This window comes from Peribacillus simplex NBRC 15720 = DSM 1321, from assembly GCF_002243645.1.
Taxonomy (GTDB): Bacteria; Bacillota; Bacilli; order Bacillales; family DSM-1321; genus Peribacillus; species Peribacillus simplex.
Genome location: NZ_CP017704.1, coordinates 3,944,117 through 4,059,459, shown reverse-complemented (window position 1 = coordinate 4,059,459; position 115,343 = coordinate 3,944,117). Strand labels below are relative to the sequence as shown.

Genomic DNA, 115,343 nt, shown 5'->3' with positions numbered 1-115,343 from the left:
CAGGGGCCGTCAATAAACCCTTCAACTGCAGCATATACATGGGTACGGAGACCTGCTGGAAACTCCTGCTCTTGATCCCTTGTTCCAAAACATATTGAAAATAAGACTTTTCCTTTGTAAAATAAGTCGAATGAATTTCGCGGTTTAAATTGGAATCGAGTGATGATTCCCCATATATGAACCGTGCAGCAAGGAAGTTTTCCCTCTGGAAAGCGAGAATATCCTTTACAAGATTCATCAAGCAATGCTGCGGGCCTTTAAGTTCCAGCAGTGTCATGTTCGTCTCAAGGACCAGGATATATTCTTCTAAATAGGAAGTGAAACAGAATTCCAGCAACCCCTGCTTATTCTTGAAATAGTAGGCAATATTCGCAGCGTTCACTTTCGCTTTATTCGCAATATCCCGTATGGATGTAGCATGATAGCCTTTTAAATGAAATAAATGCAATGCAGCTTCCACAATGGCTTGTTTCGTTGGCGTCTGGCGATTCATTCAGGCAATCCCTCGCTTTCTTTGAGACAAGTCTTGTGGACTACTTCTGCACGGAAGAGCCTGAATCCTTTAGTAAGTTCTCGACAATTTCCCAACAATAAAGCATCATGATTAGAAAGTGCTGTAAAAATATGCGGAAGACAGGTGAACGCTTTTGTTTAATGTCGAAATGTATCAAGGAAAAAAAGAAAAAAACTATGAACTGGTCCAAAAACAACTACTTGCCTTAATCGAAGATGAAACGAACCAGATAGCCAATTTAAGCAATGCGGCAGCTTTACTTAATCAGTTTCTCGATGAGATTAACTGGGTCGGCTTTTATTTATACGAAGAAGGCCAATTAATACTTGGACCCTTCCAGGGCCTTCCAGCCTGTGTCCGCATTCCAATGGGCAAGGGCGTATGCGGAACTTCAGCGGCAACTGAAAAAACCCTGCGCATAGAGGATGTCCATCAATTCCCTGGACATATCGCCTGCGATGCGGCATCAAGATCTGAAATTGTCATACCGCTCATGAAGGATGGAAAATTGTACGGTGTCCTCGATATCGACAGCCCGGTCACGGACCGTTTTGACGAAATGGATCAGCAAGGACTTGAAAAGTTCGCTGAAATCCTTTCCAACCATCTATAAAATTTAAAGGGAGCGGCAATCCTTGCCTGCTCCCTTTTCCATTCCAGGACCCCATGTACATGTACCCGGTCCTTTCCTGAATTCTTCGCAATATATTACGCCTCATCAGCCCTTTTGACATTTTTAGAGAACCTTCTGATATTTCACTTTGAAATGATGCAAAAGAAACAGAATTGAACCACACCCATGGCAAGGGCTCCCAAGAAATGTCGGAAACCATCCATGATTTTTGTATTCATTATCTCATTATAAGGCTTGCAATGGAAAAATCCTCCATAAAAAATTTTTTTAAAAAATATTGTATTTCCTTGCTGCGATTCTCTTTATCTATTCCTTAATTAATCACAACTGTCCTTGACTCATTGAGCAGAATATTATACAATACTCCTTGTGTAAAATATTGCAGCCTATGTGACAGCCTTTATGTTCTCATTTTGTTCCTCAATACAGAGGTGTATCTCGTAACTCTCTGCTGCTAGGGCGAAGGTACATGAAAACAAAATGGTCATGATCGTACATTCACACGGTTTTTATTTTACCAAAATAAAAACATTTAAAGGAGGAGTCATCCTATGGCTCGTTATACTGGCCCAAGCTGGAAACTATCCCGTCGTTTAGGAATTTCCCTAACAGGTACTGGTAAAGAATTAGAAAAACGCCCTTATGCTCCAGGACAACATGGTCCTAACCAACGTAGAAAAATTTCTGAATACGGAATGCAACTACAAGAGAAACAAAAACTTCGTCACATGTACGGAATCACTGAACGTCAATTCCGTTCAATGTTCGACCGCGCTGGCAAACTTAAAGGTGTTCATGGTGAAAACTTCATGATTCTTCTTGAATCACGTCTTGACAACCTAGTTTACCGTCTTGGTTTAGCTCGTACACGTCGTCAAGCACGTCAACTTGTTAACCACGGTCACATCACTGTAGACGGAAGCCGCGTAGACATTCCATCTTACAAAGTGTCTCTTGGACAAACAATCGCAGTTCGTGAAAAATCACGCAACTTCTCAATCATCAAAGAATCAGTTGAAGCAACTAACTTCGTTCCTGATTTCCTTACTTTCGATGCTGAGAAATTAGAAGGTACTTTCACTCGTTTACCAGAACGTTCTGAATTGCCTGCTGAAATTAACGAAGCTCTTATCGTTGAGTTCTACTCTCGTTAATAACTTCAAAAACCCCATCCTTGGATGGGGTTTTTTTTTTGCAACTAAACACCCTTGCATGACAAAGCCCGGCTGGGATTCAGCCGGGCCTTGAACAATCATTTCACTAATGTGTATTTCTTCTTGCCGCGACGAACGAGAATGAACTCCCCTTCAATCTTGGCAGCTTCCGTCACTACATATTGCAGATCCGTCACTTTCTCCCCATTTATGGAGATTGCCCCATTCTGAATATCTTCACGGGCTTGACGCTTTGATGGCGAAATTTTCGCTTCAACGATTAAATCGACCAAACCGATATCTTCCTTGCTTTCACGTTCGAAGCTAGGGACATCTTTAAAGCCCAATTTGATTTCCGCTGCACTTAAATTCTTCACCTCACCGCTGAATAGGGCGGCAGAGATTTTGATTGCTTGGTCAAGAGCTTCCTGACCATGAATCAAACGGGTCATTTCTTCCCCTAAAGCTTTTTGCGCTTTACGTAAATGCGGTTCGGACTGTACGGATTGCTCTAACTCTTCAATCACCTCACGAGATAGGAATGTGAAGAATTTCAGGTATTTCACTACATCAGCATCGGCTGTATTGATCCAGAATTGGTAAAATTCATACGGAGTCGTCTTTTCCGGGTCAAGCCAAATCGCTCCGCCTTCCGTTTTACCGAATTTCGTTCCATCCGCTTTCGTTACGAGCGGGATCGTCATACCGAATGCTTTAGCATTCTCATCATTGGATTTCCTGATCATTTCAAGGCCGGTCGTAATGTTGCCCCATTGATCACTGCCGCCAATTTGCAATTTACAGTCATAATTTCTGTATAAATGACCGAAATCAATTCCTTGTAAGATCGTGTACGCAAATTCAGTAAAGGAAATTCCCGTATCCAAGCGGGAAGCAACCGTATCTTTTGCCAGCATGTAGTTAATGCCGATGTATTTCCCGTAATCACGCAAGAACGTAACCATATCGATTTTACCTATCCAGTCATAGTTATTGACCATGACCGCACCATTTTCACCGTCGAATTCAAAGATGTGGGATAGCTGCCCTTTTATGCAGTCTGCATTATAAAGCACTTTTTCCAGCGTTTGCAGCTGGCGTTCCTCTTTTTTACCGCTTGGATCACCAATAAGTCCAGTCGCACCGCCTACTAGCACAAGGGGACGATGACCGTGCTGCTGGAAACGGCGCAATGTCAAGAATGGCAATAGATGTCCGATGTGCATACTATCCGCAGTTGGATCTACACCACAGTATAAAGAAATTTTTTCTTTTTCTAAAAGGTCCTTAAAACCCTCTTCATTCGTTTGTTGATAAATAATCCCTCTCCACTCGAGGTCTTTAAGCAATTCCATTAAATATTCCTCCTCTATCTTAGAAAAACCCGCAAAAAGCACACAAAAACGCCCCTTCATAAAATATGAAGGGACGAATGAATTCGCGGTACCACCCAACTTGAGGACATAATATGCCCTCCGCTCAAGACGAATAACGGCCGTCAACCGTTTCCTGCTACTAATCATTTCACAGCAAATGCTCAAGGAAGTAATTCATCATACCATTTGTACCGATTTCCACTAACCACCGGCTCTCTGAAACAGGGATAGTCTGACTACTGGGTCCTATCATCGCGATCATTTAATCATTTTATTATTGTTAATAAACTTTTATCATACATAAGAATCATTGTCAACATCACCCTTACAGATTCTAGAAAAATAAGAAAGATGCCCTTTCCCCTACCTGTTATATGCTATAATATATGTGATTTCAGGGGGTATGATACGATGAATAATAATCAAAAAGATAGATTTCTAACAGTCTGGAAGCAGCTGACCCGTTTTTTTCAAAATGAAAAAACACAAAAGAACGCGCGGGTTACATACCAAGTCATTTGGAATTTAACGCTGATCCTCATTATTGTCGGGATTCTAGGATTCTCATTCGCCGGCGGCGTCGGGGCCGGCTATTTCGCTGCCCTCGTCAATGATGAGCCGGTACGCTCAAAAGAAGATTTGAAAAAAGACATTTACAATTATGAAGAGACCTCTGAAGTATACTTTGCTGATAAAGTATACTTGGGCAAACTTAAGAGTGACCTTGAGCGTGAAGAAGTGTCCATCGATAAAGTTTCCGAGCATCTAAAAAATGCAGTCATCGCTACAGAGGATGAGTATTTTTATGAGCATGACGGGGTTGTCCCGAAAGCCATCCTGCGTGCCGTTTACCAGGAATTTTCGAATGCAACCGTCCAATCGGGAGGAAGTACATTAACACAGCAGCTCATTAAAAACCAGGTCCTGACCAACGAAGTATCATTTGAACGGAAAGCAAAAGAAATCCTTCTTGCGCTCCGGGTCGAAAAGTTCTTTGAAAAAGAAGAGATTTTGGAAACCTACTTAAACGTCTCCACTTTGGGACGAAACTCTTCAGGCCGTAACATCGCTGGTGTCGAGTCCGCCGCTGAAGGTATTTTTGGCGTGGAGGCCAAAGATCTAACACTGCCCCAATCAGCCTTTATCGCTGGATTGCCGCAAAGCCCTTTCGGTTATACACCATATACCCAGAAAGGAAAACTGAAAGAAAATCAAGAGCCCGGCATCAACCGGATGAAAACCGTTTTAAAGCGGATGTATAGTAACGGATACATAACAAAAGAAGAATATGATAAAGCAAACGCATACGACATAACAAAAGACTTTATCGGTAAAACGGAGATGCCATCCGAGAAATATCCATGGCTCACCTATGAAATCGAAAAACGCTCCATCGAAATTCTATCTGTCAGTCTTGCAAAAGAAGATGGATATGAAGAGAAAGATTTAAAGAATGATGATTTAAAAGATCAATATCTAGCACTTGCAGATCGTAAGCTGCGTCAAAACGGCTATCAGATTTATACGACAATCGATAAAAAGATTTATGACAAGATGCAGGAAGTAACGAAAAACTATCCGAATTACGGATACGATAAAACGGCACAAGTCGTCGATCCTGATACAAAAGAAATGAAAACGGTGAGTGAGCCCGTTGAAGCCGGGGCCATTCTAATCGAAAATAAAACAGGAAAAATCATCAGTTTCGTAGGTGGCCGTGATTTCAAGCGGGAACAGACGAACCATGCAACCGCATCACTGCGATCGAACGGATCAACGATGAAGCCGCTGCTCGTATATGGCCCAGGAATCGAGTTAGGAAAGATCTCACCTGGAAGCGTATCAGCCAACGTACCCATTTCCATTCCAGCAGGAAAAATGTGGCGTCCAGGAAACTATGGCGGCGGTAGCTATACGGGAGTAACGACAGCGCGTGAGGCACTGAAGAATTCCTATAATATCCCGGCAGCGCTCTTTTACATGAAAATAATCAACCAAGGTCCAGCTTCCTATTTGGAAAAAATGGGCTTTACAACAGTGACGAAAGAGGATTACTCTAATCCTTCCATGTCATTGGGAGCTATGTCAAAAGGTGTAACAGTTGAAGAAAACGTCAATGCATTTGGTACATTTGCCAATTCAGGGGAGTTCGTCGATGCCTATATGATCGATAAAATCGTATCGAAAGATGGCGAGGTCATCTATGAACATAAAGCGAAGCCAGTGGAAGTATTTTCTCCGCAAGCCGCTTACCTGACACTTGATATGATGCGTGATGTCGTAAACAGCGGGACGGCCGCTTCGGTCAGGAACCGACTTGCCTTCTCGAGTGATTGGGCAGGTAAGACCGGAACTTCACAAAACTATTGGGACGCTTGGTTCGTCGCTACCAATCCTAATGTATCATTCGGTACATGGCTGGGATATGACACACCGAAATCCTTGCAAGGGACCTATAATGGTCTTGAATATAATAAACGTAATATGTATTATTGGGCAGATCTGATCAATGCCGCATATAAAGTCGACCCTAAACTCATCGACCCCGATAAGCGATTTGAAATGCCGGGCGGAATTGTAAGCCGTTCCTTCTGTGGCGTTTCAGGACTGCTGCCTTCAAGCTCATGCCAAAAGGCCGGGCTTGTCAAATCGGATTTATTCATTGCCAAATATGCTCCGTCAAAGGCGGATGATAGTTTCATAGATGGACGATATGTATCAGTCGGCAGCAAACGCTACGGAGCCCTTCCGCAAACGCCTGGCGAATTCACAAGCGGCGGGTTCATGTTGAATCCCGATTCTTTTGCAGATATCGGATTGAAATATGTCGATGACCCGGGATCCGTGATTCCTGGAGGCGAAAAATCAGGAAATGTCGTCGGGGCGAAAGCGAAATTGAATGATAATGGCAAAGCACCCGATCCCCTATCTATAACGATCAGTAACGATAAGATTACATGGGGCCTGCATCATGAAGGAGATGTCGTCGGTTATCGTGTCTATAAAGACGGCAAAAAAGTGGCGAGCATCAATGCTGGGGAGAGTCTTGTTTACAAAGTCGGCTCAGGCGGTTCCTATTATGTAACGGCCGTAGACATAGTCGGTAAAGAATCATCCTCTTCTCAACGTGTTGAAAGCGGCGCTAAAAAGACTGGTTCAAAAGAAGATTCCACAAAAAGTAAAGATGACCGTGGAAAAGATAAAATAGCTAACGAGGATAAAAAACCAGACTCTAAAGAAGAGAACGGTTCAGATAAAGAAACAGATAAAGAAGCAGATAAAGAAACAGAAACAGAAACGGATATAGATAAAAATAAAGAGCCAGCTCAAGACAAAGATCAGAGCAAAGAGAATACAGATAAAGAAAATCCAGAGACCGACAAAGATCAAGACACAGTCAATGATAAAGAGCAAGACACGGATAAAGCAGAAGAAGAGGAAGAATGACACTCTTTTTTGAACTAAAACAGGCTGTCGGGTAACCCGACAGCCTGTTTTCTTATAATCTCCCAAAAAGGCATCCATGCAAGTGAACATGGATGCCTTTTCCTTCTCAATAATCAGTATGACTCAGTTTATCAATCCTCCATCGATGATAAATCACCAGTTGGCAGATCAAGCTCCCAAGCTTTCAAGACACGGCGCATTATTTTACCGCTTCTTGTTTTAGGAAGTTTATCCCTGAATTCAATTTCACGAGGTGCCGCATGTGCTGCTAGACCATGCTTTACAAATGTACGAATTTCCTCAATCAACTCATCGTTTGCATCGTATCCGTCACGAAGGGCGATAAACGCTTTGATAATTTCTCCCCGAACTGGATCTGGCTTACCGATGACCCCCGCTTCAGCTACGGCTGGATGCTCGACCAACTTGCTTTCCACTTCGAAAGGTCCTACTCTCTCCCCTGCCGTCATGATGACATCATCAACCCGGCCTTGGAACCAGAAAAAACCATCTTCATCCATATATGCGGAATCTCCGGAAACATACCAATCACCTGGCATAAAGTAAGATTCATATTTCGCTTCATTCTTCCAGACGGTCTTCATCATCGAAGGCCACCCTTTCTTGATGGCAAGGTTCCCCATTCTATGCGGCGGAAGCTCGTTGCCTTGATCATCCACTATTGCCGCTATCACACCAGGAATCGGTTTACCCATCGAACCCGGTTTGATTTCCAGGCAAGGATAATTACAGATGACCTGAGCCCCGGTCTCCGTCATCCACCATGTATCATGGATCCGGTGATTGAATACCTTCATTCCCCAACGCACCACTTCCGGGTTCAACGGTTCACCGACACTTAAAATATGGCGTAGAGAACTTAAATCGAACCGCTTAACGATTTCATCACCTGCGCCCATCAGCATCCTGAAGGCTGTCGGGGCACTATACCATACCGTGACACCAAAATCCTCCAAGGTCTTGTACCAGGATTCAGGCTTGAATCGCCCGCCTACAATGACATTCGAGGTCCCTGTTAGCCACGGCCCAAAGATCCCGTATGACGTCCCTGTCACCCATCCAGGGTCCGCTGTGCACCAATACACGTCCTCGTCCTGCAAATCAAGGACCCATCTTGCCGTTTGATAATGCTGGATCATCGCGTTATGAACGTGAAGCACTCCTTTTGGTTTGCCTGTGGAACCGGAGGTATAGTGAAGAATCAGACCGTCATTCCGATCCACCCATTCAATTTCGAATTTTTTGTCGGCTTCTTTTAACTTTTTATTGAAGTGATGGTACTTTCCTTCTTCTTTTATGTTTTCCCCCACCAAGAATATATGCTTTAAATGGGGTAATTCATCCACTGGGACGCGCGGCAAAAGTTCAGGTGTCGTCACAATCACACTTGCCTCACTATCTTCAAGACGATCCCTTATGGCGCCTTCCATGAAGGCTTCGAACAACGGCCCTACGACCGCTCCCGTTTTAATCGCACCCAACAATGCAAAATAAAGCTCCGGGGAGCGAGGCATGAAGATGAAAACACGATCACCTTTTTCAACATTGGCAATGTTCTTGAACACATTGGCCGCTTGGTTCGTATAATCTTTCATTTCCTTGAATGTATACTTTTCATTTCTGTTATCGTCTTTGTAATAAAGGGCTACTTTATTCTTTTTGTATGTTTCGACATGGCGGTCAATGGCTTCATACGCAAGATTCACTTTACCGGTTTCAGACCAGGAGAATTCCTTTTCCGTCTCTGACCAGTCAAACTTCTTGTATTTTTCATCATAATTCTTTAAATTATAATTACCTTCCACTACTGGCAACGCTTTCACATTCATACGACAAACTCCCCCTTTATTCGGCTCTATATTTTCATTATAGTATAAGAATAGAATTATCTCAATTTTTAAAATATTGAACACTTCCATATTAGGGAAAATCTAGTTTGCTGAATTTTGAAAATTCCTAGTATATTGTTATATAGTTAATTTAAATGCATATTGATGGCCGGGAAAGAAGAAGCACTGTAACAAAAGATTCAAATATGCTTTGAACTTTCTGAATTATGCCCCTTGTTTTCAAGTATAATTTATGTAAGCTTTCCATTCGGTCAAACTAGACATGCGAGAGTGTAAGATTACTATATAACAAGGGTGGTGAAAGAATGGAATATAATAAGACCTTTTATACTAAGGAACTGCAGACATTAAGCGGAACGCTCATCATCGAGGGGCCGTTAAGCGGCGAAAAAATGTCCACTTATGAGTTTCACGAAGACTTGGTCGCCTTTCGCCCGCCTGCTTTGCAGCATAAAGCGTTAATAGAGATTGCAGACTTACCTGAGGGCAGGATCTTTATCGCCCGTGAAAATGAAACAATCGTGGGTTATGTAACTTACTTATATCCCGATCCCTTGGAGCGCTGGTCGGAAATCGAGATGGAGGACCTGATTGAGCTTGGTGCAATCGAGGTCATCCCTAAATACCGGGGTGCCTCCGTCGGGAAGAACCTAATCCGCCTTTCAATGGAAGACAATTCGGTTGAAGACTTCATCATCATCACCACTGAATACTATTGGCATTGGGATTTGAAAGGGACAGGGCTGAATATTTGGGAATATCGCAAGGTCATGGAAAAAATGATGAGTGCGGGTGGCTTGGTCTACTTTGCAACAGATGATCCTGAAATCAGTTCCCACCCGGCCAACTGCCTGATGGCCCGTATTGGCAAAAGAGTCCCGCCGGAATCCATCCAGAAGTTCGACCAATTGCGTTTTATGAATCGGTTTATGTATTAAAGAGGCGAGTAAGAGGAGGAAGGAAAATGATTGTTGAAACAATAATGAATGAGGATATTATCACCCTCACTCCAACGGATACAATCCATAGCGCTGTCTTGATCATCAAGGAGAAGCGAATTCGTCATATACCCATTGTCGATGACAGCTTTCAACTTGTGGGATTAGTCAGCGACCGTGATATTCGGGATGCTGCCCCTTCTATATTCCGTACCGAAGAATACAAAAATGATTTACAAAAACCACTATCAAGCATCATGAAAACGGAAATAATTACGGGGCACCCGCTGGATTTCGTGGAAGAAATCGGGGCTGTTTTTTGTGATAACAATATCAGCTGCCTCCCAATCGTAAAGGGAAGGAAGTTAGTGGGCATCATAACCGGTTCTGATTTACTTCATTCATACGTTGAGTTGACTGGAGTCAATCAGCCCGGTTCCCAAATCGAAATCAGAATCCCGGATAAGGCAGGTTCCCTTCATGATATTGCCCATATTTTCAAAAGGCGCAATACGAATATCCTGAGCACCCTAGTTTATCCTGAAAAAAATGGAACCGATTATAAAATTCTTGTAATTCGTGTACAGACGATGAATCCATTTATGGTGGTGGAGGATTTGAAGAAAGAAGGCTATACCATTTTATGGCCTAGTCTACCGGGGATTTCACATGAATGATACATCCCTTTTCGTCTATTCGGATGAACTCCTTACCTACAAATTCAACGATGAGCATCCATTCAATCAAAAACGGCTTAAACTCACGCTTGATCTATTAAAAAAACACCATGCCATCAATGATGATCAAATTATCAAGCCCAGAATGGCTACCGATACAGAATTGGAACTGATCCATGATCACCATTATGTAAACGCTGTCAGATTGGCAGGCCAGGGAAAGCTCCCCCCTGAAAAGGCAGTAAATTATGGGCTAGGAACAGAGGATACCCCTATCTTCCCCAAAATGCACGAGGCAAGCGCCTTGCTTGTAGGCGGTACCTTGACGGCTGTTGATGCCGTCATGACCGGTCAGTCCCTGCACGCACTTAATCTTGGCGGTGGCTTGCATCACGGTTTCCGCGGGAAAGCCTCGGGCTTTTGCATTTACAACGATAGTTCGGTCGCGATTAAATACCTGCAAAAAAAATATGGGGCGCGTGTCTTGTATGTCGATACCGATGCACATCATGGTGACGGAGTCCAATGGTCATTTTATGATGATCCGGATGTATGCACCCTATCCATCCATGAAACAGGGCGCTACTTATTTCCCGGAACAGGTAATATTAACGAGCGGGGCCAGGGAAAAGGCTACGGCTATTCATTCAACATCCCGGTCGATGCGTTCACTGAAGATGAATCCTGGCTCGATTGCTATAGGGCTTCCTTTAAAGAGGTCATAGAGTTCTTCAAACCGGATGTCATATTAACGCAAAACGGAGCCGACTCCCATTATTACGATCCGCTCACCCATTTATCTGCCACCATGAAGATTTATAGGGAAATACCAAAGTTGGCCCACGAAATGGCCCATAAGTATTGCGAAGGACGGTGGATTGCAGTAGGCGGCGGCGGATATGATATATGGCGCGTTGTCCCGAGGGCTTGGGCGAGGGTCTGGCTTGAAATGACGAATAATGATATTTCAGGTCCCCTATCAAAGGAATGGCTCGATTGCTGGCAGCCTGAGTCCCCTGTTCCCCTACCGAATGAATGGGATGACATGGAGGATATATACGAACCCATTCCGAGGAAGCCTGAAATTACCGAGAAAAATGCCCTGACGCTTGAAAAAGTCCTTTATCCCATCAGGTCTTCCAAGCAAACGTCGAAAAGCAATGAACAAAGTTAACCAAGATCGTTGAAAAACGATCTTTTTTTGTTCGGGAATACATTTGAGAAACAAAAGAGAGTGCCCTCGGGACACTCTCCGAACCAGTTTATTTCGTTGATTGACGGTTTTCAATCCGATGTGGCAGGATCACTTTTTCAAGGCCTTCCTCCACTTGTTCTTTATTCATCAACTTTGTAAGAAGCCTCATCGCAACCGCACCTATATCATATAAAGGTTGAACGATCGTCGTGATTTGAGGACGCACCATCAATGTCAATCTCGTATTATCGAAGCTGATCACTTCAAAGTCTTCCGGTACATTATACCCTTTGTCCTGTGCGGCATGGACAATTCCAAGCGCCATTTCATCAGCACCGGCGATGAATGCCGTCGGTCTGTTTTCAGCTTCCAGGTACTTTTCAAAAGACTCAATTCCTGAATCATATGTATAATCACCTTCAACGATATAACTTTCATCAAATGAAAGCCCAGCTTCCTTCAACCCTCGTTTATAACCAGTCAATTTCATTTCATTAATCAGCGCGGAAGGGTTTCCGCTTACAAAAGCGATATGCTTGTGGCCTTTTTTAGCGAAGAAGGTCACTGCGTCGAATGCCGCCGCCTCATAATCAATATTAACCGATGGAACTTGTCCGCTTTCATCAACCGAACCTGCTAGAACGATTGGAACCGGTGAATTCTTAAACTCTTTGACATGCTCATCAGAAATGTTGCCGCCCATGAATACGATACCATCCACTTGTTTTCCAAGCATCGTATTCAACAAATGGAATTCCTTATCTATATTCTCATCAGAACTGCTTAGAATGATATTATATTTATACATGGTGGCTATATCTTCTATGCCCCGTGCCAATTCGGCAAAAAAGATGCTTGAGATATCAGGGATGATGACCCCGACTGTAGTCGTTTTCTTTGAAGCAAGTCCCCTTGCCACTGCATTGGGACGGTACCCTAACTTCTCAATCACATCGGAAACTTTCTTCCTTGTTGCAGGCTTTACATTTGGATTCCCGTTAACTACGCGGGAAACGGTGGCCATGGAAACATTCGCCTCACGCGCCACATCATAAATGGTTATATTATTCATTCATCCATTCCTCCATTTCTTTCATTTTTCCCATAAAAGACCCGAATTATTTCGAAAATAAATCTTTTATGCGTTTTCCTCTATAAGGAAGATTATTTTAGGAACGATCTGCCTAACAAAAAATGCAGTCCTACTCTCTTCTCAGTCAAATATTCAATACCCTATTCAAGTATAAAATTCACATAGAAATCACTTTATGTATGACTCAATCTTCCGAACAGTTCTCATTCTTGTTATTTATCATACGATAGACGAATCTTTCCTGCAATCCAATAGTGCTTATTTCGAAGCTTTTTCTGCAAAAATAGGTATTTTACCATTAAAAAAAGCCCTTGCCAAGTTGGTAAGGGCCGTAAGTAGATCATTTATAGACTTTCCAGCTTATACAGTTACCCAGTTCAAACGTTTAATTTCATCGTAGAATTCATCAAATTGTTTGAAGTCCATTTGCTGTGCAGAATCCGATAATGCAACGGAAGGATCCGGATGCACTTCAGCCATAACACCGTCAGCACCGATTGCAAGAGCCGCTTTAGCCGTAGGAAGCAGGAGATCGCGACGTCCAGTTGAATGCGTTACATCAACCATGACCGGTAAATGAGTTTCTTGTTTTAAAATCGGTACAGCAGAGATATCAAGTGTATTTCTTGTTGCTTTTTCGTAAGTACGGATACCGCGTTCACAAAGGATAATGTTGCCATTGCCCTGCGACATGATGTATTCCGCTGCATGAATGAACTCTTCAATCGTTGCAGCCAATCCACGTTTTAAAAGAACTGGTTTATTTACGGCACCAGCCGCTTTTAGCAAGTCGAAGTTTTGCATGTTGCGCGCCCCGATTTGGATGACATCGATATGATCGATCGCCGCTTCGATATCGTTGGCACTCACGATTTCACTGATGACAGCCAAGCCGTATTCATCAGCAACACGTTTAAGTATTTGTAAACCTTCCAAACCAAGCCCTTGGAAGTCATATGGAGATGTACGTGGCTTAAATGCACCGCCGCGCATCAATTTCAGACCTTTAGCTTTAATGACTTCCGCCACCGCAGCTGTCTGTTCATAAGATTCAACGGCACATGGTCCGAAAACAAAGCTAGGGATCCCGTTACCGATCAATTCACCCTTAATGTCGATGATAGTGTCTTCAGCCTTTTGTTTTCTTGATACAAGAAGCGTTTTCTTCTGATCATCTTTTTGTAGCTCTAAGCCCAATTTAAAGATTTCTTTAAAGATATGTTTAATCGAACCAAGATCAAGCGGTCCTTGATTATTGGCTTCGATAAGATCCAGCATTGTTCTTTCACGGACCGGATCGTAACGGTTTACACCTTGTTTTTCTTTAACGCGACCAATTTCCTGTACAAGTTCAGCACGTTGATTAATAAGATGTAATAACTGAAGGTTCACATCATCCAGTTGATTACGAAGTCCATCAAGCTCTTTGTTGCTCATTACAAATCCATCCCTTCGTTTTTTAAAATAGAAATCGGTTCAGCGGACTCAAACTAAAAAAATCCCATCTGGATCCTCGTTCATCCACCCCGATTGTTTTATCAATGAAAAATTTAGAATATTTCATGTATGATTAAATCAATTATAAATGAAGTATCCATAAATGTCACTATATTTTTCTTTAATAATTAAACGCTTTTAAGCATTAAAGTTATAAATGCATAAATGCAGGTGCTACTCATGCAAGAAAAACGTTTTACACTGGATATTTAAACACGATCCGTTGTAGGAATTATATTGGAAATAGAACAGGAAAGCTATAATTTAATTGATATTTTATCTCAAGAGCATTGGACCATGATCAAATCGTCTGCCACTTGCCTGGAGCCATCCAGAAATGATTAAGGAGTTGCAGCTGCCAGAACTCCTTGCGTAGCTAAATCTAAATGAACAGGCAACACCTTTCAAGAAAAGGTTTCCCCTGGAGACCATTTAATAATCCTATGGCCACCAGATGGAATAATAAAAGGCCGGACCCCTTACCAAAGGGATCCGGCCTTCATAATTCATTCAGTAATGGCCTTGCTCAATGAATCATATGTAATCCGCCAATGAGATTCATTCCAGGCAGGTTTTCCACTTTTAAACAGGATGGCCTGAGGGGATTGATGTTTGACATCAAATGTTTCTGCCACATAATTGGATAGTGGACGAGCTTCCTGAACGGCTAAATAGGCCGTTTTAAGTTGTTCGTTATCTAAAATGTACCTCTCATATTGTTCAAATGCTTCAGCACTGACCGGGCATGTTACACTATGCTTGAAAAGCAGGAATGTATCCTCTTTTAGAAGCTCATTGAATTGTTCTTCTGTTTCGATTTTACTCATGACCATAAAACAGTCTCCTTTCCTTGTCCATATAAATTTTACCATCAAAAAGGCGATGAAGCCATCGAAGCACTTCACCGCCTTATTCTTCGTCCCTTTATGCCTATTCATCCCCATTAAAGGAATCCAAGGAGTTTATTTCTTTAGATTATTCTCTGTTTCATCAAATGCCTTTTTCGCTTCATCAAGTTTTAATTTTGCCGCATTCTTGTTTCCGCTTGTAGGATCTGCAAGATTATTTTCTGAGTCATTGCCGTTAGCAAAGTTCGTTTCGACGGATACGATAGGAGAATCGGAAGTTCCGGTTACATCTATATCCTTATTGCTAGAATTCGTCGTATTATCAGCCGCGTCGCCGTTTTCTTTTCCCGTTTTTAGGCTTTTCACTTTATTGACGATATTTGAAGATTTGTTGGAAACGATTCCAGTGACGGAGCTTGTTTTTTCTTTTGCAGTATCAGCAAGGACTGTACCTTTTTCCATCGCCGTTAGTCTTAATCTTTCTGTTTTCTCTGAAATGTTTTTAGCTTGTTCATTGAAGTCATTCCTTAATTCCTTGCCTGTTTTCGGGGCCATGAACAAAGCTGTAGCTGCTCCGATCATCCCGCCGATCAAGGCGCCAATCATAAAGTCCTTCGAATTGATCGAGTCGCGTTCGTCCTCATAAGATTTCTGATAGTCCTTTGCCGCAAATTCTTTTTGAGTCATAATACATTCCCCTTTCAATTTTCAGTTCATTTTTATTTAACTAGATTTTAAGATCTAGAACGTAAAAACCTTTTTTTAGGTAGGTTATCTGTTTCCAGTGCTTCCCTTTCTAACTCCGCCCTTTCGGTTGGGGTCGGGGCAGCCTGTTTGCTTCTGGATTTCCATTTGTCCCTGATCTCCATGGCTACATTGCTCCATTGTACGATTTGTGAGATTCGTTCTTGATTATTATCAATCTCAGCCTGCACTTTATGGGAAACCTTTTGGATGGAAGAATTAAAACTAGAGATGGATGTGCCTACATCCTTCACGGCATCCACCACCGTGTTCAGGTTTTCTGACTTATGCTGCAAATCTTCAGCCAACGTATTCGTTTTATGTAATAACTGAGTAGTTTCGAGCGTTATGCCCTGCATTTGGCTCTCTAGTCCTGTCAGCGTCCGGGCCACACTGTCCAGGGTAGTTTGAAGTGATGTCAGTACCTTTGTTAGGAAAATAACAAGTACCAAAAAAGCTATCGCTGCAACAGCAGCACTTACGTATAAAATAATCTCCATTGGAACACCTCCGAAAAAAATCGACTTATTTTTTAGCTGTTAGATATTAATTACCCCTTCCCTATTATTATAAACTTATTTATTTTTTGAATATACCCTATCAAACCCTAATCTGGAAATATTGTTGTCTGCATCCAGTTCCTCCTTGAAATTCATGGGTGACACTTATGGCAGGAAATCGGGTATGATAGAAAAGATAAGTCGAATTTAAACAATGGAGGTATTTTTTATGAAAGATCCCAGAATTGGTACATTGGCCAAAAACTTAATCAATTATTCCGTGAAGCTTCAAAAAGGTGAAAGAATCTTGATCGAAAACTTTGGATTGCAGCGTGAACTTGTTAATGCACTTGTGAATGAAGCCTATGCAGCAGGTGGTTACCCATTCGTCCTGTTAAAGGATCACCAAGTGGATCGTGCCTTGCTGATGGGTGCCAAAGAAGAACAGTACAAGATGATGGGTGAGTTTGAAGCTAACGTAATGAACCAGATGGATGCTTATATCGGACTTCGTGCCGGGGATAATATCAATGAACAATCCGATGTCCCTTCAGAGAAGATGGCGATTCATGGACAGACAGTCGGTAAAGTACATAGAAATATCCGCGTGCCAAAAACAAAATGGGTCGTACTTCGCTACCCGACAAATTCCATGGCCCAATTAGCCAAAATGAGCACAGAAGCATTCGAAGACTTTTATTTCGAAGTCTGCAACCTCGACTATGGCAAAATGAGCGCAGCAATGGACAACCTTGTTGAATTGATGGATAAAACGGATAAGGTCCGCTTAACTGGGCCCGGTACGGACCTAACCTTCTCCATCAAAGACATTAAAGCCATCAAATGTGCGGGTGAGCTGAACATTCCTGACGGTGAAGTATATACGGCTCCAGTTAAAGATTCCATCAATGGAGTGATTTCGTATAATACTCCGTCCCCTTATCAGGGTTTTACTTTTGAAAACGTGAAGTTAACATTCAAGGATGGAAAAATCGTTGAAGCGGTTGCGAATGATACGGAACGCATCAACAAAATTTTTGATACTGATGAAGGCGCACGATATGTCGGTGAATTTGCAATTGGTGTAAATCCTTATATTCTACATCCGATGCAAGATATCCTCTTTGATGAAAAAATTGATGGAAGTTTTCATTTCACTCCCGGACAATGCTATGATGATGCCTTTAACGGAAACCATTCAGACATTCACTGGGACCTTGTCAATATTCAGCGACCTGAATATGGCGGCGGGGAAATCCATTTTGATGACGTCTTAATACGTAAGGACGGACGCTTCGTTTTACCGGAACTGGAAAATTTAAATCCAGAAAATTTAAAATAACATCAAAACCAATAAAAAAACGACCGACCCGCTACTAACGGATGGTCGTTTTTTTTATTTTACCTGCAGTGAATGCTCATAGGCTGCTTGGAACTTTTGAATGTCCCCCGCACCCATGAATAACACGACACTGTTTTCATGATTTTGCAATATTGATGTTGTGTTCTCCGTAATCAGCTCGGCACCGGGAATCTTATCTTGAAGGTCTTCAATCGATAACTTCCCTTGATGTTCACGAGCAGATCCAAAAATTTCACATAAGTATACTTTGTCGGCCAAATTCAAGCTGTCGGCGAATTCATCCAGAAATGCCTGCGTTCTCGAGAAAGTATGTGGCTGGAATACCGCAACAACTTCACGCTCTGGATATTTCTGACGCGCCGAGTCAACAGTTGCAGAAATCTCGGTCGGATGGTGTGCATAATCATCAATGATGATCTGACTTCCGATTTCCTTTTCGGAGAACCGGCGTTTAACTCCGCCAAAAGTCCGCAATTGGGCTTTCACAGCTTCCGTATCCAAGTTTTCATATTTACAAAGTGCAATGACACCAAGTGCATTCAACACATTATGCTTTCCAAAAGTAGGAATAGTGAATGTATCATAGTAATTGTTCCTTACATGCACATCAAAAGTCGTGCCATCCGGAGTGACGGAAACATTTTTCGCTTGAAAATCATTTCCTTCTGCAAATCCGTAAAAAATAACCGGTACTTTCGCCTGAATATGTGGTAAATGCTCATCATCCCCGCACGCAATGATGCCTTTGTTGACTTGAAGGGCCATCGTTTGGAAAGCCTCGAACACGTCTTCGACATTGGCGTAATAATCAGGATGATCAAAATCGATATTCGTCATGATTGCATAATCCGGATAATAGGAAAGGAAATGACGGCGATATTCACATGCTTCGAATACGAAGTAATCAGAATTCGCGATTCCTTTACCCGTTCCATCCCCAATCAAGAAGGATGTCGGTTTAGCGCCCCCCATTACATGGGCAAGTAAGCCGGTCGTCGATGTTTTACCATGCGCTCCCGTAACGGCCACGCTGATGAAGTTTTTCATGAAATCACCTAAGAAACGGTGATAACGGATAATCGGCAAATCAAGTTCTTTTGCCTTCACGATTTCCGGATGACTATCCGGAAACGCATTTCCTGCAATGATGGTCATTCCAGGTTGAATATTTTCCTCGTTGAAAGGAAGGATTTTAATCCCGGCTTTTTCTAATGCCAATTGTGTAAAAAATTCTTTTTCGTAATCGGAACCCTGCACTTCAATATTCATATCATGCAGTATTTGTGCAAGAGCACTCATACCCGACCCTTTAATTCCCACAAAATGGTAAGCAGTCATAAAGCGAACCTCCACCAATCGTCTACCTGTATGACAGTATATGACGTCATCTTTTATTTGTTTTTCCATTACGAGACTTGTTAGTAACGCAATTTCTTCATAGGTTTTTCAAGCTTATATTTTCAATCATTCATCAACAAAAAACTATTATATCACTTTTTTATTCATACATCCATGTCAGGCAGATGCCAATTTATCAAATCATTGGCTTTTCCCTCAATTATGGTGATAAAAAAGGGTTTTCACCCTTTCACATTATATACAATTTCCTTTTATTAGGTTCTCTTAATTAACATGTAAAAATTCCAGTTCTTCTTCCGTAATCAATACATCCCTGGGCCTTGAACCCCTGGATTCAGAAACGACTCCCTGTTGCTCCATCATTTCTATTAGACGCGCTGCACGGTTATAACCGACACGGAAACGCCTTTGGACACTCGATGCAGATGCAGCCTGCTGGCTCACGACAAATTCACAGGCCTCGAAAAACAGTTCATCCGCTTCTTCCGTGACCTGGGCCCTGTTCAGCAAGTCTTCTTGTTCAAACAGGTATTTCGGCTGCTGCTCCAGTTTAACATGGTTGACGACTTGATCGATTTCTTCATCACTCACAAAAGTCCCTTGCAGGCGCACCGTTTTTGAAGAGCCATTTTCAGCGAATAACATATCTCCTCTTCCCAATAATTTTTCTGCACCGCCGCTATCGATGATTGTACGGGAGTCGACTTGAGAAGAAACCGAAAAAGCGATCCTTGTCGGAATATTTGCCTTGATCAATCCAGTTATGACATCGACTGAAGGTCTTTGAGTGGCTACAATCAAATGGATGCCGCAGGCACGGGCCTTTTGAGCAATCCGGCAAATCGCTTCCTCTACATCAGCCGGGGACATCATCATTAGATCCGCAAGCTCATCGATGATCACCAGGATATAAGGCAGCTTGCTTGAATATTGACCGGCTTTTTCCGCTTGGTCATTAAAGCGGGTGATATCACGTACACCGGCATGTACAAACAATTCATAACGCCGTTCCATCTCCTCTACAGCCCATTTCAACGCAGCCGTAGCGGCTTTTACATCGGTTATGACTGGACTGACCAAATGCGGGATCCGGTTATATGGGGCAAGCTCGACCATTTTCGGATCGATCAACAGTAATTTCAACTCCTGCGGCGTCGCTTTATACAGCAAGCTGACCAGCATGGTGTTGATACAGACACTTTTCCCCGATCCCGTTTGCCCGGCTATCAATCCATGCGGCATCTTTCTCAAATCCGTGATAATCGGCTGACCGGATATATCGAGTCCTAAAGCCACAGCAAGCGGTGATTCATGCTCTTGAAACTCAGTACTTTCCAAAACCTCCCGCAAAAATACCGGTTTGCTTTTCCTGTTCGGAATCTCAATGCCAATTGTATGTTTACCCGGAATAGGCGCTTCCATCCGCATATCCTGAGCAGCAAGGCTCAATTTGATGTCATCCATCAGGTTCGTCACTTTATTCACCTTCACTCCCGGCTCCGGATGCACCTCGAAACGAGTTACTGCAGGTCCTTGAGTGACATTGACGACCTTTGCACGGACATTGAAATTTTTCAATGTCTCATCAAGTAATAAAGTCTGTTCCTCGAGCCACTCATCATCATGCACAGCATAAGTGGGAGGTGTCAGCAATTCGATATTCGGAAACACATAGTATGGATTATCATCCACTTCCACGGAGCCAAAAACTGCCGGGTTATCGCCCTGGCCACTTTCTGCTGCCGCCTCTGAATAAACTGCTTCTTGATACCCATTTCCAGAAATGGGGGATTCCTGTTTCAAGATCGGCTCAGGGTTCGAACCGATCTTGGTTTCAACTTTGTTTTCAGGCACGGCGGCGGTTTCGGAACCAACCTTAGTGTCCAAAAAGGTTGGTGTAATGACCGGAGTCTCCTCTTTCGATATAACTCTGCCTTCCTCCGGTTCCCGTTCAGGAATTGAGTATGGTTTCGCTTGTCCTGCCTCCGTTTCAGCAGCATCATTCATTGGTTGCTTATCAGATGAAACTACTGCCCTTTCCGAATTAGGGCTTTTTTTTTCCGGCATCATTTTATTCATGAACCGATTTTTTTCCCGATCTTGCTTAAGCATCATTACATTAAATGGGATATGTTTTTTCGGACGTTTAGGCTCTATTTCCGTTATTGCCTCTGATGGATCACTATCAGGCAGTGTCCCTTGACTGACGGATGGTTCAGTTGATTGTACAGCAACCTTCCCATGAACCGATACAGCTTCAGGCGGTATGTCTTCCGCCTGTCCCATTATGGATACAGCGACTTCGCGTCCAAAATCAACTTGGTCCTGTTCATAAGCTTCTTTTTCTGCCAAAGGCTCAATTATGTTAGGCTCGCTTACTGCTTCTTCTGGCAGTGATTCAATGGAGTTCCTCCGAAAGAAAGCGGGTATCTCCGAATCTTCCCTTTTTTCTTCCACTTGTTCCGGTATAAGAACGGATGGTTCTACCGTTAATTCTTCATGTGACACTTCTTTTGAGATTTCAGGAATTGATACTGGAATCTCAATATCGGGTTCTGCTTTTTTAAGGACGGGCATTTTGCTTTCTAATTCATATTCGACAATTTCTTCAGAAGGGACTATTTTTTTTTCCGGACGACGGAACCCATAAATGGGTGAAGGGATTTCCGTTGGGCGGAATGGAGTGTTTGACGGGACTATTTTTGAGGTTTCCTCCCGGTCGAAGCTTCTCCGTTTTGGTTCTGGATCCTTTCCAGGCCTTCTCGTCGTTTCTTTGGTCACATTCTTCCCCTGTTTGGGTTCGTGTTCTTCCCTGTTTCTTTCCCTGGGCTTTCGTTTATTCTGCTCCCGGTCTGGAATGAGCGGAAACTTGAACTGTCCTTTTGGATATTGAAACAGGATTTTCGTATCCGGGTCCGGCGTCTGGGACATTTTTTCTACTTTTTGATTGTAAACCTTTATTTCTTCTTCCTTTGACTTCGAAAGCTTCGAAAAATCCATTTTCCTTAATGTCTCTTCATCAAGCGGTTCATCTATAATAATTTCTTCGATTTCGATAATTTCCTCTGCTTGGAACCATTTTTTCATCTTATTTAGCCATTTCAAAACTATCACTCTTTCTACATCTGTAGTTATGTAACTAATTCTACCAGTTATTTTTAAAATATCGAGAAAATTTAAGCTAAATTGGGATTAGTATCTATTTTTTTATCGCATTCTTACTAACTTAACGTATTTCGCAGAACTCCTACCCTATTAAACCCCTTCTGGAATGAGTTTAAACCTATCCATCGCGAAATAACATTAGCCCCTAGTCTACTATTTAAATAAAACACCGCTGTTAAATCGCGTTTACAAAGAGATTAAGTTTTCATGCAGCCGAAAAAGCAGACTGGCAATTCATTGCATCATCCTTCACGAAACCTCCGTTGGCATCCAATACCTGCCGAAACCCATAAAACACCGTTCGTTAATACTGAACGGTGTTTTGTGGGTTCCAGCGTTTTTTTTGCAAACAAAGACCAAAAGGACTATTTCCATTCATAAAAACTGCATACAACCTGCGCCACTGATTTGGAAGCGATCAAAAGGGCATCTTCATCAATGTCGAATTTAGGATGGTGATTGAAATATGCCATCTCCACCCCTTTCGGTTTACAGCCAATGTAAAAGAAGCAGCCAGGAATCTTTTCTGCATAATATGAAAAATCCTCTGAACCTGAGAAAACCGGAAATTCCACGACCTTTTTAATATCTTTGTCATTCATGCTTTCCAGGCTATTTTTCACAAATCCAGTCAGTTCAGGGTCATTATATAACGGAGGATAATCGGGCACATATGTAAGTTCGCACTGAACATCAAATTCCGTTTCTATTCCTTTGACGATCCGGTGGATTTCCTTATCGATCAGCCGTTCGGTCTCTGCTGTCATGTAACGGACATCCCCTTCAATTTCTATACGATCTTTAATGACATTAAAGCTTCCTTTTCCATCGAAGGAGCCGATTGTGACTACGCCCATATCAAAAGGGTTCAAGCGACGGCTGACTACGGTTTGTACGGCTGTCACAAAATGCGCGCCTGCCACAATGGCATCATTAGCCATATGCGGGGATGATCCATGGCCGCCTACACCCTTTATCGCTAACTTGAAATAGGTCCTTCCAGCCATCGAATAGCCGCCGCGATACCCGACAACCCCTGCTGGGTGCGAGGGAAATAAATGGATTCCAAAAACAGCATCCAGTTCATCCAAAAACCCTGATTCCATAATGCTTTTTGCTCCACCTGGGGGTGTTTCTTCTGCATGTTGATGGATTATTTTGATCGTACCTGATAGGGAATCTTTCAGCTCATTGATGCAGTCTGCCAGTACCAATAAATAAGCGGTATGCCCATCGTGTCCGCAAGCATGCATGACACCTTCATTTTTTGAACGGAACGGGACCTCCGCTTCTTCTGTAATCGGCAATGCATCGAAATCCGCACGGAGACCTATCGTTTTCCCTGGTTTTCCGCCTTCGATCGTTACGATGATCCCTAATCCGTTTCCTACATTCGTTTGAATCGACACATCTTTTCCCTTATAAAAATCAATGATATATTGTGCCGTTTTCTCTTCTTTAAAGGATAGCTCCGGATTCTCGTGTAAATGACGGCGGATTTGAACCATTTCCCCTTCACGGGCTTCCAGCATGTTCATTAATTTGCTTTTCACGTTCACGAATATTCTCCCCCTTATTTCAAGTTGATTAGTATATTATTAAGTTCCATGTTCGCTGCAAACCTTTTGTATGCAAAAAGCCAAATAAAAAAGGACAGAGAAGGGTCGCGTAAACTAACTGCTCCCTTCTCTGTCCTTTTACCTGAGAGTTTAGCTCCATTTTGGTCATGGAGATTTCCCCGTTGGTGGCACACTTCCTGCGCGCTCTCCAGAGTTGCGTCCAGCTGTGGTTCCATTTACCTGAGAGATTTGCTCCAAGGGATATTTTTGGAACTTGCTCCTTCGGTGGCTCAATGCTTTGCACTCTCCCACAACGTTCATCGCTTGTTCTATTGTTTTATTTTTATGTTTTCAAAATATTACAATTATATTATCACCCATCAAATAACAAATATCAACAAATTTCCCTTAGATTCCCTTATCGAAATTCAGGAGACTCTACTAAACTTTAAAAGGACCGCTGCCAGATGCTGACACGGTCCTTATGTGATTCAATATATTATTGTTCACGCTTTTTGTTTTTACCCATAATGAAGATGGGCTCCAACTCATTTTCTTCATAAAGGAATGATAGAGCCGTTATCGGAACATGACCGCTGGCAAAGAAGCTCATCGCCATTTGCGCAAGAATATCATAGCCCGTATCATTCTTCACATCGGCAATGATAATGACATCCTGATGCGGTATGGCCACAGCCATGGTTCCCTCGATCTTGTCCTTCATTTCCCGGAGCCAGGATTCATTCAGGATCCTGCTGGCATCATATCCATCATTCGTGTTCAAAAAATAAAATGCATTACCTGCAACGATATCCGACTTCATTTCAGTGGATAGGGAACGGGCATTGAAAAGAGCAATTTCACGGATCCTGTCACCCTGCCAATTTTCCCGTTGAATCATCTTTTCATCTATGAGACGGTAGGTTTTCCCTAAATCAAGGGCATAAAAAATCCGTGTTTCAGCCGTATGCTCATCGAATAAAAATGGATTTCCTTCTTCCGATTCCATTGGAAAGGAGGTCGAGCGAATGACTGGGAAAATGAATTTCTCCTTGCCTTCCATGCTGTGTTCTTCCCCCATCACATTCAGGGCCTCTTCCACGTAATAGGTAATTTCATCGATGGCTTTTTCCTGTACGTTTTCATAGTTAGCAAGCACAGGGGGCAACTCGATGGTGATCCCTTTCCCGGTCTTCACATTTTCCACTCGTAACGTATCTTGCTTGCTATCGAATTTGAATGTGCGATTCTCATCTTTTAAACGTTCCTTCAAGATATTTTTCAGCTTTGTGCTGTCCATTTTCATGACTGACCCTCCTCTTCATTGAAAAATCCCCAGCGAGAAGGGGAAATTGTTTATAGTGATTGTATGAATTCCTCAATTTGTTCTTGTGTTTTGCGATCCTTGCTTACGAATCTGCCTAGCTCTTTGCCATTATCATACGCAATGAAACTTGGTATACCGAATACATCATTAGCTGCACACACATCGATGAATTCATCACGGTCAACATAAATGAATGTAAAGTCAGGAAATTTCGTTTCTATCTCAGGTATTATCGGTTCGATTACACGGCAATCTCCACACCATGTTGCTGAAAAAAGAAAGATATGTTTGCCTTCATTTTTCAATGCATCATATTGCTCAACGGTTTGTAAATTTTCCATTTGAATATTCCTCCTGCTCAAAATGACACCTTATTTTTTATAATCCCATCATACCAGACTCTCCGCGAATCAACCATTAATTCGGATTGGTTTAACGGCCGGGTCATCTTATTTTTGAGGCACTGACGAAACGATTTCCATCATTTGTTTCGCATCGGTTTTTAATTGATCTTTATCCGTTTCGGTTGTCAGCTTGACTCCTCCGATCCCCACTGCAAGCTCATACTTTTCTTTCGGTATCTCTTTGATCGAGATAAAGCCGAATTTATCATCAGTTTGAAAAGAATGCAGCACTACATATTGATCCTTTTGTTCCTTTATCGCCAAATATAAAACGGAGCTGTCTTCTTTTTCATTTGGATTGACAAATAATATATAAATCTTATCACCTTTTTGTAAAATCAAATTATTGTCATGTTCTTCTACTACCTTAAAATCCTTTGGCAGATAGACCTGAATAAGTCCTGCCTCGAGATTGGGCTGTTTTTCGTCGTCACGAAAAGCCAATTCTGCGGCCTTCATTGCCTTTTCGGTTTGCCTCTCAATACCTGAGCATCCCACAATCAAACTGCTGATTATCAGGAAAACAAGAATTTTTTTATTCGATAAAGCCATCGTCATTCCTCCAGCCATCTCTTTTACTCACTTAAGAATACTATTATCCTTATTTATGAAATTCATCCATTTTCTCAAAACATGATACAATGAAAGCAATTTAAATACCGAGGAGGAAAACAATGAAATTAACCGTGTATCTTGCTGGGGAGATCCATTCAAATTGGAGAAGCGAGTTGAGGGATAAGGCCGTTGCACTGAAACTTCCTTTAGAATTCGTCGGCCCGATGGAAAATCATGAACGCTCTGATAATATCGGTGAAGATATTCTTGGGGAACAGCCTAACCCCATTCTGAAGGATGCGGCCGCTTCCCAAATCAATAATTTGCGGACAGGTCTTTTGATGAAAAAAGCTGATCTTGTCGTCGCTCTGTTTGGGGAGAAATATAAACAGTGGAATACGGCCATGGACGCAAGCACCGCCGTTTCCCTGGGTAAACCGCTTATTTTGATTCGACCGGAATCCCATCACCATGCCTTAAAGGAATTATCTGAAAAAGCGAGTGTCACGGTCGAATCCGTGAACCAAGCCATGAAGGTGCTTTCTTATATTTTTGAAGAAGGGCTATAAATCTCCCTTGCCATGGACTCAAGTATGAAGGACTGATCATTTCATATTTACCCAAATAAAAAGCTTGCAGGGGAAATTAGATGTCTAATCTCCCCTGCAAGCGAAAAACGAATAAATTGTTATGGTTGGACCTTATCCCTTTTTAATGGGAATCCAAATTTCTGAGTAATAATCAGGGTTTGAAGCGTCATCATTCGCGTATACTTCCAATTCGGGAGTTCCTGCATGTTCATAACCGCTGGTAGGGAACCATTCGGAAAAAATTTGCTTCCATGCTTGCTGGATGGCATCAGGCATAGGTCCATGAACTTCAAATACAACCCACATGGAAGCCGGTATCGTAAGGGCTGAAAACTCTTCAGGCACTTTCCCTGCATACTCTGCACCTATCCAATAATCCATCGTTTCATTTTTTTCCACATCCCGCTTATCGACACATACACCAAGCAAGCCATCTATTTGGCCATTATTCAAATTCGCTAACCTATTGCCGGTTCCATCCGAATTCACTTTCTCCCACAACTTCGGAATCCCAATCAAATTCTCTTCATTAACCAAGGAAAACTCTTGCTTGATTCCAATCAATTGAAAGGAATCCCTTTCAAGGATATTGTATTTCATCGGTTTTGCCCCTTTCAAAATCACCTGTATCACCAGGCGTTCATAGAATTTCAGCTTCCCCATATACTTTCGGGCTTCGCTTGGAGATACCCCATGCTGCCTTCGAAAAGCTTTTGAGAATGCCTCGGGGGTGTCATAGCCATACTTGTAGGCTAAATCAATGACCTTGCCATTTGTGGATGAAATCTCCTGGGCAGCTAAGGTCAGTCTTCGACGCCGGATATATTCACTAATGGTAATATCCGTTAAAATGGTGAATGTCCGTTGAAAATGAAAAGCTGAGGCATTCGCCTGCCTGGAAATGCTCTCGATCGTCAGGTCCTCCAATAAGTGCTCCTCGATATATTCGATTGCCTTTTGGATTGATTCAACCCACCCCATTCCGCTCCCCCCTTGTCACTATACTAGCAAGCCCGCTCAATAAAATCCTGTCTGATTCTGCTCTGTTTTGGCAGTGTTCGTTTCCATCATTCGAAACCCGCCATTCCATGACAGTGATTCAAATATCCTGCTTTTTCATTTTCTGCTTATACTCGTGTTGACCGGCTAGCATCCTCATGATATGAAGGAACATTTCCTCCCTGGAGATTCGCTCATTTGTAAATACGCCGATCGCTCCTTCCTTTTTGCTAATATTTTCTTGCCTTGTAAAGGCGTCCATCACAGGTCCCAGCTCTTCACCATCCAGCAGCTTCTCAGCAACAATTCCCGGTAGTGGGATTCTCGCTCCGCCAGCTACAAAGACCTCACCGTCCCTTGTGGCCATCGCACCCCAATTACACAGAAACAGGCCTTGTCCCATTTTCACGACGCCGCCTTCAAGTCCGATGCCCAATTCGGCATCACTGTGAATCAAGCAATTCCGGGCACGTGTCATTGCCCCCTCCATCGTTTCCTCATCTGAAAAAGGCTGTTCCGGGACCCCACTCTCCACTTGAAGCGAAATGATTTCTGCACCTTCATATACGCCAAGCACGGCACTTACTTTCGCCGGATTCTTACTGCCTACTGCTAATTTCAATATCATTACCTTCCTTCTATGTAAAAAAAGCTGATGGAAAAGGATTCATGACAGCATCCCTTTCCATTTCAGCTTCCTCCATCAACCGTTTTTTATCAAGGTCTCGAATGTCGCTTTATCACAGGAGCGAACCAATTTCCCAATCAGTTCACGTGCAGCGGCATAATCATCAATATGAATCATCGAGGCATGTGTATGAATATAGCGGGAACAAATGCCAATCACCCCGCTTGGAATGCCTTCATTTGCAATATGGACCTGCCCTGCATCCGTGCCGCCTTGGGAAACGAAATATTGATACGGAATATCATTCGACTCGGCCGTATCAAGGATGAATTCCCTCATGCCGCGATGCGTAACCATCGAACGATCAAGAATGCGGAGCAGCGCCCCTTTTCCCAGCTGGCCAAATTCACTTTTACTGCCGGACATATCGTTCGCCGGACTTGCATCCAAAGCGAAAAAAAGGTCGGGTTTGATCATATGAGCTGCCGTTTGCGCACCCCGTAATCCCACTTCCTCCTGGACGGTTGCTCCGGAATATAAGATATTCGGTAATGTTTCACCTTTTAAATCTTTTAACAATTCAATCGCAAGTCCGCAACCGTAACGATTATCCCACGCTTTTGCGAGGATTTTTTTCTCATTGGCCATCGGCATGAATGGACAAATCGGTACAATCTGCTGACCTGGCTTAATACCGATTCTCTTCACATCTTCCTTATCATCGGCCCCGATATCAATCAGCATATTTTTGATATCCATTGGTTTTGAGCGTTGCGATTCATCAAGCAAATGGGGCGGAATCGACCCGATGACACCAATAACCGGACCGTTATCGGTTATGATTTCGACTCTTTGGGCTAAAAGCACTTGACTCCACCAGCCTCCCAGGGTCTGAAAGCGAATCATTCCATTTTCCGTTACGGAGGTGACCATGAATCCCACTTCATCCATGTGCCCGGCAACTAGTACAGTCGGCCCATCCTCATTGCCTCTTTTTACGCCAAATATTCCGCCAAGGCGATCTTGGACGATTTCATCCGAATACTTTTCCAGCTCACTCTTCATGAAACTCCGAACTGCATGTTCATTTCCCGAGGCTCCCGGTAATTCCGTCAATGTTTTAAAAAGCTCTAAAGTCTCATGATTCATTTTTCTACCCCTAACCTATGTATTGTTTCTTACTATTTTACAAAACTTAGCAACGTGTTACACTAGAAAGTTCTAATTTATCAGTTAATGGGTAAAATTTCAAATTATTAGTCAAATAAAGCGTACTTCTGTATACTAGAAGAAGTTATTTTAAAAAATGCAATGGAGGAGAAATCAATGAATTGGAAAACGTTTTTACTAGGTACTGCAGCCGGGTTTGCCGCTGGCTTTGCAACAAAACAACTATTGGATCAATCAAGTAAACCTTCTCCGGATAAAGTCTTGGCCCAAGTGAAGGAAACAGTCAAAAAGGATGGAAATATACATGGCTCATGGATCTTGATGAAGCCGGAGAACTATTCAAAAAATGATTTGGACTATGAAGTGTACAAAGGCGGGATCACCAGAAACACAGAGGGTAAACGCGAGCAATTCGAATTTGTTGCAGATGCCTCGACAGGAACGATATTGGAGCTTAATGCGCAAAATGATTGAAACAAATAAGGAGGGCCGTCTAAATGACGTCCCTCCTTTTGCTTTCCCGCTTACCGCTTCCGTTTCAATTCGGCTATTTTCTCCTTACCCGTAACATCCCATTTGATGGCACAGTAATGGGCATCATGGTAAAAGCTATACCAGGACCCATTTTCCAGTCCGGATTTCATCCACTTTTCCTTCGCCTCGATGGAAGTCATGGGATAATCGTCATAAGCGAGGACCCAGAGGACATTCGCATGCGCGTGCGTCGGCATGATATCTGCCATGTGAATCAATCTATCCCCACCATCCTCAATGATGATGATCGCATGACCATCACTATGACCCCCAGTATGGATCATTTTAATGCCGTCCGTAATTTCCTGCTCACCTTCAAAAGGACGTACAAGAGAAGCGACGGCCTCCCAGTTTTCTGCCCAATATGTACTTTTTGAACGAATATTCGGGTTTTTCATTTCCTCCCATTCAGTTTGGGTCGTAATGATTTTTGCACGCTCGAAAACAGGCACCCAAGTTTCACCTTCACGTTTCGTCAAACCGCAGGCATGGTCGAAATGTAGATGGGTCATTAAAATGTAATCGATATCATTTGGCTGAATCCCAAGTCTGCCAAGATCTTCGACAAGATTGGATTCCTCCGTGACCCCAAAATTCCGTTTTTGCTTGTCATTCATCTTTCCATTACCAATACCGGAATCTATAAGCATGTTCAAACCATTTGCCTGCACCAAAATCGGATCCGTACGTAACTCGATTTGGTTATTTTCGTTAACAGGATACTTCTTGGACCAAAGCGGTTTCGGTACAACACCAAACATCGCACCACCATCCAAGTGAGTCACACCGCCATTCAACCACGTTAATTTAATTTCCCCTATTTGCATCGTTTCCATTTTACCCCTCCTCTCCCTTTAGTTTAACACCCACTTCCATATATTGAAATTGATAACAATCAAGTCATTCTCGTGTATGAATCATACCGGCTTAAACAAAGTAAAAAACCAGATGCTGTGCACCTGGTTTCTGATCGATAATTATTGGAACATAGCTTCCAATCTGTATATCCGGTTGCCTTTACTGGAGAACTTTTCTTCATATTCAGTCATGATGTTGCCTTCAAAATTGCTGTTATGCAGATCAAGGCTTACATATTTCAAGAGCATGCCGTATTCGGAAATACTCTTCAAGGAAGATTCGAATAACCCTTGGTTATCCGTCTTGAAGTGAATCTCGCCTTTGTCTGGCAGGATACCTTCATATACTTCGAGGAAGGTCTTATACGTTAACCGACGTTTTGCATGACGCGATTTCGGCCATGGATCAGAGAAATTCAAGTAGACGCGATCCACATCACCTTTTGCAAAATAGTCCCCTAAGTTCGCTGCGTCAACATTCAATAGCTTTAAATTGGGAACATCCGCTTCAATCAGCAAGTCCAGTGCAGCTACAATGACGCTTCTATATACTTCAATTCCAATGAAATTCACTTCAGGATGGGCTTTTGCCATTTCTGTGATGAAACGGCCTTTTCCCGTACCCACTTCAATATATAACGGATTATCGTTACCGAAAACTTCATGCCATTTACCTTTATGGCTCACTGGCTGATGAATTACATATTGTGGAAAATCATTCAAACGGTCTTCAGCCCAAGGTTTATTTCTTAAACGCATGATGACACCCCTATTTATAATATAATCGTTCAAACCATAACACGAGTAGATGGATTCCTGCAAGTTGATTTTTTCAGGAAAGACTTGCATGTACCCACTGATACAATAAAAAAACTGCCGGCCATCCAGGCGGCAGTCTCTGTAGTTTTCATGTATAAAACTTTCCGCAAAACACACCATAAATAAGTGAAGGGCAGGCGAGAACCACCTGGGAATCCCTTGAATCCATATTTAAGAAAGGAGAGGTATTATATGCCGCTTTCCCATGAACATCAAATGTCACTATTAAAAGATATATTGACCAATCATCAAACAGACTGCTGCGGATCCGTTTCTGAATGTGAACAGGTTGAAAGGCTCGTCAAATCCTTAATGATCAATAGGGAAATTGACAGCAATGTGAAAACGATACTGACGGAGATTTACGAATACAGTCAGACAGGCATCGGTACCGCCGATTTAGATGCACATATTTCAACCCACCAGAACGACTTGTCCCAGTGGGTGGATGATATAGATCAGCAATTCTGATCAGCCAACCATCAATAATGCTTCCAGTTTTTGCAGTAATTCATTTCTTTCCTCGTACCGCTTTCTTCGATGATGCCATTGGATGGAAAGCACAAGTTGTGAAACCGTGTGCCATTTCATCCTCATCTCCAGGCCTGCGTCAAGCTTCTTGCCGTAACGGGCAAGCCATTGATTCCATTCTTCCCTTGGGACATATGAATACAGGAGTATGCCGAGGTCAATGGCCGGATCGCCAATGACCGCTCCGTCCCAATCAATCAGGAACAATCCATCGGTTTCGGTCATGAGCCAATTATTATGGTTCACATCACAATGACAGACGACTTTTTCGTCGCATTCAATCAACAGGAGATTATTCTGTAAAAAATGGATGGCCTGCTTGATAATCGGAATATCCGTAACATCCGAAGATAACCCGGTTTCTATGTCTGTAAGTATACTTTCAGGTCGTAAAGGGGATTTCCCAAGCCTTTTGAGCATGCTTAACAAAGGATCGGATTGATGAATTTTTTGAAGCAGCTTTGCGACTCTTATATTGTTCATTTCCTGCTGAGATAGCTCCCTGCCTTCCATCCAATGCTGGGCCGTAATTACATCCCCATTTTCCAGGCGTTTTGTCCACATTAACTTTGGAACAATGCCCTCAGCTGAAAGAACAGCTAAAAATGGCGATGAATTTCGTTTAAGGAAGAGCTTCTGCCCCTCTTTCTCGGCAATAAAGGCTTCTCCCGTAGCTCCTCCAGCAGGGGATATATCCCACTCCTGACCTAATAAATGTTCCAACTGGTTCACCTTCGATTTCCTCGCTTAATCATACAAATGTGGGTACGTTCACCTAGTGTATGTATTACCACTACTTTGAGTCCATGTTTTATAAAAAATCCGCCTGCTGGCGAAGCTGCATATATACTTGCATCGGGATGATACCCGCAATTAAAAACATCCTCATTTTAGAGAAATAAAAAAATAGCTATTGAGCAATTAAACAATAGCCATAAATTAAATTTTAGTTGAAAAATGGTTTCTTCGTCAAGTACTATAAAACGATTATACTCATAAAACAAAAACAAATAAATCATTTCATATTTTTGTTTTGGTTATCACCCTTGAACATGACGCGAATTTTCTCTTTCAGAACCACTGCAGCTACTTCATCCGTACCAACAATTTCCCCATCAGACTGAACTTTTACTGACCCTTGATTCTTCATTTTTATCATTTTACCAGAAAAAGAATCAACATTTTTAATGTTTAGGTGACCGCCCCAAAAAACGGTGACGAAGACGGTCAATAATTTCAACAAAGTAATATCATGGACCGCAATCACGTTCAACCTGCCATCATCCAGCCTCGACATCGGTGAAATCTTCATCCCACCGCCAAAGTAGGGCTGGTTCGCAATGACGATGAACCAAACTTTTTTCAAAAGGTGCCGATCTCCATCAACGATCAATTCCATGCAGCTGGGCTTGTAAGTAAATAACTTTTTTATAAAAATGAACAGATAAATTAATTTACCCGCTCTGACAAAATTAAACCATTTTTTCAGAGGGGAACGGTCTGCTTCATCGGAAATTTCAGCATCTATGCCCATTCCCAGGCTGTTCACGAAATACCCCACCTTGCCATTCGTCTCGAACTGCCCAATATCAATGGCACTAAAGGCATTATCCAGAAATAAAGAAAGGGCTTCTTCCACACTCTCAGTTTTTTGAATACCCCTTACATAATCATTGCCGGATCCAGCCGCAAGGGAGCCGATGATAGCGTGAGGGAAACCAATGGCGCCATTTATCATTTCATTAATCGTGCCATCTCCCCCGACAGCGATCATCCGGGTATCCAGATTCGTCCCTGATAGAATTTCCTTCGTCAATCTTAACGCATGTCCCTTTTCCCGTGTAAAAAACACCTCATGGGGAACTGCTTTTGATTTCAGTATTCCCTCGGCTTTTTTCCAAATATTCAAACTCTCTTCATTTCCAGCCATTGGATTGACAATGAAATACACCGTTTCATTAAGGTGCGGCATGCTCATTTCCTTCTGTTTGGTTATATTCGGCTTCCCATTCAGGTCGCAGGCTGGATGTAGTTTGGCAATATTCAAGCAAAGCCTGCGCCCCTTTTAACTGCTGTGCCTTAAGAGGAGACGATATTGCCCGCATCCTTTCAAACCATTTCGGGAAGGTCCGTTTATCCAATATCGTAATATCATAAGGGGCTTCAGGATAATCGACATACCCATTCCGGGATAAAATCACCTTTTTAATCGGCATGTTCACTTCATATAGCTCAAATAACTGGGAGACGATGTTCGTCATCCGATTTGCCCCCAACAAAGGATTGAGCACTTTTTTATCAGGATGCTTATGATGCCTGCGGACCCAGAACCGATCACTCGAACCGATGAAAGCAGCGTCTTCTTCCGCTTCCAGAAAAGTGATGCACCAAGCATCAACAGGGGTCAATAAAATGACTTCGACTTCAACAGGCGCATTTTTCAATAGAAAGATAGGTTTATATAATACGAGAAACGTATCCGGAAAACGCTGCAGAAAAAAGCGGAGCCTCTCATCCAAAAAGAATGATTGGTCCACAAATGACTTTTCACGAAGCGTCGAACTCCCCCATTTCATTTGAAAACGGAGCAATTGATTTAAAAAATTTTGCTTTAATTCATCCAGACTGGCCGGACGGAACGGAAATCTTAATGAAAAAACATTAGTATCTTCAACCTGGTTCGGTATTAGCAGTTCTTCTGCCACTGCCTCCTGTTTACCTGTCCGGTGGAATATGCCTTTCACCTTTTTAAACATGCCCTTTGACTCTTCCTGAGGCGGATCAAATTTGACCTGTGTTTCACTTTCAGTATGTTCGCTATACAACCGATCTAGCTCGCCCGCATTATAAGCAGCCTTCAGTTTATCCCATTGCTGTTTTTTCAACCGTGCAAATTGTGTTGGATAACGATAAATATCCTGCTCATACCGGGAAATATAATCCTGCATCTTTATGAGCTGTGCCATTCGACCACCACCCATCTCTCTCTATTTTTGAAGGTTTATCGTGAAAATCTTCTCGTATGAAGGGGAAGCTCCAAGATGTGTTTGATATAACGCAACCTGATCTGCTTCAAAATGCTTATCCTCCAAATTCGCTATCTGGCGAACGCTCTCCAACGAAAAGGGACTATCCCCCTCGAATTTTCTTGCCAGCGTTATATGAGGCTTAAACGGCTTTTTATCAAGTTCAAAACCCGCTTCGATACAAGAATTATAGACTTTCCTTTGAATGGCAAAAAGCCTTTCTTGCTGATTGACGCCTGCCCATAGAATCCTTGGACTCTCACTCCTGCCAAAACCGCCGATATCGCCGAGTTCCAAGCCGAATGAGGCCTCATTGGCAAGCTCGCTTTCCACACGCCCCAAAGCATCCTCTTTCAATGTATCGGGAGCATTGCCCAAAAATGCCATCGTAATATGATAATCGGCTGGATGCAGCCATTTCTTAAATGGAAAGTCTAGCTTTAGTTGTTCCGTAACAGCATTTAAATAAGCCTTAATATCATCAGGCAATACTAAAGCAAAGAAAAAATGAGTATTCATGATCACTTAAATTCCTTCCTATTTTCCCTTTAATTTTACCATAATTCCCATTGCATATACCTTTTCTTGGACTTCCTTATAAATATTCCCTCCTTAGGAATATTTCCAATCCTCCTCTGAACGAAGCCCATGACGGATAATACACGGACGGGTCCAGGACGTATTTTTTCGTTGGGGCGAATTAACAAAAAATACAGCATAAATCAAAGAAAAAAGGACCAAAAATTGGTCCTATTCTTCATTTTCTTCTTTTAGCTTAACAGCGTTTCGTAAAGCAGGAACAAGTTCAGTCCGATGATAAGTACAGCTATAAGCCAAGCGACGCTCGAGGTGATTTTATGGTTTACCAGGTTGCCCATGATTTTTTTGTTGCTTGTAAACATGATCAATGGCACTAGGGCAAACGCGATGCCAAACGAGAGTACAACTTGACTCACTACAAGTGCTTTGGATGGATTCACTCCCCATAATATTATGATCAAGGGGGGAATTGTGCTAATGACCCTTCTTAAATAAATCGGTATATGTCTTTTAATGAATCCCTGCATGACTACATCACCTGTCATTACACCAACGGATGAGCTGGATAAACCGGCAAATAACAATCCTATTCCAAAAAACATCGCGACTGATGGTCCAAGCATGTCACCGAATTGTTGATAAGCAACATCCAAGTCCTCTACAAGTATTCCATTCTTATAAAATAGGGCAGCTGAAACAATGACCATTGCGGCATTGATCGCACCTGCAATCAACATGGCGATGACAATATCAATTAGCTCAAAACGATATATCCTTTTTCTTTCCAAATCGTTTATACCGACTATTCTCTTTTGAGTTAAAGAGGAATGAAGGTAAATCGCATGTGGCATAACGGTAGCTCCAAGCATACCGGCCGATAGCAAAATACTGTCCACTCCCTCGAATTTTGGAGTGAAGAGTCCTAAAACAACGGCTGAAGTGTCAGGTTTTGCATAAAAAACTTGAGCACCAAAAGCAATCACTACTACAAATATCATGACCGTGATCAGAGCTTCGAATGTTCGATAACCTCTGCGCTGGATTTCCAAAATGGCAAAGGATCCAATCGCTGCAATTAATGCCGATGTGATAAGCGGTAAGTCAAATAGCAAATAAATTCCTAGTGCCGCTCCTATGAATTCAGCTAGGTCGGTTGCCATAATAACAGCTTCGGCTTGAATCCATAATAAGAACGATGTTTTTTTCGAAAATTTTCCCCTGCATAGCTCTGGAAGATTCTTTCCCGTGGCTATCCCCAATTTGGCTGATAGTGATTGAATTAGCACAGCCATTAAATTGGATGCGAAGATAACCCATAATAACGCATAGCCATATTTAGATCCGGCTGTAATATTGGTAGCATAATTCCCTGGATCAATATAGGCTACAGCTGCTATAAAGGCAGGTCCTAGATAGGGAAGCAGTTTTTTGATTCCTCTCGAAGAAGATTGATGCAACACATCGGACATATCTATTTCAACTCCTTTTTACATGCAACTCAAATTGTTGCAACAGGTAAACTTTTTAGGTTATTAGCAAGTATATTCCTGGTTCTTGAAAATGTCAAAAAGGGAGGATTGCGTAAGGATGCTATAAACGTGAACAGGGATTCGGAAATGGCCATCTCGCTACCGACTATACATATAAAAACCCCTTTGCCATTAGTGGCAAAGGGGCATTTATCTATTTAACGGAACCGCATTGCTTCTCGATTTCCTCGGAAAACAGTTTCTGCAGCCTTTGGGTTATCGTACCGGGTTCCCCGGTTGCAATCGATTGGCCATCGATATTAACAATTGGTGTCACTTCGACGCTTGTGCTGGTATAAAGGACTTCGTCGGCTGCCATCATGTCCTCGACCGTGAAGGCTTCTTCGACATAGGGAATCCCATGATCAGCGCAAAGTTTCAGCATCACCTGACGGGTAATTCCATTCAGGATCAAGTTTGTGGCCGGATGCGTTTTAAGTAGCCCATCCACCACGATTGAGACATTTGACGAACTTCCCTCCGTCACCGTACCATCACGATGCTGGATCGCTTCATCACAACCGGCTTCGACCGCTTGCTGTTTAGCCATTATATTACCCAGTAGATTTAAACTCTTGATATTACAGCGAAGCCAGCGTATATCGTCGGTGGTAACAGCCTTGACCCCTGGCTTCATTTTTCCTGTATAAGGAATTTCCTTGGTATAGGCAATAAAGACCGGTTCCACCTCTGCAGTTGGAAAAGAGTGTGTACGCGGCGATGCTCCCCTTGTCAGCTGCATATAGACGATACCGTCCTTCAGTTGATCTTCAGTAATCAGTTCTTTCACGCGGGTTTTGATTTCCGCTGCAGTAAAGGGAACTTTCATCTGTATCAACTTCGCACTGTCCATCAGCCGGTTCAGATGCATGTCCCCCGCAAATAATTCGCCATTATAAACCCGGATGACTTCATAAACGCCATCACCGAATTGATATCCCCGGTCTTCAATATCTACCTTTACTTCGGACCTGCTTTTAAGGTCGCCGTTAAAAATGATTTTTCCCATGTCTTTCTCCCTCTTTGCCTCTTATTTAGCCAATTCATGAATGGCACGTGCATAAATGGACGTAGCCTTAAGCATATCTTCAATATCAATATATTCATCTTTCTGATGCGCAATGTCTTCGCTGCCAGGGAAAAGCGGGCCGAAAGCAACGCCCTCTTTCAATGAACGGGCGTATGTGCCGCCGCCAATCGAAAGGAGTTCAGCTTTATCACCTGTCTCCGCTTCATAAACTTCCTGCAACGTCTTAATCAAGAAGCTTTCACTGTCCACATAATGTGGAGTTGAATGCGAATTGGTCTTCACTTTCAAATTATATGCCGCAAGTCTTTCTTCCAATGCCGCCTTTTGCTGTTCCCACTCGAACGTCACCGGATAACGCATACTGAAACCAATCGAGCTGTCCCCTTGTTTAGAATAATTGAAAACGCCGGCATTGACCGTCAATTCTCCTGTTTGTTCATCCGAATAAGCCACACCTAAATTATTTCCGCGGGAATCTCCAAACAAACGATCCTTAATGAAAGTGAAGTAGGCTTTCGCATGCGGATCAAGAGTAAGATCAGCTAAAAATACGGCTAAATGGAGACCTGCATTCTTTCCATTTTTCGGTTCCATCGCGTGTGCCGAGACACCATTCATTTCAAGCAGCACTTGATTTTTTTGCGGAACGGCTTGCCCCTTCAATGAGTATTTTTGCAAATAATCCTGATAGTTTGCAGCCACTTCAGCAGGGTTAGCCGCTTCCACAATAGCCGTAGCAAAATCCGGTACCATATTCGTCCTTCGACCTGAAGAAAATTTTATAACATTCACGTTTGAGTTCGTGCCATTTCCTGCATCGGCAGGGTGTATAACCGAGAAATCCCAGATTCCTTTTTCCGCACTGATGATCGGGAAATCAGCATCTGGTGCGAAACCGATCGAGGGCATTTCCTCCACTTCAAAGTACCGGTCAACGCAGCGCCAGTTCGATTCTTCATCGGTTCCAATGATCATCCTCACACGTTTGTTCAAAGGTTCTCCGAGCTCCCGGACCAGCTTCATCGCATGATAGGCAGCCATCGTCGGCCCTTTATCATCGATCGCCCCACGAGCATATATGCGGCCATTGCGGATTTCAGCGCCGAACGGATCCGAACTCCAGCCATCTCCCTCAGGTACCACGTCGACATGGCATAATATCCCGATTAACTCCTCGCCTTCACCCATTTCGATATGACCAGCGACATTATCGACATTTTTCACAGTAAAACCGTCTTTTTCGCCTAATTGAAGCATGAAATCAAGCGCTTCCTTCACCCCTTTACCGAATGGGGCCTCCTCTGTCGGATGTTCTTCATCCAGTACACTTTTTATTTTCAATAAGTTTTGTGTGTCCAGCAATAAGTCCATTTTTCGTTTTTCAACTTCTTCTCGCCAATTCAATTCACTCAAAATATGACAACTCCTCTTTTATATATATTTTTCATTTTATCACTTTTACTATCTGATTCGCCAAGCGTTGCTACCTTTTCTTCATATTCCCGTATTATTGCTAACATCAAACTACCGATAAAATTCCTTAACAAATAAAAAACACCCTCTTTTATTAAAAAGAAGATGATTTCATTAAGCTATCGTCATTCATAAGCTTTGTTACTTTTCGGTTTAGCCTTGGGATGTATAATGCTAAAAACACGGAACGTCCTAAACTGAAAGCCAGGAATGCAAGCCATAATCCATGATTGCCATGATGCGGGACTGCTGTGAATTGGACAAATAGAAAAGCCAATAGTGCAAGGAGCATTGAGTTCCTAACAGGAACGGCTTCAGTCGCACCGGTAAACACTCCATAAAAAATGAGTCCGATAAAGGCACTGAATGGGAATAGGACTATCCAAAGTCCATATTCATGGGCCAGTTCGATGACCCCGGGAATATTCGTGAAAAGGAGAATGACCTTATCGCTAAATAGATAGTAAGATACGGCAAGTATGAACGAAGCATACAAGCCCCACCGCGCCGATAGTGAGAGTGTTTTTTTATAAAGGTTTATATCTCTCGAACCAATCGCCTTTCCGACCAGAAGACTCGACGCGTTCGCGAAGCCATCAAAGCAATAGGCCATCAGGTAATGGATTTGAATGAGTACGGCATTGGCCGCCAGTGTCTCTGTCCCGAAAGTGGCTCCCTTGGCCGTAAAAAAATTGAAAACCGTGATCAGGCAAATGGTCCTGATAAATAAATCCCTGTTGACCACCATCATTTTTTTCAGGGAAGCCCGATCGAACCCCTCCCGGAATGAAAATGAATCCGGTACGTTAACCGCTTTCCAGATCACCCACAAGCCCAGTAAAAAAGCGGAAATCTCTGATATCAATGAAGCGGCAGCAACCCCTGATACAGACCACGAAAAGCCATTTACAAAAACGAGGCATAAGACAATATTGATCACGTTCATGAAAACTTGAATGAACAAAGATGTTTTTATCCTGGATTTCCCGATTAACCAGCCTAAGATGACATAGTTCAATAATGCAAAAGGTGCACCCCATATCCGGATGCCGAAATAATCTGCGGCAAAGGCGGAAACGTCTGATTCCGGACCGATTGCGCCTAACGAAACATTCAAAATGGGTTTTTGGATCACGATAAAAAGCAGGCCGATGATCGCTGCAATGAAAAAAGGCCGAATCAAGGCCATTAGGCTTTGATTTTCATCCCGTGCCCCCTCCGCTTGTGCAGCAAAGGCAGATGTACTGACCCGTAGAAAACCGAAAAGCCAATACATCGTATTAAAAATTATGGTTCCGACAGCCACCCCGCCAATATAAGCGGGATCACTCAACTTTCCAACCACAGCCGTATCGACCGCACCGAGCAAGGGCGTACTCATCGTCGAAATCGTAAGCGGAATGGCCAAGGAAAGATACATTCTGTTATTCATAAAATGATGACCTCCTATGTACATGAAAGTTCTGAAAAGTTAGAATTGGAACAGCGTTATAAAAATTTGTATTTAAAGTATAAAAAGATTGCAGTATTCAATTTTAATCACTAGAATTGAACATATGGTACTCCCAAACCTACATGCGCTGCCTCTACAAGATTACTTGTGAATCGTTTCAAATAGAACGGGTTAAGCTATTTTAGATATTGATAATCTACGGTATCAAAATTTGAAGATTAAAAGATTGATACCGCTTTCAACCTGCAGCGGTTATGGGAAGTCCATTTTTTCACAGACATACATGTACTTTTTCATCCAGCAAGAAAAAGGAAATTCGCAAGCGGGAAAATAAAATGCTTGACGGACTCTTGAAGGAGTTATAGTATTGCTCGTTGATAATATCACTTTTGAACTATGCTTGAACATATATTCATCGTTATAACAACTAATAGGAGTGATCATGATGGGAAGATTGACTAATAAAGTAGCCATTATCACTGGCGGTGCATCTGGTATGGGCAGGGAAATGGTAGACCTATTCACAAAAGAAGGAGCACAAGTCATTGCTGCTGATATCAATGAAAAAGCTGTAGCTGTTGTGAATGAACTGGATAACGTCCATGGAGCTGTACTTGATGTATCTTCAGACGAAAGCTGGAAAAAGATGACGGATGAAGTTATCGCTAAATTTGGCAAAATCGACATTTTGGTTAACAATGCCGGTATCTCAACGGAAAAAGGCATTAACGATACGACATTGGCCGATTGGCAGCTAATGTTAAGCATCAATGGATTTGGACCATTCCTTGGAATGAAACACGTTGTTCCTCACATGGCTAAAGAAGGTAAAGGCGCAGTTGTGAACATTTCTTCCTTTACTGCTCAAATCGGAATGGGCTTAAACTCTTATTCAGCTTCAAAAGGTGCCGTTCGTGCCATTTCCAAGGCTGCCGCAACGCAATATGGCCGCATGGGCGTCCGTGTCAATGCCGTATTCCCTGGTATCATCGAAACACCAATGACACAAAAATTAGAAGAGTCAAAAGAATTAGTCAACCAAATGATCAAGGCAACTCCATTACAACGTTTGGGTCAGCCGGCGGATATTGCAAATGCCGTACTTTATCTAGCATCCGATGACGCTTCATACGTAACTGGTGCCGAGCTAGTCATCGACGGTGGATACTCAGCTCAATAAATATAGGCAGAAATGGAAAAACCCGTTTCTGGAATCCAGAAACGGTTTTTTCTGATTCAATAAATAAACTTTGTAAGTAGTAATGAGTTAAGTTAACACACCAATGAAATAGCCAAAAGTCGTAAATACCAAACACCAGCTGAAAGCCCCTGCTCCTGCAAAGATAAAGTACTTTCGTTTCCCCATTCCATTCATACCGGAAATATAACTGGCGAAGTGACGGACTCCTGGGATGAAATAGGCTATGATAATGGTCCAAGGACCGTATTTATTGAACCATTTCTCCAATTTTTCCAACCTCGCGGGGGTCATTTTGATCCACTTACCATGCTTCCTCAAAAAAGGCTTCCCCACCTTTTTCCCGATGAAATAACTGATAAGCATCCCTGATATCGATCCAAGGAAACTGACAAGAAATGCTCCCTGAACATTCAAAACGGAAATGGATGACAAATAGCCGACAAAAGTCATCATGAACTCATCAGGTACCGGCAAGCCAATAATCCCAATTGCCAACAGTCCATATATCGCAAAATAACCATAGTTTGATATTAAATCTTTTACTATATCCATCTAAAGTACTCCATCTCAGCACCCTTTTTTAAAGTAATCCATTTTCTTATTCGGGCCTGGGTAACGTGATTACTTCTTTTAAATAGGATAACCTAATTTAACCCAGATGAGTTGATTTTCATAAAAAAAATAGAAAAAAAAGAAGAATGGACACGTTTTTTGTTGAAAACACCTGTATGACAATGCAAAGCAATGTTTCCCTTTACGGAAATGAAAAACGGCAACAATAAAGCGGACTCTATACCTGAGTCCGCTTCTCCTTATTTCACAAGCTTTATTTCGTTGATCGGCCAATACACTAGATTCGCCTTGCCTACAATTTCATCGACTGAAATCGTTCCGATTTCACGGCTATCCAAACTATTTTGACGATTGTCCCCCATAAGGAACAGCTGGCCTTCCGGCACTGTCGTGCTGCCTGAAATATCTTCGAGCTTGAAGGATTCAGTCAGTGGCACTCCTGCTTCCATCTGATTCTTATATTTGTCCAAGTATGGTTCTTCATAAGCTTTCCCATTAATATAAAGCGTATCGTCTTTATATTCAATATGGTCACCTGGCAGACCAATAACCCTTTTTATATAATCTTTATCTACCGTTGCATGAAAAACGACAATATCAAACCGGTCTATATTATCGATATTCGTTCCAAACTTGGTGAGAACAATTCTTTCGTGATCTTGCAGAGTCGGCATCATTGACTCACCGTCCACGACAATCGGTGCAAAAATATACGTTCGAATTAAAAAAGCTAGAATGACTGCAATCAATATCGCTTTTATCCATGAAAAAACTTCTTTTCTTTTTTCCAATCGAAGTCCCTCTCTCTGTTTTTTATTCATGCCATTATATCATAATCCTTTAATGATCACGTCATACAAATACCCACATTTTACACATTACCTATTACTTCCATTTTTCATATTGAATTTCGATGCTGTCCAACTCTATTTCCCTGCGCTGCATTTGGGCTGGACAAACCGCATTATATGTACGGACTTTCTCATTTATTTCATCAATTCGTTTCACTAATTCAAATTCGGGTCCATTCATTTTTTTCAAACGAACCAATCCGGATAGCTCTTCCCGAATTTCTTTTTGCCATTTTATCCAAAGTGGAACGTAGCCGGCATCCTTGGCCTTCGTCAAGAAATTATCATATATATTTCCCGATAGCGCCGACTCCGGAATCGGTTTTCCAAAGCCAGGATTATTCTTCAGCCCGCCGTCTCTTTCATATTCCTTAAAAATCTGATCCATCCAGTTTACATGCCCGTGTTCTTTGCCCATAAACAATCCCCCTTCAGATCACTTCGCATTACAACTATTTACAATTATAACATTTTTATCAATATCAACTCTACCCTGGAGGATCAAACCATGAACACTTTCTACTATTATATATGCATATCTTTCAGCCAAACACATTCATGCATCAAAAAAAGGATTCCCCTATTGCGGGAATCCTTTTTTACCTTCTATTTAACTGTGATTTTCCTTTTTACTTCTGCCTTGTTCTTCGATTTATCCGTAACTGTGTAAGTCAATGTATAGGTGCCTTTTTTCTTCGTATTCACAGTCCCTGTTATTTTGATCTTATTTGTTAAACTTCCATCAAGATTATCTTTCGCGGATACACCTGATTTAGGATTGAATGTCGAGTTATAGGCAATGGTTTTGCTTTTGGCACCGGAAATGACCGGCTTGGTGCTGTCTACCGTAATCTTTCTTGTGACTGTCGCAGTATTTTTCGATGAATCAGTGATTGTATACTTTAATGTATACGTTCCCTTTTTCTTTGTATTCACCGTACCTGTCACTTTGACTTTACTAGTCAAGTTACCATCCAGGTTATCTTTCGCAGATACGCCTGATTTAGGATTGAATGTCGAATAATAGCCAACGGTTTTGCTATTGGCTCCCGAGATGACTGGCTTGGTGCCATCTATCGTGATCTTTCTTGTGACTGTCGCTGCATTTTTCGATGAATCGGTGACCGTATACTTCAATGTATAGGTCCCCTTTTTCTTCGTATTCACTGTACCCGTCACTTTGATTTTACTAGTCAAGTTGCCATCGGCGTTATCCTTGGCACTCACGTTTGTTTTTGGATTGAATGAAGAATTAAGTTTGATGGTTTTATTCCCGGCACCTGAAATCACCGGCTTGACTTGATCATAAACGGTTATCTTCCTTGTGACCTTGGCAACATTCCCAGCCTTGTCAGCTACCGTATAAGTCAAATTATAGGTGCCCACTTTCTTGGTATCCACCTTACCTTCCACACGTATGGCACTCGTTAAGTCACCATCTTTATCATCCTTCGCCTTTACGCTGGTTTTAGGATTGAAAGTGGAGTTGAATGGAATGGATTTACCGGCAGCCCCAGAAATCACAGGTTATTCGTATCCTAGATAGGTGCGACAATCGATAGTCTATTGGATATGTAAGCCGATGAAACATACCCCTTAATCTTCCCGTCTTCCGTTTGTACGGGGTAAAAAACAAATTTATTTCCTTTAGATTCGTGATAGTTAAAATTTCCTGTGATGATCAAGCTTGTATTTGGTGGAACAGATACTGCACCTGCCGTAGTGCTTATTTCTTTCCTGATATTCGCGCTTGATGTCGTCACCACTTTGTCTCCAGCCTTGAACCAATAAACAGAGTCATGTGTTTGCTCTGTCAGTGTGTATACAAGATTTGTAAAGATGATATTTCCAGTGCTATCCCGATCATATTGAAAATCCGATGTTTTAAATGGATATTTTGCCAGTTTTGTATCATTCAAATAACTTTGGTTTTCTATCTCAGCAAAAACTTCCTCTTGGTAGGCATTCACATTTATTTTCCCGTTCTCCTGGTAAAGAGGACTGTTAACCGGTTTTGTCCCATTGTATGCCATGACAGGAAAATACCAGTTTTCGATGACCCTGCGTCCTGCATCTTTGATCTTGGGCAAGTCCCTTCTTGAATACATGCCACTCAGGACCTCGACGCCTGCCTCTATATTGTAGACTATATCATTTTCCAGCTTTTTCTGGTCATACCCACTTTTATTGGTAAGCTGCATTAGACCGATACCGCCATCGTCGGATTTAACCGGTGTACCGTCCTCATTAAATTGCCTCCAATCCCCGTTTTCCTGCGTAGCCACCGCTTTTACTACTTCAGGGGGGATTTCAGCCTCTATTGCCGCATTCGTCAGTAAGCAGTTGATCTGCTTATGGGTAGGATTTCCATTTGGTTGAATCTCACCGAATGATGAACACGCATTGCTTATTCCAGACTCCGCAAAAGCCTGTCCATTGAACAAACCGAGTGTTAAACAGGTCAGTGCCCCAACCTTCATTAAAGGTATCTTCATCGATCGAACTCCAGTCTATTTATATTTGAATCTATAATAATAGTAACATGATAGACTGGTGTTTGCAGGTATAAATAGGTATATTCCCCTAAAATATCCTTACAGCACAAAAGGAGCTGACCCGCATTTTCGGGCCAGCTCCTTTGTTTCAAATCACACTATGTATGGTGCCGGATCATACGATCACTTCCACCGTTTCCCTCTGCTTCCTTACTAGGCACATGATTCCCGGTACGATGAAGAAGATAAGCGGCCAAACATGAAAGATCGTCAGAATGCCCGTAATGATCAATAAGATTCCGGCTCCCTTCGCTTTGCCGCCTTTTAATAGAAAGATAGCGATCAAGCCTCCTGCCAAAGCAATGAACAACGATATGATCCCCGCCCATAGTAAGCCCATGAACAGCTTGATTGACATATCTACCTCAGACGAGGAAAACTCAGAATCTGTCATTAATGAGTAGTCCATCATATCTTTCAAATCGATACTGTTGAGATAAACGGCCGCTATGATCGTCACGATTAAAAAAATCGCAGCGATACTCACGCCTATGATACTTAATGAGAATTCCCATGTCCGTTTCATTTGCTTCGCCTCCCTGAAAAAGTCACTTATATATAATACCCAATCTGGGAAGGAATAAAAGACTTTTATTCAATACTCCTCAAAATCTTATGCGCAAGGATAACCAAATCTATTTAACCCCCATCCTACCCTAACGATCCGGAGATAGGACCGTCAGTACTCCTTCTTTTTCAATCGTTCATTTAATTCATCTCTTTATATTCCAGGTTATTCATTTTTGTCATATGTTTTATAAAGAAACGGACCACCTTCACAACCATTACAAATAACAGAACAAGTAGGGCAAGTAGAATGATTGACATAAAATTTGTTAAATATAAAGTCACCCCCTGTCATTGCATGTTAAACATCCTTCAATTCCGGAAATCCTCAATAACAGAACAAACAAACCGAAGAACCGTGATGTCCAGTAATTAAATGATAACACGATAGGCCATAACACTGAACGCCAACAACATTTCTACGGTATGAATAACGTAGCCCCTCCAAAGGAAATAGACTCTGTTTTTATCAGAGCCTAAAAAACATTCCTATTCACGATCAACTCCACCAATTGTTCGACAGACGGTTCATTCGGCATCATATCCAATGTAAATCCATAGTCTTTAAGTCTATTGCCGGTACTTTCTCCGATTACCCCGATAGAGGCTTGATTTAGCAAACCTTCAATATCCACGTCTGCCTTGTTCCCATATTGCATCAGCATATCGACTGAATGCCGATTCGAAAATAGTACTGTTCCGACAGCTATCCCGTCCAGCATTCTCGGAAGGATTTCAAGGAATCTTTCATCGACAAATTTATCGATTGATTGAAAATAGTCTCCGTCCCCATGAGCCGGATCTCTTTGATCTCTGTTTCGATCTCCAACAACCAACAGGGTTCCGGCTTCCGACATCTTGGATTTGAGCTCGGCCATCAGTCCCCGTTGCTGTAAAGCCTTTTTCGATTTCCTTGATAACACATAAAGTTTAGAAGTAATCCGGCGGAAATCAACAGCATGTTCAATGAGTGAATCCAAGAATCCATCGGCACTTTCGGGCGAAGTGAAGAGAATTCGATCATACATAAGAAAAGAGAGCAGCTGGCTTTCTTCTATTTTCACTTTTGCCGCATGCCATTTAGGAAACTCGATGACTTCGCCGCCAAGTTCAAGCAGGGTTTCTGCCAAGGAACTCTTTGCCGTCCCGGTCCGGGCCACTAAAAATCGTTGCCCATATAGCGGCTTCTTTTCGAACCATTGCAGTTTTCCCCTTAGTGAAATGATATCTCCGACCAAGGTGATCGCAGGATTGCCAAGCGACCTTTCACTTACCCTTTCGACGATATCATCCAAGGTCCCCTCGACACTTTCCTGTCTTCCATAAGTGCCCCATTGTATGACGAGTGCCGGCGTATTCCCCGGCTTTCCATGGTTGATCAAATTTTCGCGGATATACGGAAGGTTGGCCACACCCATATAAAAGGCAACCGTATCTATACTATTCACAAGCCCGTTCCAATCTATATCCTTCTTCGTTCGGTCATGGCCTGTCACCATCGCAAAGGAACGTCCGTAATCCCGATGCGTGACGGGGACTCCTGCGTATATGGATGCGGCAATGCTGGACGTAACCCCCGGAATGATTTCGAATGGGATCCCCTCATCTTTCAACGCTTCCGCTTCCTCCCCGACTCTTCCAAAAACGGCAGGATCACCGCCTTTCAAGCGGACGACCCTATGCCCTGCCAGTGCTTTGGAAACAAGCAGCTCATTGATTTCCCCTTGACTGATGCCATTCGTATAAGGTGTCTTGCCACAATATATCAATTCACAATCGAGGGTGGCAGCTTCCAACAGTTTAGGATTTAGCAATCTGTCATATAAAATGACGTCCGCCTTTTCAATCGCTTTTTGACCTTTTACGGTAATCAAGCCCACATCACCCGGACCTGCACCCACAAAATAGACCTTGCCCTTGGTCATGCCGCACTCACCCCTATCTGCTTGCAATTCCCTGATAATATTTCACCAGCTCCACCATTGCACTGCCCATCCGTTGATCTTCAGGATATATGACCCGCTCGATCCCTTCATCGATTACCACCTGCGCCGTTACCTTTCCGACCGCAAGAGCAATTACATCTGATGCAAACAGGTCGATCATCTTATCCTCCACACCTTGTTCACGGACAAATCTCATTAAATTTCGCGGCTGCGGTGCACTCGTGAACACAACCGAATCGATTTTGCCTTCAAGGATTTCTTGGATCAGCTGCTGCATCGTTTCTTTTTCAGGCGGTATATGTTCATATGGCAGGATTTCTTTATGTTCCACTTTTTGTTCATCCAACCAGTTCATCAAAAGAGGCGCCGGATCGCCGTGAAGCTGCAAAGCGGCCTTTACACCTTCAGACAGTTGGCCTTCCAGATTTCGAACAAGCCCTGCCGTACTGCCATCATCATCACGGATTAATGGCTGCAGACCAAGCTTTTTCAGCATATTCACCGTTTTATAGCCCCTAGCTGCAATTTTCATAGACTGCAAGGCTTCTATGAAACGATCTCCCGCTTCCATCTTCACTGCTGTTTTATATAATAATTCCGTCCCCACTCCCGTCGTGAGAATGATCCAATCGAACTCCCCTGCCATCAACCGGGTGACATCCTCTTCCAAATGGGAATCATCAAGGAAAACCGTCCCCTGTGCCGGGCGAACGAGCGGGACTCCCCCAAGATTTTGAACGATTTTACTAAGTTCTTCCGTCTTCCTCGCTCCCAATAAAGCAACGGTCCTGCCATTAAGCTTACTCATCCATGCCCCTCCTATATGTACATTCAATTAAATCTATCTCACCCATTATACAAATTTTCAGTCTTTGAAACTATAAAAAACGAATTCCAAATCAAAATCAACGCTTTTTCTTTCTTTTATCCTATATGAAATCAATGGAAAAATGGTTTAGCAACACTTTGCTTTTTATAAGTCCCACCCTCGTGAGTTTCGGGCTTTTACTCGTGAGTTTGGAGCAAATACTCTAAAACAACAATAATGTAGCGGGTTTTGAAAGAATGAATCAAAACACGCTCTTCTTATCTTGGTTTAGTTCCGTTAGTTCAATATGAAATATAATCCCTTTCCTCCATGGATCTTCAATTCCCTCATCTTAACTTTTCCAGCCAGTAAAAATAGCAGCCCGAGGACAGCCGTTTCTATTTACCTTTGTTAATTCTTGTTTAGTGCCCTTTGGGCAATTTGCTTCTGTTCTTTTTTTACAAAAATATCATATTGACTAGTTTCATGGCGATTTTGAAAGTTTTCGGAACCTAAATTCATAGGCGTCTTCGTTTTGAATTGTATCCCTTCCCTTTCCAATTTCGCAATCACCTTAAAATAATTTTCATTCCCGAATGCCGTATAAATACATGTCCAATATTTATAGGAAATTATTTTAGCAGTTACTATACATGCAAGCATGAAAACTAGTATTCCAATTATTATATACACCCTTTAGCTTCCTTTCATTTCGGACTTTTTCGAAAAGCCATCCTGTACACTATATTCTTTGCCATACATAACATTTCCTTTTTAAGTAAAAAAAGGAGACCCCAGTTTCGGGTCTCCTTCTTCATATCTTCATTATTTTTCCGGCACGTTACAAGAACCGTCCGTACAAGCGTCGCCTGTTGCTGGATCATTCACCATTGTAAGCGGGTTTTCCTCAGCCCATACTTTTTTTAGCGTATCCAGGAACGCTTCTGTTGGCTGGGCGCCGGAGATTCCATACTTGCGGTTAATGACAAAGAATGGCACACCTGTAATACCAAGCAGGCTTCCTTCTTGCTCATTTCCCCTAACCTCCGCCGTGAATGCCGTTCCTGCCAGCATAGCTTCCGCCTCGGACTTTTCAAGGCCTGCCTCTTCAGCCAAACTAGCCAATGTAGCGTGATCGCCAATATGTTTGCCTTCCGTAAAGTATGCTTTAAATAGGCATTCATTCATTTCTTTCTCTTTACCTTTTGATTCAGCAAAATGCATCAAGCGATGAGCATCGAACGAATTCGTTAATACCACTTTGTCCAAATGATAATCGAGTCCCAATTCTTTAGCCTGTTGAGTCAGGTTTTGGCTGTTCGCTTCCACCTGCGCTTGAGACATGCCGTATTTCTTGGCCAGCATTTCATTTTGAGTCATATTGATATCCCGCTCAGCCTCTGGGTTCAACTCGAAACTGCGAAATGAAACCTCTACCTGATCTTTATTTTCAAACTGCTTTAAAGCCTCTTCGAATCGCCGCTTTCCTATATAACAGAACGGACATTGATAATCCGACCAAATTTCGACCTTCATGTAAATACCTCCTTATTTTAAATGCAATCGCATTAAGCACATTATATAATCCTGGGTATCCTCTTGCAAGGATATTACCCTAGACACTCATTTTCAAAATTGGTGAAGTCGACTTTTTTCATGAATTCTTCCAATGTATAGCCCTTTAGCAGGCGCAATGTTTCCTTTTCGGCTTCGTTCATGATCTCCTCCAATGCCGTATCCAGCTGCTTCCCAACTTCACCGCATTCGCTCGTTTCCATACAAACAAGACATTCCGGCCGTACCGCTTGATACACATCGGCCAAAGTCAGCTGAGAGGCAGGCACCTTCAAGCTATATCCGCCTTCCCGTCCTTCCTTTGTTTCGACAATCCCCGCAGCTGCAAGCTGTGCCATCACTCTTCTTAAAAAAGTGGCATGTGACTTCACCTTTAAGGCGATTGCCGAACTTGTCAGGAGCTTTTCGCTTTGTGCAAGCCAAACCAGAGAGTGAATGGCAATAGCGAACCGCGGCGGTCCAATTTGATTGTTCCGATTACCTGAAGACATGATTATCCCCCCTTACACCTCTATCCATGGTAAGGCCATTATACTATGTTACGTTCTCCCGAACAAATAGGCCCCTTTGACTTAATCGACACAATCATATAGCCTGAATAGTAAATCTTTATTACAGGAGAACTTCCATGAAGGAAAAATACCCCTATTTACTCGTCATCCTTGGGGCAATGCTGTGGGGAACGACCGGAACGGCCCAGTCATTCGCCCCCGATGGAGCCCATCCCATTGCAATAGGTGCCGTCCGCTTGGCAGTCGGCGGGGCCGCTTTATTGCTCATTGCAATCTGGCAAAAAAAATTAACGCGGTACAACTGGCCAATGAAAGAAACCATCTTAGCCACGTTAGGCATGGCCTGTTACCAGCCGCTATTTTTCATGGCTGTCAGCATGACCGGAATTGCCATCGGCACGATCATTACACTTAGCAGTGCCCCCATCATCGCCGGATTCCTTGAATGGCTGTTCAGTAAAAAACGGCCATCAACAAGCTGGTGGATCGCTACAGGTTTATCGATTGCCGGATGTTTACTGCTTTTTACCAATCAAGGATCAGTTACCATCGATCCAGTAGGTGCGCTGCTTGCGCTGGGGGCCGGAGCTTCCTTTACGGTATACACACTGGTTAGTAAAAGGATCTTGGATAAACAACCTCCAGAAGCAACTGCCGCTGTCATCTTCAGTTTTAGCGCCCTGCTGTTGGCACCCGCTTTATTCATACTGGATATCAGCTGGATCGGCACAACGAATGGGCTGGCCGTCAGCCTTCACCTTGGACTTCTTGCTACAGCAGCCGCCTATTTATTTTTTAATAAAGGGCTAATATCCGTTCCTTCATCAACAGCGGTCTCGTTATCACTCGCCGAACCTCTGACAGCCGCTCTTCTCGGTGTTTTCCTTGTCGGCGAGAGCTTGGCCCCCATGTCATGGATCGGGGTCGGATTGCTCTTATGCGGAATCATCTCTTTGACGATTTCACCTGGGCTACGAAAAAATCCTACATTGATGAACCAGGAGCTGTCCTAAAGTAAAAAAAGTCAGGATAATTTCCTGGCTTTTTTTCAACTTTACTTACTAATGAATCAGCCTTTGAGTTTTACTAAGTAAAACAAAAACCAGACGGCATGGTTTTGTTCATCGGCGGCAGCACGCCGGAACGCCTTTCTAATGGTTCTATCAGCCGCACCATCTGCGACATCCAGATAAAAATCCACTGTTTCCTGTTCATCTTGAACGGCAAATTCCAATCCAGCTGCATAGGAGTCCGGGCATGGTTCCATCACTTTAGGCTGTGGCTGCATCCCGGTCAAGCTGTTGTATATCCGGGTGAATGCTTGAAAATGTTTTATTTCATCTTCCCTTATTTCAATGATTTGTTTCCTCTGCTTTTCATCCGGCGCTAATGCTGCCAATTTCTCATAACACTGGATGGCACGATACTCGCCATTTATAGCCTTTTCAAGCTTATTCAACATATCCTGCTGTCTGTTCCAATCACCTTCATACATATCATGCCCATACATGGCATAACCCCTCTCTGTTCTTTATCCCATATAGTATGAATAACAGAGAACCAGGTGCCCATCAAATCAATGTTTGCCTTCAAAATATGAATTTGAAGAGAATTCTCGCCGCCCACGTTTTCTGCCATTCGGCGGTGTAAATACAAGCGGAATGGGATCTTATGATGGAATATATGGCTTTAAGGCCTTTTTACATGAAAAGGGTGTCTTCGTACAGGCAAAATACCCCTTTCGGCACCAGTGGAAAACCCGGCAAAATCATCCTTTTGCCGGGTTTTCCAATACTACTGAATAATTTGTACATTCTCATATAAATAAGCTTCTTCCGGTGCCTTTATTTTCTTCGACTCTTTTAAATCGATCACCGGTACTGGTTCCCCTTTATAGCTTCCCTTTTTTAATGTCCCTGTAATGGTATACCAATCATTCGTCTTCATTCCTTCCACATTCCCGTTGACCATATATCCGTATAACGTCGCATCGACCACACAGCAGGACATGGAGAGGCGGGAGATGGCCATTTGTTTTTTCGTAAATGTATCCTCACGGTATATGAACCCCGAAATCTCTATTTCCTTTCCCTCGATCGTATCGAGGTTGTTCAGTAAATCATCCAGTACTTCAAAATAATTATCATCGGTTACGGAGATTTTCTCCCCATTCGCATGTTTCCCTGAATCATATGAACTTACCATCTGTGCCTGCTGCTTCGCCATCCCTCTTTTCGCCAGTACTTCCCCGCTTAATGTAAAATCGGTCAAGATGAAGCCCAGAAGAATCGGAATGAAGAACAAACTATATTTCAGGACCAGTGCGGACGAGGAAGACTCTCCATTCGATCCGCAATCACAATGTTGTTCACCCTGTTTTTGTTTTTTCATTCGGAGAAGACTGATCACTAAAAAAGCAAAAAGAGCCGCCAATGCATATGGAACCATTTTGGGTGCAATCAATTTCGTTAGATATCCCGAAACATACAATTTAAAGATCATGAGGCCCAGTCCAAGCAGCAGCAATCCTTCAAGCCTTTGGATAAAAAAATGTTTCATCAGAAGCCCCCCTTACTGATCAATCCGCCTGCAATCAGGCATAGGCTGAAGACGACTGCGAAAACAAGCAGGACATACGTGACGACGAAGCTCCGTTTAAAACAGGACATCATGATCAGGACATTTTTCAAATCCAGCATGGGACCAAATACAAGGAAACCCAGTATGGAGCCTGGCAGAAAACTATGGGAAAAGGAGGCGGCAACGAATGCATCAGCTGATGAACAGAGTGAAAGCACAAACGCAATTCCCATCATCAATGCCGTGCCTTTTATTGGCGCCTGACCAATATCGGCCATTACGGTCCGATCCATAAACACTTGAAATACACTGGCAAACAAGGCCCCGATGATAAAGTATCTGCCGACCATAAAAAATTCCTGTGAAGTATGTTCAATGAAGCTTGTCCATCTACTGGGCTGAATATCATGTTCATGCCCATGTACCAGTACCAGTTCCACCTTCTCCTCTTTCACCACATCTTTAGTGCTGAATATATGAATGAATAAACCTACGATTATGGCCGTCAGGACACAAAGAATGATTCTTCCATATAGAATGGCCGGATTATTTTGGAACGCATAATAAGTTGAGCCAAACACGATGACATTCAATATTGGGGCTGTTACGAGCAAGACAACACCTGCATGGACCGGAACACCCTTTTGAATCAATCTCCGGACGACCGGGATGATTGCACATTCGCAAACCGGAATAATCAGCGCCGCTACTATCGCAGCAAAAATGGCCGTCAGAGGTCTTTTCGGTATCATCCGCTGAATGATTTCTTCACTGATGAACAACTGGATGAATGATGAGGCAATGGCCCCCAGGAACAGGAATGGAATCGATTCTAAAAACAATCCCAAAAACACGACGAACACAGAGTGAAGCATCGGGTAGCTCGAGAAATCAATCGCTTTGGGAAGGAACACATCACCTAGAAAAAAGAATGCTAGCAGCAAAAACAGCAGAATCAATAACAGTAAATTTCCCGTGTATCGTTTCAAAAGCATATTTAACCACCTCGCAAATCATAATTATTACGATTTAAGTTTGGATTCGGTCTAGTATATGCTTTTGATAGGATGAACAGAACAAGAAAAAAGAGAATGGAAGACATTCCCTACCCTCATTTATTTTTTCGATATAGATCCCTGCTCTTGTAACCTTCTCCTAAAATCATTTTCATTTCCTGGCGCCGTTTCACTTGGGTCGCCTCTTGTTTTGCACTATACACGTAACGTGCCCAATCCTTGCGATACCCTGGGGTAAGTGATTGATAGAACGCAAGCAAATCAGGAGAATCCTGCAAATCTTTCTCGATCTCAGAAATCATTTCGATATAATCATCTACTGATTGGCTTGCTTTGGTAGATGGACGGTTTCTACTTTTCGAATCTTCTTTCAGTCCGACTACCGTAAAGACATCATCCAATCCAACCATACGTGCAAACTTCAGGTCACTCGACCCAACATAACCGTCTTCATCCGCACCAAGGCCTTGCATCAAATCATCACGATGAATATATGTGGCATATTCTTTATTCCCCTTCTTGGGATATGCCAAATAGATATAGCCGTTTTTACTCAAATGATTTTTCTCGATCACCTTATCCACGATTCCTTTTAAAGAATCCATATCCAATACAAAGGCAAATATAAGATCATAGGCACTTTCATCAAGCTCTGTATCGTAATCCGGCAGCTCTGCTAAATAATCCGCCCCGGCTGGCAGATTCAAGACTGCAACACGTTCATATTTATGTAAATTCAGTTTATCTACTATTGTTTTAGCCATTGCATTCACCATCCTAGTTCATTTTGTCTATCTTCAGTTTAAAAGCTTCCCATTCGGTTCGCAACTTTTCTCTTGATAGTCTATCAAATATTAAATGCAAAAAAGACGATGTGTAAACCTTCCGTCTTTTTTCATATAATCATTTCTAGGAAAATATTAACTGTGCTATAATTCAGATATAATCAATTCCAATGTCCAGCTTCTTTTAGTTTCTTTTTCCCTTTGGATGCCAGCTTACATTTTCCAGTTCATCAGAGGAAGCTCTGGACGTCGCATTCTTGTATTGAAGCGCGTAGGCATAAACTTAACTTTTTTGCATAGGCATGATAGGGTATTAAAGCTCCAGAAAAAATGTAGTCCCCTGGAAGTACAGACCTGACTTCAGCTCTGCATTTCTTCTTCAAGACAACATAAAAGCCAATCTTTGAAGCAAGGTCTTACACATGAAACATGCTTTTTTTATACAATGCGAGATAACTTTGACGATCTTTCCCAAATGGAAACCTTCCTTAAATGCATAGTGTCATACCCCTGCAATCATTAGACATTCATATTCCATCAATGAATAAAAATCATAATCCTTTTGAAATTAATGTGTTTATTAATAAGTACGACATCTTTTTTTGCATTTGTCATGCAGTCGATATCCCTTTTTTTCCTATATCAAAAATTCCGTGATGCTTTCAAATGTGGGTGTCACAAAAGGGGAGTTCTCATGAATTATATCGAGTATGATTTGCTATTCGAATCAAGAAACCAGTTAATAGAGGAAATTACGGAGTTGGATGAAAAAATGCTCCACCATAGGCCAGCACCTGAAGTATGGAGCATCGCCCAAATTTGCCATCATTTATATCTTACGGAACAGGTTTTTACAGAAGCTATAGCAAATGGGATTCGGGAAAGGGACTTTAATAATATCATTCAAAAAAACATTTACCTGGTTACTAATAGAACAAAGAAATTCGTATCCCCTGACATCGTTTCACCCTCTTCAATCCCATTTCAATTATCGGGACTTATGGATTTTCTGGCAGAATCAAGGGATCGTTTATTACAGGTTCTTTATGATATGGATTCAGATATCTTGTTAAATAGAAAGAAAGCCAAGCATCCCCTGTTCGGGGACCTCTCATTGGATCAATGGATTGAATTATTATCCTTACATGAACAAAGGCATATCAAACAGATACAAGAAATAAAGTCCCCCCTTATATAAGCCTTTCCTGACAAGCCGGAGACAACATTAAAATCGATTTTCAAACAAATAAAGAGACCACTTCATTTTGTGGTCTTTTTTTTGGATATCAAGATGATTCTTTTAGTTTCCTTTTGATTTGTGTTGCGAAGATTTCAAGACAGATTGCAATTATCAGGATAAAATATGTGATTGCTCCAATTTCACTCAAGTCAAAGTAAAATCCACTTGCCATGAACATATCGAAGCCGATTCCTCCTGCGCCTGCCGCTGCGCCCATTGCTACCGCCACTGCAAAATTGATTTCAAAGCGCATGAATGTCCATGAAATGATATAAGTGATCGAAGATGGAATGATGACTTGGAACACGATCTGCCACCAATTCGCACCGCTTGCTTGCAGGGCTTCTATAGCACCTTTATCAATTTCCTCGAAAGATTCCGAGTAGGCCTTTACAAGGTAACTTATGGAGTGGAACGTCATCCCTATAACTGCCGCTACACTGCCCAACCCTGCTGCTACTGCAAAAATGAGGACCCATAACACGGTAGGAACGGCTCTAATCAGGGCAACCGATCCCTTTATGATAACCGATAATGGCTTGGACGAGATATTTCCAGCCGCTAAAAGTCCCAACATCAGCGCAATGATTGCACCAAATATTGTCGTTAAGAAAGCTAAACCTAATGTAATCGACACCTGATAAAGCGCTTGAGTAAAGGTAAAGTGCTTCAGATGCGGCTCAAAAAACATGGTCTTCAAATTGTCGACGGTCAATAATAGCGCGTCCCACAGTTTAACATCCTTATAATCAAAACTGGCAAATGCATAAATAGTCAAAACTGCAAGTACAAGCACACTCAACCTAATCGCGATTGAAGATTTCGAGAAGGGCTTTTTGGATAGTCGTTCAAGTAGCATTTTATCTAACTCCTGGCCAGTAGGAGAAGGAAATGGTTTGATTGGACCCTCTGCCTGCATTATAAAATCACCCTCCTCACATAATTTGAGATCAATTCAATACTTAATATCGAAATGATGATCGTGATGACGACAAGACTGGCAATGTCATAACTCAAGTTTTTATAATACAGATTAAACGTAAAACCAATTCCCGATCCTGTAAGCAGTCCGACCAATGTTGCATTCCTGATATTCGTTTCAATCATGAAAAGTACCCAGCTGATCATTTGCGGAATTGTTGAAGGAATAACAGACTGCGAAATGACGGTTAGATAACTTGCGCCGGTTGTCTGCAAAGCTTCTACGGAACTGCAGCTCACTTCATCGATCGTTTCAATAAAAGCTCTTGTTAAAAAACCGAAAGATCCGAAAAACAAGGCAAAATAACCGGTCAAGGAACTTTGTCCAAATGAAAATAACAGAACCAACGCCCATATTGAGACATCAATATTCCTAAATAAAACTGCTATCCCACGGCTAAACCCTCCGAAAAATGCATTAGCTCTTGTCGTATTGGAGCCCAATATTGCAAATACAAAGGCCAATATTCCCGCGAATGTCGTTGCAGCAATGGATATTAATAGTGTTTCTTTCAGCTTTATCAAAATGTCTGGCAGTTTGGTAAGTGATTCCTTTGTTGGATAAAAATTCGATAACGACCATTGTATGGCCTTAGGAACGGAGGTAACCCCTTTTGCGATGCTGAATTCTGTAATGATAATGGAAACAGCCGTCGCAGCCCCAATAAGCAAAAACAATACAAGTGAATTTCTTCTCTTTTTTGCAAAAACATCAGCCGACATGGGAACCTCCCATATCAAAAATCAACTTTCCTTCATCTGATCCATAAATCTGATGGATATCATTTGAGGTTATATTTTGAGTTGTGCCATTGAAAACAACCTTGCCACTATTCACACCGATGATTCGATCCGAATATTTCAGGGCAACATCGACTTGATGCAGGTTGACCACTACTGTGATTCCCATGGAAGTGCAGATGTTCCTTAAATGATCCATGATCACTTTGGAAGAATTCGGGTCAAGAGAGGCAATCGGTTCATCGCACAATAGCAATTTAGGATTTTGGATAAGCGCCCGCGCAATACCCACCCGCTGTTTCTGGCCTCCACTCAACTGATCGGACCTTTTATAGATTTGATCTTCCAGACCGAGAATTTGGAGAACTTTAGCAGCCTGAAGCTTCTCCTCTTCACTATAAAGGCCAAGGATTCCAGCCAGTGTAGATTTATAGCCTAATCGACCATGCAGGGTATTTTCAATCACACTTAGTCGATTTACCAGATTGTAATGCTGAAAAACCATCCCTATTTTCCTACGTACCTTCTTTAACTCCCTTTTATTCACCTTGTATACATGATCATTATCAAAAATGACTTCTCCGCTAGAAGCATCGACCATCCTATTGATGCATCGAAGAAGAGTTGATTTCCCTGCTCCAGATGGCCCTATTATAGAAACGAACTCTCCTTCTTTCACAGTGAAGTCAATATTGGATAACGCCTTTGTACCATTTCCAAAATGTTTTGAGACATTTTTCACTTCCAATAATGTTTTCATGTATGATCCTCCTACATTTTACTGCCTTTATTTAGATAATTCCCGAATTGGATTGAACCAGTCATCCTCAACTTCCACCAATTTTTCTTTTCCGCTCACCCGTTTAAATAGACCTGATAACTTGGAGTCTTCTGGTACAAAAACTTTCTCGTTATTTGCTATTTCATCAGACATCAACGTTTCAAGAATTTTTTCACGTGTGTCCTCACTGACTAATTCAGTGTTAACAACGAAAGGTGCATTCAAAACTGGAGTCACTGAAATAAGTGAGAATGTCTTATCTACAACTGTGTTGAAGGGTTCAGCTGCATCCTTCTTTACCTTATACACGGCACCTGCTTTATTCTCTTCCCCATCAGCCAGCTCCACATAATTATTGACACATGTGTCACAAAAAGCTGCCACTTCCGCTTTCCCGGTTAAAAGATTTACAGCGGATCCTTGATGTGAACCACCATAAAGCACTTCACTGAAGAATTTATCTTTCCCGCCTTCCAATAAATCCTCGGCCATTAATTCCTTAAACTTATCTTGCTGCGAAAAATAATCAACGATTCCTGTGGAAGGAACTTTGAAGCCAGATGTAGAGCTATTTGATACGAAAGAGAACTTTTTCCCTTGGATACCGTCTATCTTATATTCGCCGTTAATTTTATAGTCATCTGCATTTTGAACAGCCAGCCAGCTATTATAGACTGCATCATCCAACGTACCTGATTCACCGCTTGGAACGACTAGAGGTTGAACACTATCGTTTTTGTTGTTTGCTTCAATATATCCTTGTGCTCCCAGGAATGCTAAATCTGCGTTTCCATTAGCAATTGCCTCGATTGCAATGTTATAATCCGTAGTTGTCTTATGTTCGACTTTCTTTCCTGTGGCACCCTCTAAGATTTTCCCGATTTCATCGCGGGCTTCCCCTAAATCTTCCCCTGATTCATTTGGCAACCACGCTATGGTTAATGTATCATCTTCATTTGCACCTGTTGAACTACTAGAAGAACAACCTGTAAACACCAGCAAAATAACTAACATCAATATGGACATCATCGATTTTTTCACGTTAAATCTCCCCTCCAATTTGAAAGATCTTTTTCATTTCAGTCACTTCCCATATAACAATACCGGTACAATACTAACCTGCCGTTAAGGAGGCTGAATATTCAGTAAAATTTATGTGAATCAATCGTTAAATTTTTTGAATAGCTTGAGTAAAACATCCATTCTGCATGCTATATTCTTTATCTACTAACCGATTCATGAACTCCAAGTCATGAAAAATGCCCAGCATTGTCGTTCCTTCGTTCATTAACTGTTCCAGCAGGGTTTTCACCTTCACTTTAGAATCGTGATCCAAACTTGCTGTCGGTTCATCCAGCAGGAGGAGCCGCGGCCTTTTCACCATTGCTCTTGCTATATTTAACCTTAGCTTCTCTCCTCCTGAAAAAGTAGCAGGGTAACTGTCCCATAGCTCTTTTCCTATTTCAAAGTGGTCGAGGATTTTTTCTGTTTCGATATTGGCCATTTCCCTGCTTTGTCCCATTTCAAGTATGGCTCCGGTAACGAGCTGCCTTGCTGTAGTTCTTGGCATGACATTTAAAAATTGGGATACATAGCCTATCTCATGTTTACGCAGGGAAATCATTTCCCTTTCTGTAGCTTTTGCTAGATTAATCGCACCATAGAGGGAAGATTCGTACCAGATGTCTCCTTTTTGAACCCGATAGGTACCATAAATCGATTTTAGGATCGTTGATTTTCCGCTGCCACTCTTACCTGTAATGCCAATAAATTGGCCTTTTTTCACTCGGATCGTAATATTGCTTACCGCATGGATATTCTTGCGTTGATTATGTAAAATAAAAGACTTGGATAAATCATTGATCTCCAATATGTTCTCCACTTTGCCACCCGCTCTCTAAAATTTATATCCTGTAATTCGTTTTTTGAATCAATTTTCCATCTACAATCACAGTTGTTATGACAGGGAAATCACCAGAAATTTTTTCAATAATAAGTATGTCAGCCTTTTTCCCTTCGTGAATCGATCCTATTTCGTCCTCCATCTTGACTGCCTTTGCGGGATTAATCGTAACTAGCTTAAACATATCGACAAGATCCATTCCATGGTTTTCGACTAATTCAAACATTGAATGCAGAAGGGCTGCAGGGTAATAATCACTGCATAATATGTCTATGCTCCCATCCTGAATGGCTTCAGAGGCACTTAAGTTCCCGCTGTGAGAACCTCCCAAAAGAACATTTGGTGCACCCGATATGGTATACATCCCCATATCATGGGCCTTACGGGCAATCTCAAGTGTGATTGGAAATTCACTTATACTCGTTCCAAAGCTGTGAACCAATTCAAGCTTTTCTATTGAATCATCATCATGTGAAGCAACAGCAATATTGTTTTCTCTTGCTAGCAGTGCAATTTCCTTCATTCTTTCAATCGTCAGCTTTTCTTTCACTTGATGAGTCCGGATCATCACATCAATGGCTTCATCACTATAATTGTTATACCCCCTTAAAGTGTTTCGATAAATCTCTAGATGCCGATACTGCCCTTGCCCTGGAGTGTGGTCCATGAATGAGACCAGATGCACTTTCTTTTCCGAAACATATTCTTTTAAACTATCAATATCCTCCAAATTATCAATTTCATAACGAGCATGAAACCGATGACGTACTAGGTGCTTCATCTTATGTGTTTGATCAATTAAGTCAATAAGCTTCCTTACATTCTCAGGCTCCCGAATTGGCTTATATGCGTATTCAGTGGATTTATAGAGTGATAGTGAGTGAAACATGGTCGTAATCCCGTGCGTAATCAGTTCCTTTTCCGTTTCTCTTAAGCTCAAATGAAAATTCATTAAAGAAGTCGGGCGCGGCGCAGTCATATGTTCAATATAATCGGAATGAAGATCAATAAAACCGGGTGAAACATATCCACCCAAAGCGTCCAGCACTTCCATTTCAGGACTCGTTTCGATTTCTCCCACAGGTGCAATCCTGCAAATTCTATCATCCTTAATTAAGAGATCATGGTCCATCAGGATCGAGTCTTCCGTTATTATTTTTCCATTTTTAATCAGCAACAATGTCTCTTCCCCCATTTTCCTTTAGTTTCTTTTACAGCAGCGAGTGTACTAATTGCTGGGTATAAGGATGCTGTGGATCTTCGAGTATTTGATCTGTCAAACCTTGCTCGATTACTTTACCCTCCAGCATAACGAGCGTACGGTCCGCAAGCATTCGGATTACGCCCAAATCATGGGATACCAATACAATGCTAATATTCAAATCTCTTTGGAGACCTTTAATTAAATCCAATACACTTGCTTGAACTGATAAATCCAAACCCGTGGTGACCTCATCCAAAAGCAGTATGGGTGGATTGTTGGACAATGCTTTGGCTATCTGTACCCTTTGCTGCATTCCGCCTGAGAAATTCCTTGGTTCTTCTTTCATTCGATGAATGGGAATATTGACTGCCTCAAGGAGCTCGGCGCCTCTTGTTTCCATGCTGCCAACATGTCTGTTCCCAGCTGAAATTAACTTCTCAGCAATATTGCCTATCGAGGAGAAATCCATTTTCAACCCTAGAATCGGGTTTTGATAAACCTTCCCCATCAGGTGGTTTCGAACGAATCTTTTTTTCTGGGCAGACTCCATGAATAAGTTCTTTTTTCCATCCTCAAAGCCAGCCACATACAGTTCTCCATCGGTTACTTCTTCGTCAAAATATAAACTTTTCATTAAAGTGGATTTGCCACTGCCGCTTTCCCCTACAATTCCGAGAACTTCACCGTGATACAAGTCAAACGTCACATCTCTACAGGCATATACCGTTCCGCATTCGTAACAATAGTTTTTCGCCACTTTTCCTAATTTCATATGTTTACAAATTGAACATCCGTTACCGTACTGTTTGTTCATTTGTTTAACCGATAATACGGGTACCTCTAGCACAGACATTTAATTCACTCCCAATGATTGTTTTTGATTGACCATTTCAAGGCAATTGCTTGTATCATTGCATAGGAAATACGTTTCCCCTGATTCCTCATCAACAAGTTCATCCAAAAACACATCATTGGACCCGCAGAGAATGCAAGCATGATTTGTAAAGGACTCGATTTCAAATTCATAATCATCAAATGCCAAAGATGATACATTTGTATATGGGGGTACTGCATATACCTTTTTCTCCCTGCCTGCACCTAACAAAATGAGCGCTTCATTACCGTCCAGCTTGGCATTATCGAATCTTGGTATTGGGCTTGGTGCCATGACATACCTATCGTGAACCATCACCGGATGGTCTGCATCCGTCGCCATTATTCCGTACTTCATAATTTGTTCAAATAACATAAGCCATGCTCCGCTATACTCTCTCTCAGCATGCAGCTTTTTCGTTTCATGTTCGCTCGGCTCAAAATTCCTTAAAGGTTCCGGTAACGGAACTTGAAGAATTAAAATCTGGTCTCGTTGCAGCGGCACTTCCGGCACCCTGTGTCTAGACTGGATTAAAGAGGCTTCATTTGTGCTATCCGTTGTCCTTACCCCAGTGGTATCAGATACGAGTTTTTTTATGTTAACGGCATTAACGGATTCATCCGAGCCTTGGTCGATCACCTTAAGGACGTCATCTTTTCCGATCAATGACAATGTCAACTGCAGGCCGCCCGTGCCCCAACCACGCCCAATCGGCATTTCCCTTGAAGCGAATGGGACTTGATAACCGGGAATGGCAATCGCCTTCAGTGTTGCCCTTCTAATTTCCCGTTTCGACCCTTCATCAAAGAATGCAAAATTATAAGTTTTATTCATGAAATCCAACCTCCTGCTCTGTGGTCTTATCTTTCGACTTCCGTATGCTATCAAGCTTGGATTGGAACGTAACATAATGAGGCATCTTCAAATGGGAGATGAAACCCGTTGATTCCACTGAATCTATATGATAAAGAACGAATTCCTCGTTGTGACTTGGAAACTCTTTGTTTGGTTTTTCCAGGCAATTATCCAAGATACCCATTGCGATTGCTTTCGTTTCATTTTGTCCCATGCACATGCCATAGCCAATTTCAAACTCAATTTCTTTTTTGCCTTGTTCTTTCTCTACCGTAAGCGGAACGAGCATCTCTACCTCCGTCGCTGTGAAGTCCCCAATATAATAGCTATCTTCCTCTTGCCCTTCGTCCAGCAGCGGGTGATCGAGATGGACAGGCAGCTGGCCTACGCGCAGCTCACCTACTGTCGGGTGCAGTGCACCATATCCACGGATGACTGCATAGGCAAGTGATGTCACTGCACCGGTTTGGCCTCTTGTTAATATTTGCAGGCGTTCACTCCGCATTGAAGGAAACTCCAGACTTTTTCTTGTAACATCCCCAGGCTGCAAATCATTGTTTTCACAGCTTGCTAATAAGCCTTCACTTCTTAAGTAGTCCAAAACTTTAGGCAGCGAGTTTAAATCATCCATATCGTTCTGATATTCCGTTGAATGATTTTCTTCTTGAAAAGCCAGCAACCAATCTTGAATACTTATATCCGATTCATTTTCCAGCTCCGAATCTAGTAACCGATGTGTATAATCGGTCGTGGCACCTAAAATCTGTCCGCCAGGTATATCCTTAAAACTAGCTGAAATCCGCCGTTCCACTTTCATATTTTCAGAACTGATCACTCGTGAAACATGTTTTCGCGGCAAAGTGGATCGATAGGCTCTCAAGAGGAAAACAGCTTCTTCCGGATTGCCTTCAGCCTGTTTAATGGCAAGTGCAGCCAGTGATTGATCATACAAACTGCTTTCTGACATAACCTGATCAATCAATCCTCTCATCCCGGCTTCTATCTTATGCAGCTCTATAGCCGTCCCTTGCTTGACCCGTTCATACTTTAAGCGTTTGATGGATTCCTCAATCGCCTTTGTTCCGCCCTTTACTGCAACATATCCCATATAATCTCACCCCCATTTTCTTTAATTTGAGTCGTTCTCGGTAAAGCGATTAAACGATCTTGTCGATCAACAAAATACATATCGATTCCTAACGGGAATTCTATGTTTTTTTCGTTCCTTGCACCCAGCCAGGCGGAGACATTCGGGAGGCTTATGAATGATTCCTGTTGAATTCCCGGTCCTGAAAGGATCATGGAGTCCCCTTTCGTTACATCCGGTACTTCTAGAATGATCATCGCCGATTCATGAGGGTTCAATAGATTTCCTACCTTTGCTTTAGTCAAAGCTTCCTTCATTTGCTCCTCGGAGGCATCATGTAAAATAAAAATAAAATCCGCTTCCGGCAAATCGACAGGCTTTGAATAAGTAAGCTGATTAATCATTCTTGACACCGTTTCCCCCGCCTTTGAAATGACCTTAAAAGTCACTTCAGGGTCGAGTACAGTACGTGCAAGCAGGATGGTAGAAGATAAGCATTCCATTTGAACATCCAAAGTCTTGGCTTCCCTCTCCAAAACCACTAAAGTTCCAGGTCTTGAAGTCGCCGTTACAAGCTTTCTATAAACAGTTTGTATATCATGAACTACATCCAAATTCATTGCTTTCCCCCCTCTTATTGAACATCCATTGTTTCAAAGTTTACCTTGGTTCTTAAGATTGATCGATTCAGCTCTTGAAGATCTTTCTGTATGATCTTCTTCTCATTTTCTAAAATAGGTGACCATAATCTTGTTTCGCCAAGATCAGCCTGATAAGCAGCATCAATGACAGCTAAACTATGTGCCAGTTCTTCCCGCTGTCCCTTTACGATTCCAATCCCGATATAATCATGGATTTGGATCTTGCATTCTGTCACCAGCATTTCCCCTAGATAAAACAAGCTCTTTTTTGCCGTTTCCCTTGTCTTTAGCAACATGAGGGCACTCTCTGGCTTTTGAATGACGGTAACTTTATATTTCATTGCTATTTCCTTGGCAAATTCCTTCGCAATGTCCTCAGAGCCTTGAATCAAAATCTCGGTTCTTTCCCTTCTTCTCATTCCATTGGCCTCCAATGTTTTAGTTTCCCGCTACATCTTCAATGTATCTTGTTGCCAAGTGAACGTACGTTAAGAAAGAGTAAATCTTGTATGAAATTTGTTAAAGCCGGACCTACACTATTCAAAATTTCGTGCCATTACTCGTGAATTCGAGCTTTACTCGTGAGTTTCGTACTTTTACTCGTGAATTCGAAGCATTTACTCGTGAGTTTCGTACTTTTACTCGTGAATTCAGAGCATTTACTTGTGAATTCGAGCGATATCTGGAATGGAAGTTTTTATATAACATATGTGAAACAATCGCTTCGATAGATTATGACCGTGTGCTCAAGGACTTGATTGCTCCGCTTATCCCGGCATAACGATTCCACTTGCAAAAGTGGAATTAAACTTGAACACTGCAAAATATCCCGTTCGAAAAGAGTAGGAAAAATCACGTTCAGCGTGCTGCTGCTGGATCCGAATTCTACATAACCACGCTGCCTATAATACTGAAACATAGAGGTAATATCAGGACCGTCCTTTTCAATTTCAGGAAATGTTGATTTTGCTACAAACGATGTATGAAGAGCAATCGGGAAACCATCTATTAACCTAAGCCTGCCAATTTTAAAGACCTTGTCATCACTTTCCACTTCGAGGCTTTGAAAAATCTTCTGATCATAAGAAATTTCTTCGCAAAAAATAGTACTCGTTTGAAAGGAAAACTGGAATTCTTTCATTTTCTCGGTGAAACTAACATCTCCGGATAGAATTAACGGAATTTGCTTCTTGGTTTCCTGGACATAACTACCCTTACCTTGCTTTGAATAGATAAACCCTAAATCTTGAAGCTGCTCATATGCCTTCCTGACAACCATTCTTGGAACATTAAATTGGTCAGCGAGTATATGCTCTGAAGGTAACTTTTTATCCAATTGAAAGGTCCCGCTCTTAATTTCCGATATCAAATGATCGACTAAAAAGTTTTTTTCCCCCAACAGAAATCCCCCTTTAAATATTAGATCTGCTCAATACCTATTTTTCCTTGTTAAAGTCAGTGTAATGAGGAAATATGAAGCTGCCATGACTTTCTTGTAAAAAAAAAGTCCTGGTCGATTACCAGAACGAAAGGGAATACTTATTTTATGGATCTTTTCAATACGACATCCAGCATATGATCAGGTCGCTTTCACAGCAAAACTCCTGGTTTCATAGATCGATATTTTTCAATACCACATCATTAATGGACATGCTTTTTTTCCTTAATTTCAAAGCATCCACACATTCCTTTCCAGGGCTCATGCTGCCAAGCCGAATCGGCTTCTCCCCATAATCCCCATGAAAATCCGAACCTCCTGTCTTAATGAGATTATATCGATCTGCATATAAAATCGCTCTTTCCTCTTCTTCATGGCCATGATGCGGATGAAGAACTTCAATCCCTTCAAGCCCTGCTTCTACAAGATCAGGAATAATTTCGAAGCTCCCGTATTGTCCAGGATGAGCAAGGACCGGAACGCCTCCGGCAGCACGAATCGCCTTCACAGCAAGGATGGCATCCACATACTCCATAGGAATGAAGGCAATGCCTGGCTCTTCTCCATTTTGGCCGCGACTGAAGATCTTCTTATACAAATCTCCATAGATAGAATCCGTATACCCAGATTCCCGCAGCGCCAGCATAATATGCTGTTTATAAACACCGGTTCCTCCCCTGAATTTAGAAACCTGATCCCAAGTTATTCGATATCCTGCATGAATCAGCCGTTCCACCATTTTTTCAGAAGCTGCATTCCTCTTATGAATCAGTGGATTACATAGCTCCTCAAGCGCCTTATGACCAGGCTCAACAAAATAGCCTAAAATATGTACACGCCTTCCTCTTGCAAAGTCATAACCAGAAACTTCTATACCAGGGATGATTTCAATTCCTATTTCCTTTCCCCGTTCCACCATTTCTTGCAATCTCATCGTTGTATCGTGATTCGTAATCGCTAAATGGCCAATGCTCTCCCTTTTTGCAGCCTCCAATAGTTCTTCAAAAGAACTGGAACCATCTGAAATGTTCGTATGACAATGTAATTCAGCCTTCATGCCAATCCCCCCATTCTTATTCGTTACCCATTATCATTTTAACTTAGTGCCATGTCGGTCCCGTTAAGAAGATGTAAAAAAACGTAAAGGTGTAAAAGTCATACAGATTGGTGAAAATACTTAAGTATTTCAGACTGTAGACAAATAAGAACGTTCCAGTTGATTTCAGAAATCCGCTCCCTTTCCGCCGGCTGTCTGCCAAGCCTCATCAAAACAGGCGAGTGCCTGGAGTGGAAATTCATGTTCGTTCGTCTTTTTCAGCTTCCTACCCTGTTACGGATTTTCCATCTAGCTGAAATAAAATCAAAATAAAACCAATAAAAATTTTGACTTACTGTCAAAAATGATGTACATTACCTAATGGGCGAACAATTTTTATATAAAAAGACAAAAATATTCGTATATAGAGGTGCGTAACATGGAAAACGTGTTTGATTATGAAGATATTCAATTAATTCCTGCAAAATGTGTAGTAAATAGCCGTTCTGAGTGTGATACATCCGTTACTTTAGGTAAACATACATTCAAGTTACCTGTAGTACCTGCCAATATGCAAACGATCATTGATGAAAAGATTGCCATTTACTTGGCTGAAAACGGTTACTTTTATGTAATGCATCGTTTTGAGCCAGAAAAACGACTGACTTTCATTAAAGACATGCATTCAAGAGAATTGATTGCATCCATCAGTGTCGGCGTAAAAGAAGAAGAATACGGATTCATTGAACAATTATCGGAAGACAACATTGTGCCTGAATACATTACGATAGATATTGCACACGGCCATTCCAATGCCGTGATAAAGATGATACAGCATATTAAAAAGCATTTACCTGAAAGTTTTGTCATTGCAGGAAATGTGGGAACTCCTGAAGCGGTACGGGAATTGGAACATGCCGGTGCAGATGCTACAAAGGTGGGCATTGGACCTGGGAAAGTATGCATCACTAAAATCAAGACTGGATTTGGAACGGGCGGCTGGCAACTAGCTGCACTTCGCTGGTGTGCAAAGGCGGCAAGCAAGCCAATCATAGCTGACGGCGGCATTCGCACGAACGGTGATATTGCTAAATCAGTTAGATTTGGCGCTTCGATGGTCATGATCGGTTCACTGTTTGCCGGACATGAGGAATCTCCAGGTCAAACGATCGAGAAAGATGGAAAGGCCTTTAAAGAATACTTTGGTTCAGCTTCAGAATTCCAAAAAGGTGAAAAGAAAAACGTTGAAGGCAAAAAGATGTTTGTCGAGCACAAAGGATCTTTGGAAGATACGTTGAAGGAAATGGAACAAGATCTTCAGTCTTCCATTTCATATGCCGGCGGAACCAAGTTGGAAGCCATCCGTAATGTGGATTATGTGGTCGTTAAGAATTCAATCTTTAACGGTGACAAAGTTTATTAAGAAGTAACGAAAAAAAAAACGGCCTAATCAATGGATTAGGCCGTTTTTTTAATTATACCTTTTTAACAAATTGGGATTTTAATTTCATTGCACCAAAACCATCAATCTTGCAATCAATATCATGATCACCATCAACTAGACGGATGCTTTTGACTTTAGTGCCCATCTTTAAGACGGATGAGCTCCCTTTCACTTTAAGATCCTTGATTACCGTAACGGTATCACCATCGTTCAAGGCATTTCCATTAGCATCTTTGATCGTCTTCTTTTGATCACCATTTTCCGCTTCCACCGTCCACTCATGGGCGCATTCCGGGCAAACAAAAAGACTACCGTCTTCGTATGTATATTCTGAATCACATGCAGGGCAATTAGGAAAATCAGACATAATTTCACTTCCTCCATTCGTTATTCCCAATTTTAATATAATAATGGTTTACATACAACCGGTAGGCGATTACAGCTCCTGTTCCTCCCTTCCTCTAGAACCTATAAAGGTTTTACTATATAATTTTAAGAAAAAGCTGGAAAGTACGGTGAACCCATTGTTTAAACTACTATTGATAGAAGATGATACGACGTTATTCAATGAAATTAAAGATAGATTGGCGCAATGGTCTTATGATATTTACGGAATCGGCGATTTTAGTAAAGTGGTTCAGGAATTCACAGACATAAAACCTGATTTGGTCATCATTGATATACAGTTACCGAAGTTTGATGGGTTTCATTGGTGCAGAATGATCCGGACCCATTCCAATGTTCCCATCATCTTTTTATCATCACGTGATCATCCTACCGACATGGTGATGTCCATGCAGCTTGGCGCTGATGATTTTATCCAGAAGCCCTTTCATTTCGACGTACTCATCGCAAAAATACAGGCCACGCTTCGCCGTGTCTATAATTACAATACGGAAAAGATTGAATTGAAGACCTGGTGCGGTGCTACAGTGGATTACGAGAAGAACACGGTATCGGCCGAGACTGGCACAATCGAATTGACAAAAAATGAAATTTTCATCTTGAAAAAGCTCATTGAACAAAAAAACAAAATCGTTAGCCGGGAAGAATTGATCAACAGCTTATGGGATGACAAGCGTTTCATAAGCGATAACACCCTTACCGTGAATGTGAACCGTTTACGAAAGAGGTTGGATGAACTGGGTTTAGGGCATTTTATCGAAACGAAGGTCGGACAGGGCTATATCGCCGTGGAAGAGGCAAATGCATGATCAGAAAATATCTCGTGGAAAGGTTCAGCTGGATCACATTCTACATACTTCTTCATCTATTCATTATCTTTGTCGCCTTTCTTGATTCGGCCATTCCGTTAAAGCCCATACTGTATATTGTTTTTTTATCATTGCTCATATTCAGTATGTTTTTGATATTCCGCTATAAAAAAGAAACGTATTTTTATAAAAGTTTAGAAGTGCGGGAAGACAACCTGGATATAACGAATATAGCCGAACCAGAAAGCCCTTTCGAAAAAATCATAGAAAACAGCATCATTAACCAAACCGAATTATTGAAGCAATCTGCATCAATTGGTCAAATGACTTTAGAGCAGGAGAAGGATGAATTATTATCTTGGATTCATGAAGTGAAGACACCATTGACGGCGATGCATTTAATGATTGACCGCTTGGATGATGAATTGCTGAAATCCCATTTGACTTATGAGTGGCTGCGCATTCACCTTCTTCTTGATCAGCAGCTCCATCAAAGGCGCATGCCTTTCATCGAAAATGATTTGTATATAGAGAAAACCGATTTGGAAACAATAATCTTTGATGAGATTAAAACGCTGCAATCATGGTGCATTCAAAAAGGGATCGGCTTCGACATACAATTGGATGTAACCGAAGTGCTTACTGATGCCAAATGGCTGGCCTTCATCATGAGACAGCTCTTGACCAACTCCATTAAATACAGTGAAAACTCAGATATCACGATATATAGCCATGAACAAGCTGAACAAACGGTTCTTGAAGTGAAGGATTCTGGACGGGGCATCGACCCAAAGGATTTATCCCGCATATTTGATAAAGGATTTACTTCCACGACAAATCATCGTGACAATGCGGCAACTGGCATGGGTTTATATTTAACCAAGAATGCTGCCGAGTCCCTTTTCATCTCCATTGACGTGAAATCAGAGCTTGGAATGGGAACGACCGTTACCTTGACTTTCCCAAAAAGAAATGATTTCGTGAATATCACAAGCATGTGACAAAAGTGTCACATGCTTTTATTCTTTGTTCGTCCAAACGAAGGAAAAGAAATACATGGCCTTTTATAATGAGGATATAGAAAAAAAGGAGTGTATCCAAATGAATATATTAGAAGCGAAAAAAATCCATAAAAGCTATGGTAATAAATTCAATAAACAAGAAGTATTAAAGGGTCTCGATATAAGCATACAAGAAGGTGAATTCGTAAGTATCATGGGTGCTTCCGGTTCAGGAAAAACGACTTTGCTGAATGTCCTTTCCTCGATTGATAAAATAAGCAACGGCACCATTACGATCGATGGAAAAGAGATTTCGGGGATGAAGGAAAAGAAGTTGGCCGAATTCCGGAAAAACCACCTGGGCTTCATCTTCCAGGAATATAACCTATTGGACACACTGACTGTTAAAGAAAATATCCTCCTGCCCTTATCCATCACCAAAACGCCAAATAATGAAGCGGCACAAAAGTTTGATAGCGTGGCAAAAGAACTGGGCATATATGAAGTGAAGGATAAATACCCAAATGAAATTTCCGGTGGTCAAAAACAGCGTACGTCTGCAGCACGGGCTTTCATCCATGATCCAAGCATCATTTTTGCGGACGAACCGACTGGGGCGCTTGACTCCAAATCAGCTTCCGATTTACTGAACAAACTGAGTGAAATGAATAAAAAGCGCAAAGCGACGATCATCATGGTAACCCATGATCCAGTGGCGGCCAGTTATTGCAGCCGAGTCATTTTCATTAAAGATGGTCAAATATATACACAATTGAATAAAGGTGAAGAATCCAGACAAACCTTCTTCAAGGACATCATGAAAACACAAGGTGTATTGGGAGGGGTTCAAAATGAGCATTAATCAACTCATCTTGCGAAATCTGAAGAAAAATCTGAAGAACTATTATCTGTATGTGTTTGCCCTGGTCTTCAGCGCTTCCCTTTACTTTGCTTTTGTCACCTTGCAATATGACCCATCGCTGGATGAAGCGGAGGGTACGGTGAAAGGGGCCGCCTCCATCAAGGCTGCATCGATCCTGCTTGTTGCGATTGTTTCCATATTCCTTTTATATGCCAATAGCATTTTCATAAAAAGACGCAGTAAAGAAATTGGCTTATTCCAATTGATAGGCATGACGAAGAACAGGATATTCCGTATCCTGAGTGTGGAAAACCTGATCCTGTATTTCTGTTCCGTATTCCTCGGAATCTTTGTAGGGTTTGCCGCTTCAAAATTGATCATCATGATACTATTTAAAATAATGGGTGTCCAGGCGATCGCGACTCTTAAATTTTCTTTTCAGCCGCTAGTGCAAACCTTGCTCGTTTTTAGCGCCATCTATCTTTTAATCATGTTGATGAATTATACCTTCATTAAAAGGCAAACCATTCTATCATTATTTAGAGTGACTTCAATGACGGAAGGAAAAGTGAAAAAGGTTTCGATGTTCGAAATGATCCTCGGGATATTCGGGATCATCCTGATCATTGCTGGCTATGTCGTTTCATCCAAATTATTCGATGGAGCTTTTACAGAGATGACCGAGCTTTTTATGGCCATGATATTCATTTTGGCAACCGTCATCATCGGTACCTATCTGTTCTATAAAGGATCCGTAAGCTTCATCTTTAATATCATCCGTAAAAAGAAAAATGGCTATTTGAACATTAATGAAGTATTGTCCCTTTCATCCATCATGTTCCGGATGAAATCGAATGCGATATTATTGACGATCATCACGACCGTTTCCGCTTTGGCGATCGGGTTATTATCATTAAGCTATATCTCCTACTACTCAGCGGAGATAATGGCACAAAGCAGTATCCCCACCGATTTTTCGATGACGGATAAGGGAGATGCGAATACATTCAAAAAAGCTTTATCCGACAGTAAAATTGATTATGACGAAAAGGTGATCGATGTCATTCAAGTGGATGTCAATGTAAAGGAAATTATGGAGACTAGCCTCGAAGGAGTGAACTTTGATCCCGACATCATGACCGTTCCCGTCATCAGTGATGAATCCGTTAAAGGAATCAACCTCGCCGAAGATGAGACCCTTTTCAGCGGATACAGTAATATGATGGAGAAGGTCATGTCCTTGAAGGATTCCGGAAAAATTGAACTGAAGGGCAAACACGAAGTCATTCCGCAAACATATATGGGATTAAATGATGATACCTTCTTGTCCTATTACTTCACGAACGGCGGATTGCCCGTTGCCATTGTAGACCAAACGATATTCGACCGTTTGAAAAAGGATGTCGACCCGAAAATTCAAAAAGTTTCATCTGTAAATATCGGCATTGATGTGAAGGATGAAGCTGAACTTGAAAAAGCGAATGATCTATTCAATAAAATGAGTTTTAAAGAAGAACATGTGAATGATTCCCAATTTGAAATGTTCAACACCCAGAAGAAGAATATGGGTCTTATCATGTTCATCGTCGGATTCTTGGGATTAACCTTCCTCATCACATCCGGTTGTATCCTGTATTTCAAACAAATGGATGAAAGTGAAGGTGAAAAATCCAATTATACCATCTTAAGAAAACTGGGATTCACGCGTGGTGACTTACTAAGGGGAATCCAAGCAAAACAAGTTTTCAATTTCGGCATTCCTTTAGTCGTCGGACTGCTTCACAGTTATTTCGCAGTCCAATCAGGATGGTTCTTATTCGGGACCGAAGTTTGGACACCGATGATCATCGTTATGGCATTATACACGGCATTGTATTCGATCTTCGGAATCCTATCCGTATTTCATTACAAGAAGGTCATTAAAGAATCTCTATAAACTGCTAAAAGCTCCAGGGCCCATGAGGCCCTGGAGCTTTTTCCGTTTCCTTTAAAGTACCCCAGCCGGTTTCATCATTTCCTTGATCAATTCCCTGTTGCGCTTTTTAAAGATTTCATTATGGGAAGAAACCATTCCCACTCCGTGAGCGTCAGGCTGGATATATTGCTTTGCCTTATTTACGGCATTTGCTGCATCTTGAAAAGTACCTGCTATCAGGTTCAATTTACCTTCATGACTTAAGATATCACCGGCAGCGTATATTCCATCCATCGAGGATTCACTTGAAGGAGTACCTTCAATATAATAATTGTCGGCTATGGCAATATCCACTTTACTATTTCGAAGCAGCGATGTATCACGCTCATAACCATGATTGATGATGACCTCATCGATCGGCAAGTAAGAAACCTCCCCCGTTGCGAGATTCGTCAGTTCAACATGTTCAATTGATTCATGATCAGCGCAGGCGATCAGTTTTGTAATCGTCGTATTCAAGAAACAAACAGCAGAGCTTTCCATCAATTGCCTTGCTTGTGATTCATGACCTGCTAAACTATCTTTCCTGTATGTCAGATACACCTTTTTGGCGATGGGCTCCAATTCATTTGCCCAGTCTATTGCAGAATTCCCGCCGCCTGAAATGATCACCGTCTTATCCTTGAATCGATTGAAAGACTTAACAGTATAGTTTAAATTGGAGACTTCAAACCTTTCAGCCCCGTCTATTTCCAATTTTTGCGGATTCAGAATTCCGCCGCCAACCGCGACAATGATCGTTTTGGAAAAGTGCATTTGCCCTGAAGCGGTATGTAAAACGAAGATACCTTCTTCATTACGTGTGATTGATTCCACTTTTTCATTCAAGACGACTGTTGGATTGAATGTTAAACCTTGCTCCACCAGCTGCTCAATTAACTTTTCCCCAGTAGTGGGTGTCAGCCCCCCTACATCCCAAATCATTTTCTCTGGATAGACATGAATTTTCCCGCCTAGCCGTGGCTGGTATTCAATCAGTTTAACTTTCATTTCTCTAAGTCCGCTATAAAAAGTGGAGTAAAGGCCTGCTGGCCCTCCCCCAATAACCGTTACATCAAATAAATCTTGCTGTTCCATAACGTCCACTCCTCGGTAATCAAATGTGATTGATTATCATTCTCATTTAATCGTACACTCTTTTCTCACTTTTTACAATATGGATTTATTAAAAAACTCTGTTCATTTTAAAAATCAACAGAGTTTTTTATTTCCAATCACTAAAACTTACCATTCATTAAGTACGTATGAATGATAAGTGGAGTATTACAATTAGAATGAAAAATTAGGTTAAAAATGGAGTAAGGGTATGGGACGTCAATGAATATTATTGCTAAATTATTTTTATCCTCGGTCTTAACATCGCCCCGTGGTTAGCGGTTGATAACTACTTCGTAGGTACTCCCACTTGCTGTATGAGTTGATATGCTTTCAAAGCCATTTCAACGTTTAATCTGTTCTCCGGCATATCAAAATCAAGATCAAGAATCTTTTTTATTTTTTCCAGCCGATGATAGAGTGTTTGTCTTACAACATGTAATTTTTGAGCAGTAAGCTTCTTTGAGCGATCAAGCTCAAAGTATTTTGCTAAAGTCAGAAGCAATTCCGTTCCATATTCCTTATCATAGGATATTAAAGGAGAGAGATAGTCTTCAATAAAATGGGCTGTATCTTGATCATGCTGAATTAATTGTATCAACCGAAAGATGCCAAGGTCTTCGTAAAAGGCACTTGTTGAAAACGTACGATAATTTAAAGCTAACTGCGCTTCTCGATAACCAGTATGAGCATCCAAAAGTAACTGGTATTGTCGCCCAACGCCTATACGGATTTGGCTAGATTCACCTTCTTTAACATATAGCAAGGCATTGATCACTTTCAAGAAGCGTGCCTTAGAGGAATCGGCAGTTCCAAGATCAATAGCTAATACAATAATCTGATTTCTTACTGATGTGATATAGGGTGTAAAAGAATATTTTGCGAACCCAGATCGAATTTTTAAAGAATAATGATAAATAGCAGATTCATTTTCTTCATCCGATAAACTTAATGAAGACGGATGAAAAACATCTTCGATATCAACGATAACAATTCGATAATGTATAGAAGCGCGCTTAGATTTTAACGAAATAAATCCCCTTGCTTGTTCCTCATTATTGATGCGTCTATAAAGTAAATCATTTAGCCATGTAGATTCTAAACGTAATCGTTTTTCATCCAAATAATGTTTGCGCAATAAGTCTTGTGAGATTGCTAGAGAAGCACGATCAAGGATAAGGAAATCAAATTCATCCGATTCACGATCTAAAACCATAACAAGGTACGCCCAGATTTGATCCATTGCTCCGATCGGTTGGAGAAGAATAGTATGGTTTAATGCCTTCCATTCAACAGGCGAATCATTTGTAATTCGGTCATGCCAGTGTTCTTTATCTTCATAAATGGTTTGAAGAAGCTGTTCCATAAATTCATTTTTCAATCCTGGAATCGAAAAAGGTGTTCCTTCTATTGGAAGATAGATAATTGGTGCTTCTGTCTTCTGTTGCAACAACTTTAAAATATTTGATAACCCATGAGTAGTGAGTGACAATGAATGGAACTTTCTTGAAATCGAATCTAATGTAACCAACTTCTCATGATGAGCATTAATGATAAACGCATGTAGATCCTGTGTTATTTCGACGAAATTTATGAATTCTTTGAAAATAATAATCGGAAAGTTATACTCATTTGCCAGCTCGATCATTTCTTTAGGGACCTTTTCGAAGTAGTGTCCAAGTTCTATACATAAACATGAAGCGTTGCGTTCGATAAGATTTAATAAAAATGATGTATTAGAGGAGTCTCTCCATTCAAACCCAAATCCGGTGGAGAGTATCAGTTCCCCTCCCTGAAAGATGGTATCATCAAAAAACGGAATTTCAAGGACATGTGTCCATTTGACTTGACGGTGCAACCCGTTTGCCCCCGCAACTACCTCCGTCTTTGAAAAGAGTGGGCGCTTAAGAACATCTTGTACTGTAAGCATATGTACCTCCTCATTTAATAATTGTTAGCTGTATCATTTTATTATAACTATACTAGAAAGTCTAAGCCCATAAAATAGAGATCCCTATCTCTGTTTAACCCCAAGTAATGCGTACTTTTACGTGCTTTGATGAAATACCTTAATCAACCTGAGAATCTTTCATAATTCACACCATTTTTCAGCAGTTATATGTGCGCATGAACGATGGAGTACTGAAACATAAAACGACCAAAACATTAAATAAACAATGGAAAAATTATACTTTTTTTACCAATGCTGTATTCATAAAAGTTCAAGATGACCAAAAGTGCTTGGTTAAAAAAAAACTAATATAAATTTAACCTCGTGTCTAATGAAAGGGTTATCATTTCCCTGTAAGATTTTAGAATGTTCAATAAATTAAATGCAATTAAAAAGGAGAATGAACAATGATAGTAGGAGTTCCTAAAGAATTAAAAACTGCAGAGACTAGAGTGGGATTAAATCCAACATGGGTAAAAAAATTAACAACTTTCGGTCATGAAGTACTAATACAAAGCATGGCAGGTGAAGCTAGTGGTTTTTGTGACGAGAAATATGTTTTGGCCGGAGCAAAAATAGTAAACACGATTGACGAAATTTATGAGAAGGCAGAATTTGTTGTTAAAGTGAAGGAACTTCAACCCTATGAATACGGCCTTCTTAAAGAAAATCAAATGATAATGGCATGGTTTCATTTGGCGGAAGATGTAAATCATGAAATGACACAGGCATTACTAGATAAAAAAGCAATTTCATTATCAATGGAATTAATCGTTTTACCTGATGGGACAAGACCTACGATTAAACCAATGAGTGAAATTGCAGGAACATTAGCAATGCTTGAAGCAGTCAAATATGCTCAATATGGTTATGGTGGAAAAGGAATACTTCTCCGGAAACTGGCCGGTTTACCGTCGAGTAATGTACTCATACTTGGTGGTGGCAACGCTGGACTCAATACAGCGCAAGTTGCTGTGGGTCTTGGATTGAATGTAACAATCATGGAAGCATCAATGAAACGCATTGATTATTTGAACAATCAGTTGCCACAAGTGGACATTTTGTGTTGGGATAAAGATATGATGTTCGAAGAACTTATTCAAAGTGATGTTTTAATTAATACAATTTATCCGATGCCAGGGGTAACCGAGGCTCTCATTACACGAGAGATGGTCAGCAAGATGAAACCTAATTCTATTATTATTGATATTGCAGGAACGGGTATAATTGAAACCTCACGTTATACGACTTTAGAGGATCCAGTTTACTATGAACAAGAAGTCCTACATTACTGTGTCCCGAATATGCCGGCTCTTTGTCCACAAACCTCGACAAACATGATGTTGATGACAACCGGCCCATATATTATGAACATTGCGAATAATGGTTTGAAAGAGGTTATAGAAAATGATGTAATAGTAAGAAATTGTATCAGCACTTTGAACGGTGAAATTGTTCATCACGAAGTTGGGATCAATCATAACATGCCTTATACAGATATAAAAACAGAGTTACTATTGTCAAAATAATAAAGCGTTCTTAGAGTTATCTCATATTCTAAGTTTCATATCTATTGATTAGAAATCAGTATACACGTTATTGAACAAGTCGCTACTAAAGAAATTCCAGGAGTCAGTAAAGATGCCAGCGAGAAGATTTTTGCAGGAATTATCTTTGTTATTCTGCAGACGGAATTCCTTACGAGGAATGAGGAAATAAGACAACAAATTCATGGATAATTCAAAGTAGGCTCCCTAGCATCTTTTCTGACTTTTTTATGATTTCTAGAAACCCACGTATTAAAAAAGCCATGGAAGTAATAATATTGATCCTATTTCTTACAAAAGGTTAAGTCAGGTAAAAGAGGAGAGTATTTTACATGTCAAATATAAGGAAAACGGATAGAACACTGACACTCATTCCAGTTGTATTGTTTGGTTTTTCATTTATGGGGTTAACCACAGCTTTTACTACGTATGGTATTGCGGCCAATATTTCCCACGGTACTGTTCCAGGGGCAATGATAGTTGCTCTAGTGGTAATGATGTTTACAGCTTACAGTTATGGGAAAATGGCAATTGCGTTTCCATCTTCCGGTTCTGCCTATGTTTATACGCAAAAATCTCTCAATCCCTCTGTTGGATTTCTTGTCGGATGGGTGATCTTAATGGATTATTTATTTATGCCAATGGTGAATTATTTAGTTTTTGGTATTTTTTTCTCAGCAGCCTTTCCTACAATTCCAAGTTACATCTGGATTGCAGGTATGCTGATTCTCGTCACTTTTATTAATATTAAAGGATTGAAGATTGCCACAAATGTAAACGCATTCATAACGATTTTCGCTCTTCTTTTTATCCTTATCTTTATAGGTTTTTCTATTAAGGAAATTTTTATGGGAGAAAGCACGGCAACTCTTTTATCTCTTGAGCCATTCTATAATTCGAAAGAACCCTTTTCTTATACAATAGCTGGAGCAGCATTATTATGCTTTTGTTTCCTTGGGTTTGAATCAGTTACAGCGTTTGCGGAAGAGACAGTGAACCCTAAGAAAACAATTCCCCGAGCTGTTATTTTAATTACTCTTGGTGGTGGTTTAATCTTTACAAGTGTTGCATATTTCTCGTATCTTGTATGGCCAGAGTATAACACATTTAATAATCCTGATTCGGCTGCCTACGAAATTATTAAACTTGTTGGTGGAAAGGCGATGTACTCAATATATCTTGCGCTTTACGCATTAGCTGTATTGGGTAGTGCCATGTCGTCCCAGGCAAGTGCATCACGAGTCCTCTATACGATGGGGCGAGACGGACAGTTTCCTAAAAAGTTCTTTGGCACCCTGCATCCGAGATATAGAACACCCGTAAATAATATACTGATCATTAGTTTTGTCTCTTTGCTTGCTTTATTTTTAAGTTTAGATCTTGTAGCATCATTTATTAATTTCGGGGCGTTTCTTGCATACACTTGTGTTAATATTTCCGTAATTGCTCATTATTATATTAGAAATAGAGAACGTTCGGTAAAAGGAACTGTCTTATATTTAATTGTTCCTATTATTGGAGCTGCTCTTGATATTTTACTACTTGTGAATCTTGATGCGCACTCAAAAGTACTTGGAGTAAGTTGGTTAATAATAGGCTTCATTTATTTACTTGTATTGACAAAAGGACTTAAAAAACAGCCGCCAGTATTGAAAATCGAAGAAAATTATGGTGTAGATTTAAAATAAAGTCACGATGTTTATAAAAAAAAGATGAAAAACGATTTAGACACAACTATTGTCGGTATGAGACCTACAGATCATTACTGGATTAATCTATCGAATGGTTATCTAACGAAAAAATTGATGTCGTAAGTATATCCTCACCTTGTAAAAAGTAAAAAGAGAATCGAGATAACACTCAGTCCAAAAGTGAAAAAGTGCAGTCATATCTCATTCCCAATCGAGAAAGAAGGATATGCTGCACTTTTTTTGGCACTGAATGTTAGCTTGAACGAGGTCTTTTCCCTTCTGCTATAAGAAGGTTGATGTGATCTATGAGTTCAGGTAGTTCCTCCATCGTTTTGATGGTAAAGTCTGCTCCGTTTTGCATAAAGGTGTCTGCCGTTTTAGAGATGAGATTTTGTTTATCTCGTTCTGGTAAACTTGTATACTCATTCAAACTCAATCCCATCTCGGAGCTTCCGACAATGATTCCGACCGACCATACCCCAGCATTCACTCCCTCTTGCATATCGGAAATGGTATCTCCTACCTTCACTACCTTCCATGATGCAGTTAACTTCAATTCTTCCATATTCCGATATATCATGTAAGGATAAGGCCTTCCAATCGAATGGGTTGTATCCGGGGTTACATGGAAATCCGGCCGATACCCTTTATTCAAAGCATTTGCCACTACGACCTCCATCATTGTATCCGTATATCCCGTTGTCGACCCAATCTTCAGGCCGCGATTTCTTAATGCTTCCACCGTCTCGATAACCCCCGGAATGGGATCTGTATAATCCGCCAATGACATCATTAGTGCCGGTTCGAATTCAGCATATAGTTTTTCAACATCTTCCTCATTGAATGGCCTTCCGTATTGTTCTTCCCATAACGTAGATATCCTTGACATGGTCAGCATCGCACGAATATGGTCGATTTTTAGCATGCCCATTGGAGCCCTGGCTTCTTCCATCGTCACGTCCAGTCCAGCATTCTTAAAAATATCCACAAAAACATTCACTGGCGCAAAACATCCAAAATCCACAGCCGTTCCAGCCCAATCCAAAATGATTCCCTCTATCTTATTCATACTGTCACCACTTTCATATATTTTTCTACGATCCTGCCAAGTTCCTCGATATCTTCTTCATAGATTTCGCCAATATTTCCGATACGGAATGTATCTATGTCAGTAAGCTTTCCGGGGTAGATTACGTAGCCCCTCTCTTTGATAAAATTGTAGAATTCCTCAAAATCAAAGGTTTCAGTAGGAAAAAGGAAAGTTGTAATGATAGGCGATTGTTTATCAGGTGAGATATATGTACGAATGCCCAATTTACCCATCAGCTCCCTCAGCCTATCATTATTATTTTTATAGCGGGAGAATCTGGCTGGAATGCCGCCTTCTTCAGTTAATTCTTCCAACGCTTTAGCAAACGCGGCCACTACATGTGTTGGGGATGTGAAGCGCCATTTCCCATCCTTGTCCATCTCTTTCCACTGATCATATAAATCCAGGGACAAACTGCGGGCATTGCCTTCACAAGCCAACAATTTCTCAAGCTTTGCAATGACAAAACCAAAACCAGGGATTCCTTGAATGCATTTATTTGCACTGCTGATCAAATAATCAATTCCGAGTTCAGGCACATTCATCTCAACTCCGCCAAAGCTGCTCATCGCATCAATGATCAAGGTTTTCCCTTGTTCCTTTGATATCTTCGAAACCATTTCTATCGGATTTAAAATCCCTGTCGTCGTTTCACAATGAACCATTGCAATATGTGTGATATCACTATCATCCAGTAAAATGTTCCGGATTTCAGCTTCCTTTGGAAATTCATTGTACTCAACGCCATATTCCACATGATTCAATCCGATGCACTCCGCCATTTTCACAATCCGTTTTCCATATGCGCCATTCGTTATGATCAGCACTTTATCGGATTTTGAAAGTGCTGTCGTCAGCACAGATTCTACAACAAACGAGCCGCTTCCCTGCATAAGTACAGCTGTATACTCTCCGTTTGCAGCATATGCCAATTCAAGAAGCTGGGATCTGATTTTTTGTGTGATTTCTTTATAATCATTTTCCCACGTACAGCGGTCAACAAGCATTTCCTGTTTCACCGTACTTGTAGTGGTCAGCGGTCCAGGCGTTAAAAGTTTATAAGTATTCATTTTCCTTCACTCCTCACTGTATTTATCATTGTGCTGATTTAAAAAACTCTTGATGCTGTTTTAATAATTCGACCGTTAGAGGCAGCTCGAATTTCATAGGGTGGGCCGGTTTGTTCTTTTCCGTTACCTTTTCACCTTCATAAAGTGCGACCGGGTAATGTTCCAACAGTTCTTCTCTAGCATCTTTACTGATCGTTTCTGCCATTTTCATTGCTAAACTTGTTTTAGCTTCATTATCCTTATTGACGACAGCGACGGATTCCGTGTAGGAGAAATTCCCCTCAATGGGATCGACAAACTTGATTGGTAAGCCCGACTCTTTAGCCATCACGGCTTGATAGCGTAAACCAAAACCGGCAGCCACTTCCCCTGCTTGCACTTTATTGATTGGACCAGAACCTGAGCTCTCAAGATGCGGACCGCTATTTGCTATTAAATCATGGAGAACCTTTTTCCCTTCCCCGTCACTGTATTGACTGATAATTGCTTGAACTAACAGCCACCCTGTTGAAGAGTCCAAGATATTAGGAATTGAAACGAACCCTTTATATTCCGGCTTTGTTAAGTCCTTAATCGAGGTCGGCATCGGCAGGCCTTTTTGTTTGAGCACTTCCGTATTCACAAAAATGGAACCGGTATTTGCCAAAATCGGCGTATAATAGGCTGGATGTTGTTCCAATGCTTTGGTACTGAATGACAGGTCCTTAAACATGGAGTGCTGATCCTGTGCACTTTCGATGAAATAGGAACTCATCGTCACGACATCAGCCTCGATTTCAGCGCCTTCTGCCAGCAGTTTCCCTCCTAATTCAGATGTGCCTAATGATTGAAGGACATATTTCCCTTCGTATCCGGCATCTTTCAGGGAAGTCTCCATTGCTGCAGTGGCTTCTTCATCGCCATTCGTATAAATGACCACCTTTTCCTCATCCGCTTTGCCGCTGTTACGGCCCACCAATACAAATACCAAACTTAAAGCAACTAGAGACAGTAAGGCTATCTTCATCGTCTTAAACATAATATCCCCCTCATTAATGTTTGAATTGTCTTTTTTGATAATGATCACAAAGCAGCTTCACGACTAGATTTGTAAAAAAGATAAGTAAAGACAGGATGAATATTTCATTGAATTTGGCAAAATGCTGAAGCTCTTTAATTTTACTGGCCACTAATGTGGTTTGGGCCGTGACCAAAAAGATGATTCCGCTGATCGTCACCATACTATTAATGAAATAGTAGCTGAACATCTCGATCACCGTAGATGCCGAGTTTGGCAGAATGACACGATAGATTGTCCTGATCCAGCTATCCCCCAATAGATTCCCGGTGGTTTCCCAAGCAGGGTTCATTTTGGATAAAGAGTTTTTCGCCATTAAATAGGGTGTCGTAAAGAAGTGGACCATGTTACATAGAATGATGATGGCAAAGGTCCCCTTCCAGCTGCTGCCGTTGAACAGCAGCAAATACGATAAACCCAACACCATTCCTGGTACTGTAGTCGTCAGCATCGAAATGACATCCATTGACGATTTCCCCCTAAGGGGCGTTCGGACATTCAAAACTGCCGAGCTAAAAGCGATGAGCGTTCCCAGTACGGCCGTCATTAAGGCAACGAATAAGGAGTTTTTATAGACTGCCGTTAAATCGCTCGATTGGAATGTGTCGATAAAGTGCTTTAAGGTGAACGAGAGATCATATGGGAAACTAGTTAAAAATGGTGCAATGAACATGACCGCGAATACAGAAAACATCCCTATTAAGACCAGCAGCGAGATACCCCCAAAACATATATCCCTCCCTTTGTGCTGCGTCATTTCGATATCGCTGAACTTGTCATAATGAAAATTAAGTTTTTCCAGATAGTTTAATAGGAAAACACTGAATACTACCGGAATGAGCATGAGAATGGCAATCACTGCACCATTATTGAAATCAGGGATTGAACCTAGCATGACTTGATACAGTTGCGTCGCAACAACGGAGTAGGTCCCGCCGACTGAAGCCGGTATCCCAAAATCGGTGAAGCTCAAGATGAAGGAAAGTACAAAGGCTCCTCCCAAAGTTCCCGACAATGGCCGTATGATCGTATTCATAAAACTTCTTATCGTTCCGTCACCCATTAATTTCGAAACGATTATGAACTTTTTATCCATGTACTTGAAGGAATTATTAATGAGAAGAAAAGCTGATGGCAATGTATAAATCACATAACCTATCAATAATCCATTAAATCCGTATATATCGAATAGATTCCTTCCAAAAATCTTCGTTATGATTCCTTGATTGCCGAAAGAGTAGATGATCGCAAACCCGAATGTGATCGTCGGAAGCAGCATCGGAATAAGGATCCCTGTTTTAATTACACTTTTTAATGGCCTGTATAATCGGGTGCAATGGATGGAATAGGCCAGGAAAAAAGCTAAAACGGTCGTAATGACGGCTGTGAGCCCTGAGATTTTCACGCTGTTTCCAAATGACTTCATCAGCTCTGCATTTGAAAGGACCGTTAAATAATTCGAGAGATTGATTCCATCAGCCGTTTCAAAAGAACGGACGAACAATACGCCAAGCGGCAAGAAAAGAAAAGCGGCAAATAGCAGTAAGATAGGTATATAAATGACTCTCATTGCCGGTTTTACATCAGGCATACTTTTCACCGAATAAGTTATAAATATTTTCTCTCTTGATCTCCAGTTGTTTAAGAATGAATTCCTTAACAAAATCATTGGCTGGCTGATTAATGATTTCTTGAGGTGATCCAAATTGAGAAATATTCCCCTGATTAATGATCAAAATTTTATCGGACATCGTCAAAGCCTCTTCCGGGTCATGTGTCACTATGATCGTCGTCAGCTTATATTCGCGGGCAATGGATTTGATGCGTTCCTTTATCGATTCCTTAATCACACCATCCAAAGCACTCAGTGGCTCATCAAGTAATAGGATCTTCGGTTTCATTACAAGAGTCCTTGCGATCGAGACCCTTTGTTTCTGACCCCCGGATAATTCGCTGATCCTTTTTTTCAAATGCGGTGTTAATTCCAGAAAATCGATGTATTCCTGAAGCTCTTCCTTGGAAACGGATCCCTTCCTGTTCCTCAATCCATAAACGATATTTTCATAGGCATTTAAATGAGGGAAAAGAGCGTAATCCTGGAAAACGATATTAAATCCCCGGTCTTTCATGGACACGTTACTCAAATCGGCATCATTGAAAATGATTTTTCCATGATTGATACCCGTCAATCCCAAAATTATATGTAATAAAGTAGTTTTGCCGCTTCCACTTGGTCCTAATAGTGAAACGATCTCCCCCGTTTTAATATCAAGATTTATATTATCCAAAACTGATTTTCCATCGAATTGCTTGCTAATATTTTGTAATTTTAGCAAACCGTTCACCTCCTTTAATACACCCTTAGTATAAAAGCCTTTTGTAAAACGAATTTGAGATTTTTGTAAATACTCTGTAAATAATGAACACTTTATTACCAACTTCATACTAACTTTTGACCAATTAGTGATATCTTCATCATCTACTTGTTGAATATATTCGCGGTAAACAGTACACTTAAACTGAAAATCAGGAAGAAAGATATGAAGAATAGGCGGGTGAAACTTATGCTTCCACTTGAAAGGCAAAAGAAGATCATCGAGTTATTAACGATTAGAAAAGTTATGAAGATTGCCGAGCTTACTGAAGAACTGCAAGTTTCCATCGAAACCATCAGAAGGGATATAAACCTGCTTACAAAGCAAGGAAAAATAGAAAAGATCTATGGTGGCGTTAAGCTGGTTCAATCGAAGTTTGGAGAATCGACGATAGATGAACGGATGTTCAGTCAATTAGAAGAAAAGGAAACCATCGCCCAAAAATGCAGTGAGTATATCAACGATGGCGATTGCATTTATATCGATAGTGGTTCGACAACCTATCAAATCGCTAAATATATTAAACAGAAAAAGAAACTGACCGTGATAACCAGTTCGATCCCTGTTGTAAATGAGCTCATTCATAGCGATATCGAGTTATTGATCATAGGTGGGAAAGTAAGGAGAAATGAACAATCCATTGTTGCTTTTGACTACTTATTCAACTTTAGTGAATTGAATATTTCGAAAGCATTCATTTGTGCGAGTGGCATAACCGTTGAAAAAGGCATATCCGACTATAATTTAGAAGAAGCGAACACACGAAAAAAAATCATTGATTTATCCCAAGAAGTCTATGTTGCCGCTGACAGCACAAAGTTCGGGAAAGACGTGACCATCGGGATATCGTCACTGGATAAAATCGATTACATCATTACTGATGATCATTTACATAAAGATTTCATCTCTTCATTTAAAGAGACCGACACACATTTGATTCTTTCGTAAAAGCAAGAACAAACGGGAACTATACAGTAGTATAGTTCCCATTTCAGTTTGTAGACAAAAAGGGTTCGGCGAATGTCTAATGTAGTTGTAATGAAGGACGTTTTAACAAAATGACAGGGTCTAACTTTGGCGATCACTTTCGGAATACGCATCTTTAACCAAATCAAAAATGAAAGGGAGATCTATAACTGCCGGCCTAATGATGTTTCAGGAAACAATTGGCACAAATCAACACCTTCATCATTGATTTCCTCTCCAGCACTAGCTTGCGGCGAGGAGGCTGGATTTAAAGGATGGTTGTGCTGGATTCCCGTTTAACGGTTCCGGACAAATAAAAAAATGCCCTTTCATACCGAGGGCATTTTTATGATCCATTTATTAATTTACGAATAGATATAACTTTCTATGATATTTCACAAATGCCTGCTGGCCCTTTTCCGTGTAGTCCATCCACTTCACTTTCTTGCATCTTTCCTCTAATCTCTCATTCAGTTCATCTTCTATTTCATTCATGAAACGAATGATTTCCCCATAAGGCATATTGAAATGACGGGCTGCGAGCCGGGGCGGAGAATGCTTTACCAGCAATCTCATGAATTGATCGACCGTGTCCGACTTCGAAGCAAGATAATCTTCTTCGTTCACGATGAATTCATACACTTGTTTTTTCACGCCAGAAAGTCTGGTCACTTCGTCGCGCAATAAAAACTCCATTAATCTTTCGTTCATATGGCTCTACCTCGAATTGGTTTATATTTAAATCCTTTTAGATATGTATGAAAAATCTATACTGCCCGATACCTCATTATGACATCATAACCGCAAGCCATCAAGCTCCTATTAATACATAAAGCGTAATAATTACGATTTATGATCCTTTTAAGTAAAATAACATGTATATGCTTTATAGTCAACGTTCGTGCTGTGCGACATCTTGGGATGCATTTTAAGCATTCTTTGTTGGTAAAATATGTTCGTGAACGAATGGATCAGCTCTTTATTAATTTTTGTATATGTAAAGAGAATAAATTTGTTAAAATTTGATATAATAAATGTAATATTTAGTCAATTAGCATCTTTTCCTAGAATTTGCTTTTGCAAAGGGGTAGAATGAAGCTAATGACATCTTATTTTTTCTAAATGTTTCCGAGGAGTTATAGGGTGGGTATAGCAAGTACATAGTGACAGCTGAAATGCTGTCCGACATATCGGTTGTTTTCATTTGTTCAGAATAACAATGAAAAGAATAAGGAGTGATTTTTTGAAACCTTCAACAAATCGCATGTTAACCCGTATTAAATCCGTTTATATGTTCATTAGTAATAACGGTACGGTTTCTACTCAAGAGCTTGTAGAAGAATTTGGCATCACTCCTCGAACTGTGCAGCGCGATTTAAATGTCTTAGCATACAATGACCTTGTTCAAAGCCCAAGCCGTGGCCTTTGGACGACAACAAGTAAAAAGGTGAAGATGTCATCGTAAAAATGAACGACCACCCGAACAAGATCGATATGTAAAATACTTTGAGGCGGACAATATTGTCCGCCTCATTTTTTGTGTCCAGCTATCATTCAGTCGGTTGGCCCGCCTTTAACTGTTCAAGCTCCTCCGCCGTTAACTCACGGTATTCACCAAGCTCAAGTTCCTCATCAAGCTGTAAACTCCCCATGGAAAGACGCTTTAGGTAGACGACACGTTTGCCAACGGCCTCAAACATCCGCTTCACCTGATGGAACTTCCCTTCCATGATCGTCAGCTCGATATCTGATGTCAGACCTGATTTTAAAATGTTCAATTCACCTGGTTTTGTTTCGTATCCATCATCCAAGGTCACACCGCTGCGGAATGCCTCGATATCCCGTTCCGTTACTTCGCCATCAATGACCGCAAAATATGTTTTAGGGACATGTTTCTTTGGGGAAAGCAGTTGGTGGGCAAGCTTTCCGTCATTCGTGATCAGCAATAAACCTTCTGTGTCCTTATCAAGACGGCCTACAGGAAATGGCTCGAAAACCGAATCTTCTGGCTCCAAGATGTCGATGACCGTTTCTTGGTGTTTGTCTTCCGTTGCCGACAATACGCCTGGCGGTTTATTCATCATTAAATAGATGAATTCCCTGTATTCAACACGTTCACCATGAACCGTCACGATTTCCGTATCAGGGTCCACTTGTTCTTTCGGGTCCTTAAGCAGCCTTTCATTGACCTTGACGGCGCCGGATTTCAGGAGCTTTTTCACTTCTTTCCTGCTGCCATAACCAATATTGGATAAAATCTTATCTATTCTCATCGTTTCCTCCTAAAGCCTTTTTCAGTAAAAAGCCTTGCCCACTTTAATGACAGGCAAGGCCAATATATTTTAATCTGGGGATTCACCATTCAATACCCTTTTTTTTACACATCAAACTTCCAACTTATAATCCTAATTTAGCTTTTAACCGATCGATCCGGGCACCGAACAAACGATGGGCAAGTTTGCTTTTCAAGGAAAGCGCCCCATAAATGAGAGCTCCAAAAATTGCACAAACGGCCACGATCAAAATCGCTTGGAAGCGCCCTTCCGTTGTAAGCCACAGCGATAATAAACTGAACATGCCCCATGCAGCCAGTCCCATTATAATTGAAAAAACAGTTATCAAAACAGATCTTCTGATGGTAAGGCTGTAACGATATCCAGTAAAGTAGGTAATGACATACAAATTCAGCAGCACAGCAGCCAAGTAGCCGAATGCCGTGGCATAAACGGATCCTTCCGTTTCAAACAACTTGATCATCGGGATATTCAAGCTCAATTTGATTAAAAAGCCAACAAGCAGGCTGAGCACCGTATATTTTTGCTGATTGATGCCTTGTAAAATGGCCGCCGAAACGGAAAAAAGCGCAAACAAGATGGAAACGGGCGCATATGCCTTCAGGACACTGATTCCAAGTGGATCATGGCTGTAAAAGGCACTATAGATTGGATCGGCTAGCACCGACATGCCAACGACCGCTGGAATCGTAATGAACAACAAAATTTGGAAGGCTTGGTTCAGCTGGCGGTTTAACTCTTCCGAATCCTCGCTTACATATGCCTTCGTCACCGAGGGAAGAAGCGCCATTGAAAACCCGGTTGCAAGCGTCATCGGAATCAAGACAAGCTTCTGGGCATATACATTCAAAACCCCAAGGGCATCTTCTGCGACATGCTGCAACCCGATGGACGACATCGCCTTATTGAAAGACAATAGGTCCGCAAACTGAAACAATGGCATCGCGATTCCGACAAATATGAAAGGAATCGACGAAAGAAATATTTCTTTATAGATCTCCTTCAGGGAAATTTCCATCGTCCCCCGGTCTTTCTTCATCAGGCTGTCCAAATGGGGTTTTTGTTTTTTCCAATACCAAAATAACACCACTAAACCGCCGACAGCCCCGACCGTAGCCGCGAAGGTAGCTACTTGGATGGCTCTCACTAACTCTCCATCCAGGACATTCAAAACAACATACACACCAGCCAGAAGGAACACGATGCGGACAATTTGTTCGATAACCTGAGATATGGCCGTTGGTTCCATCGCTTCATGACCTTGAAAAAAGCCGCGGATGATGCTCATGAACGGTACAAAAATCAAGGCGAAGCTGACTGCCCGTATGATCTCCGTGACATCACTGACATCTTCCTGCCTGACCCCAAAGACTCCAGTAAACAGCGGGGCCATCGTATAGAGAATCAAAAAAGCGAGAAAACCGGTGACAACCATTAATTTCAGGCTCGATTTAAATAACTTCTCACCGACGGCGTACTCCTCGAGCGCATTATACTTCGAAATGAATTTAGAAACAGCAAGCGGCATGCCTGCCGTTGCAAAGCTAATGAAAATGGTATATGGAACGTACCCATATTGATAGAGGGTAGCCCCTTTATTCCCAACCATATGTTCAAATGGGATGACGTAAAATAAACCAAGTACCTTGGATATGATCGCTCCCAGCGTTAATATAAAAGCCCCTTTTAAAAACTTAGATGACATCTAATCCCTTCCTGCCTCTGTCAGTTACGTTTCACACGCTCTTTATCTTATCATATTAAAGTATTTTTTCTATAGAAAACTACACTCAAGTTTATCGTTTTCGAAGATAATACACAAACAAATAATTCCTTTCTTTCTACATTCGCAATCTGACGGGCTCTTGCTATATAATGAAGGGACTGAAAATGATAAAGTGGTGATCAATTTGAAATATGATGTAGTGGTAATTGGCGGCGGTCCTTCCGGATTGATGGCAGCAATTGCAGCCGGGGAAAAAGGTTCCCATGTCTTGTTAGTGGATAAAGGCGAAAAGCTTGGCAGGAAACTTGCAATCTCGGGCGGCGGACGCTGCAACGTGACGAACAGGCTCTCAATCGATGAAATCATTCAGCATATCCCTGGAAACGGGCGATTTCTATACAGTGCATTCTCAGAGTTCAATAATGAAGACATTATTCAATTCTTTGAAAAATTAGGCGTGGCTCTTAAAGAAGAGGACCATGGCCGGATGTTCCCTGTCAACGATAAAGCACAAAGTGTCGTGGATGCCCTTCTGACGCGCCTGTCGAATTTAAAAGTAACGATTTATAAGAACTCTCCAGTTGCGGAAGTTCTCTATGAACATGGAAAAACAAGCGGTGTCCGGTTGAAAGATGGACAGGCCATTGATACAGATGCAGTCGTAATTGCAGTCGGCGGGAAATCAGTTCCTCACACCGGTTCAACCGGAGACGGCTACGCATGGGCTAAAAAGGCGGGGCACACGATTACCGAACTGTTCCCAACAGAAGTTCCCGTACTCAGCCATGAAACATTCATTAAAGATCGAACACTTCAAGGACTCGCACTTCGCGATGTTTCATTGAGTGTCCTTAACCCAAAAGGCAAGGCCCTGATCACACACCGAATGGACATGCTCTTCACCCATTTTGGCGTCTCCGGTCCTGCTGTTCTAAGATGCAGCCAATTCGTCGTGAAAGCGATGAAAAAATGGAACCTATCGGAAGTGACCATGAAACTCGATGCCCTGCCGGACCGAAACAAGGAAGAGGTTTTTCAAGACATCATGAAGGAAATCAAAGCCGAACCGAAAAAAGCCATAAAAAACACCTTAAAAGGTTTAGTTCCTGAACGATACCTTCACTTCCTGCTTGAGCGAAGCGGCATCGACCTTCAAGAACAAGGAGCGACGATATCAAATGAAAAAATCCGCCGCTTTGCAGAATTATGCAAGGACTTCCAATTCGGAGTACACGGCACCCAGCCGCTAGAAAAAGCCTTCGTCACAGGAGGAGGCGTATCCGTCAAAGAAATACATCCAAAAGAAATGGCATCCAAACTAATGGACGGACTGTATTTCTGCGGTGAAATTCTGGATATACACGGATACACAGGCGGCTATAATATCACATCGGCATTAGTAACTGGAAGACTCGCCGGAATGAATGCTGCCATGTATGCCCGTTCATAATTCCTAAAAAGAGGCTGATCCGCTTGGATCAGCCTCTTTTAGATGCGATTTTGTAAGCCTATACATCCATTCTGTTTGTTTGTTAGGCATCAATTCCTGCGTAGGCACCGTTATTTCGGCCTTCAGCGTACTTTTTTGGCATCCGGAACAGTTTTTTCGTCCGCACATGCACTTTATTCGTCCGCACTCGCGCCGCTTCTTTTATCCGGCTTTCCGTTCAAAATATTTCTGGATGATAGCGAAAAGCTTCGAGGTCAATGGTATTCCGTTCCGTGAATGTGATGCCTTCACTCTCCAGCATCGCCTTCTGGTGTTCTGCGGCGCCCTCCGCTTTTATGCCGATTTCTCCCTTGGCATTGATTACCCGGTGCCAAGGAAGGTCATGTTTCTTGCTGCTTGAATGAAGGATCCTTACGACCTGCCTTGCACCGCGCGGACTTCCGGCAAGCTGTCCGATCTGACCATATGTCATCACTTTACCGGAAGGGATTTGTTGTATGATATTAATTACCCGTTCCGTAAAACTTTCCAAATAACTCGCTCCTTTGATTCTATCCGTTTGCTAAAATCGTGATTTTTTCATCGGTTATCAGGACTCCATGATGCTTGATCAAGTTTGTTTTTAGCTCGGCAGGCAATCTGCAGTCATCGTATGCACAAACTGAAATCAATCCTCTTTCCTTGATCAGTTTGTCGATTCCTTTTTCATATTCGCCTATCGCTAAGCTGACTTGATCGTCATGGCCCCATTCAACATGGCCCCATGTCCGCACGTGCTGATTGCGTTCAGTGTATGTATCGATATTTTCCAAGAAATAATTAACCATCGTCGAAGGATGGAAGTCTCCATGAAAACAATAAAAATCAAAATTATTCATAAGATGCACTTGCTCCAATTGCTCCTCATTTAAATGAAGCTGCGATTTCTTGTACACGAAAGGAAAGATACGGTCATTTTCGACGACCAGGATATGGTCCCCCTGTTCAACACCGGCAATGATGAAAGTTGCCTCATTTTCAATGTAGGCTTCCAATTCATTAAAACAGTATAAAATATGGCCACCATCCGATTGCTGTATATTTTCTATTAGTTGTTTCATATTGTTATCCAAAATGGATCTCTCCTTTAAATACATCAGTCCGCTCAATGTATTATGTATAACTTTACCCATTATCTCCGTGTTTGTAAAATTCATAGAAGAATATAGTCAGTTTTTCCTAATGTCATCTGTTATGATCTGGAATTTGTTGAGTCGAATTAAGGCTGCTTTTAGTCCACTCATTGAAAGACCCAGGCAGCCCCATTCAGCAGATTCCGTTCTTCATGCATTTCCCCTTTTTATGTTCACCCTTAAATCACAGGATAATACGGCACATAACGCGGGTTATAATAATATGGCGGTCTTGGTCCTATGAGCGGCAATTCAAAGGTATTTGGGTTGGAATCATATAACAACTCCACTTTTTCATCCGATTGTTCGACCAATAATAACTTCACTTCTTCGCTATAATAATATGGCATATAGAGGCCTCCAAAAACTTTTTTCTACCCTTCAGCATATTCGAGCTGCACGGCAACGAGCCCGCCCACATAGATGTTCTTCATGCACGGCATATACCTGATCATCATAAAGTAACCCGACTAAATTCTTTTTTAGGAGGACTCCTCATGGCAGAAGATAAGAAAAAGAAATCATCCGATAAAGGCTATCCCATGCATCCGAATTATGGAAAGATCACTCGTTATCAAGACGTTCCCATCACAGTTCCGGAGCAACGCCAATTCCGCCAACCTGGTGTAGAAAAATTAATGGTACCCCGGCCCATCATTGAAAATCCCAATTATAGGGGCAGTGGGAAATTAACAGGTAGTGTCGCATTGATAACTGGAGGAGACAGTGGGATTGGAGCTGCGGCTGCCATCGCTTTTGCTAAAGAAGGCGCAGATGTTTCCATCGCTTATCTGGATGAACATGAGGATGCCAATCGGACTAAAACGAGAATTGAAGAGCTTGGACAACGTTGCTTACTGCTGCCTGGTGACTTAAGGGATAAGCAGCAATGTATCAATATCGTGGAAGACACCATCCAAACATTTGGAAAGCTCGATATTCTTTGTAACCATGTGGGTATTCAATTTCAGCAATTAAGCTTGCTTGATATTACGGATGAGCAATTCGATGATACCTTTAAAGTGAATATCTATTCCCACTTCTACACGACCCGTGCTGCCCTTCCCCATTTAAAAGCTGGGTCCTCCATCATTAATACATCTTCTGTCGTGACGTTTAAAGGGAATAAGCAATTAATTGATTACACGGCGACTAAAGGGGCCAATATTGGTTTTACCCGTGCCTTGGCAAACAGTCTTGTCGATCAAGGCATCCGGGTGAACGCCGTTGCGCCCGGAAGGTTTTGGACACCCCTCATCCCGGCAAGTTTTTCGGCAGACGAAGTGACACAAGTCGATAACCCGATGGAGCGTCAAGGCCAGCCATTTGAACTGGCTCCCACCTTTGTCTATCTCGCTTCTGATGATTCCCGTTTTGTGACAGGACAAACACTTCATGTCAACGGCGGGGAAGCGACATCGTCTTGATTTCCACATCGAATTTGCCCCCTTCCCAGGAAGTCAAGACGCAAAAAAGACTACCTTGGATTGCCCGCGTTGCAGCAATAGGTAGTCTAATATTGATTATAGGGCCAGCCGGCCTTTATTTTTTTTTATAGATGATCATCGCACTGAAACAGTAGATTTGTTCCTCTTCCTCTTCACCTGTAGTGGCGACATTGTATTTGATATCGACGATTTGATTATCACGAATGTCTTCCAGGAAAAAGTTCATTTCATCCTCTAGATCCTTTTCATGCTCATAATCAAATAATTTGACTTGTATCATCGGCTCCCCGCCCTTTTACTATAATGATAGTTATTGTGCAGGATGCCCATTTTTCATGATGATTATACTTGATTTATTTGTAAAGCGGATAATATTGCAACCACCTCATCCCCGACTTCTTCTGTAGAAGCAGCCCCGCCCATATCAGGAGTCAGAGCCTTTTTATCAATCATCAACTGTTCGATCACGTCCAACACTTTTGCACCCCAAACCCCGTGCCCAAAGAAATCGAGAATCTGGCTTGCGGACCATATGGCCGCAAGTGGATTGGCGATGCCTTGATGTGCTATATCCGGGGCTGAACCATGAATCGGTTCGAACATCGAAGGGTAAATCCGTTCCGGGTTTAAATTGGCACCGGCCGCCAGTCCCATCCCGCCTGCAATGGCAGCACCTAAATCCGTGATGATGTCACCAAACAAATTGGAGGTGACAACGATTTGAAACCGTTCGGGCTGTTTGACAAAATACATGCTCGCCGCATCGACCAGATAGGAATTCGTTTCTACTTCCGGATACTCCTGTCCAATTTCTTCAAAAACCTGATCCCAAAAAACCATTGAATAATTCAATGCGTTCGCCTTGCTTATGCTCGTTAGCGTCCTTCCTGTCTTACGCGCAAGTTCATACGCATAACGGATGATCCTCTCCGTTCCTTTTCGTGAAAAGACCCCCGTCTGCAGTACCACTTCTTCTGGCTTGCCTTTAAAAAGCCAATCACCGGCACCGGAATATTCCCCTTCACTGTTTTCACGGATGACAACCATATCGATTTGGTCACGAGTCACGTCTTTTAATGGACAGGGTGCACCTTGAAGCAATTTAACGGGTCGAACATTCACATATTGGTCAAATCCCTTTCTGATTTTCAGCAGAAGTTCACGTAATGAAATATGGTCCGGGACACCAGGATAACCGACCGCTCCAAGATACACGGCGTCAAACTTCATCAGTTGTTCCAGTCCGTCGTCGGGCAGCATTTTGCCGTGCTCGAGATAATATTCACAGCCCCACGGAAAATATGTGAACTGGAAAGAAAAATCCCCGGCAATTGCAGCCACTTCTTTAAGTACCTTTACACCCTCATTAATCACCTCAGGGCCTATCCCATCACCAGCAATGACCGCTATTTTATGAACATTCATGCTTCAACGCTCCTTTTTCTATATTTTCTGATTTCAGCACCCTAATTTTAACATATAACTTTTGCATCCCCGTTAGGAAAGGTTCATAGAAAAAAGAGCCCTTTCATGAAAGGACTCTTTTTTTTCACGTCTTCAAATATGCGCGTCTTTCCGCATATTCACGACATTGTGAACAAACCATGATCTTATGTCTTTCTTCATTCAAATAAGCCGTCACATTCTTGGATTTACGCTTACAAAAGTAACAGGTTTTTTTGAAGAACTTCACTTAACGATGACTTCGCCGTCCCATTCAAGCATTCCGCCAACCATGTTTGCCACTTTATATCCTTGTTCCTGAAGATAATGGCATACATTTTCACTGCGGCGTCCTGAACGGCAGATAAAAATATATTCTTTTTCTTTATCAAAATAGTCAAGGTTCGCCGGGATATCATTCATGCGAATATGTTTCGCGCCTTCAATCATTCCCTCTTGCACTTCTTCGTCTTCACGAACATCGACAAGCTCCATCGCTTCGCCTGCCTCAAGCTTAGCTTCCACTTCTTCAGTTGTAATGATTTTGATTTCTTCCATAATTAGCACCTCGAATTATCGTTTGATTTATCTTTTTCATTATAACAAAATTTCCAGTTAAACATCACGTAATGGTTCGGCTGATGAAATTTAACAAGGCAGCCACTATCAGAATACCGAAAAGGATCGATTAATTTGCGATGATCCTTATCCGTCCTATAGTCACTGGAGCCTGAATGTAAAAACGCCAGCGAATATAATATTCGCCGGCGTTTTAAGGAATAAATTTGTATCAATGCTTGAATCCAAGTTGATATTGTTTAGGGATCTCCGTTTTTTTATTTAAAGCTTTAGATGCCTCCAGTGCCCAATATGGGTTTCGCAGCATTCCTCTGCCGACGGCAACCAATTCCGCTTCTTCATTACCAATGATTGAATTTGCAAGAATCGGATCATCTAATCGACCTACAGCAATCACCGGAATATCCAAAGCTTTTTTGATTTCCCTGGCCAACGGCGTTTGATAGTTAGCATGCGTACCCGGTCTTCCGTCTGCTCCAATCGGGCCTTCTCCTCCAGAGCTTACATGGAACATATCGACGCCTGCTTCTTTAAAGACTTGTGAAAATGCAATGCTTTCTTCAATACCATATCCGCCTTCAACGTATTCTCTTGCAGAAATGCGCATGATCAAAGGCATGTCGGCAGGCATTTCGCTTTTCACGGCTTTAATGACTTCCACTCCGAATTTGGTCAGGTCCCTTCCATATTCGTCATCCCGTTTATTCGTAAGCGGTGATGTGAATTGGTGGATTAGATACCCGTGTGCACCGTGTAATTCGATTACGTCAAATCCTGCTTGAACAGCCCTTCTGGCCGATGCCCGAAATTTATCGACCATTTCCTTCACTTCTTCCGTTTCTAAAGCTCTTGGTGTTTTAAACGTCTCATCAAAGGCGATGGCTGATGGTGCCACCGGAGTTTCGGCATCCTCCGCTTTACGGCCTGCATGGGCGATTTGTATCCCGATTTTTGCACCGTATTGATGAACTTCCTTAACGATGTTGGAGAAAGCTCCAATTTGATCGTCGGACCATAATCCAAGATCGCGATTCGAAATGCGCCCATCAGGTTCCACATCGGTCATTTCAACTATAATTAACCCCGTGCCTCCAACTGCCCTGCTTACATAATGCTGCTGATGCCAGTTGGTTGGTATACCATCTTCCGCTTCGACGGAGTATTGGCACATCGGCGGCATGACGATCCTATTTTTAAGTTCAAGTTCTTTTATGCGATAAGGTGAAAATAAATCATTCATAATTTTTATCTCCTTTTTTATATAATGCATGCACATGCATTTATATCATCATAGAAATACCGTGTCAACTAATCAGATTCCCGAAGCTGTCATTGTAAACGCCATCGAATGTTGGTACAGCATTTTTCCATCCCCAACAATGTGGAGATCCAATAAAAAAAGAGAAAGACGGATATTCCGTCCCTCTCCTTCATACGTGATTAAAAGTCGAAATTATCAGGATCTGGACCAACACGGTGATTCTGATTCAATCCATCAATTTGGTTTATTTCTTCTTCCGTCAATTCGAAATCGAATACAGATGAGTTTTCTACAATACGATGTTCTTTAGTGGATTTTGGAATCGTTACAATCCCATTTTGTAAATCCCAGCGTAAAATGACTTGTGCAACTGATTTACCATGCTTGGTCGCAATTGCTTGTAAAACGTCATTATCCAGAAGTTCACCTTGCATCAAAGGTGACCACGCTTCAAGTTGTATTCCTTGTTCCTTACAAAATGCCTGAACTTCTTTTTGAGTTAACCGCGGATGGCATTCTACTTGATTGACCATCGGCTTCACTTCTGCATCTTCCATTAGATCTTTTAGGTGGTGAATCTGGAAATTGCTCACACCGATCGCTTTTACTTTACCTTCTTTATAAAGAGTTTCCAATGCTCTCCAAGCTTCTTTATATTTTCCTTCCACTGGCCAATGGATAAGATATAAATCCAAGTACTCCAAGCCAAGTTTCTTTAAGCTTTTTTCGTAAGCCGCAATTGTCGATTCATATCCCAAATCGGCATTCCAGACTTTTGATGTTACGAATAAGTCTTCCCTGGAGATTCCAGCTTCTTTTAAGCCCTCACGAATCCCTTGTCCAACCCCTTCTTCATTTTCATAAATGGCAGCCGTATCGATACTGCGATAACCATGCTTAACGGCCACTTTAACTGCATTTACCAGCTCAGGTCCTTCTTCCACCTTAAATACGCCCAAACCGAACCATGGCATTTTAACCCCGTTATGCAATGTTGTTGTATCTTGTAAATTTTTCACCATTATCTCTCTACCTCCAAATTTTTTCTTCATTGTTTTTATCAAAGATTGTAATGCGCTTAAGTATCAGTATCATTACATCCCTTCAAGGAACCTTCCATCATTCGCTGAAGGGATGCAATGATACTTGGTTTTTTGATACTCTAAACGCATAGCATGCCTTTTCTAACATGTATCACTTTTTTAATCCTATGCTATTTTGTCAGTTCCCTTAGTACGGTCTTTACTTTCCAAGGCCCGGCTCCACCCTGTTAAAATCACAGCTGCAAACACCATGACTCCACCTATCCAAGCTGTATGGATCAGTCCGATCGAATCCGTAATCACCCCTCCTAAGTAGGCACCAATGGCGATTCCTGCATTGAAGGCGGCAATATTGATGGCTGACGCCACGTCCACTGCACTAGGCACGAAACGCTCCGCTAACATGACGACATACACTTGAAGCCCCGGAACATTCATGAATGCAAACAATCCCATTAAAATGATCGTAATTAAACCAGCGATCTTAAACGGTGCCGTGAAAGTCAAGACCACAAGTACAATGGCCTGTATAAGAAACATATAGAATAGGGCATTAATAGGATTGCGATTGGCCAATTTCCCGCCAAGGGTATTTCCTATTGCTATCGCTACTCCATATACTAGCAAAATCAAGGCCACAGTTCCTTCTTTAAACCCTGTCACTTCCTGAAGTAATGGCGACAGGTACGTGAAGACAACGAATGTACCTCCATACCCTAACGCTGTTATGATGAATACTAGCAGCAATCGGCCATTCGTCACCAATTTGATTTGGTCACGAAACGTGGTCCGTGCAGCTTTTCTTAAATCGGATGGTACTAGGATGCCGTTCCCTATGAAAGCAATCACGCCGATTGCCACAATGATGATGAAAGCGAACCTCCAGCCGAATTGCTGGCCGATGAAGGTTCCAAAAGGAACTCCGGTCACCGTTGCCACCGTCAGGCCTGTAAACATGATGGCGATGGCACTCGCCCTGCGGTTTTCAGGGACCAAATCAGCCGCAATCGTAGCGCCGATTGACATGAAGATACCATGTGCAAGCGCTGAAATAACACGTGCGATCAATAATACACCGACCGTTGTCGCAGAAGCCGCTAATGCATTTCCGGCAATGAACACGACCATTATCCAAAGCAATAAAGTCTTTCGCGACATATTCGATGTCAGGGATGTCAGGATAGGTGCCCCGAACATAACCCCCAAGGCGTATAAGGATACAGTCAATCCCGCCGTCGTCACTGTAATGTGTAAATCTTTAGAAATGAGTGGTAATAATCCCACGCTGATGAACTCAGTTGTTCCTATCGCAAAGGCACTGATCGCTAAAGCCAGCAATGCCCATGTACTTCTATTTTTACTTGAAATCATATCCTCTTCTCCTTCTCGTCGTTTTGTACTATCATTGAAATTGCCTAAGCAACTTTTTTATAAATGGTACAGTGGAATTCGGTGTGCAAATGTTATTATGAGATATAATACAAATAAAAAACAGTACGTACTTTAAAGTAATATAGGTACCTTAAAGTTCCTATAAAATAAGGAGAGTATGCAAATCATGCAAAAAAAGAAGTACAATATATCAGTTGAAGCAACTCTGGAAGTACTGGGCGGGAAGTGGAAATGCGTAATCCTCTGCCATCTGACCCACGGAAAAAAGCGGACTAGTGAATTGAAGCGCCTTATGCCAAACATCACCCAAAAAATGTTGACCCAACAATTGCGGGAGCTGGAACAGGACGGTGTCATCAATCGGATCGTTTACAACCAAGTCCCCCCAAAAGTGGAATATGAACTAAGTGAGTATGGACAAAGCCTGGAAAGTATCCTATCCGCACTGTGTACGTGGGGGGAAAATCACATAACCAGAGTGTATGGAGATAAGTTTTCCGTTCTTGAGGAAAGTGTATTGAATGATCAATTGAAGTAATTCCAAACAAAAAAGATTAGCTCGAAGTAGCTAATCTTTTTTGTATATAATGAATTCTCCTAAAAAAATTTCACCATCGTACCATCCGTTTTATTCCCCTCCTAATTTTTGGTATAATATGTAATACCACACCATTAAAGTTTTTATTTTGTAAACGAAGAAGTATAATGGTGAAACCAAGGAGTGACATATGAGGGTCTTATTAGAATTGATACGTATCATATTAATTTTCGGGATAGCCGGAACAATCATTTCGACCATTGTAAACGGCATATATATAAACATAGGAGTTAATATGAATCAGTATGGCTGGCTAGGCTCGATTGCGATCCTGATTTTATTATTCGTCTGGTATAGAAATAAACTTCAGTTCAGTGGCTGGTATTCGGGAAAAGGGAAGGAAAAGCTTCCAAAAATGGCCTCACAAATACTCATTCTGTGTTCACTGTTTTTGTTATGTGCCCCACCTATCTTAAGTATGCTGCAGATGATCTTTCAATAATCGGGATTCTATATCCTAGATAGAGCAGGAGTGAACGATTTGCGGAAATTGTTTAATATTGTTGTCCTCATACTCCTACTCGGTGGATTTTGGTATGGATATGGTAAAGATATTCAGGAGTCTGGGTTCAAAGCAGGGGTTGGTGCCTTTGCATCCGATGTTCATTCCTTTATAAACGGGCCAGAGGTTTCGACTGCCTTGGAAAAACTGAGTACTGGAGTCAGCAGCGTGATTGGATCGCTGACGGAAACATTGGATACCGCTTCTGAAAAAGAATCGCAGGAAACGGAAAAAGTGAAAAAACCAGCACTGGAAGCACCTGCTGATGCATCATTTTCAGTCCGTAATATCGAAATGGGCGATACGAAAGCTGATGTAGAAAAGATGGCTGGTGAAGCTAAGCGGAATACGCGGAATGAATATGGCGTAGACTGGCTCGCCTATCACGAAAATTATCAAAATTTCTTCATGGTTGCCTACGATAACAACAATAAAGTTGTTGGTTTATATACGAACCAAGATTTGATTTCCTCAAAGGAAGGCATAAAACGCGGCACTCCCAAAGAAACCGTGACTGGAAAAATGGGGGAGCCTGTAACAAAACTGCTTAAAGGAAACGTCTATTACCAGATTCGAAGTGACAGCGGCGAATACGATATGTTTGAAATGGATAATAGCTATGTGACCATTTTTTATGACAAACATGAGAAAAATACAGTCACTGCAATCCAAATCATCGACGCAAAACTCGAAAAGGAAAAAAGCGGCTATTTTGCAGAAGCCGGCCCCGGATTAAAGAAGGGCTTTGAATATCAATTATTCGATTTGACCAATGCATCACGGGTCAATCATGATCTCTCAGTGCTTTCATGGGATAAACAAGTGAAGGTCACTGCACAGGATCATAGTGAAGATATGGCCGTGAATCAATACTTCAACCATACAAATCTTGAAGGAGAATCCCCTTTCGACCGGATGGAAGATGACAAAATCAATTTTCGAATGGCGGGGGAAAATCTGGCTGCCGGTCAGAATAGCAGTATCTTTGCCCATGAAGGCCTAATGAATTCCATTGGACACAGGGAAAACAAATTACAGAAGGATTTTGAATCACTCGGTGTCGGAGTTGCCTTCGATGAGGAAAATAAACCATATTATACGGAGAACTATTTGACGAAATAAAGCAAAAAGCTGTGCATAGGAAAATCCAGCACAGCTTTTTTCATACAAAAGAGGGCATCCATTTATAAAAATGGATGCCCTTGTTTTAAATCACCAAACGAATAATCCAACGACCATGGCACTTAGCAAGGAAACAGCCATCCCGCTAACCAACAGCTTCCAAACATTTCTTCCGATAATGTTCGATTTCTCATCATTGAGTATGGAATTGAATGTTCCATAAATCATGCCCACTGTACTGAAGTTGGCAAATGACGTCAGATAAGTGACAGCCACAGCAACTGTATGCGGAGACAGTGTACTGACTTTATCTTTTAAATCGAGCAAGGCAACGAACTCATTTGTGGCAAGCTTGATTCCCATCAATTGAGCGACGTACATGGCATCATGTCCAGATAATCCAAGCAGGAATGCAAATGGACTAAAAATGACAGAGAAAATCTTTTGAATGGTCAATCCATCCACGAAGAAACCGAAAATGCCGTTTACGCTGGCCGTTAACGCCACATAGCCGATAACCATTGCCATGATGACGAAGACCATTTTGGCCCCAACCAACATACTGTTGGAAATGGTGGAAAAGAAATCTTTACGTTCCTCTTTAGAAGGTACATAAACGACGTCTTCTTCTTTACTGACATCGACGGGATTCAGCATGTTAGCTATCAGCAAGGCATTTAAGCAGTTCAAAGGTATAGCTACAAAAACATAGGTTGCCGGTACCATGGACAGATAGGCTCCAATGATTGAACCACTGATGCTGCTCATGCTCATGATTCCAAATGTCAAAAGACGCTGATCCTTAATCGCACTGAGTTGAAGGCGGATAACGGCAAGTGCCTCGGTATTTCCTAGGAACATCATCTGAATCGAGAAGAAACTCTCAAGTTTTGGCAAACCGGATACTTTTGAGATGAGCCATCCCACTTTATCAATAATCCAGGTAAGTATACCGAAATACGATAAGACATCAAAAAACGTGATAATGAAGATAATTGGCATCAATGCGCTGAAAAAGAAATCCACTTGTTCATTTGCCATAAGTGAAGGAAAGACAAAAGAAATCCCTTCATTTGCGCATTCAATCAACCAGGTGAAGAATGAAGCGATCAGATTGATGACCCATGCCCCAATTTTAGTCGATAACATGAACCATGTGATAAGAAATTCAAGAACAAGCAAGGTAAGAATGGCTTTCCACTTAACGTTCCTTTTATTAGGTGAACATAGGTAAACGATTCCCATTACAACTAAAACACCTAGTATATTCAATAAGAAATACATGATTTCATCCCCTTTGGATATATTATTTCCCATTCATATTTTTTATATAAAAAGCCCTCACCTTTTTACACTTTCAGCCGCAGGAAGAAAGTGTGAAAAAGTAAGAGCCTTCATTGAAACAATTTTATGTAGATCAAGCTTTTTTCAAGCGAAGCAACATAAACCTGTTCATCTCTTCTATTTTCATACTTCCTTGTAGTCCGGCATTACGGCTGCCAGGTAGAAACTATCAGACCATCATCACTGATATTATACAAGGATATTTTTTAAATAAATTTCTCAGGAAAGATATCATTTTAAATCAGTTTATTTTTAATTACAATACGATTTAAAGTTGTTATATTAATATAAATTTTTAGAAAACAGTTAAGAATGTCTCCTAGGGTCCAATGTTGGGTAATACTTATGAAGGAGTCGGCTTAAATATAAACGGCCCCATCTTTAGAGGTCTTTAAATAACCTTCCCAGTCGTGATAATCCTTGCTTCAATTCATCATACTAACTATTACATCTCCTTTATAGGAAATAAGGACGTGAATTTTTTGTGGATTTTTTTAATAGCCAGGAAACTCTTACTGCAATTCAGTGGACTTTAAGAGCCATTATATCCTTCTTCTTCTTACTTTTTTCGGTTAAATTGATGGGGCAACGGTCCATTTCCCAGCTAAGATTACTCGATTTCATAATGGCATTAATTATTGGAAACATTCTTGCCCACCCTTTGTCTGATGAACAGTTAGGTTTGAAGGGCTCAATGATCACGACCTTTGTTTTAGTGATTTTATATATAATTAGTGTGTTTACGGGTCTTAAGTGGGGCAAACTCCGAAGGTTTTTTGACTCTGCCCCCTTTCCACTTATCGAAAATGGACAAATCATTTACAAAAGCTTAGCAAGGGCCCGAATCTCCATCGATTTTTTATTATCGGAATTAAGAAAAGAAAAAGTCGAAGATATTCAAAAAGTGGCCCTCGCACTATGGGAACCGGGTGGTACCATTTCATTGTTTTTATACCCTCAATATGAAGCAGTAACCCCAGAAGATATGCACCTAGCAACAAATGCCTTCACTTTTCCTAAAACGATCATTAAAGATGGAAAGATTGATTCTAAAGAATTAAATCGGGGCGGTAAAGACGAAGCATGGCTGAAAAACAGAATCAAGATAACATATAATGCCGACGTGAACGATATTTTATTAGCAACTCTTGATAATAACGATAACTTAAAGGTCTTTTTCTACAAATAGATACTTAAGAACACTTCAAAAAGCACTTTTGCAGCCAAAATAAAATCCCCTCAAGTATAGTGTAAAGCTTACATATTAATGTAGGCTCTTTACACGTTCAACTTAAAGGGGATAATATGATGACCGGCGCTCTTCTTCAATAAAACTCGCTTATTACTCCGACCAATTCAGTGTATTTAAGAACTTATACACATCCTCATACACCTGCTCACGTTCCTTACCCAATGTGATAATATGACCGGATTTTTCATACCAGATCAAGTGTTTATGCTGCGTATCAACTTCATTGTAAATCGCTGAAGCACTCTCCGTATAGTCTGGATCATCCAAGCGCCCTTGTAAAACAAGAGTTGGTGATGTGATTAAATCTAAATTTTCACCTGTCTCATTTATAATATTCAACACATCTTTTAGTTGAGGCATTGGCTCTTCTTCCAGAAGCTTCACTTCTGCAGCAATTTGGTCTGCATCTTTGCCCTCAAACTTCTTATAAGCCTGTGCATAATTGAGCAAGCGGTTCTTTTGTCGATCGATACTTTTTCCTTGCGTCGGAGCGCACATTGAAACTACCCCTGTTACAGGCAATTCAATTCCCACTTTTAATGAGAAAACTCCTCCTAAAGAAATTCCTACAACTGCAATTTCCTCATAGCCTTCTTCTTTAAGGAATTTATAGCCATTAACTACATCTTCCCACCATTCCTTAGGACCAGTCTTAACGAGTTCCTCACCAGACAATCCATGCCCTCTATAAAGAGGTCCGTGGCAAGTATAGTCGAGATCATTCAAGTATTTCCCTAATTTCTTCATATCTCCTGTACTTCCGGTAAACCCGTGAAGTAAAAGAACAGCTCTTTTTCCACCTCTGTATGTGAATGATTCAGGTGCTTTCACTTTCATCTATCTAGGACCTTCTTTCTCTGCTCTTGTTAATAAATAGAATCTATATGATTTTCGAAAAAAAATCAATTAATACCCCTTGAGTAGGGATTCTTCTATCCTATTCCGTTTTTTCATTTAAACAATTAAATCATGTATATAGTATCCTTACCACACGCTTCACAACTCATCCGTTCCGAAGCACATTTTACTATGATTAAATTCATTTAGCAATCGTCATTTAACCATTTTTTAAAAGAAAAGTAAAATGCACCTTGTGATACGATGTACAAAGGATTACACTTTAAAAATGAAAAGGAGGAGAATTTATTTGGATAAAGAATTAATGAAGGGAAGCATTGACCTCCTTTTGCTTTCACTTCTTTCACAAAAAAAGCTATACGGCTATGAAATCACGAAGATCTTGAAGGAAATGAGCATGGGCAAATATCAAATAAGTGAAGGCACCCTCTACTCCGCCCTGAAACGGTTAGAAAAAAAAGAATTCATAAAAGGCCATTGGAAAGAGTCAGAGTCAGGCCGCAGGAAATATTATCATGTCACCGAAAATGGACAAACCGAACTTGAGCGGAAACGAGAATGCTTTTTCTTCCTGGAAAAATTAGTTCGGAAAAGCGCAGAGCAATTCTAAACAAAATAAAAAGCTTCCTGCAACCATTAATGGAACGGCGCAGGAAGCTTTTTTTGCTATTTACTCGTGAAAATGTGCTGTACTCATTAATTTGAGCTGTTTACTCGTGAGTTTCGCACTTTTACTCGTGAGTTTTGCTGTTTTACTCGTGAATTCGCACTTTTACTCGTGAATTCATACTGGACTCATGATTCAGCACGTTTACTGGTGCCTTACTTCAATCACGCAAAAAAAGGACCTAATTTGGTCCTTTTTTGTCTATTCCTTTATGCTTGCGATAATTGGCGCAGGAGAGCTTCATACATTCCCCTTGAACATGCGGGCCATATTTTTCACGAAAGGCTTCGAGGCAATAGCATTTGTCTTCTTCTTTTTTGGTTCCATCCATCGAGTGCATCCCTCCTAGCATTTAACTGGAGACTACACGTTTCTCCAGTTCTACGTTGATTCGTCCCAACAGTACGGCACCGATTGACTGAATGATAGTTTTAACGATGATTTGGCCGATAACCGCAGCGGGTACTGCTTCCCATGGTAATATATTGGCACCCAGTGGACTTAGGCCAATCACGACAAATATCACCGAATCGAAAAAGCCTCCAACGATCCCGCTGTAAAACACCCTCCAACTCATCGGGAGCTTTAAACGGGTATAAATTTCCGTATCCGCTGTTTCTGCGACCACGAACGATAAAGCGGAAGCAAATACGATCAGTAACGTATCCCCTAATAAGAATGATACACACGCAGATAAAATAAGTGCAGTGACGATACATATATAGGTCTTGGCGCGGCCGAATTTATTCTGGACCAGATCTCGAAAGATGAAGGTTCCCCCAATGAGCAATGTACCCATCGGAATGATGAACATGCCAAAATGTAATGGCGCAAAAGCTGCTGTAACCACATTCGCCGTGATGATGGATACTAAATACAATAAAATTCTTAACATTTCTTAATTCTCCTTATACAGAAAAAACAGCACCCTAAGAAAGAGCACTGTTCTCCTTAGTTTTTTTGAGAGGGTAGCTAGAACCTCTTCCGCCCGAGCGGATTATCATTTTCCTTAATTATCGTAGCTTGAAAGCGATTAGAAATCAAGAAGTTTCAATACGGCCGATTTTAGTCACTGGGAATGGTGCGATTCCGCGGATATCGTTTGGTATTAGCAATGCACTTCAAATCTTCTTCAATCCAATGACTCTGGCGATTTTTGTCGCAGAAAACTACTTGACCGGCTGTATATGAAAAGCCGACAATGATTGATAGAATAATGTTTCGATCTTGATATGAGATATAAACGCGAGGAGGAAAATAATAATGAAAAAACCAACGTTTGTCTATCCTATTTATATCGCAACCACTCCAGAGAAGCTTTGGGAAGCCCTGACGAGCGGTGAAGTCACGAAGAAATATCACTTTGGATGCCAAGTCCAGTCTGACTGGCAAGAAGGCTCAATCGTTAAATATTTGCTCGAAGATGGGCGTATTACTGATCATGGTAATGTACTTAAGTGTGAGCCGCTACACCTGCTCTCGTTCACTTGGAACATGACAGGAGACGAAACACCTCGCGAGCATCCTACTCGGGTCACTTTTGTCCTGCAGCCAATGGATGATTCCACAGTGAAGTTAACACTAAAGCATGAGGATCTTGTGGAGACAGATTTCGTATATGATGACAATACCTTTGAAGGCTTGAATAATGGATGGCCAGCAATTCTAAGTAACCTGAAGAGCTTGCTTGAAACTGGACGGACCCTGCCGCCAATATCAGTAGATTGGGATAATTAAGTGGTAGTGGAAAACTATAAAAACAAATCGAAAGAGAGTTGATTTAGTAATGGATACTCAAATAACTACGAAATTTAAAATAGTCAAGCCAACTAATGAAGTATTTGAAGCCATAGTGAACCCTGAAAAAATCGGGAATTTCTGGTTCTCATCGAGTTCTGAAAGATGGGAACAAGGCCGGACGCCTACATTGAGATATAACGAATACGATGCTGAAGTGGTCATTAATGTATTGGAAGTCGAGGAAAATAGGAAAATCGTGTTTGCGTGGGGCGGAAATGATCAAGAAACGGTTGTTACAATTACACTAAAAGAGTTGGATAAAACGAGTACAATTATTGAAGTGAACGAATCGGGTTTGAAAGAGGACGACCCCGAATTGATAAACAAAATGATAGGACAAAAAGAAGGATGGGTATATACATTAACCTGTTTAAAGGGTTATTTAGAAAATGGCGTTAATACTTTGAGAGCATCAATAATTTTTTAACTTTTAAAGGTTCAGATTTAGACGGGAGGAGACTTTTAATGTTTCCGAGAAAAAACTCAAGGATGAATATCACCCTTGAGTTTTTTACTTTCCGTATGCTTTGACAAGAAATTCAATCGGAAAACACTTTTAGATATATGCCCTTCGAAGCTTTTTTATAGGCTTCAATTCCCATTTTCTTTACTTTTTCTGATAAACTGGATGCTCTTACTAATTGGGTTCCTTGAATAACGGAAGGATCCATCAGGCGCATTTTATTTTTCCGATGTATATCGTAATCCAATTGATCTTCTTTCACCTTTACGTTACCATGGATCCGTTTTAACAGGTTTTGCACTTCATGGTCTTCAGTGAAGCTTAACAAGGACATGACTTCTTCATCTGTACCGAGTAAGTCATCAAGACTGATCAGTTTTTTAGCTAAAGCCAATTTTAAGGTATTTGCCAAGATATCATAGCCATATATATTAAGTGGGTTCATGAAAAAATCAATAACTTCGCTGTAATACGTTTTCACAAACCATTCCGCAGATTCAATATTATCCAGATACATCCTTCCATTTATTATGATTATATGGTCTAGAAATTCATTAACGGATTCCATTGTGATATGTCCATATTGATACATATCCCGGAGAGTATAATCTACCCGATCGGCACATAACTCAGGTGCTGGCTGTTCAAGCAATTCCCATTTTGATTGAAAAATGACTTTACAATCATATCCATATTCCTTCAGTATAAATGGGATTTCGGATTCCATAATGACTTGATCATATATCTTTTCATGATAATCTTCATCCTTACAATCCAGAACGAAATCAATAACATGTGAAAATGCAGTGTGGGATACGTCATGCAGCAAGCCCGCGATTTGTTCCTCTAATGAACCTCCAAGCGCTTTTATTAAAAGCATCACACCAATTGAATGGTCAAATCGTGTGACACCCCACTGCTCATTAACTAAATAACTTGCCCCGCCTTGATGTATCCCCTTCAATCTTTGGACCGGTTTGCTTACTATCAGTTCTTCAAGAACTCCCTCTACAATGTGTTTCCCATAGATACTATCCAAAACTATCAATAACTGCCGCCTCCCACATTGGTTTACTCATTATAGGTAGGTGATTTCACTGATTTTCTTCTGTAAAAATTATTTCCCCCTTTTCATTTTGCTCATATTGCTTTTTTGCCATTTTTTTCATTTCCTCTTCATCATTCAAATCGATATCACCTGGATTGACCTCATCAATTCCCTCTATGATTATGATTTCATTTATTATTACATGATCTCGTGGATATACTTTAATAAAGTCTTCTACAGGTTTTGTTTTATCTTTATACGGTTTAGTGTATAAAAAATAGCCGGTCAAAACTATGATAATTGAAGCCAAAATACCGAATTTCTTTTTCATTTATTCATCCCCTCCAACGTTCTACGAATACCCTAATAATACCATATATTGGTATTGTTGGTACTGAAATAAGGCAAGCACACATATAGTGGGTTCCTTTTTTTCTGTTACAGGACATTCATATTTCCTCTGATTTCACCCTTTAAAAATAGCTGTAAATTCAAATACCTGTTTCATTGAAACTAAAAACGTAGTTGCTTTGGATAAGGGAACATCATACCCACTAGTATTTAAGTTAACTGGTTGCGGGGAATAATCCATAGGCAATGTCCTGCATCCCCACCTGTATAAGGTGAAATCCCGTTTCATCAAATGGTAAAGTTTCTCTAAAAAAACAGTACTTTATAATATGATCTAGTAATTGACATTTCGAAATCAGTGAGTTATCATCCTAATTAACCAGTGGTCAATAAATAAGGGAGTGTTAAGATGTCGCCAAGGAAATCGGCAGGTAAAGAATTGTCCAGGGACATGGTGTTGAATGAAGCTAGAAACCTTTTTGCAACGTTAGGGTATTCGAATGTCTCAATGAGGCAATTGGCTAAATCATTGGATTGCAGCCATGGAGCCATTTATTATCATTTTAAAAATAAGGCAGAAATATTTTATAGTTTGGTGAAAACGGATTTTTCCGTTTTAAATACTTTAATCGATGATATCATCATGTCGGAAAATGACCCTTCTATAAAAATGGAAAAGATTTTATTGTGCTTCTTAGAGTTCGGTTTAACCCAACAGAACCATTATTCCATCATGTTTTTATCGAAGGAAAAAGAAATTCAGCAGTTACTTCAATTTGATTCTAATAAAACATACGAAAAGCTAATCCAGTCCCTGACGGACCTAACGGACAACAAACTGAATCCTGCATCCATTTGGTCGATTTTTCTTTCTCTTCACGGATTCATAACTTTTTATATTAATTCTGAACTATCTTATCAAGATGTAAAAGGTTTAGCTTATTTTCATGTTAAAAATATCATAAGAAACATCATATAATTTTTTCAAACTTTATTGACCAATGGTTAATAAAACTTTGGGAGGTTTTAAAATGGTAAAGAAATTCCTTCATATTGAAGGACTCATGGTTCTTTTAGCGGTGATTTACATCTATTCGTTATATGAATTCAGCTGGTGGATTTTCCTTTTATTGATTTTGTCTCCTGATGTTTCCATGCTGGCCTATCTGATCAATGAGCGGATTGGAGCAAAGGTTTATAACTTATTTCATACTTATATCCTGTCCATCTTCATGATTTTGCTTGCAATCTTTCTAAAGTCGGATGCATTTATGATGATTGGTTTAATTTGGACAGCGCATATTGGAATGGATCGCTTATTTGGATATGGCCTTAAATACACATCATCCTTCAAAGCTACACACATTCAAAGGTTGTAATAAGCTTAAAAAGGCAGTGTGATTAAACATCACACTGCCTCCTGCTCTCTTTTCTTTACACGCCCCGCTTGTTTCCCCATATATAGGTATGCAGCTGGGGAAGCACTTTCACATCATTCAATTCATCATCTGCTATCACTTTATCAATTAACTCTTCGTACTTCTTCAAAAGGCCGCTGATCAATTGACGATCATCCGCCGTCCTGCTGTCGTCATTGCCGACCTGCAGATAAAAAGGAATATCCGGGTAACGCCCATGTACATGTTTGGCATATTGATAGTCTTCCTCGTTAAAGACGACGATCTTCAATGAGACATGGTTTTCAGGATTTCGATTGGCAAGGTTCGAGATGATTTGGTCGAGCACCGTAAAGTCCGTGTTCATTTTAGAGCTCGGCGGCTTAGGTGAAATAGTCAGTTCATCAATATCGAGAAACCAATCCTGCCATCGGCTCCCTTGTGTTTCGACACCTATTTTCATTTTATTTTCATGTAAGATCGCTATCAAGCCGTTTAGGTTTTTCAGCAGAGCCGGGTTTCCGCCTGATATCGTCACGAAGGAAAAACCGGAACCCCCAATTCGCTTCAGCTCATCCCATATTTCTTCGGCAGTCATCTGGACGGTATCTTCCTTACCGGTGCCATCCCAAGTAAATGCGGAATCACACCAGGCACAGGAATAATCGCAGCCGGCAGTCCGTACGAACATGGTTTTTTGACCAATGACCATTCCCTCTCCTTGGATGGTCGGCCCGAAGATTTCCAAAACCGGGAGTTTACTCACTTTCCATCCACTCCCGTCTGGCTTCAGCATAGCTTGTCGGCGTTTCGTATAATCGAACAAATTCGACTCTAGCACCCTCATATTCTTTTAATGAAAGGGCTTCGGCCATTTTTTCATAAATCCAGACAACCATATTTTCAGCCGTTGTATTCATGAGCGGCAGAGTTTCATTCAAATAACGATGATCCAGGTGGATTTCAATTTCATTTTTCCATATATCCTTGATGTCCCCAAAATCTATCATCAACCCGCGTGAATCTGTATACCCGCTCAACCCGAAAATGACCTTATACGTGTGGCCATGCAGGGTCTTGCATTTTCCTTCATAGTCATGCAGATGGTGCGCCGCGTCAAAGGTGAATTCCTTACTCACAAGAACCCTCTTGTTTGTATACTTCAATTGGCTGCGCTGAATATCTTCATCTATTTTTTGGAGTTTATCCACTATATTAAAACCGTACATCATGAAAGCACCTTCCGTCTGCTTACATAGTCATCCAGTCCTTTTTTCCGCAGATTACATGCCGGACAATCTCCACAGCCGTCGGAGATGATTCCGTTATAGCAAGTCAGGGTCTTTTCGCGGACAAAGTCGAATGCGCCAAGCTGATCCGCAAGCTCCCATGTTTCCTCTTTATTAAGCCACATTAGCGGCGTATCAATCACGAATGACTGGTCCATCGACAAGTTCAGTGTCACATTCAACGATTTAATGAATACATCACGGCAGTCAGGATATCCGCTGAAATCAGTTTCACAGACACCGGTGACAATATGTTTAGCGCCAATCTGACTCGCCAGCACTCCGGCAAACGAAAGGAACAGCAAATTCCTCCCCGGTACGAACGTCGACGGCAATTCCCCGTCTTCTCCGTCCGCC

117 protein-coding genes, 1 pseudogene, 3 riboswitches and 1 other annotated feature (2 of these 122 running past the window's edge) are annotated in these 115,343 nt (G+C 41.4%); of the genes and pseudogenes, 34 read left to right on the top strand and 84 right to left on the bottom strand.

Annotated elements, in window-relative coordinates:
* Window positions 1-493, bottom strand: the 5' portion of a protein-coding gene (gene refZ, locus BS1321_RS19605; protein ID WP_063232688.1) for a forespore capture DNA-binding protein RefZ. Its footprint begins 164 nt before the window's first position; only the first 493 of its 657 coding nucleotides appear in the window; it begins with the start codon at window positions 491-493; the stop codon falls past the left edge of the window.
* 154 nt (window positions 494-647) lie between these two features.
* On the opposite strand from refZ, the gene BS1321_RS19600 reads away from it, so the two are divergent.
* Both BS1321_RS19600 and rpsD read left to right on the top strand, forming a co-directional pair.
* Entirely contained in the window at window positions 648-1,127 is a 480-nt protein-coding gene (locus BS1321_RS19600; protein ID WP_063232687.1) for a GAF domain-containing protein, read from the top strand.
* 572 nt (window positions 1,128-1,699) lie between these two features.
* Window positions 1,700-2,302 (top strand): 30S ribosomal protein S4, encoded by a 603-nt coding sequence (gene rpsD / locus BS1321_RS19595; RefSeq protein ID WP_063232686.1) that lies wholly within the window; start codon window positions 1,700-1,702, stop codon window positions 2,300-2,302.
* A gap of 98 nt (window positions 2,303-2,400) precedes the next feature.
* On the opposite strand, the gene tyrS is transcribed toward rpsD, so the two are convergent.
* Window positions 2,401-3,657 carry a tyrosine--tRNA ligase gene (gene tyrS, locus BS1321_RS19590; protein WP_063232685.1) on the bottom strand — a complete coding sequence of 419 codons (1,257 nt, stop codon included), beginning with the start codon at window positions 3,655-3,657 and terminating at the stop codon, window positions 2,401-2,403.
* A 66-nt stretch (window positions 3,658-3,723) separates the two neighbouring features.
* Window positions 3,724-3,940 (bottom strand) — a binding site (T-box leader).
* Window positions 3,941-4,089: 149 nt separating this feature from the next.
* Here tyrS and BS1321_RS19585 point away from each other — a divergent pair.
* Window positions 4,090-7,125, top strand: coding sequence for a transglycosylase domain-containing protein (locus BS1321_RS19585; protein WP_069981687.1), 3,036 nt, complete (start codon window positions 4,090-4,092; stop codon window positions 7,123-7,125).
* Window positions 7,126-7,256: 131 nt separating this feature from the next.
* Here BS1321_RS19585 and acsA read toward each other — a convergent pair whose 3' ends face one another.
* Window positions 7,257-8,975: an acetate--CoA ligase gene (gene acsA, locus BS1321_RS19580; RefSeq protein WP_063232684.1), complete on the bottom strand. Its 1,719-nt coding sequence runs from the start codon at window positions 8,973-8,975 to the stop codon at window positions 7,257-7,259.
* Window positions 8,976-9,301: 326 nt separating this feature from the next.
* Between acsA and BS1321_RS19575 the strand changes: the two genes are divergently transcribed.
* Genes BS1321_RS19575 through BS1321_RS19565 form a run of 3 tightly spaced genes read left to right on the top strand, consistent with a single transcriptional unit; the run spans window position 9,302 to window position 11,785 of the window.
* A complete protein-coding gene (locus BS1321_RS19575; RefSeq protein WP_063232683.1) occupies window positions 9,302-9,934 on the top strand; it encodes a GNAT family N-acetyltransferase in 633 nt (210 codons plus the stop codon).
* A 26-nt stretch (window positions 9,935-9,960) separates the two neighbouring features.
* Entirely contained in the window at window positions 9,961-10,611 is a 651-nt protein-coding gene (locus BS1321_RS19570; protein ID WP_063232682.1) for an acetoin utilization AcuB family protein, read from the top strand.
* On the top strand, window positions 10,604-11,785 hold the full coding sequence (locus BS1321_RS19565) for an acetoin utilization protein AcuC (protein WP_063232681.1): 1,182 nt from the start codon (window positions 10,604-10,606) through the stop codon (window positions 11,783-11,785). The genes BS1321_RS19570 and BS1321_RS19565 overlap by 8 nt, the downstream gene beginning before the upstream one ends.
* An 88-nt stretch (window positions 11,786-11,873) precedes the next feature.
* Here the strand turns inward: BS1321_RS19565 and ccpA are convergent, their stop codons facing one another.
* The 5 genes from ccpA to BS1321_RS19540 all read right to left on the bottom strand — a co-directional run bounded on the left by ccpA (window position 11,874) and on the right by BS1321_RS19540 (window position 16,488).
* Window positions 11,874-12,878 (bottom strand): catabolite control protein A, encoded by a 1,005-nt coding sequence (gene ccpA / locus BS1321_RS19560; protein WP_063232680.1) that lies wholly within the window; start codon window positions 12,876-12,878, stop codon window positions 11,874-11,876.
* 381 nt (window positions 12,879-13,259) lie between these two features.
* Window positions 13,260-14,336, bottom strand: coding sequence for a bifunctional 3-deoxy-7-phosphoheptulonate synthase/chorismate mutase (locus BS1321_RS19555; protein ID WP_063232679.1), 1,077 nt, complete (start codon window positions 14,334-14,336; stop codon window positions 13,260-13,262).
* Window positions 14,337-14,902: 566 nt separating this feature from the next.
* A complete protein-coding gene (ytxJ, locus tag BS1321_RS19550; protein ID WP_063232871.1) occupies window positions 14,903-15,229 on the bottom strand; it encodes a bacillithiol system redox-active protein YtxJ in 327 nt (108 codons plus the stop codon).
* 129 nt (window positions 15,230-15,358) lie between these two features.
* A complete protein-coding gene (locus BS1321_RS19545) occupies window positions 15,359-15,931 on the bottom strand; it encodes a YtxH domain-containing protein (RefSeq protein ID WP_063232678.1) in 573 nt (190 codons plus the stop codon).
* Between the two features lie 47 nt (window positions 15,932-15,978).
* Window positions 15,979-16,488 carry a DUF948 domain-containing protein gene (locus tag BS1321_RS19540; RefSeq protein ID WP_063232677.1) on the bottom strand — a complete coding sequence of 170 codons (510 nt, stop codon included), beginning with the start codon at window positions 16,486-16,488 and terminating at the stop codon, window positions 15,979-15,981.
* Between the two features lie 229 nt (window positions 16,489-16,717).
* On the opposite strand from BS1321_RS19540, the gene BS1321_RS19535 reads away from it, so the two are divergent.
* Window positions 16,718-17,830, top strand: a complete 1,113-nt coding sequence (locus tag BS1321_RS19535) for an aminopeptidase (RefSeq protein ID WP_063232676.1) — start codon at window positions 16,718-16,720, stop codon at window positions 17,828-17,830.
* Between the two features lie 54 nt (window positions 17,831-17,884).
* Here BS1321_RS19535 and murC read toward each other — a convergent pair whose 3' ends face one another.
* The 6 genes from murC to BS1321_RS19505 form a co-directional block, all read right to left on the bottom strand.
* Window positions 17,885-19,189, bottom strand: coding sequence for a UDP-N-acetylmuramate--L-alanine ligase (murC, locus tag BS1321_RS19530; RefSeq protein WP_063232675.1), 1,305 nt, complete (start codon window positions 19,187-19,189; stop codon window positions 17,885-17,887).
* Between the two features lie 285 nt (window positions 19,190-19,474).
* The gene (locus BS1321_RS19525) at window positions 19,475-22,315 is read right to left on the bottom strand and encodes a DNA translocase FtsK (RefSeq protein ID WP_063232674.1); all 2,841 of its coding nucleotides are present in this window, start codon (window positions 22,313-22,315) and stop codon (window positions 19,475-19,477) included.
* A gap of 425 nt (window positions 22,316-22,740) precedes the next feature.
* Window positions 22,741-23,928, bottom strand: a complete 1,188-nt coding sequence (locus BS1321_RS19520) for an amidohydrolase (protein ID WP_063232870.1) — start codon at window positions 23,926-23,928, stop codon at window positions 22,741-22,743.
* 223 nt (window positions 23,929-24,151) lie between these two features.
* A riboswitch (glycine riboswitch) is annotated at window positions 24,152-24,255 on the bottom strand.
* A gap of 178 nt (window positions 24,256-24,433) precedes the next feature.
* Entirely contained in the window at window positions 24,434-25,240 is an 807-nt protein-coding gene (locus BS1321_RS19515; RefSeq protein WP_063232673.1) for a DUF1444 domain-containing protein, read from the bottom strand.
* A gap of 50 nt (window positions 25,241-25,290) precedes the next feature.
* The gene (locus tag BS1321_RS19510; RefSeq protein ID WP_063232672.1) at window positions 25,291-25,602 is read right to left on the bottom strand and encodes a thioredoxin family protein; all 312 of its coding nucleotides are present in this window, start codon (window positions 25,600-25,602) and stop codon (window positions 25,291-25,293) included.
* 108 nt (window positions 25,603-25,710) lie between these two features.
* Window positions 25,711-26,217, bottom strand: a complete 507-nt coding sequence (locus BS1321_RS19505; protein WP_063232671.1) for a hypothetical protein — start codon at window positions 26,215-26,217, stop codon at window positions 25,711-25,713.
* A gap of 122 nt (window positions 26,218-26,339) precedes the next feature.
* Here BS1321_RS19505 and BS1321_RS19500 point away from each other — a divergent pair, with 122 nt between their 5' ends.
* On the top strand, window positions 26,340-26,789 hold the full coding sequence (locus BS1321_RS19500; RefSeq protein WP_063232670.1) for a YtoQ family protein: 450 nt from the start codon (window positions 26,340-26,342) through the stop codon (window positions 26,787-26,789).
* A gap of 132 nt (window positions 26,790-26,921) precedes the next feature.
* Here BS1321_RS19500 and BS1321_RS19495 read toward each other — a convergent pair whose 3' ends face one another.
* From BS1321_RS19495 to BS1321_RS19485, 3 genes are all read right to left on the bottom strand, one after another.
* Entirely contained in the window at window positions 26,922-27,791 is an 870-nt protein-coding gene (locus BS1321_RS19495; RefSeq protein WP_063232669.1) for an AraC family transcriptional regulator, read from the bottom strand.
* A 118-nt stretch (window positions 27,792-27,909) separates the two neighbouring features.
* Entirely contained in the window at window positions 27,910-28,431 is a 522-nt protein-coding gene (locus BS1321_RS19490; protein WP_063232869.1) for a DUF84 family protein, read from the bottom strand.
* 81 nt (window positions 28,432-28,512) lie between these two features.
* Window positions 28,513-29,586, bottom strand: coding sequence for a M42 family metallopeptidase (locus BS1321_RS19485; protein ID WP_063232668.1), 1,074 nt, complete (start codon window positions 29,584-29,586; stop codon window positions 28,513-28,515).
* Between the two features lie 177 nt (window positions 29,587-29,763).
* Between BS1321_RS19485 and BS1321_RS19480 the strand changes: the two genes are divergently transcribed.
* Entirely contained in the window at window positions 29,764-30,081 is a 318-nt protein-coding gene (locus tag BS1321_RS19480) for a PepSY domain-containing protein (RefSeq protein WP_063232667.1), read from the top strand.
* Window positions 30,082-30,131: 50 nt separating this feature from the next.
* Here the strand turns inward: BS1321_RS19480 and BS1321_RS19475 are convergent, their stop codons facing one another.
* Together BS1321_RS19475 and trmB are read right to left on the bottom strand one after the other, a co-directional pair.
* Complete coding sequence (locus BS1321_RS19475) at window positions 30,132-30,977, bottom strand: YtnP family quorum-quenching lactonase (RefSeq protein ID WP_063232666.1); 846 nt, start codon at window positions 30,975-30,977, stop codon at window positions 30,132-30,134.
* A 141-nt stretch (window positions 30,978-31,118) separates the two neighbouring features.
* Window positions 31,119-31,757 carry a tRNA (guanosine(46)-N7)-methyltransferase TrmB gene (gene trmB, locus BS1321_RS19470; RefSeq protein WP_063232665.1) on the bottom strand — a complete coding sequence of 213 codons (639 nt, stop codon included), beginning with the start codon at window positions 31,755-31,757 and terminating at the stop codon, window positions 31,119-31,121.
* Between the two features lie 252 nt (window positions 31,758-32,009).
* Between trmB and BS1321_RS19465 the strand changes: the two genes are divergently transcribed.
* Window positions 32,010-32,288, top strand: coding sequence for a YtzH-like family protein (locus BS1321_RS19465; RefSeq protein WP_063232664.1), 279 nt, complete (start codon window positions 32,010-32,012; stop codon window positions 32,286-32,288).
* On the opposite strand, the gene BS1321_RS19460 is transcribed toward BS1321_RS19465, so the two are convergent.
* The 8 genes from BS1321_RS19460 to BS1321_RS19420 form a co-directional block, all read right to left on the bottom strand.
* The gene (locus tag BS1321_RS19460) at window positions 32,289-33,071 is read right to left on the bottom strand and encodes a phosphotransferase family protein (RefSeq protein WP_063232868.1); all 783 of its coding nucleotides are present in this window, start codon (window positions 33,069-33,071) and stop codon (window positions 32,289-32,291) included.
* 292 nt (window positions 33,072-33,363) lie between these two features.
* A complete protein-coding gene (locus BS1321_RS19455) occupies window positions 33,364-34,395 on the bottom strand; it encodes a diacylglycerol/lipid kinase family protein (RefSeq protein WP_144480562.1) in 1,032 nt (343 codons plus the stop codon).
* Entirely contained in the window at window positions 34,307-35,314 is a 1,008-nt protein-coding gene (locus BS1321_RS19450; protein ID WP_063232662.1) for a hypothetical protein, read from the bottom strand. Before BS1321_RS19450 ends, BS1321_RS19455 begins: the two co-directional genes overlap by 89 nt.
* Window positions 35,315-35,335: 21 nt before the next feature.
* A complete protein-coding gene (gene thpR / locus BS1321_RS19445; RefSeq protein WP_069981695.1) occupies window positions 35,336-35,893 on the bottom strand; it encodes an RNA 2',3'-cyclic phosphodiesterase in 558 nt (185 codons plus the stop codon).
* Between the two features lie 251 nt (window positions 35,894-36,144).
* Window positions 36,145-37,383, bottom strand: a complete 1,239-nt coding sequence (locus BS1321_RS19440) for an Nramp family divalent metal transporter (RefSeq protein ID WP_063232660.1) — start codon at window positions 37,381-37,383, stop codon at window positions 36,145-36,147.
* Between the two features lie 214 nt (window positions 37,384-37,597).
* A complete protein-coding gene (dat, locus tag BS1321_RS19430; RefSeq protein WP_063232658.1) occupies window positions 37,598-38,452 on the bottom strand; it encodes a D-amino-acid transaminase in 855 nt (284 codons plus the stop codon).
* A 21-nt stretch (window positions 38,453-38,473) separates the two neighbouring features.
* A complete protein-coding gene (gene pepV / locus BS1321_RS19425; protein ID WP_063232657.1) occupies window positions 38,474-39,886 on the bottom strand; it encodes a dipeptidase PepV in 1,413 nt (470 codons plus the stop codon).
* 154 nt (window positions 39,887-40,040) lie between these two features.
* On the bottom strand, window positions 40,041-41,378 hold the full coding sequence (locus BS1321_RS19420; protein WP_063232656.1) for an MATE family efflux transporter: 1,338 nt from the start codon (window positions 41,376-41,378) through the stop codon (window positions 40,041-40,043).
* Window positions 41,379-41,844: 466 nt separating this feature from the next.
* On the opposite strand from BS1321_RS19420, the gene BS1321_RS19415 reads away from it, so the two are divergent.
* Entirely contained in the window at window positions 41,845-42,579 is a 735-nt protein-coding gene (locus tag BS1321_RS19415; RefSeq protein WP_063232655.1) for an SDR family NAD(P)-dependent oxidoreductase, read from the top strand.
* An 87-nt stretch (window positions 42,580-42,666) separates the two neighbouring features.
* Here BS1321_RS19415 and BS1321_RS19410 read toward each other — a convergent pair whose 3' ends face one another.
* The 11 genes from BS1321_RS19410 to BS1321_RS19360 all read right to left on the bottom strand — a co-directional run bounded on the left by BS1321_RS19410 (window position 42,667) and on the right by BS1321_RS19360 (window position 51,966).
* Window positions 42,667-43,152: a DedA family protein gene (locus tag BS1321_RS19410; protein ID WP_063232654.1), complete on the bottom strand. Its 486-nt coding sequence runs from the start codon at window positions 43,150-43,152 to the stop codon at window positions 42,667-42,669.
* A gap of 260 nt (window positions 43,153-43,412) precedes the next feature.
* Window positions 43,413-43,994 (bottom strand): signal peptidase I, encoded by a 582-nt coding sequence (lepB, locus tag BS1321_RS19405; protein ID WP_081112872.1) that lies wholly within the window; start codon window positions 43,992-43,994, stop codon window positions 43,413-43,415.
* Between the two features lie 64 nt (window positions 43,995-44,058).
* On the bottom strand, window positions 44,059-44,442 hold the full coding sequence (locus tag BS1321_RS19400; protein ID WP_063232652.1) for a DnaJ family domain-containing protein: 384 nt from the start codon (window positions 44,440-44,442) through the stop codon (window positions 44,059-44,061).
* A gap of 188 nt (window positions 44,443-44,630) precedes the next feature.
* Window positions 44,631-45,548: an immunoglobulin-like domain-containing protein gene (locus BS1321_RS19395; RefSeq protein WP_063232651.1), complete on the bottom strand. Its 918-nt coding sequence runs from the start codon at window positions 45,546-45,548 to the stop codon at window positions 44,631-44,633.
* A gap of 14 nt (window positions 45,549-45,562) precedes the next feature.
* Window positions 45,563-46,519 carry a transglycosylase SLT domain-containing protein gene (locus BS1321_RS19390; protein ID WP_063232650.1) on the bottom strand — a complete coding sequence of 319 codons (957 nt, stop codon included), beginning with the start codon at window positions 46,517-46,519 and terminating at the stop codon, window positions 45,563-45,565.
* Between the two features lie 175 nt (window positions 46,520-46,694).
* A complete protein-coding gene (locus tag BS1321_RS19385) occupies window positions 46,695-47,105 on the bottom strand; it encodes a DUF4064 domain-containing protein (protein ID WP_063232649.1) in 411 nt (136 codons plus the stop codon).
* 517 nt (window positions 47,106-47,622) lie between these two features.
* Window positions 47,623-49,071 carry a uroporphyrinogen-III C-methyltransferase gene (gene cobA, locus BS1321_RS19380; protein ID WP_063232648.1) on the bottom strand — a complete coding sequence of 483 codons (1,449 nt, stop codon included), beginning with the start codon at window positions 49,069-49,071 and terminating at the stop codon, window positions 47,623-47,625.
* Between the two features lie 13 nt (window positions 49,072-49,084).
* The gene (locus BS1321_RS19375; RefSeq protein ID WP_063232647.1) at window positions 49,085-49,900 is read right to left on the bottom strand and encodes a uroporphyrinogen-III synthase; all 816 of its coding nucleotides are present in this window, start codon (window positions 49,898-49,900) and stop codon (window positions 49,085-49,087) included.
* Window positions 49,901-50,311: 411 nt separating this feature from the next.
* On the bottom strand, window positions 50,312-50,593 hold the full coding sequence (locus BS1321_RS19370) for a hypothetical protein (RefSeq protein WP_063232646.1): 282 nt from the start codon (window positions 50,591-50,593) through the stop codon (window positions 50,312-50,314).
* Between the two features lie 132 nt (window positions 50,594-50,725).
* A complete protein-coding gene (locus BS1321_RS19365) occupies window positions 50,726-51,436 on the bottom strand; it encodes a DsbA family oxidoreductase (RefSeq protein ID WP_063232645.1) in 711 nt (236 codons plus the stop codon).
* A 74-nt stretch (window positions 51,437-51,510) separates the two neighbouring features.
* Window positions 51,511-51,966 carry an RrF2 family transcriptional regulator gene (locus tag BS1321_RS19360; protein WP_063232644.1) on the bottom strand — a complete coding sequence of 152 codons (456 nt, stop codon included), beginning with the start codon at window positions 51,964-51,966 and terminating at the stop codon, window positions 51,511-51,513.
* A 137-nt stretch (window positions 51,967-52,103) separates the two neighbouring features.
* Between BS1321_RS19360 and BS1321_RS19355 the strand changes: the two genes are divergently transcribed.
* Entirely contained in the window at window positions 52,104-53,000 is an 897-nt protein-coding gene (locus BS1321_RS19355) for an EamA family transporter (protein WP_063232643.1), read from the top strand.
* A 56-nt stretch (window positions 53,001-53,056) separates the two neighbouring features.
* Here the strand turns inward: BS1321_RS19355 and BS1321_RS19350 are convergent, their stop codons facing one another.
* Entirely contained in the window at window positions 53,057-53,497 is a 441-nt protein-coding gene (locus tag BS1321_RS19350; protein ID WP_063232642.1) for a ferritin-like domain-containing protein, read from the bottom strand.
* 121 nt (window positions 53,498-53,618) lie between these two features.
* On the opposite strand from BS1321_RS19350, the pseudogene BS1321_RS28790 reads away from it, so the two are divergent.
* Window positions 53,619-53,717: pseudogene (locus tag BS1321_RS28790) on the top strand (hypothetical protein); the annotation flags it as partial.
* Window positions 53,718-53,781: 64 nt separating this feature from the next.
* Here the strand turns inward: BS1321_RS28790 and BS1321_RS19340 are convergent.
* The 3 genes from BS1321_RS19340 to BS1321_RS19330 all read right to left on the bottom strand — a co-directional run bounded on the left by BS1321_RS19340 (window position 53,782) and on the right by BS1321_RS19330 (window position 56,347).
* Entirely contained in the window at window positions 53,782-54,546 is a 765-nt protein-coding gene (locus BS1321_RS19340; protein WP_063232640.1) for a TIGR03943 family putative permease subunit, read from the bottom strand.
* Entirely contained in the window at window positions 54,546-55,562 is a 1,017-nt protein-coding gene (locus BS1321_RS19335) for a permease (protein WP_063232639.1), read from the bottom strand. Before BS1321_RS19335 ends, BS1321_RS19340 begins: the two co-directional genes overlap by 1 nt.
* A 116-nt stretch (window positions 55,563-55,678) precedes the next feature.
* On the bottom strand, window positions 55,679-56,347 hold the full coding sequence (locus BS1321_RS19330) for a YdeI/OmpD-associated family protein (protein ID WP_063232638.1): 669 nt from the start codon (window positions 56,345-56,347) through the stop codon (window positions 55,679-55,681).
* 715 nt (window positions 56,348-57,062) lie between these two features.
* On the opposite strand from BS1321_RS19330, the gene BS1321_RS19325 reads away from it, so the two are divergent.
* Window positions 57,063-57,566: a DinB family protein gene (locus BS1321_RS19325; RefSeq protein ID WP_063232637.1), complete on the top strand. Its 504-nt coding sequence runs from the start codon at window positions 57,063-57,065 to the stop codon at window positions 57,564-57,566.
* A gap of 88 nt (window positions 57,567-57,654) precedes the next feature.
* On the opposite strand, the gene BS1321_RS19320 is transcribed toward BS1321_RS19325, so the two are convergent.
* From BS1321_RS19320 to BS1321_RS19260, 13 genes are all read right to left on the bottom strand, one after another.
* Window positions 57,655-58,527, bottom strand: a complete 873-nt coding sequence (locus tag BS1321_RS19320; RefSeq protein WP_063232636.1) for a PhnE/PtxC family ABC transporter permease — start codon at window positions 58,525-58,527, stop codon at window positions 57,655-57,657.
* Window positions 58,527-59,312 (bottom strand): PhnE/PtxC family ABC transporter permease, encoded by a 786-nt coding sequence (locus tag BS1321_RS19315; protein WP_063232635.1) that lies wholly within the window; start codon window positions 59,310-59,312, stop codon window positions 58,527-58,529. The genes BS1321_RS19320 and BS1321_RS19315 overlap by 1 nt, the downstream gene beginning before the upstream one ends.
* Window positions 59,302-60,090 (bottom strand): phosphonate ABC transporter ATP-binding protein, encoded by a 789-nt coding sequence (gene phnC / locus BS1321_RS19310; RefSeq protein WP_063232634.1) that lies wholly within the window; start codon window positions 60,088-60,090, stop codon window positions 59,302-59,304. Before phnC ends, BS1321_RS19315 begins: the two co-directional genes overlap by 11 nt.
* A 27-nt stretch (window positions 60,091-60,117) precedes the next feature.
* Window positions 60,118-61,152, bottom strand: coding sequence for a phosphate/phosphite/phosphonate ABC transporter substrate-binding protein (gene phnD, locus BS1321_RS19305; protein ID WP_063232633.1), 1,035 nt, complete (start codon window positions 61,150-61,152; stop codon window positions 60,118-60,120).
* 127 nt (window positions 61,153-61,279) lie between these two features.
* The gene (locus BS1321_RS19300) at window positions 61,280-61,993 is read right to left on the bottom strand and encodes a phosphonate C-P lyase system protein PhnL (RefSeq protein ID WP_063232632.1); all 714 of its coding nucleotides are present in this window, start codon (window positions 61,991-61,993) and stop codon (window positions 61,280-61,282) included.
* A 22-nt stretch (window positions 61,994-62,015) separates the two neighbouring features.
* Window positions 62,016-63,194 carry a phosphonate metabolism protein PhnM gene (phnM, locus tag BS1321_RS19295; RefSeq protein ID WP_063232631.1) on the bottom strand — a complete coding sequence of 393 codons (1,179 nt, stop codon included), beginning with the start codon at window positions 63,192-63,194 and terminating at the stop codon, window positions 62,016-62,018.
* Between the two features lie 31 nt (window positions 63,195-63,225).
* On the bottom strand, window positions 63,226-64,071 hold the full coding sequence (locus BS1321_RS19290; RefSeq protein ID WP_063232630.1) for an ATP-binding cassette domain-containing protein: 846 nt from the start codon (window positions 64,069-64,071) through the stop codon (window positions 63,226-63,228).
* Complete coding sequence (locus tag BS1321_RS19285; RefSeq protein ID WP_063232629.1) at window positions 64,072-64,926, bottom strand: alpha-D-ribose 1-methylphosphonate 5-phosphate C-P-lyase PhnJ; 855 nt, start codon at window positions 64,924-64,926, stop codon at window positions 64,072-64,074.
* Entirely contained in the window at window positions 64,919-66,055 is a 1,137-nt protein-coding gene (locus BS1321_RS19280; protein ID WP_063232628.1) for a carbon-phosphorus lyase complex subunit PhnI, read from the bottom strand. Before BS1321_RS19280 ends, BS1321_RS19285 begins: the two co-directional genes overlap by 8 nt.
* Window positions 66,037-66,654 (bottom strand): phosphonate C-P lyase system protein PhnH, encoded by a 618-nt coding sequence (gene phnH, locus BS1321_RS19275; protein ID WP_063232627.1) that lies wholly within the window; start codon window positions 66,652-66,654, stop codon window positions 66,037-66,039. Before phnH ends, BS1321_RS19280 begins: the two co-directional genes overlap by 19 nt.
* Before the next feature lie 14 nt (window positions 66,655-66,668).
* Window positions 66,669-67,094, bottom strand: coding sequence for a phosphonate C-P lyase system protein PhnG (gene phnG, locus BS1321_RS19270; protein WP_063232626.1), 426 nt, complete (start codon window positions 67,092-67,094; stop codon window positions 66,669-66,671).
* 278 nt (window positions 67,095-67,372) lie between these two features.
* Window positions 67,373-68,074, bottom strand: coding sequence for a GntR family transcriptional regulator (locus tag BS1321_RS19265; protein ID WP_063232625.1), 702 nt, complete (start codon window positions 68,072-68,074; stop codon window positions 67,373-67,375).
* 211 nt (window positions 68,075-68,285) lie between these two features.
* Window positions 68,286-69,170 (bottom strand): PHP domain-containing protein, encoded by an 885-nt coding sequence (locus BS1321_RS19260; RefSeq protein ID WP_063232624.1) that lies wholly within the window; start codon window positions 69,168-69,170, stop codon window positions 68,286-68,288.
* A gap of 418 nt (window positions 69,171-69,588) precedes the next feature.
* On the opposite strand from BS1321_RS19260, the gene guaC reads away from it, so the two are divergent.
* Window positions 69,589-70,572: a GMP reductase gene (gene guaC / locus BS1321_RS19255; protein WP_063232623.1), complete on the top strand. Its 984-nt coding sequence runs from the start codon at window positions 69,589-69,591 to the stop codon at window positions 70,570-70,572.
* 52 nt (window positions 70,573-70,624) lie between these two features.
* On the opposite strand, the gene BS1321_RS19250 is transcribed toward guaC, so the two are convergent.
* Window positions 70,625-70,960 carry a zinc ribbon domain-containing protein YjdM gene (locus tag BS1321_RS19250; protein ID WP_063232622.1) on the bottom strand — a complete coding sequence of 112 codons (336 nt, stop codon included), beginning with the start codon at window positions 70,958-70,960 and terminating at the stop codon, window positions 70,625-70,627.
* Window positions 70,961-71,117: 157 nt separating this feature from the next.
* Between BS1321_RS19250 and BS1321_RS19245 the strand changes: the two genes are divergently transcribed.
* The 4 genes from BS1321_RS19245 (at window position 71,118) to BS1321_RS19230 (ending at window position 75,606) form a co-directional block, all read left to right on the top strand.
* A complete protein-coding gene (locus tag BS1321_RS19245; protein WP_056529595.1) occupies window positions 71,118-71,807 on the top strand; it encodes a response regulator transcription factor in 690 nt (229 codons plus the stop codon).
* Window positions 71,804-72,808 (top strand): sensor histidine kinase, encoded by a 1,005-nt coding sequence (locus tag BS1321_RS19240; RefSeq protein ID WP_063232621.1) that lies wholly within the window; start codon window positions 71,804-71,806, stop codon window positions 72,806-72,808. Before BS1321_RS19245 ends, BS1321_RS19240 begins: the two co-directional genes overlap by 4 nt.
* Window positions 72,809-72,908: 100 nt before the next feature.
* Window positions 72,909-73,670: an ABC transporter ATP-binding protein gene (locus BS1321_RS19235; RefSeq protein WP_063232867.1), complete on the top strand. Its 762-nt coding sequence runs from the start codon at window positions 72,909-72,911 to the stop codon at window positions 73,668-73,670.
* Window positions 73,660-75,606, top strand: coding sequence for an FtsX-like permease family protein (locus BS1321_RS19230; protein WP_063232620.1), 1,947 nt, complete (start codon window positions 73,660-73,662; stop codon window positions 75,604-75,606). Before BS1321_RS19235 ends, BS1321_RS19230 begins: the two co-directional genes overlap by 11 nt.
* Before the next feature lie 51 nt (window positions 75,607-75,657).
* Here BS1321_RS19230 and BS1321_RS19225 read toward each other — a convergent pair whose 3' ends face one another.
* Complete coding sequence (locus tag BS1321_RS19225) at window positions 75,658-76,722, bottom strand: NAD(P)/FAD-dependent oxidoreductase (protein ID WP_063232619.1); 1,065 nt, start codon at window positions 76,720-76,722, stop codon at window positions 75,658-75,660.
* 307 nt (window positions 76,723-77,029) lie between these two features.
* Entirely contained in the window at window positions 77,030-78,670 is a 1,641-nt protein-coding gene (locus BS1321_RS19220) for a PucR family transcriptional regulator (protein ID WP_063232618.1), read from the bottom strand.
* A gap of 428 nt (window positions 78,671-79,098) precedes the next feature.
* Between BS1321_RS19220 and BS1321_RS19215 the strand changes: the two genes are divergently transcribed.
* On the top strand, window positions 79,099-80,220 hold the full coding sequence (locus tag BS1321_RS19215) for an alanine dehydrogenase (RefSeq protein ID WP_063232617.1): 1,122 nt from the start codon (window positions 79,099-79,101) through the stop codon (window positions 80,218-80,220).
* Between the two features lie 350 nt (window positions 80,221-80,570).
* Window positions 80,571-81,926, top strand: coding sequence for an APC family permease (locus BS1321_RS19210; protein ID WP_063232616.1), 1,356 nt, complete (start codon window positions 80,571-80,573; stop codon window positions 81,924-81,926).
* Between the two features lie 256 nt (window positions 81,927-82,182).
* On the opposite strand, the gene phnX is transcribed toward BS1321_RS19210, so the two are convergent.
* Genes phnX through BS1321_RS19185 form a run of 5 tightly spaced genes read right to left on the bottom strand, consistent with a single transcriptional unit; the run spans window position 82,183 to window position 87,482 of the window.
* On the bottom strand, window positions 82,183-82,998 hold the full coding sequence (phnX, locus tag BS1321_RS19205; protein ID WP_063232615.1) for a phosphonoacetaldehyde hydrolase: 816 nt from the start codon (window positions 82,996-82,998) through the stop codon (window positions 82,183-82,185).
* Window positions 82,995-84,089 (bottom strand): 2-aminoethylphosphonate--pyruvate transaminase, encoded by a 1,095-nt coding sequence (phnW, locus tag BS1321_RS19200; RefSeq protein ID WP_063232614.1) that lies wholly within the window; start codon window positions 84,087-84,089, stop codon window positions 82,995-82,997. Before phnW ends, phnX begins: the two co-directional genes overlap by 4 nt.
* Before the next feature lie 25 nt (window positions 84,090-84,114).
* On the bottom strand, window positions 84,115-85,107 hold the full coding sequence (locus BS1321_RS19195) for an extracellular solute-binding protein (protein WP_063232613.1): 993 nt from the start codon (window positions 85,105-85,107) through the stop codon (window positions 84,115-84,117).
* Window positions 85,108-85,120: 13 nt separating this feature from the next.
* Complete coding sequence (locus BS1321_RS19190; protein WP_063232612.1) at window positions 85,121-86,737, bottom strand: ABC transporter permease subunit; 1,617 nt, start codon at window positions 86,735-86,737, stop codon at window positions 85,121-85,123.
* Entirely contained in the window at window positions 86,730-87,482 is a 753-nt protein-coding gene (locus BS1321_RS19185; protein WP_063232611.1) for an ABC transporter ATP-binding protein, read from the bottom strand. The genes BS1321_RS19190 and BS1321_RS19185 overlap by 8 nt, the downstream gene beginning before the upstream one ends.
* A 228-nt stretch (window positions 87,483-87,710) precedes the next feature.
* Between BS1321_RS19185 and BS1321_RS19180 the strand changes: the two genes are divergently transcribed.
* Window positions 87,711-88,469 (top strand): DeoR/GlpR family DNA-binding transcription regulator, encoded by a 759-nt coding sequence (locus tag BS1321_RS19180; RefSeq protein WP_063232866.1) that lies wholly within the window; start codon window positions 87,711-87,713, stop codon window positions 88,467-88,469.
* Between the two features lie 378 nt (window positions 88,470-88,847).
* Here BS1321_RS19180 and BS1321_RS19175 read toward each other — a convergent pair whose 3' ends face one another.
* Complete coding sequence (locus BS1321_RS19175) at window positions 88,848-89,198, bottom strand: hypothetical protein (protein WP_063232610.1); 351 nt, start codon at window positions 89,196-89,198, stop codon at window positions 88,848-88,850.
* Window positions 89,199-89,730: 532 nt separating this feature from the next.
* Here BS1321_RS19175 and BS1321_RS19170 point away from each other — a divergent pair.
* Window positions 89,731-89,952, top strand: coding sequence for a DeoR family transcriptional regulator (locus BS1321_RS19170; protein WP_034309346.1), 222 nt, complete (start codon window positions 89,731-89,733; stop codon window positions 89,950-89,952).
* Between the two features lie 85 nt (window positions 89,953-90,037).
* Here BS1321_RS19170 and BS1321_RS19165 read toward each other — a convergent pair whose 3' ends face one another.
* Both BS1321_RS19165 and BS1321_RS19160 read right to left on the bottom strand, forming a co-directional pair.
* Entirely contained in the window at window positions 90,038-90,760 is a 723-nt protein-coding gene (locus BS1321_RS19165; RefSeq protein ID WP_063232609.1) for a pseudouridine synthase, read from the bottom strand.
* 124 nt (window positions 90,761-90,884) lie between these two features.
* Entirely contained in the window at window positions 90,885-92,486 is a 1,602-nt protein-coding gene (locus BS1321_RS19160; protein WP_063232608.1) for a putative polysaccharide biosynthesis protein, read from the bottom strand.
* Between the two features lie 205 nt (window positions 92,487-92,691).
* Between BS1321_RS19160 and BS1321_RS19155 the strand changes: the two genes are divergently transcribed.
* Window positions 92,692-93,957: a BaiN/RdsA family NAD(P)/FAD-dependent oxidoreductase gene (locus BS1321_RS19155; protein WP_063232607.1), complete on the top strand. Its 1,266-nt coding sequence runs from the start codon at window positions 92,692-92,694 to the stop codon at window positions 93,955-93,957.
* Window positions 93,958-94,174: 217 nt separating this feature from the next.
* On the opposite strand, the gene BS1321_RS19150 is transcribed toward BS1321_RS19155, so the two are convergent.
* The 3 genes from BS1321_RS19150 to BS1321_RS27905 form a co-directional block, all read right to left on the bottom strand.
* Window positions 94,175-94,429, bottom strand: a complete 255-nt coding sequence (locus BS1321_RS19150; protein WP_063232865.1) for an MGMT family protein — start codon at window positions 94,427-94,429, stop codon at window positions 94,175-94,177.
* A 79-nt stretch (window positions 94,430-94,508) separates the two neighbouring features.
* On the bottom strand, window positions 94,509-95,069 hold the full coding sequence (locus BS1321_RS19145) for an MEDS domain-containing protein (protein ID WP_063232606.1): 561 nt from the start codon (window positions 95,067-95,069) through the stop codon (window positions 94,509-94,511).
* Between the two features lie 239 nt (window positions 95,070-95,308).
* Window positions 95,309-95,479, bottom strand: a complete 171-nt coding sequence (locus BS1321_RS27905; protein WP_169803975.1) for a hypothetical protein — start codon at window positions 95,477-95,479, stop codon at window positions 95,309-95,311.
* Window positions 95,480-95,626: 147 nt separating this feature from the next.
* Between BS1321_RS27905 and BS1321_RS19140 the strand changes: the two genes are divergently transcribed.
* Entirely contained in the window at window positions 95,627-96,556 is a 930-nt protein-coding gene (locus BS1321_RS19140) for an SDR family oxidoreductase (RefSeq protein WP_063232605.1), read from the top strand.
* Window positions 96,557-96,671: 115 nt separating this feature from the next.
* Here BS1321_RS19140 and BS1321_RS19135 read toward each other — a convergent pair whose 3' ends face one another.
* The 6 genes from BS1321_RS19135 to BS1321_RS19110 form a co-directional block, all read right to left on the bottom strand.
* Window positions 96,672-96,857 carry a sporulation protein Cse60 gene (locus tag BS1321_RS19135; protein WP_048682016.1) on the bottom strand — a complete coding sequence of 62 codons (186 nt, stop codon included), beginning with the start codon at window positions 96,855-96,857 and terminating at the stop codon, window positions 96,672-96,674.
* Between the two features lie 62 nt (window positions 96,858-96,919).
* On the bottom strand, window positions 96,920-98,002 hold the full coding sequence (locus tag BS1321_RS19130) for a tartrate dehydrogenase (RefSeq protein WP_063232604.1): 1,083 nt from the start codon (window positions 98,000-98,002) through the stop codon (window positions 96,920-96,922).
* 264 nt (window positions 98,003-98,266) lie between these two features.
* Complete coding sequence (locus BS1321_RS19125) at window positions 98,267-98,578, bottom strand: rhodanese-like domain-containing protein (protein ID WP_034309364.1); 312 nt, start codon at window positions 98,576-98,578, stop codon at window positions 98,267-98,269.
* Between the two features lie 232 nt (window positions 98,579-98,810).
* Window positions 98,811-99,839: an NADH:flavin oxidoreductase/NADH oxidase gene (locus BS1321_RS19120; protein ID WP_063232603.1), complete on the bottom strand. Its 1,029-nt coding sequence runs from the start codon at window positions 99,837-99,839 to the stop codon at window positions 98,811-98,813.
* 200 nt (window positions 99,840-100,039) lie between these two features.
* Window positions 100,040-100,882, bottom strand: a complete 843-nt coding sequence (locus BS1321_RS19115; protein WP_063232602.1) for an aldo/keto reductase — start codon at window positions 100,880-100,882, stop codon at window positions 100,040-100,042.
* A 186-nt stretch (window positions 100,883-101,068) separates the two neighbouring features.
* Window positions 101,069-102,274: an MFS transporter gene (locus BS1321_RS19110; RefSeq protein ID WP_063232601.1), complete on the bottom strand. Its 1,206-nt coding sequence runs from the start codon at window positions 102,272-102,274 to the stop codon at window positions 101,069-101,071.
* A 187-nt stretch (window positions 102,275-102,461) separates the two neighbouring features.
* Here BS1321_RS19110 and BS1321_RS19105 point away from each other — a divergent pair, with 187 nt between their 5' ends.
* From BS1321_RS19105 to BS1321_RS19095, 3 genes are all read left to right on the top strand, one after another.
* The gene (locus BS1321_RS19105; RefSeq protein WP_063232600.1) at window positions 102,462-102,833 is read left to right on the top strand and encodes a winged helix-turn-helix transcriptional regulator; all 372 of its coding nucleotides are present in this window, start codon (window positions 102,462-102,464) and stop codon (window positions 102,831-102,833) included.
* Window positions 102,834-103,023: 190 nt separating this feature from the next.
* Window positions 103,024-103,335 (top strand): hypothetical protein, encoded by a 312-nt coding sequence (locus BS1321_RS19100; RefSeq protein WP_063232599.1) that lies wholly within the window; start codon window positions 103,024-103,026, stop codon window positions 103,333-103,335.
* Window positions 103,336-103,374: 39 nt separating this feature from the next.
* A complete protein-coding gene (locus BS1321_RS19095; protein ID WP_063232598.1) occupies window positions 103,375-104,517 on the top strand; it encodes a CAP domain-containing protein in 1,143 nt (380 codons plus the stop codon).
* A gap of 90 nt (window positions 104,518-104,607) precedes the next feature.
* Here the strand turns inward: BS1321_RS19095 and BS1321_RS19090 are convergent, their stop codons facing one another.
* Entirely contained in the window at window positions 104,608-105,801 is a 1,194-nt protein-coding gene (locus BS1321_RS19090; RefSeq protein WP_063232597.1) for a NupC/NupG family nucleoside CNT transporter, read from the bottom strand.
* Between the two features lie 176 nt (window positions 105,802-105,977).
* Window positions 105,978-106,078, bottom strand: a riboswitch (purine riboswitch).
* Window positions 106,079-106,345: 267 nt separating this feature from the next.
* Between BS1321_RS19090 and BS1321_RS19085 the strand changes: the two genes are divergently transcribed.
* A complete protein-coding gene (locus BS1321_RS19085; protein WP_063232596.1) occupies window positions 106,346-107,050 on the top strand; it encodes a DUF421 domain-containing protein in 705 nt (234 codons plus the stop codon).
* 153 nt (window positions 107,051-107,203) lie between these two features.
* Here the strand turns inward: BS1321_RS19085 and BS1321_RS19080 are convergent, their stop codons facing one another.
* Window positions 107,204-107,950, bottom strand: coding sequence for an alpha/beta hydrolase (locus BS1321_RS19080; RefSeq protein ID WP_063232595.1), 747 nt, complete (start codon window positions 107,948-107,950; stop codon window positions 107,204-107,206).
* Window positions 107,951-108,260: 310 nt separating this feature from the next.
* On the opposite strand from BS1321_RS19080, the gene BS1321_RS19075 reads away from it, so the two are divergent.
* A complete protein-coding gene (locus BS1321_RS19075) occupies window positions 108,261-108,581 on the top strand; it encodes a PadR family transcriptional regulator (RefSeq protein ID WP_063232594.1) in 321 nt (106 codons plus the stop codon).
* Between the two features lie 238 nt (window positions 108,582-108,819).
* On the opposite strand, the gene BS1321_RS27600 is transcribed toward BS1321_RS19075, so the two are convergent.
* Both BS1321_RS27600 and BS1321_RS19070 read right to left on the bottom strand, forming a co-directional pair.
* Window positions 108,820-108,969, bottom strand: a complete 150-nt coding sequence (locus tag BS1321_RS27600; protein WP_155726451.1) for a hypothetical protein — start codon at window positions 108,967-108,969, stop codon at window positions 108,820-108,822.
* 21 nt (window positions 108,970-108,990) lie between these two features.
* Window positions 108,991-109,533, bottom strand: a complete 543-nt coding sequence (locus BS1321_RS19070) for a VUT family protein (protein ID WP_048687567.1) — start codon at window positions 109,531-109,533, stop codon at window positions 108,991-108,993.
* 50 nt (window positions 109,534-109,583) lie between these two features.
* Window positions 109,584-109,626: riboswitch (PreQ1 riboswitch) on the bottom strand.
* Between the two features lie 275 nt (window positions 109,627-109,901).
* Here BS1321_RS19070 and BS1321_RS19065 point away from each other — a divergent pair.
* Together BS1321_RS19065 and BS1321_RS19060 are read left to right on the top strand one after the other, a co-directional pair.
* Entirely contained in the window at window positions 109,902-110,375 is a 474-nt protein-coding gene (locus tag BS1321_RS19065) for an SRPBCC family protein (protein ID WP_063232593.1), read from the top strand.
* 49 nt (window positions 110,376-110,424) lie between these two features.
* Window positions 110,425-110,865, top strand: a complete 441-nt coding sequence (locus BS1321_RS19060; RefSeq protein WP_063232592.1) for an SRPBCC family protein — start codon at window positions 110,425-110,427, stop codon at window positions 110,863-110,865.
* Between the two features lie 112 nt (window positions 110,866-110,977).
* Here BS1321_RS19060 and BS1321_RS19055 read toward each other — a convergent pair whose 3' ends face one another.
* On the bottom strand, window positions 110,978-111,949 hold the full coding sequence (locus BS1321_RS19055; RefSeq protein WP_063232591.1) for an HD domain-containing protein: 972 nt from the start codon (window positions 111,947-111,949) through the stop codon (window positions 110,978-110,980).
* A gap of 46 nt (window positions 111,950-111,995) precedes the next feature.
* Window positions 111,996-112,280, bottom strand: a complete 285-nt coding sequence (locus BS1321_RS19050) for a hypothetical protein (RefSeq protein WP_063232590.1) — start codon at window positions 112,278-112,280, stop codon at window positions 111,996-111,998.
* Between the two features lie 429 nt (window positions 112,281-112,709).
* Between BS1321_RS19050 and BS1321_RS19045 the strand changes: the two genes are divergently transcribed.
* Both BS1321_RS19045 and BS1321_RS19040 read left to right on the top strand, forming a co-directional pair.
* On the top strand, window positions 112,710-113,279 hold the full coding sequence (locus tag BS1321_RS19045; protein WP_063232589.1) for a TetR/AcrR family transcriptional regulator: 570 nt from the start codon (window positions 112,710-112,712) through the stop codon (window positions 113,277-113,279).
* Window positions 113,280-113,331: 52 nt separating this feature from the next.
* Window positions 113,332-113,679 (top strand): DUF4260 domain-containing protein, encoded by a 348-nt coding sequence (locus BS1321_RS19040; protein WP_063232588.1) that lies wholly within the window; start codon window positions 113,332-113,334, stop codon window positions 113,677-113,679.
* A gap of 55 nt (window positions 113,680-113,734) precedes the next feature.
* Here the strand turns inward: BS1321_RS19040 and queE are convergent, their stop codons facing one another.
* The 3 genes in view from queE to queC are tightly spaced (each overlapping or abutting the next) and all read right to left on the bottom strand, a layout consistent with a single transcriptional unit that may run on beyond the window.
* The gene (queE, locus tag BS1321_RS19035; protein ID WP_063232587.1) at window positions 113,735-114,463 is read right to left on the bottom strand and encodes a 7-carboxy-7-deazaguanine synthase QueE; all 729 of its coding nucleotides are present in this window, start codon (window positions 114,461-114,463) and stop codon (window positions 113,735-113,737) included.
* Window positions 114,456-114,926 (bottom strand): 6-carboxytetrahydropterin synthase QueD, encoded by a 471-nt coding sequence (gene queD, locus BS1321_RS19030; RefSeq protein WP_063232586.1) that lies wholly within the window; start codon window positions 114,924-114,926, stop codon window positions 114,456-114,458. The genes queE and queD overlap by 8 nt, the downstream gene beginning before the upstream one ends.
* Window positions 114,926-115,343 carry the 3' portion of a 7-cyano-7-deazaguanine synthase QueC gene (gene queC, locus BS1321_RS19025; RefSeq protein ID WP_063232585.1) on the bottom strand. Its footprint extends 248 nt past the window's final position, so only the last 418 of its 666 coding nucleotides appear in the window; its start codon lies off the right edge, out of view; its stop codon occupies window positions 114,926-114,928. Before queC ends, queD begins: the two co-directional genes overlap by 1 nt.

Excerpts from the sequence above, each read along its gene's own strand:
- rpsD (WP_063232686.1), top strand. The coding sequence starts at position 1,700 with ATGGCTCGTTATACTGGCCCAAGCTGGAAACTATCCCGTCGTTTAGGA.
- tyrS (WP_063232685.1), bottom strand. The coding sequence starts at position 3,657 with ATGGAATTGCTTAAAGACCTCGAGTGGAGAGGGATTATTTATCAACAA.
- BS1321_RS19585 (WP_069981687.1), top strand. The coding sequence starts at position 4,090 with ATGAATAATAATCAAAAAGATAGATTTCTAACAGTCTGGAAGCAGCTG.
- acsA (WP_063232684.1), bottom strand. The coding sequence starts at position 8,975 with ATGAATGTGAAAGCGTTGCCAGTAGTGGAAGGTAATTATAATTTAAAG.
- BS1321_RS19575 (WP_063232683.1), top strand. The coding sequence starts at position 9,302 with ATGGAATATAATAAGACCTTTTATACTAAGGAACTGCAGACATTAAGC.
- BS1321_RS19570 (WP_063232682.1), top strand. The coding sequence starts at position 9,961 with ATGATTGTTGAAACAATAATGAATGAGGATATTATCACCCTCACTCCA.
- BS1321_RS19565 (WP_063232681.1), top strand. The coding sequence starts at position 10,604 with ATGAATGATACATCCCTTTTCGTCTATTCGGATGAACTCCTTACCTAC.
- ccpA (WP_063232680.1), bottom strand. The coding sequence starts at position 12,878 with ATGAATAATATAACCATTTATGATGTGGCGCGTGAGGCGAATGTTTCC.
- BS1321_RS19555 (WP_063232679.1), bottom strand. The coding sequence starts at position 14,336 with ATGAGCAACAAAGAGCTTGATGGACTTCGTAATCAACTGGATGATGTG.
- ytxJ (WP_063232871.1), bottom strand. The coding sequence starts at position 15,229 with ATGGTCATGAGTAAAATCGAAACAGAAGAACAATTCAATGAGCTTCTA.
- BS1321_RS19545 (WP_063232678.1), bottom strand. The coding sequence starts at position 15,931 with ATGACTCAAAAAGAATTTGCGGCAAAGGACTATCAGAAATCTTATGAG.
- BS1321_RS19540 (WP_063232677.1), bottom strand. The coding sequence starts at position 16,488 with ATGGAGATTATTTTATACGTAAGTGCTGCTGTTGCAGCGATAGCTTTT.
- BS1321_RS19535 (WP_063232676.1), top strand. The coding sequence starts at position 16,718 with ATGAAAGATCCCAGAATTGGTACATTGGCCAAAAACTTAATCAATTAT.
- murC (WP_063232675.1), bottom strand. The coding sequence starts at position 19,189 with ATGACTGCTTACCATTTTGTGGGAATTAAAGGGTCGGGTATGAGTGCT.
- BS1321_RS19515 (WP_063232673.1), bottom strand. The coding sequence starts at position 25,240 with ATGAAAATGGACAGCACAAAGCTGAAAAATATCTTGAAGGAACGTTTA.
- BS1321_RS19510 (WP_063232672.1), bottom strand. The coding sequence starts at position 25,602 with ATGGAAAATTTACAAACCGTTGAGCAATATGATGCATTGAAAAATGAA.
- BS1321_RS19505 (WP_063232671.1), bottom strand. The coding sequence starts at position 26,217 with ATGGCTTTATCGAATAAAAAAATTCTTGTTTTCCTGATAATCAGCAGT.
- BS1321_RS19500 (WP_063232670.1), top strand. The coding sequence starts at position 26,340 with ATGAAATTAACCGTGTATCTTGCTGGGGAGATCCATTCAAATTGGAGA.
- BS1321_RS19495 (WP_063232669.1), bottom strand. The coding sequence starts at position 27,791 with ATGGGGTGGGTTGAATCAATCCAAAAGGCAATCGAATATATCGAGGAG.
- BS1321_RS19485 (WP_063232668.1), bottom strand. The coding sequence starts at position 29,586 with ATGAATCATGAGACTTTAGAGCTTTTTAAAACATTGACGGAATTACCG.
- BS1321_RS19480 (WP_063232667.1), top strand. The coding sequence starts at position 29,764 with ATGAATTGGAAAACGTTTTTACTAGGTACTGCAGCCGGGTTTGCCGCT.
- BS1321_RS19475 (WP_063232666.1), bottom strand. The coding sequence starts at position 30,977 with ATGGAAACGATGCAAATAGGGGAAATTAAATTAACGTGGTTGAATGGC.
- trmB (WP_063232665.1), bottom strand. The coding sequence starts at position 31,757 with ATGCGTTTAAGAAATAAACCTTGGGCTGAAGACCGTTTGAATGATTTT.
- BS1321_RS19465 (WP_063232664.1), top strand. The coding sequence starts at position 32,010 with ATGCCGCTTTCCCATGAACATCAAATGTCACTATTAAAAGATATATTG.
- BS1321_RS19450 (WP_063232662.1), bottom strand. The coding sequence starts at position 35,314 with ATGGCACAGCTCATAAAGATGCAGGATTATATTTCCCGGTATGAGCAG.
- thpR (WP_069981695.1), bottom strand. The coding sequence starts at position 35,893 with ATGAATACTCATTTTTTCTTTGCTTTAGTATTGCCTGATGATATTAAG.
- BS1321_RS19440 (WP_063232660.1), bottom strand. The coding sequence starts at position 37,383 with ATGTCCGATGTGTTGCATCAATCTTCTTCGAGAGGAATCAAAAAACTG.
- dat (WP_063232658.1), bottom strand. The coding sequence starts at position 38,452 with ATGGGAAAAATCATTTTTAACGGCGACCTTAAAAGCAGGTCCGAAGTA.
- BS1321_RS19420 (WP_063232656.1), bottom strand. The coding sequence starts at position 41,378 with ATGAATAACAGAATGTATCTTTCCTTGGCCATTCCGCTTACGATTTCG.
- BS1321_RS19415 (WP_063232655.1), top strand. The coding sequence starts at position 41,845 with ATGGGAAGATTGACTAATAAAGTAGCCATTATCACTGGCGGTGCATCT.
- BS1321_RS19410 (WP_063232654.1), bottom strand. The coding sequence starts at position 43,152 with ATGGATATAGTAAAAGATTTAATATCAAACTATGGTTATTTTGCGATA.
- lepB (WP_081112872.1), bottom strand. The coding sequence starts at position 43,994 with ATGAATAAAAAACAGAGAGAGGGACTTCGATTGGAAAAAAGAAAAGAA.
- BS1321_RS19400 (WP_063232652.1), bottom strand. The coding sequence starts at position 44,442 with ATGGGCAAAGAACACGGGCATGTAAACTGGATGGATCAGATTTTTAAG.
- BS1321_RS19390 (WP_063232650.1), bottom strand. The coding sequence starts at position 46,519 with ATGAAGATACCTTTAATGAAGGTTGGGGCACTGACCTGTTTAACACTC.
- BS1321_RS19385 (WP_063232649.1), bottom strand. The coding sequence starts at position 47,105 with ATGAAACGGACATGGGAATTCTCATTAAGTATCATAGGCGTGAGTATC.
- cobA (WP_063232648.1), bottom strand. The coding sequence starts at position 49,071 with ATGACCAAGGGCAAGGTCTATTTTGTGGGTGCAGGTCCGGGTGATGTG.
- BS1321_RS19375 (WP_063232647.1), bottom strand. The coding sequence starts at position 49,900 with ATGAGTAAGCTTAATGGCAGGACCGTTGCTTTATTGGGAGCGAGGAAG.
- BS1321_RS19365 (WP_063232645.1), bottom strand. The coding sequence starts at position 51,436 with ATGAAGGTCGAAATTTGGTCGGATTATCAATGTCCGTTCTGTTATATA.
- BS1321_RS19360 (WP_063232644.1), bottom strand. The coding sequence starts at position 51,966 with ATGTCTTCAGGTAATCGGAACAATCAAATTGGACCGCCGCGGTTCGCT.
- BS1321_RS19355 (WP_063232643.1), top strand. The coding sequence starts at position 52,104 with ATGAAGGAAAAATACCCCTATTTACTCGTCATCCTTGGGGCAATGCTG.
- BS1321_RS19350 (WP_063232642.1), bottom strand. The coding sequence starts at position 53,497 with ATGTATGGGCATGATATGTATGAAGGTGATTGGAACAGACAGCAGGAT.
- BS1321_RS19340 (WP_063232640.1), bottom strand. The coding sequence starts at position 54,546 with ATGAAACATTTTTTTATCCAAAGGCTTGAAGGATTGCTGCTGCTTGGA.
- BS1321_RS19335 (WP_063232639.1), bottom strand. The coding sequence starts at position 55,562 with ATGCTTTTGAAACGATACACGGGAAATTTACTGTTATTGATTCTGCTG.
- BS1321_RS19330 (WP_063232638.1), bottom strand. The coding sequence starts at position 56,347 with ATGGCTAAAACAATAGTAGATAAACTGAATTTACATAAATATGAACGT.
- BS1321_RS19325 (WP_063232637.1), top strand. The coding sequence starts at position 57,063 with ATGAATTATATCGAGTATGATTTGCTATTCGAATCAAGAAACCAGTTA.
- BS1321_RS19320 (WP_063232636.1), bottom strand. The coding sequence starts at position 58,527 with ATGCAGGCAGAGGGTCCAATCAAACCATTTCCTTCTCCTACTGGCCAG.
- BS1321_RS19315 (WP_063232635.1), bottom strand. The coding sequence starts at position 59,312 with ATGTCGGCTGATGTTTTTGCAAAAAAGAGAAGAAATTCACTTGTATTG.
- phnC (WP_063232634.1), bottom strand. The coding sequence starts at position 60,090 with ATGAAAACATTATTGGAAGTGAAAAATGTCTCAAAACATTTTGGAAAT.
- BS1321_RS19290 (WP_063232630.1), bottom strand. The coding sequence starts at position 64,071 with ATGTCTGTGCTAGAGGTACCCGTATTATCGGTTAAACAAATGAACAAA.
- BS1321_RS19285 (WP_063232629.1), bottom strand. The coding sequence starts at position 64,926 with ATGAATAAAACTTATAATTTTGCATTCTTTGATGAAGGGTCGAAACGG.
- BS1321_RS19280 (WP_063232628.1), bottom strand. The coding sequence starts at position 66,055 with ATGGGATATGTTGCAGTAAAGGGCGGAACAAAGGCGATTGAGGAATCC.
- phnH (WP_063232627.1), bottom strand. The coding sequence starts at position 66,654 with ATGAATTTGGATGTAGTTCATGATATACAAACTGTTTATAGAAAGCTT.
- phnG (WP_063232626.1), bottom strand. The coding sequence starts at position 67,094 with ATGAGAAGAAGGGAAAGAACCGAGATTTTGATTCAAGGCTCTGAGGAC.
- BS1321_RS19260 (WP_063232624.1), bottom strand. The coding sequence starts at position 69,170 with ATGAAGGCTGAATTACATTGTCATACGAACATTTCAGATGGTTCCAGT.
- guaC (WP_063232623.1), top strand. The coding sequence starts at position 69,589 with ATGGAAAACGTGTTTGATTATGAAGATATTCAATTAATTCCTGCAAAA.
- BS1321_RS19250 (WP_063232622.1), bottom strand. The coding sequence starts at position 70,960 with ATGTCTGATTTTCCTAATTGCCCTGCATGTGATTCAGAATATACATAC.
- BS1321_RS19240 (WP_063232621.1), top strand. The coding sequence starts at position 71,804 with ATGATCAGAAAATATCTCGTGGAAAGGTTCAGCTGGATCACATTCTAC.
- BS1321_RS19235 (WP_063232867.1), top strand. The coding sequence starts at position 72,909 with ATGAATATATTAGAAGCGAAAAAAATCCATAAAAGCTATGGTAATAAA.
- BS1321_RS19230 (WP_063232620.1), top strand. The coding sequence starts at position 73,660 with ATGAGCATTAATCAACTCATCTTGCGAAATCTGAAGAAAAATCTGAAG.
- BS1321_RS19225 (WP_063232619.1), bottom strand. The coding sequence starts at position 76,722 with ATGGAACAGCAAGATTTATTTGATGTAACGGTTATTGGGGGAGGGCCA.
- BS1321_RS19220 (WP_063232618.1), bottom strand. The coding sequence starts at position 78,670 with ATGCTTACAGTACAAGATGTTCTTAAGCGCCCACTCTTTTCAAAGACG.
- BS1321_RS19215 (WP_063232617.1), top strand. The coding sequence starts at position 79,099 with ATGATAGTAGGAGTTCCTAAAGAATTAAAAACTGCAGAGACTAGAGTG.
- BS1321_RS19210 (WP_063232616.1), top strand. The coding sequence starts at position 80,571 with ATGTCAAATATAAGGAAAACGGATAGAACACTGACACTCATTCCAGTT.
- phnX (WP_063232615.1), bottom strand. The coding sequence starts at position 82,998 with ATGAATAAGATAGAGGGAATCATTTTGGATTGGGCTGGAACGGCTGTG.
- phnW (WP_063232614.1), bottom strand. The coding sequence starts at position 84,089 with ATGAATACTTATAAACTTTTAACGCCTGGACCGCTGACCACTACAAGT.
- BS1321_RS19195 (WP_063232613.1), bottom strand. The coding sequence starts at position 85,107 with ATGTTTAAGACGATGAAGATAGCCTTACTGTCTCTAGTTGCTTTAAGT.
- BS1321_RS19190 (WP_063232612.1), bottom strand. The coding sequence starts at position 86,737 with ATGCCTGATGTAAAACCGGCAATGAGAGTCATTTATATACCTATCTTA.
- BS1321_RS19180 (WP_063232866.1), top strand. The coding sequence starts at position 87,711 with ATGCTTCCACTTGAAAGGCAAAAGAAGATCATCGAGTTATTAACGATT.
- BS1321_RS19175 (WP_063232610.1), bottom strand. The coding sequence starts at position 89,198 with ATGAACGAAAGATTAATGGAGTTTTTATTGCGCGACGAAGTGACCAGA.
- BS1321_RS19165 (WP_063232609.1), bottom strand. The coding sequence starts at position 90,760 with ATGAGAATAGATAAGATTTTATCCAATATTGGTTATGGCAGCAGGAAA.
- BS1321_RS19160 (WP_063232608.1), bottom strand. The coding sequence starts at position 92,486 with ATGTCATCTAAGTTTTTAAAAGGGGCTTTTATATTAACGCTGGGAGCG.
- BS1321_RS19150 (WP_063232865.1), bottom strand. The coding sequence starts at position 94,429 with ATGACATATGGTCAGATCGGACAGCTTGCCGGAAGTCCGCGCGGTGCA.
- BS1321_RS27905 (WP_169803975.1), bottom strand. The coding sequence starts at position 95,479 with ATGCCATATTATTATAGCGAAGAAGTGAAGTTATTATTGGTCGAACAA.
- BS1321_RS19140 (WP_063232605.1), top strand. The coding sequence starts at position 95,627 with ATGGCAGAAGATAAGAAAAAGAAATCATCCGATAAAGGCTATCCCATG.
- BS1321_RS19135 (WP_048682016.1), bottom strand. The coding sequence starts at position 96,857 with ATGATACAAGTCAAATTATTTGATTATGAGCATGAAAAGGATCTAGAG.
- BS1321_RS19130 (WP_063232604.1), bottom strand. The coding sequence starts at position 98,002 with ATGAATGTTCATAAAATAGCGGTCATTGCTGGTGATGGGATAGGCCCT.
- BS1321_RS19125 (WP_034309364.1), bottom strand. The coding sequence starts at position 98,578 with ATGGAAGAAATCAAAATCATTACAACTGAAGAAGTGGAAGCTAAGCTT.
- BS1321_RS19120 (WP_063232603.1), bottom strand. The coding sequence starts at position 99,839 with ATGAATGATTTATTTTCACCTTATCGCATAAAAGAACTTGAACTTAAA.
- BS1321_RS19115 (WP_063232602.1), bottom strand. The coding sequence starts at position 100,882 with ATGGTGAAAAATTTACAAGATACAACAACATTGCATAACGGGGTTAAA.
- BS1321_RS19110 (WP_063232601.1), bottom strand. The coding sequence starts at position 102,274 with ATGATTTCAAGTAAAAATAGAAGTACATGGGCATTGCTGGCTTTAGCG.
- BS1321_RS19105 (WP_063232600.1), top strand. The coding sequence starts at position 102,462 with ATGCAAAAAAAGAAGTACAATATATCAGTTGAAGCAACTCTGGAAGTA.
- BS1321_RS19100 (WP_063232599.1), top strand. The coding sequence starts at position 103,024 with ATGAGGGTCTTATTAGAATTGATACGTATCATATTAATTTTCGGGATA.
- BS1321_RS19090 (WP_063232597.1), bottom strand. The coding sequence starts at position 105,801 with ATGTATTTCTTATTGAATATACTAGGTGTTTTAGTTGTAATGGGAATC.
- BS1321_RS19080 (WP_063232595.1), bottom strand. The coding sequence starts at position 107,950 with ATGAAAGTGAAAGCACCTGAATCATTCACATACAGAGGTGGAAAAAGA.
- BS1321_RS27600 (WP_155726451.1), bottom strand. The coding sequence starts at position 108,969 with ATGGATGGAACCAAAAAAGAAGAAGACAAATGCTATTGCCTCGAAGCC.
- BS1321_RS19070 (WP_048687567.1), bottom strand. The coding sequence starts at position 109,533 with ATGTTAAGAATTTTATTGTATTTAGTATCCATCATCACGGCGAATGTG.
- BS1321_RS19065 (WP_063232593.1), top strand. The coding sequence starts at position 109,902 with ATGAAAAAACCAACGTTTGTCTATCCTATTTATATCGCAACCACTCCA.
- BS1321_RS19060 (WP_063232592.1), top strand. The coding sequence starts at position 110,425 with ATGGATACTCAAATAACTACGAAATTTAAAATAGTCAAGCCAACTAAT.
- BS1321_RS19050 (WP_063232590.1), bottom strand. The coding sequence starts at position 112,280 with ATGAAAAAGAAATTCGGTATTTTGGCTTCAATTATCATAGTTTTGACC.
- BS1321_RS19045 (WP_063232589.1), top strand. The coding sequence starts at position 112,710 with ATGTCGCCAAGGAAATCGGCAGGTAAAGAATTGTCCAGGGACATGGTG.
- BS1321_RS19040 (WP_063232588.1), top strand. The coding sequence starts at position 113,332 with ATGGTAAAGAAATTCCTTCATATTGAAGGACTCATGGTTCTTTTAGCG.
- queD (WP_063232586.1), bottom strand. The coding sequence starts at position 114,926 with ATGTACGGTTTTAATATAGTGGATAAACTCCAAAAAATAGATGAAGAT.